General features: G+C 44.5%; 95 protein-coding genes, 3 tRNA genes, 1 pseudogene and 1 other annotated feature. Of the genes and pseudogenes, 45 read left to right on the plus strand and 54 right to left on the minus strand.

All coding sequences use genetic code 11. The features are described 5' to 3' along the window. Positions 1-1227 precede the first annotated feature (1227 nt). The 8 genes from AAY47_RS02490 to aspA form a co-directional block, all read right to left on the minus strand. Positions 1228-3666, minus strand: coding sequence for a toprim domain-containing protein (locus AAY47_RS02490; protein WP_083446705.1), 2439 nt, complete (start codon positions 3664-3666; stop codon positions 1228-1230). 108 nt (positions 3667-3774) lie between these two features. Continuing rightward, entirely contained in the window at positions 3775-3981 is a 207-nt protein-coding gene (locus tag AAY47_RS02495; RefSeq protein ID WP_047766669.1) for a helix-turn-helix transcriptional regulator, read from the minus strand. Positions 3982-4117: 136 nt separating this feature from the next. Beyond that, positions 4118-5389 (minus strand): tyrosine-type recombinase/integrase, encoded by a 1272-nt coding sequence (locus AAY47_RS02500; RefSeq protein ID WP_047766670.1) that lies wholly within the window; start codon positions 5387-5389, stop codon positions 4118-4120. 165 nt (positions 5390-5554) lie between these two features. Further along, positions 5555-5630: transfer RNA gene (locus AAY47_RS02505), tRNA-Phe, on the minus strand. Between the two features lie 130 nt (positions 5631-5760). Continuing rightward, positions 5761-6333 carry a division control transcriptional repressor DicD gene (gene dicD / locus AAY47_RS02510; RefSeq protein WP_047766671.1) on the minus strand — a complete coding sequence of 191 codons (573 nt, stop codon included), beginning with the start codon at positions 6331-6333 and terminating at the stop codon, positions 5761-5763. Positions 6334-6357: 24 nt separating this feature from the next. Next, positions 6358-8130: a protein-disulfide reductase DsbD gene (locus tag AAY47_RS02515; RefSeq protein ID WP_047766672.1), complete on the minus strand. Its 1773-nt coding sequence runs from the start codon at positions 8128-8130 to the stop codon at positions 6358-6360. A 144-nt stretch (positions 8131-8274) separates the two neighbouring features. After that, entirely contained in the window at positions 8275-9576 is a 1302-nt protein-coding gene (locus AAY47_RS02520) for an anaerobic C4-dicarboxylate transporter (RefSeq protein ID WP_047766673.1), read from the minus strand. A 140-nt stretch (positions 9577-9716) separates the two neighbouring features. Beyond that, a complete protein-coding gene (gene aspA, locus AAY47_RS02525; protein ID WP_047766674.1) occupies positions 9717-11141 on the minus strand; it encodes an aspartate ammonia-lyase in 1425 nt (474 codons plus the stop codon). A gap of 379 nt (positions 11142-11520) precedes the next feature. On the opposite strand from aspA, the gene AAY47_RS02530 reads away from it, so the two are divergent. The 4 genes from AAY47_RS02530 (at position 11521) to AAY47_RS02545 (ending at position 14676) form a co-directional block, all read left to right on the plus strand. Then, positions 11521-12063 carry an FxsA family protein gene (locus tag AAY47_RS02530; protein ID WP_047766675.1) on the plus strand — a complete coding sequence of 181 codons (543 nt, stop codon included), beginning with the start codon at positions 11521-11523 and terminating at the stop codon, positions 12061-12063. A gap of 175 nt (positions 12064-12238) precedes the next feature. Then, complete coding sequence (locus AAY47_RS02535) at positions 12239-12532, plus strand: co-chaperone GroES (protein ID WP_047766676.1); 294 nt, start codon at positions 12239-12241, stop codon at positions 12530-12532. A gap of 58 nt (positions 12533-12590) precedes the next feature. Further along, positions 12591-14237 (plus strand): chaperonin GroEL, encoded by a 1647-nt coding sequence (groL, locus tag AAY47_RS02540; protein WP_047766677.1) that lies wholly within the window; start codon positions 12591-12593, stop codon positions 14235-14237. Positions 14238-14334: 97 nt separating this feature from the next. Then, a complete protein-coding gene (locus AAY47_RS02545) occupies positions 14335-14676 on the plus strand; it encodes a DUF4156 domain-containing protein (RefSeq protein ID WP_047766678.1) in 342 nt (113 codons plus the stop codon). Between the two features lie 137 nt (positions 14677-14813). Here the strand turns inward: AAY47_RS02545 and epmB are convergent, their stop codons facing one another. Further along, positions 14814-15845 (minus strand): EF-P beta-lysylation protein EpmB, encoded by a 1032-nt coding sequence (gene epmB / locus AAY47_RS02550; protein ID WP_047766679.1) that lies wholly within the window; start codon positions 15843-15845, stop codon positions 14814-14816. Positions 15846-15885: 40 nt separating this feature from the next. On the opposite strand from epmB, the gene efp reads away from it, so the two are divergent. Together efp and sugE are read left to right on the plus strand one after the other, a co-directional pair. Further along, positions 15886-16452, plus strand: a complete 567-nt coding sequence (gene efp / locus AAY47_RS02555; RefSeq protein ID WP_047766680.1) for an elongation factor P — start codon at positions 15886-15888, stop codon at positions 16450-16452. A gap of 202 nt (positions 16453-16654) precedes the next feature. Further along, positions 16655-16969, plus strand: a complete 315-nt coding sequence (sugE, locus tag AAY47_RS02560; protein ID WP_047766681.1) for a quaternary ammonium compound efflux SMR transporter SugE — start codon at positions 16655-16657, stop codon at positions 16967-16969. Between the two features lie 39 nt (positions 16970-17008). Here the strand turns inward: sugE and AAY47_RS02565 are convergent, their stop codons facing one another. Further along, positions 17009-17221, minus strand: a complete 213-nt coding sequence (locus tag AAY47_RS02565; protein ID WP_047766682.1) for a helix-turn-helix domain-containing protein — start codon at positions 17219-17221, stop codon at positions 17009-17011. A 218-nt stretch (positions 17222-17439) separates the two neighbouring features. Between AAY47_RS02565 and AAY47_RS02570 the strand changes: the two genes are divergently transcribed. Both AAY47_RS02570 and AAY47_RS02575 read left to right on the plus strand, forming a co-directional pair. After that, positions 17440-17610, plus strand: coding sequence for a helix-turn-helix domain-containing protein (locus AAY47_RS02570; protein WP_047766683.1), 171 nt, complete (start codon positions 17440-17442; stop codon positions 17608-17610). Between the two features lie 277 nt (positions 17611-17887). Beyond that, positions 17888-18676: a sulfite exporter TauE/SafE family protein gene (locus AAY47_RS02575; protein ID WP_047766759.1), complete on the plus strand. Its 789-nt coding sequence runs from the start codon at positions 17888-17890 to the stop codon at positions 18674-18676. A 65-nt stretch (positions 18677-18741) separates the two neighbouring features. Here AAY47_RS02575 and AAY47_RS02580 read toward each other — a convergent pair whose 3' ends face one another. After that, positions 18742-19692 carry a nucleoside hydrolase gene (locus AAY47_RS02580; protein ID WP_047766684.1) on the minus strand — a complete coding sequence of 317 codons (951 nt, stop codon included), beginning with the start codon at positions 19690-19692 and terminating at the stop codon, positions 18742-18744. Between the two features lie 433 nt (positions 19693-20125). Here AAY47_RS02580 and AAY47_RS02585 point away from each other — a divergent pair, with 433 nt between their 5' ends. The 4 genes from AAY47_RS02585 to phoA all read left to right on the plus strand — a co-directional run bounded on the left by AAY47_RS02585 (position 20126) and on the right by phoA (position 25038). Next, positions 20126-21427, plus strand: a complete 1302-nt coding sequence (locus tag AAY47_RS02585) for an NAD(P)/FAD-dependent oxidoreductase (protein WP_047766760.1) — start codon at positions 20126-20128, stop codon at positions 21425-21427. A gap of 47 nt (positions 21428-21474) precedes the next feature. After that, a complete protein-coding gene (locus AAY47_RS02590; protein ID WP_047766685.1) occupies positions 21475-21855 on the plus strand; it encodes a cupin domain-containing protein in 381 nt (126 codons plus the stop codon). 14 nt (positions 21856-21869) lie between these two features. Continuing rightward, a complete protein-coding gene (locus AAY47_RS02595; protein WP_047766686.1) occupies positions 21870-23363 on the plus strand; it encodes an aldehyde dehydrogenase family protein in 1494 nt (497 codons plus the stop codon). A gap of 274 nt (positions 23364-23637) precedes the next feature. Further along, on the plus strand, positions 23638-25038 hold the full coding sequence (gene phoA / locus AAY47_RS02600; RefSeq protein WP_369813294.1) for an alkaline phosphatase: 1401 nt from the start codon (positions 23638-23640) through the stop codon (positions 25036-25038). 158 nt (positions 25039-25196) lie between these two features. Here the strand turns inward: phoA and AAY47_RS02605 are convergent. The 3 genes from AAY47_RS02605 to rsmC all read right to left on the minus strand — a co-directional run bounded on the left by AAY47_RS02605 (position 25197) and on the right by rsmC (position 26659). Then, a tRNA-Leu gene (locus AAY47_RS02605) sits at positions 25197-25283 on the minus strand. Positions 25284-25329: 46 nt separating this feature from the next. After that, positions 25330-25416: transfer RNA gene (locus AAY47_RS02610), tRNA-Leu, on the minus strand. Positions 25417-25645: 229 nt separating this feature from the next. Continuing rightward, the gene (gene rsmC / locus AAY47_RS02615; RefSeq protein WP_047766688.1) at positions 25646-26659 is read right to left on the minus strand and encodes a 16S rRNA (guanine(1207)-N(2))-methyltransferase RsmC; all 1014 of its coding nucleotides are present in this window, start codon (positions 26657-26659) and stop codon (positions 25646-25648) included. 128 nt (positions 26660-26787) lie between these two features. Between rsmC and AAY47_RS02620 the strand changes: the two genes are divergently transcribed. Continuing rightward, positions 26788-27198: a DNA polymerase III subunit psi gene (locus AAY47_RS02620; protein WP_047766689.1), complete on the plus strand. Its 411-nt coding sequence runs from the start codon at positions 26788-26790 to the stop codon at positions 27196-27198. Further along, complete coding sequence (gene rimI / locus AAY47_RS02625) at positions 27167-27616, plus strand: ribosomal protein S18-alanine N-acetyltransferase (RefSeq protein WP_047766690.1); 450 nt, start codon at positions 27167-27169, stop codon at positions 27614-27616. Before AAY47_RS02620 ends, rimI begins: the two co-directional genes overlap by 32 nt. A 96-nt stretch (positions 27617-27712) precedes the next feature. On the opposite strand, the gene AAY47_RS02630 is transcribed toward rimI, so the two are convergent. Then, positions 27713-28333, minus strand: a complete 621-nt coding sequence (locus AAY47_RS02630) for a LysE family translocator (protein ID WP_072059728.1) — start codon at positions 28331-28333, stop codon at positions 27713-27715. Positions 28334-28754: 421 nt separating this feature from the next. Between AAY47_RS02630 and prfC the strand changes: the two genes are divergently transcribed. From prfC to AAY47_RS02705, 15 genes are all read left to right on the plus strand, one after another. Then, positions 28755-30344, plus strand: a complete 1590-nt coding sequence (gene prfC, locus AAY47_RS02635) for a peptide chain release factor 3 (protein ID WP_047766691.1) — start codon at positions 28755-28757, stop codon at positions 30342-30344. Positions 30345-30550: 206 nt separating this feature from the next. After that, positions 30551-30958, plus strand: a complete 408-nt coding sequence (locus tag AAY47_RS02640; protein WP_047766692.1) for a BON domain-containing protein — start codon at positions 30551-30553, stop codon at positions 30956-30958. A gap of 251 nt (positions 30959-31209) precedes the next feature. Then, positions 31210-32325, plus strand: coding sequence for a patatin-like phospholipase family protein (locus AAY47_RS02645; protein WP_047766693.1), 1116 nt, complete (start codon positions 31210-31212; stop codon positions 32323-32325). After that, positions 32326-33096 carry a TatD family hydrolase gene (locus tag AAY47_RS02650; protein WP_047766694.1) on the plus strand — a complete coding sequence of 257 codons (771 nt, stop codon included), beginning with the start codon at positions 32326-32328 and terminating at the stop codon, positions 33094-33096. It begins immediately after the preceding gene. A gap of 297 nt (positions 33097-33393) precedes the next feature. After that, a complete protein-coding gene (locus tag AAY47_RS02655; protein WP_200897729.1) occupies positions 33394-34659 on the plus strand; it encodes a NupC/NupG family nucleoside CNT transporter in 1266 nt (421 codons plus the stop codon). Positions 34660-34870: 211 nt separating this feature from the next. Next, a complete protein-coding gene (gene deoC / locus AAY47_RS02660; protein WP_047766696.1) occupies positions 34871-35650 on the plus strand; it encodes a deoxyribose-phosphate aldolase in 780 nt (259 codons plus the stop codon). Between the two features lie 84 nt (positions 35651-35734). Beyond that, positions 35735-37111 carry a thymidine phosphorylase gene (deoA, locus tag AAY47_RS02665; protein WP_047766697.1) on the plus strand — a complete coding sequence of 459 codons (1377 nt, stop codon included), beginning with the start codon at positions 35735-35737 and terminating at the stop codon, positions 37109-37111. Positions 37112-37188: 77 nt separating this feature from the next. Beyond that, on the plus strand, positions 37189-38412 hold the full coding sequence (gene deoB, locus AAY47_RS02670) for a phosphopentomutase (RefSeq protein WP_047766698.1): 1224 nt from the start codon (positions 37189-37191) through the stop codon (positions 38410-38412). A 73-nt stretch (positions 38413-38485) separates the two neighbouring features. Further along, positions 38486-39202 carry a purine-nucleoside phosphorylase gene (gene deoD, locus AAY47_RS02675; RefSeq protein WP_047766699.1) on the plus strand — a complete coding sequence of 239 codons (717 nt, stop codon included), beginning with the start codon at positions 38486-38488 and terminating at the stop codon, positions 39200-39202. A 724-nt stretch (positions 39203-39926) separates the two neighbouring features. Further along, positions 39927-40472, plus strand: a complete 546-nt coding sequence (locus AAY47_RS02680) for a fimbrial protein (RefSeq protein WP_047766700.1) — start codon at positions 39927-39929, stop codon at positions 40470-40472. 494 nt (positions 40473-40966) lie between these two features. Then, on the plus strand, positions 40967-43627 hold the full coding sequence (locus tag AAY47_RS02685) for an outer membrane usher protein (protein WP_167400580.1): 2661 nt from the start codon (positions 40967-40969) through the stop codon (positions 43625-43627). A gap of 131 nt (positions 43628-43758) precedes the next feature. Continuing rightward, positions 43759-44517, plus strand: a complete 759-nt coding sequence (locus AAY47_RS02690; RefSeq protein ID WP_047766702.1) for a fimbria/pilus periplasmic chaperone — start codon at positions 43759-43761, stop codon at positions 44515-44517. Between the two features lie 119 nt (positions 44518-44636). Then, positions 44637-45200: a fimbrial protein gene (locus tag AAY47_RS02695; protein ID WP_047766703.1), complete on the plus strand. Its 564-nt coding sequence runs from the start codon at positions 44637-44639 to the stop codon at positions 45198-45200. Between the two features lie 64 nt (positions 45201-45264). Continuing rightward, the gene (locus AAY47_RS02700; RefSeq protein WP_047766704.1) at positions 45265-46101 is read left to right on the plus strand and encodes a pilus assembly protein; all 837 of its coding nucleotides are present in this window, start codon (positions 45265-45267) and stop codon (positions 46099-46101) included. A gap of 30 nt (positions 46102-46131) precedes the next feature. Further along, positions 46132-46395 carry a helix-turn-helix transcriptional regulator gene (locus AAY47_RS02705; protein WP_327213530.1) on the plus strand — a complete coding sequence of 88 codons (264 nt, stop codon included), beginning with the start codon at positions 46132-46134 and terminating at the stop codon, positions 46393-46395. 103 nt (positions 46396-46498) lie between these two features. Here AAY47_RS02705 and carB read toward each other — a convergent pair whose 3' ends face one another. The 8 genes from carB to ribF form a co-directional block, all read right to left on the minus strand. Next, the gene (gene carB, locus AAY47_RS02710; protein ID WP_047766706.1) at positions 46499-49723 is read right to left on the minus strand and encodes a carbamoyl-phosphate synthase large subunit; all 3225 of its coding nucleotides are present in this window, start codon (positions 49721-49723) and stop codon (positions 46499-46501) included. 17 nt (positions 49724-49740) lie between these two features. Next, entirely contained in the window at positions 49741-50901 is a 1161-nt protein-coding gene (gene carA, locus AAY47_RS02715) for a glutamine-hydrolyzing carbamoyl-phosphate synthase small subunit (RefSeq protein WP_047766707.1), read from the minus strand. Between the two features lie 438 nt (positions 50902-51339). Further along, a complete protein-coding gene (gene dapB / locus AAY47_RS02720) occupies positions 51340-52161 on the minus strand; it encodes a 4-hydroxy-tetrahydrodipicolinate reductase (RefSeq protein ID WP_047766708.1) in 822 nt (273 codons plus the stop codon). A gap of 279 nt (positions 52162-52440) precedes the next feature. Further along, positions 52441-53394, minus strand: a complete 954-nt coding sequence (ispH, locus tag AAY47_RS02725) for a 4-hydroxy-3-methylbut-2-enyl diphosphate reductase (protein ID WP_047766709.1) — start codon at positions 53392-53394, stop codon at positions 52441-52443. Further along, complete coding sequence (gene fkpB, locus AAY47_RS02730; RefSeq protein WP_047766710.1) at positions 53375-53845, minus strand: FKBP-type peptidyl-prolyl cis-trans isomerase; 471 nt, start codon at positions 53843-53845, stop codon at positions 53375-53377. The genes ispH and fkpB overlap by 20 nt, the downstream gene beginning before the upstream one ends. Positions 53846-53962: 117 nt before the next feature. Next, on the minus strand, positions 53963-54475 hold the full coding sequence (lspA, locus tag AAY47_RS02735; protein ID WP_047766711.1) for a signal peptidase II: 513 nt from the start codon (positions 54473-54475) through the stop codon (positions 53963-53965). Continuing rightward, a complete protein-coding gene (gene ileS, locus AAY47_RS02740) occupies positions 54475-57288 on the minus strand; it encodes an isoleucine--tRNA ligase (RefSeq protein ID WP_047766712.1) in 2814 nt (937 codons plus the stop codon). Before ileS ends, lspA begins: the two co-directional genes overlap by 1 nt. Before the next feature lie 26 nt (positions 57289-57314). Further along, a complete protein-coding gene (gene ribF / locus AAY47_RS02745; protein WP_047766713.1) occupies positions 57315-58259 on the minus strand; it encodes a bifunctional riboflavin kinase/FAD synthetase in 945 nt (314 codons plus the stop codon). A gap of 348 nt (positions 58260-58607) precedes the next feature. Here ribF and rpsT point away from each other — a divergent pair, with 348 nt between their 5' ends. Continuing rightward, positions 58608-58868: a 30S ribosomal protein S20 gene (gene rpsT, locus AAY47_RS02750; RefSeq protein WP_047766714.1), complete on the plus strand. Its 261-nt coding sequence runs from the start codon at positions 58608-58610 to the stop codon at positions 58866-58868. Between the two features lie 74 nt (positions 58869-58942). Here the strand turns inward: rpsT and nhaR are convergent, their stop codons facing one another. Beyond that, positions 58943-59869, minus strand: a complete 927-nt coding sequence (gene nhaR / locus AAY47_RS02755) for a transcriptional activator NhaR (protein WP_047766715.1) — start codon at positions 59867-59869, stop codon at positions 58943-58945. Between the two features lie 213 nt (positions 59870-60082). After that, positions 60083-61267 carry a Na+/H+ antiporter NhaA gene (gene nhaA, locus AAY47_RS02760; protein ID WP_047766762.1) on the minus strand — a complete coding sequence of 395 codons (1185 nt, stop codon included), beginning with the start codon at positions 61265-61267 and terminating at the stop codon, positions 60083-60085. A gap of 208 nt (positions 61268-61475) precedes the next feature. Here nhaA and AAY47_RS02765 point away from each other — a divergent pair, with 208 nt between their 5' ends. Next, entirely contained in the window at positions 61476-62321 is an 846-nt protein-coding gene (locus tag AAY47_RS02765) for a DMT family transporter (RefSeq protein WP_047766716.1), read from the plus strand. A gap of 103 nt (positions 62322-62424) precedes the next feature. Here AAY47_RS02765 and dnaJ read toward each other — a convergent pair whose 3' ends face one another. Together dnaJ and dnaK are read right to left on the minus strand one after the other, a co-directional pair. Next, a complete protein-coding gene (gene dnaJ, locus AAY47_RS02770) occupies positions 62425-63552 on the minus strand; it encodes a molecular chaperone DnaJ (protein ID WP_047766717.1) in 1128 nt (375 codons plus the stop codon). A gap of 104 nt (positions 63553-63656) precedes the next feature. Beyond that, positions 63657-65567, minus strand: coding sequence for a molecular chaperone DnaK (dnaK, locus tag AAY47_RS02775; RefSeq protein WP_047766718.1), 1911 nt, complete (start codon positions 65565-65567; stop codon positions 63657-63659). Between the two features lie 348 nt (positions 65568-65915). On the opposite strand from dnaK, the gene satP reads away from it, so the two are divergent. Continuing rightward, positions 65916-66488 (plus strand): acetate uptake transporter, encoded by a 573-nt coding sequence (gene satP, locus AAY47_RS02780; RefSeq protein WP_047766719.1) that lies wholly within the window; start codon positions 65916-65918, stop codon positions 66486-66488. A gap of 72 nt (positions 66489-66560) precedes the next feature. Here satP and AAY47_RS02785 read toward each other — a convergent pair whose 3' ends face one another. The 9 genes from AAY47_RS02785 to AAY47_RS02825 form a co-directional block, all read right to left on the minus strand. Beyond that, positions 66561-67832: an MFS transporter gene (locus AAY47_RS02785; RefSeq protein ID WP_047766720.1), complete on the minus strand. Its 1272-nt coding sequence runs from the start codon at positions 67830-67832 to the stop codon at positions 66561-66563. Positions 67833-68020: 188 nt separating this feature from the next. After that, on the minus strand, positions 68021-68596 hold the full coding sequence (locus AAY47_RS02790; protein ID WP_047766721.1) for a flavoprotein: 576 nt from the start codon (positions 68594-68596) through the stop codon (positions 68021-68023). 34 nt (positions 68597-68630) lie between these two features. Further along, a complete protein-coding gene (locus AAY47_RS02795) occupies positions 68631-69476 on the minus strand; it encodes a metallophosphoesterase family protein (protein WP_047766722.1) in 846 nt (281 codons plus the stop codon). A 35-nt stretch (positions 69477-69511) separates the two neighbouring features. After that, positions 69512-69976: a group II truncated hemoglobin gene (locus tag AAY47_RS02800; protein ID WP_047766723.1), complete on the minus strand. Its 465-nt coding sequence runs from the start codon at positions 69974-69976 to the stop codon at positions 69512-69514. A 68-nt stretch (positions 69977-70044) separates the two neighbouring features. Next, a complete protein-coding gene (locus AAY47_RS02805) occupies positions 70045-70914 on the minus strand; it encodes a GNAT family N-acetyltransferase (RefSeq protein WP_047766724.1) in 870 nt (289 codons plus the stop codon). 38 nt (positions 70915-70952) lie between these two features. Next, positions 70953-72089: an acyl-CoA dehydrogenase family protein gene (locus tag AAY47_RS02810; RefSeq protein ID WP_047766725.1), complete on the minus strand. Its 1137-nt coding sequence runs from the start codon at positions 72087-72089 to the stop codon at positions 70953-70955. 19 nt (positions 72090-72108) lie between these two features. Further along, positions 72109-72837 carry a thioesterase II family protein gene (locus tag AAY47_RS02815; RefSeq protein ID WP_047766726.1) on the minus strand — a complete coding sequence of 243 codons (729 nt, stop codon included), beginning with the start codon at positions 72835-72837 and terminating at the stop codon, positions 72109-72111. Beyond that, positions 72827-74479, minus strand: coding sequence for a GMC family oxidoreductase (locus AAY47_RS02820; RefSeq protein WP_047766727.1), 1653 nt, complete (start codon positions 74477-74479; stop codon positions 72827-72829). Before AAY47_RS02820 ends, AAY47_RS02815 begins: the two co-directional genes overlap by 11 nt. Next, on the minus strand, positions 74476-77895 hold the full coding sequence (locus tag AAY47_RS02825; RefSeq protein ID WP_047766728.1) for a non-ribosomal peptide synthetase: 3420 nt from the start codon (positions 77893-77895) through the stop codon (positions 74476-74478). Before AAY47_RS02825 ends, AAY47_RS02820 begins: the two co-directional genes overlap by 4 nt. 753 nt (positions 77896-78648) lie before the next feature. On the opposite strand from AAY47_RS02825, the gene trxA reads away from it, so the two are divergent. Continuing rightward, positions 78649-78969 (plus strand): thioredoxin, encoded by a 321-nt coding sequence (trxA, locus tag AAY47_RS02830; RefSeq protein WP_047766729.1) that lies wholly within the window; start codon positions 78649-78651, stop codon positions 78967-78969. 493 nt (positions 78970-79462) lie between these two features. On the opposite strand, the gene AAY47_RS02835 is transcribed toward trxA, so the two are convergent. Continuing rightward, complete coding sequence (locus AAY47_RS02835; protein WP_047766730.1) at positions 79463-79960, minus strand: DUF2938 domain-containing protein; 498 nt, start codon at positions 79958-79960, stop codon at positions 79463-79465. Positions 79961-80090: 130 nt separating this feature from the next. Here AAY47_RS02835 and AAY47_RS02840 point away from each other — a divergent pair, with 130 nt between their 5' ends. Further along, positions 80091-80732 (plus strand): ArsR/SmtB family transcription factor, encoded by a 642-nt coding sequence (locus tag AAY47_RS02840; RefSeq protein WP_047766731.1) that lies wholly within the window; start codon positions 80091-80093, stop codon positions 80730-80732. A 120-nt stretch (positions 80733-80852) separates the two neighbouring features. On the opposite strand, the gene mog is transcribed toward AAY47_RS02840, so the two are convergent. Both mog and tal read right to left on the minus strand, forming a co-directional pair. After that, positions 80853-81428, minus strand: coding sequence for a molybdopterin adenylyltransferase (gene mog / locus AAY47_RS02845; RefSeq protein ID WP_047766732.1), 576 nt, complete (start codon positions 81426-81428; stop codon positions 80853-80855). A gap of 122 nt (positions 81429-81550) precedes the next feature. Then, positions 81551-82504, minus strand: a complete 954-nt coding sequence (tal, locus tag AAY47_RS02850) for a transaldolase (RefSeq protein WP_047766733.1) — start codon at positions 82502-82504, stop codon at positions 81551-81553. A gap of 170 nt (positions 82505-82674) precedes the next feature. Between tal and yaaA the strand changes: the two genes are divergently transcribed. Next, on the plus strand, positions 82675-83451 hold the full coding sequence (gene yaaA / locus AAY47_RS02855; RefSeq protein ID WP_047766734.1) for a peroxide stress protein YaaA: 777 nt from the start codon (positions 82675-82677) through the stop codon (positions 83449-83451). A gap of 100 nt (positions 83452-83551) precedes the next feature. Here yaaA and thrC read toward each other — a convergent pair whose 3' ends face one another. From thrC to thrA, 3 genes are read right to left on the minus strand one after another with little or no spacing between them, the layout of a single operon-like run. Continuing rightward, positions 83552-84835 carry a threonine synthase gene (thrC, locus tag AAY47_RS02860; RefSeq protein ID WP_047766735.1) on the minus strand — a complete coding sequence of 428 codons (1284 nt, stop codon included), beginning with the start codon at positions 84833-84835 and terminating at the stop codon, positions 83552-83554. 2 nt (positions 84836-84837) lie between these two features. After that, complete coding sequence (gene thrB / locus AAY47_RS02865; RefSeq protein ID WP_047766736.1) at positions 84838-85788, minus strand: homoserine kinase; 951 nt, start codon at positions 85786-85788, stop codon at positions 84838-84840. Next, positions 85770-88244, minus strand: coding sequence for a bifunctional aspartate kinase/homoserine dehydrogenase I (gene thrA, locus AAY47_RS02870; protein WP_047766737.1), 2475 nt, complete (start codon positions 88242-88244; stop codon positions 85770-85772). Before thrA ends, thrB begins: the two co-directional genes overlap by 19 nt. A gap of 26 nt (positions 88245-88270) precedes the next feature. Beyond that, positions 88271-88389: a sequence feature (Thr leader region), on the minus strand. 697 nt (positions 88390-89086) lie between these two features. Here thrA and arcA point away from each other — a divergent pair. Then, positions 89087-89803 (plus strand): two-component system response regulator ArcA, encoded by a 717-nt coding sequence (arcA, locus tag AAY47_RS02880; protein ID WP_047766739.1) that lies wholly within the window; start codon positions 89087-89089, stop codon positions 89801-89803. Positions 89804-89917: 114 nt separating this feature from the next. Here arcA and creA read toward each other — a convergent pair whose 3' ends face one another. Then, positions 89918-90394, minus strand: coding sequence for a protein CreA (creA, locus tag AAY47_RS02885; RefSeq protein ID WP_072161169.1), 477 nt, complete (start codon positions 90392-90394; stop codon positions 89918-89920). 629 nt (positions 90395-91023) lie between these two features. On the opposite strand from creA, the gene robA reads away from it, so the two are divergent. Beyond that, positions 91024-91905, plus strand: a complete 882-nt coding sequence (gene robA / locus AAY47_RS02890) for an MDR efflux pump AcrAB transcriptional activator RobA (protein ID WP_047766740.1) — start codon at positions 91024-91026, stop codon at positions 91903-91905. Here the strand turns inward: robA and gpmB are convergent. Continuing rightward, positions 91902-92549: a 2,3-diphosphoglycerate-dependent phosphoglycerate mutase GpmB gene (gene gpmB, locus AAY47_RS02895; RefSeq protein WP_047766741.1), complete on the minus strand. Its 648-nt coding sequence runs from the start codon at positions 92547-92549 to the stop codon at positions 91902-91904. The genes robA and gpmB overlap by 4 nt on opposite strands. Before the next feature lie 54 nt (positions 92550-92603). Between gpmB and yjjX the strand changes: the two genes are divergently transcribed. After that, positions 92604-93131 carry an inosine/xanthosine triphosphatase gene (gene yjjX, locus AAY47_RS02900; RefSeq protein ID WP_047766742.1) on the plus strand — a complete coding sequence of 176 codons (528 nt, stop codon included), beginning with the start codon at positions 92604-92606 and terminating at the stop codon, positions 93129-93131. 82 nt (positions 93132-93213) lie between these two features. Here the strand turns inward: yjjX and trpR are convergent, their stop codons facing one another. Continuing rightward, positions 93214-93537, minus strand: a complete 324-nt coding sequence (gene trpR, locus AAY47_RS02905) for a trp operon repressor (protein WP_047766743.1) — start codon at positions 93535-93537, stop codon at positions 93214-93216. A 54-nt stretch (positions 93538-93591) separates the two neighbouring features. Next, a complete protein-coding gene (gene sltY / locus AAY47_RS02910) occupies positions 93592-95511 on the minus strand; it encodes a murein transglycosylase (protein WP_047766744.1) in 1920 nt (639 codons plus the stop codon). A gap of 264 nt (positions 95512-95775) precedes the next feature. On the opposite strand from sltY, the gene ettA reads away from it, so the two are divergent. Continuing rightward, positions 95776-97443, plus strand: coding sequence for an energy-dependent translational throttle protein EttA (gene ettA, locus AAY47_RS02915; RefSeq protein ID WP_072059729.1), 1668 nt, complete (start codon positions 95776-95778; stop codon positions 97441-97443). Positions 97444-97516: 73 nt separating this feature from the next. Here ettA and AAY47_RS02920 read toward each other — a convergent pair whose 3' ends face one another. From AAY47_RS02920 to serB, 4 genes are all read right to left on the minus strand, one after another. Further along, a complete protein-coding gene (locus AAY47_RS02920; protein ID WP_047766746.1) occupies positions 97517-98245 on the minus strand; it encodes an ATP-binding cassette domain-containing protein in 729 nt (242 codons plus the stop codon). 674 nt (positions 98246-98919) lie between these two features. Further along, positions 98920-100146: a multifunctional transcriptional regulator/nicotinamide-nucleotide adenylyltransferase/ribosylnicotinamide kinase NadR gene (nadR, locus tag AAY47_RS02925; RefSeq protein WP_047766747.1), complete on the minus strand. Its 1227-nt coding sequence runs from the start codon at positions 100144-100146 to the stop codon at positions 98920-98922. A 675-nt stretch (positions 100147-100821) separates the two neighbouring features. Beyond that, positions 100822-102204, minus strand: a complete 1383-nt coding sequence (gene radA, locus AAY47_RS02930; RefSeq protein ID WP_047766748.1) for a DNA repair protein RadA — start codon at positions 102202-102204, stop codon at positions 100822-100824. Positions 102205-102232: 28 nt separating this feature from the next. Beyond that, on the minus strand, positions 102233-103210 hold the full coding sequence (gene serB, locus AAY47_RS02935) for a phosphoserine phosphatase (protein WP_047766749.1): 978 nt from the start codon (positions 103208-103210) through the stop codon (positions 102233-102235). 116 nt (positions 103211-103326) lie between these two features. Here serB and AAY47_RS02940 point away from each other — a divergent pair, with 116 nt between their 5' ends. Then, positions 103327-103992, plus strand: coding sequence for a YtjB family periplasmic protein (locus tag AAY47_RS02940; RefSeq protein WP_047766750.1), 666 nt, complete (start codon positions 103327-103329; stop codon positions 103990-103992). Positions 103993-103999: 7 nt separating this feature from the next. Here AAY47_RS02940 and AAY47_RS02945 read toward each other — a convergent pair whose 3' ends face one another. The 4 genes from AAY47_RS02945 to metC form a co-directional block, all read right to left on the minus strand. Continuing rightward, complete coding sequence (locus AAY47_RS02945) at positions 104000-104317, minus strand: hypothetical protein (protein WP_047766751.1); 318 nt, start codon at positions 104315-104317, stop codon at positions 104000-104002. A 307-nt stretch (positions 104318-104624) separates the two neighbouring features. Further along, positions 104625-105455, minus strand: a complete 831-nt coding sequence (dkgA, locus tag AAY47_RS02950; protein WP_047766752.1) for a 2,5-didehydrogluconate reductase DkgA — start codon at positions 105453-105455, stop codon at positions 104625-104627. A gap of 207 nt (positions 105456-105662) precedes the next feature. After that, entirely contained in the window at positions 105663-106334 is a 672-nt protein-coding gene (locus tag AAY47_RS02955; RefSeq protein WP_047766753.1) for a DedA family protein, read from the minus strand. A gap of 162 nt (positions 106335-106496) precedes the next feature. After that, positions 106497-107690, minus strand: coding sequence for a cystathionine beta-lyase (gene metC / locus AAY47_RS02960; protein WP_047766764.1), 1194 nt, complete (start codon positions 107688-107690; stop codon positions 106497-106499). A 464-nt stretch (positions 107691-108154) separates the two neighbouring features. On the opposite strand from metC, the gene exbB reads away from it, so the two are divergent. From exbB to AAY47_RS23135, 5 genes and pseudogenes are all read left to right on the plus strand, one after another. Next, positions 108155-109150, plus strand: a complete 996-nt coding sequence (gene exbB / locus AAY47_RS02965) for a tonB-system energizer ExbB (RefSeq protein WP_047766754.1) — start codon at positions 108155-108157, stop codon at positions 109148-109150. A gap of 6 nt (positions 109151-109156) precedes the next feature. After that, positions 109157-109582, plus strand: a complete 426-nt coding sequence (gene exbD, locus AAY47_RS02970; protein WP_047766755.1) for a TonB system transport protein ExbD — start codon at positions 109157-109159, stop codon at positions 109580-109582. A 181-nt stretch (positions 109583-109763) separates the two neighbouring features. Further along, positions 109764-110024 (plus strand): type II toxin-antitoxin system RelB/DinJ family antitoxin, encoded by a 261-nt coding sequence (locus AAY47_RS02975; protein WP_047766756.1) that lies wholly within the window; start codon positions 109764-109766, stop codon positions 110022-110024. Between the two features lie 6 nt (positions 110025-110030). After that, complete coding sequence (locus tag AAY47_RS02980; protein ID WP_047766757.1) at positions 110031-110306, plus strand: type II toxin-antitoxin system mRNA interferase toxin, RelE/StbE family; 276 nt, start codon at positions 110031-110033, stop codon at positions 110304-110306. 136 nt (positions 110307-110442) lie between these two features. Further along, positions 110443-110579: pseudogene (locus AAY47_RS23135) on the plus strand (transposase); the annotation flags it as partial.

Genomic DNA, 110579 nt, shown 5'->3' on the forward strand with positions numbered 1-110579 from the left:
GATTTATCTTTCTGTTAATTATTACATTACTATCCTACCTATAATTAAAATTAAAAAAACGTCACATTCATAATAATAAAATTATAAAATACAAATTATTAAAAAATCCATAACTATCAAATTAATTTACATACAATGTGATTTATATCTCAGAAGTTAAGTATGAGAGATTGTTTATTAGCCAATATTTAAGTTTGTTATTTTTTAAATAAAGTAAATATTAGTTATGATTTACAAGATGAAAATTATATAACTAATTATTTCAAACTAAAACAGTAACATAGATTAATTAAATAAAAGTACATTGAATGAGTTTTTAATATTTATATGAAAACCATAACCAAACAATAATATTTACTCAAGTGCTATCCAGATTAGAATGATTACTATCAGGTGATTTTAATCAACGACCATAAAAATAAAAAATCAAAAAAATCAAAAAAATCAAAAAAATCATGATAATATTATTTTAGATTTACATATTGTGTACCACAATATTTCTAATGCATGTAATTTATAACTTATTATGCCTCTTTATTTTTCGGGAAGAATACCTACTTATTCTATTGGTTCATTGTGTATATTACTGTTCGTCATGACTAATTAGGATTTCAAAATGTCAGGACACCCATCAAGCGTAATGCCATAAGATGTAATCGTTTTTCTGAATCTTAATGCCTACTATTATGGAAAGTTATTTAGGCAATCAACGGTACCACCATTAATCAGCTCGGTGGACCTCGCAAAACGTCAATACACTCTAATTCCAATCAACCTACTTTAGGACAAACAATAATTGTTCCATAAAAAATCCATTTTCCTGCAGAATTACACTGACGCGCTGCGCTTGTCTTCTCCGATTTGCCGGGCTAATACATTAACCCGGTAACTCGGAGAGCTGAAAAACACCTGCCAGAGAAAACTTTTTTCTTACCCCACCGTATTAAAGAAATAGGGGTAAAACTGTTCACCCTGTTCACCTTTGATTATTTTCATTTAATTTCATACTGTTAAGCGATGATGGCTTGAAATCAAACTCATCACCACTCTTCACCCAACCGTTCACCTCAAATCTGAAAAAGGTGAACAGTGATGAAGACTTGTGAATAGTTTAAAAATAACTATTCACCCTATAATACATTGATATATCTTATTTAAATTACAGAGTGAATAGTGGTGAACACTTTTTTATATTTCTTTGAAAGTTGTCAGCAATAAAGAAAAAAATTATTCTTCTGGCAGGTTATCCCTTGTCAGTTTTGGCATCCACTCGATAGCGGTTTCAATGTTCAGGCACAAATTGCTGCGAATGCCATGTTTGCTTTTCTTGCGCAGGTATTGCTGCCCGTACTCTGCCAGTGCGCCCGGCATATCCATCCCGAAGCGAGTCACGGAAACGGGTTTATTCAGGTTATTGCCTCTCATATAAGCAAGGTAGGCGTGATAAAGGTATTTACGGGGATTGAATGGCATAATTTCCGCATTACCGATTAACAAGCCGTCAGCTTCATCAGATGCAATCAGGTAGCCACAGAAATCGACCAGTGGATCGGTGCCACGTTTGATATTTAATGCTTCTGCGGATTTTTGTTGCTCTGCCAGCAAACGCCTTGCTACTTGCGGATCAGCGAACCGATGAAGCAAATGACGGATAATCACAGGCAATTCTGCTGCTATTTTTTCTCGTAACAAAGTATCTCGTTCGTTTTCCGGTACAACTTCGGAAAAGTTAAAAATCACCCGACGTCGAGACACGCCACCACTGCGATCACTGAAACCCATAGCATTGTTATTCACCGCTAACACAACCGCAGGAATGCGGGTTGAATAAGGTTGTTTGTGCTTCGGGTCAATGGCAACTTCATCACCGCCTGTAATCGCCTTGATGCCGGAACCATCGCCTACATAGCGGGTCTGGTCTGGCAGGATAATCAGCGAATAACCGACAATTAATGCCCGTTCCCGTGGATTTTCCAGTGCGGCCATACTTGCGGAAACCGTATTGCCTTTGCCTGCCAGCATGGAACAAATCTCAGCAAAGATACTTTTGCCACTGCCTCCCGCCCCGGTGACTTCCAGAAACAACTGCCAGTCATAGCGATTTGCCAGCACCATAAACAGGGCTGCCAGTACCCGATCAAATTTGTTTTCACAGTTGGCGGTTGCACGGTTGAGCCAGCGCCAGAACTGTGGCGCATAATCTTGCAGAGTTTCCCCTGAATCGGGGGAATTAAACGTAACATCGTTGGCAAGCAATAACCAATCATTTTTATGATGAGGCCGGAACTGGCAGCTTTTTAGGTCAAATACGCCATTGCTGAACCCGATTAAGTGGCGTTTTGGCGGCTGCATCATGGGAAGTTGCAATTTCAGGGCATCCACGGCGGAGCTGATACCGTGTGGTGAGTACGGCAGTTTTTCTTCCATAAAGGCTGCCACCATTTCCCGCCTTAAATCGCGGTCACTGACCGGACGCCAGACAATACCGTCATAGTGATGGACGGTTTCCGAAGCACCATCCAGCGCCAAATCACCGTCATAACGCGCCAGCAATACTTCCCCACGCTGGCTGGCTCCCATCTGGCATAATGTCAGTTTGGAAGATTCGGTATCATTGGGCTGAACGACTGCTTTTTTCTTGGTTGATGCGGATTGATAAAGCCCTTCACCAAAAGCCTGTTTTGTTGCCTCGATACCGTGATTCTGGCGATAATCGTCCCAATCAGCTTTGCACTCAGTTGGTGGCAACGTGACCCAGCCATTAACTGCAAGAGCGGCTTTTTCTGCCGAAACCTTGCCGACATTCATTTTTGGCTTGCCGTTGTTATCCAGTTCATCGGCGTGATGCCAGTCATTATCTGCGGCAATAATGATTGTAGTGTCAGGCCAGCGTTCCCGGATAGCTTTGGCAACAGAAAGTAAATTGCCTGCATCCAGTGCTGCCAGAACAGTACCTTTATAGAGTTGATTAACCGTCAGTGCTGTGGCGTAACCTTCGGTAATAATCACTGTATCAGGTTTATCTTCCAGCTCTGACAAGGCAATAAATGCGCCTTTCTTCTGGCTGCCAGACAATAATTTTTTCTCGCCATCAGGTTTGATGATCTGCGCACCTGTTACTTTTTTATCCAGTTTTGTCAGCGGTAATAACAACGAACCATCTTTCAGTAGGTACTGATTAGGATATTGCAGTTCTTTTGCCGTCAGATAAGGAGATTGCCCGGAAACAGTTTCCGCCATCAGTACCGCGACTCTTTCAGCAATCGGCTGAGATGGGTAAATAGTTTCTTTGGCGGGCTTCAGTTCTGGCAAAGGTAGCGCCAGTACATTAGCGACAACTTTAGCTGCCTCCGTAATCGAAATCTCTTTGGCTTTTGCCACTAAATCCAGACCATCACCATAGTTCGGGGCGTCACACTGGCGGCAATACCAATTGCCATGATGATGATCATCGATAAAGTGAAAACGGTCAGTACCGCCGCAAACAGGGCAGGCACCATGTTTACCCTTTGCTGGGATCTCAATACCGCAAGCTGGCAGCAAGTTTGCCCAAGAATACATAGCCGATGTTTTCACAGTTTGGATCAGGTCAAGCGGTTTTTGGTTGCCAGTTGTTTTTTGAACTGTAAATTTAGGGCGAGTTTGGGTATGCTGTGTATCAGCCATCGTTTTACCTCACTTAACGGTTGGTTGGTTAAACGCCCTGTATGTGTAGCAGCACTTCGGGGCGTTGTATTTTTATATTACGTTTCTTATGTCATAGCCTTTTCTGTGTTATTCCGCCCGTGATTCGGCGATGCGTTGAGCGATCCAGTCATCAATTTCGGCTTCAATAAAGGCGATGGAACGTGGGCCAATTTTGACCTGCTTCGGGAATGCTCCATCGCTAATCAGTTTGTAAATCCACGCTTTGCTGTAACCCGTTCTGCGCTGCACTTCCGGCAAGCGAACTAAACTGGTTTTTAATGCTGTCACTGTCATGTTAATTCTCCTGTTACCGAGTCCTTGAGCGCTCATCGTGGACGTTGTTAGATGACAGGCGGATTATTGAAAACTCCCGACTTAATGAACAGCGTTAACTCTTTTTCTCCCAATAAGAATTAATTTTTATGTTGCATTATCGGTTTTTCCGGCCGCGCAGCGGTTTGGCGAAGTCATAGGGTGTGATGGACTTTTCCCGGTTGGCATCCAGATAATCCGCCCACCATTGCACCATCAGCCGCCGTTCATCCAGATGTTTAGAGGTGTGAATATATGCTGCCCGGACGTTGTTGCGTTCAATATGGCTGAGCTGGCATTCGATGGCGTCATCGCTCCACAGGCCTGATTCGCCCATCGCACCACGCGCCATTGTGCGGAAGCCATGCCCGCAGACGTCGGTTTGGGTGTCGTAACCCATCGCCCGTAATGCCTTATTAACGGTGTTTTCACTCATGACTTTCGCGGAGTTATGATCACTGGGGAACATCACTTCGCAGTTACCGCTCAGTGCCTGCAACGATTTGATAAGCAAAACAGCCTGACGGCTCAACGGTACAAGGTGATCGGTTTTCATTTTCATGCCGCGCTCAGAAAAGCGAACGCCTTTAATGGGTTGCCTTGTGGCTGGAATCTTCCACACCGCATTTTCAAGGTCAATTTCCTGCCAGCGGGCAAATCTCAGCTCACTGGAGCGGACAAATGTTAGCAGTGCCAGTTCAACGGCGATTTTGGTCAACAGGCGACCACGATAGGCAGATAATCGGCTCAGGAAGTCTGATAAATCTTCATGAGGCAGGGCGGGATGGTGGCGGGATTTTGTGGTGGTAAGTGCGCCCGCCATATCGTTCGCTGGGTTGGACTCCAGAATATCATTCTGAACTGCATAGCGCATGATAGCTGTGGTGCGCTGTCGTAGACGTTGAGCAATATCGTGTTTGCCCTGCTCATCAATGGCTTTGACCGGAGCTAAAAGCTGGCTAGTACGTAATGTGGTAATATCGCGGGCGCCGATATGCGGGAAAATATACTGCTCAAGGCTGCGCAGCACTTTTTGGCGGTGGCTGTCGCTCCAGCGTTTGTTACTGGCATGCCAGGCACGGGCAACCTGTTCGAAGGTGTTCACTTTGGCAGGCGTTGGTGTACCTTTTCTCTCTGCTTTGGGGTCGATACCCTGAGCCATCAGCTTTTTGGCTTCATCGCGTTTAGCGCGGGCATCGGCTAACGATACCGCCGGATAGACGCCAAATGCCAGACGGTCTTCTTTCTTATCGGTGGAGCGGTAGTACTTCATCCGCCAGTATTTTGAACCGCGTGCTGTGACTTCTAAATAGAGGCCACCGCCATCGGCGAGTTTGTAGGTTTTTTCTTTGGGTTTTGCAGTTTCGATTTGCCGCGCATTTAGTTTCATTATTAAGGGCATTCCTGTAATCGAACGGTAAGTGCCCCGAATTATGCCCTTCGCTGCATCTTGATTGCAACAGACGAAACTAGACCTAAAAATAAGAAAGGGTGTTGATTTTGCTGGGTTTGAGAGAAATTGTTTTACTGGGCTGGACTTCACTGGAAGTTGAAGTGGTGCCCGGACTCGGAATCGAACCAAGGACACGGGGATTTTCAATCCCCTGCTCTACCGACTGAGCTATCCGGGCTAACGGGGCGCATTAAACCGTATCCAGCCCAATCCGTCAAACACTTTCTGCGAAAAAAACCACGAAAGATGATTGATTGCCGTGTTTTTATACCAACTTAGTGTGGTAATTCAGCTAATGCCGTTTTTTATTAACTTAACGCCCCATTTTTTCGGCATTTTGCGATGGTTAGAATATCTTGAGCCAGGATTTTCGCAATGATCACATCTTCAAGGTCTCTTTTCACTAATAGCTTACTGAGACACCCCTCAAGGATCAGTTCCATCTGTTGGGCAACTTGCTTACTGTCGTCAATATCAAGTTGTTGTAATAATTCTTCCGTGTAATGGAAAGAGTTTTGTTTTTGTAATTCTGCTAATTGATGGATTGGATGGTCAACGTCAGGAAAAGCGCTGCAAGCAGCGATAAACAGACAGCCTGGATAACGTTGTTCTTGTACTTTTTCTTTGAGAGCGTCGTAGCGTGCCAGTAATTTTTGCTCAGGATTTAAGGATTCATCCAATAGAGTTTGACGCTGCCAGATTTCAATTTGCTGACTGTGGTAGCGCAGGCCGTCGTAGAGTAAGGCTTCACGATCAGGCCAAAAATGTTTTATATGGTCGGTATCAATATCGAAAGGCGTTAAAAGTGTCTCCAGTGTCGCTGACAGGCCATGTTTTTCCAATAAACTCAGAACATGTCTCAGTACATATTCACGTTGCACAGTGGTTCTCCTTCCAGATTATTTTTATTGTCGATGTTGTAATTGTTTTACATGCTGGTTAAAACGTTGAGCATCCATGAATCCATTGATTCGCTCACCGGTTAGCTCTTTTCCTTTATCGAAAAACAAGATAGTGGGGAGTCCCAGCACTTGCAGTTTTTGCAACAATTCTTTTTGTTTTGGGGCGTTATCCGTGACATTTGCCTGTAACAAGAGGAATTGACTTAATTGTGCCTGTACTTTTGGATCACTGAAAGTATATTTTTCAAACTCCTTACAGGCTACACACCAGTCAGCATAGAGATCCAACATAATTGGTTGATGATGATTTTTAGTCAGAATTTGACTTAACTCTTGCCAATCAGAGATTTGTTGAAATTTTAAAGTGTTTTTTTGCTGTTCTGCCGCAGGGCTTCCCCATACCCAATTTTGCAAAGGACGTGAAGCGATAAGTACCAGAGCCAGTAAGATGATTTGTAAAGTCCGTACCCAGCCGTTTTTGCTGTTTAAGGTTAATGCGAACGCCCAACCAAGGAAAGAAACTGCCAATAGGCTCCATAATCTTATGCCCCATGTGTCACCAAGTACGCGTTCCAGCAGGAAGACAGGCAGAGCCAAGATAATGAATCCGAAGGCTTCCTTGACGTATTGCATCCACGGGCCACTGCGTGGCAGGAGTTTGTGACCAAATAGTGTGACGGCGATAAGCGGTAAGCCCATTCCCAGGGCGTAGAGATACAAAGTTAAGCCGCCGACCACGGTATTACCGCTTTGAGCGATATAAAGCAAAATAGCACTGAGCGGTGCGGTCGTGCAGGGAGAGGCGATTAACCCGGCTAAGGCTCCCATTACGAATACGCCAATGTAAGAGCCGCTTTGCTGTTGGTTGCTCCAATCCGCGAGGCGAGTTTGGAGTGAAGAAGGAAGCTGTAAGGTATATAGCCCGAACATGGATAAGGCGAGCAAAATAAACAGCACTGATAGCCCTACGAGAATGTAAGGATTTTGCAGGGCAGCTTGAAATTGCAATCCAGCCGCTGCGACGACTAAACCCAGTATTGTGTAAGTGAGCGCCATCCCCTGAACGTAACTGATGGCGAGCCAAAAGATCTGTTTCAGGCTTTCTGGACGTTTTTGACCCAAAATAATGCTGGAAATCAGCGGATACATGGGCAGTATGCAGGGCGTAAAAGCGATACCAATGCCAATTAACAACGCCCAGAGTGGCGAAAAGGGCACATCATGGGATTCGGATGGTCTATCGCCCTGTTGCAAAGGCGGTTGTAAGGAGCCGTCTTCTTTATTTGTCGCTATGTTGGTTGGTGTCGCGGTTTCATTGCCTGAGAGGGGAGAGGCAGCAACGGCTTGCAATGGTACGCTTAAGGTTTCAGGTGGATAACAATAACCCGCTTCTGCGCATCCTTGATATGTGACCTGGAGAGAGCCGGCGTTGGTGGCAGATAGGATGGGAACATCAATCCGCGCCGATTGAAAATAGACTTCTGTCTTACCAAAAAACTCATCTTCATGATCTACACCTTTGGCGTATGTCATTTTACCCAACGATGCCTCTTGATTGGGAACGATGTTGAACTGTTTTCGATAAAGGTAATAACCGGGTTTGATCTCCCAGTTCAGCGTGAGTTTATTTCCTTGTTGCTGAAAATCAAACATGAATGCCTGATCAGCAGGAAGGTAGAGACTTTTCCCTGGTTGTTCAAACAGTGCGCTAGCTTTGTTAGGTGACAGAGCGATACTGCTGAACAGCAGAAGCAACATAAGAATACGTTTCATCATAAGATAATCTTTAGCCTGCCTGTATCGTGGGTTTGATCCCTAATATTAAGACAATGCAGCGTTTTTTACAGGAAAAGATGTGTCAGGAAGATTTCAGGGGCTGGCACGCCCCTGAAATGATGACAAATAATCGAAATGGTGAAGCTACAAGATAATACCACCAAACAGGAAACCGAATGTGACCGCCAATACAACGGCAAGAGTACCCGGAATAAAGAAGGGATGGTTGAAAACAAAACGCCCGATACGGGTGGTTCCGGTATCATCCATCTGTACGGCTGCAACCAGTGTCGGATACGTTGGCAGGATAAACAGGCCAGATACCGCAGAGAAAGAAGCGATCGCCGTTAATGGCGTGACATTCAGTGCCAGAGCCATTGGCATCAATGCCTTCGCTGTTGCGGCTTGTGAATAGAGCAAGGCTGAACAGAAGAAGAAGATGACTGCCAGCAGCCACGGTCGGGCGTGAATTAAACTACCTGCGGTTTCTTTGATCCAGCCAAGATTGGCCTGTACAAAGGTATCCCCCAGCCATGCAACCCCTAAGATACAGATACATGCGCTCATGCCAGCTTTGAAAGTGCTTGAGTTCAGGATGGCATCGGTATCGACGGAGCAAATAATGGTGGTGAGCGTAGCGACACTGAGCATGATGATCAAAATCGCATTGGTGGTATTCATCAGAGGTTTTTCAACCAGGCCGACACTCGGGCTATTAATAATCGCATAAACGACCACACCAACAACACCTAGCAGGAACAACAGTACAGAGCATTTTGCTTTGGGTCTGATTTGAATCTGGCTGGCACCACGCATTTCTATCAAGCCCTCTTCAAGGCGTTTTTGATAAACAGGATCATTCGACAGTTTGGCATCAAAAAGCCATGAAATAATGAATGACATGAGGATGATGGCACAAAATGTTGAAGGCAGTAATACCATTAACAGGTGGATATAGCTGATGCCTTGCCCTTCCATAGTCGATGCCATATAAACAACTGCCGCAGAAATAGGTGAAGCCGTGATCCCGATCTGGGCAGCGACAACGGCAGTAGAGAGTGGACGACATGGTTTTATGCCTTGCTCTTTGGCAACTTCTGCAATAACAGGCAAGGTTGCCAGTGAGATGTTCCCCGTACCTGCAAATAGTGTCAGAAAATACGTGACGATAGGTGCAAGAACTGTGATGTATTTGGGATTCTTGCGCAGTAATTTTTCAGTTTGTTGAACGAGATAATCGAGTCCCCCCGCCACTTGCATCGCTGAAATTGCAGCAATGACGGCCATAATAATTGAAATAACGTCAAATGGAATACTGCCTGGTTTAACACCGATGGCGGCGAGGACGAGAACACCCATCCCACCAGCAAAGCCAATACCTATTCCCCCTAGCCGTGCCCCTAAAAAAATGGCCAGCAGAACAATAACCAATTCTACGGCTAACATGTTAAATACTCCTTCATTTATTTAGTATTATGAAAATCTATGGTTAATAATTTGTGTTTGCGGAAAATTAAAAAGGCACGCTTCCGGTTGGAATAGCGTGCCTTAATAATTAAGACGAACTCGTTATTATAATCATTTAATTAGTCATCAAAACGTTTTGCTTTATAAGTTGGATGTTTTAGGTTCTCAACAGAGAAAATATCATCTAATTCAGCTTCGGTCAGTAAACCGCGCTCAAGCACGACTTCACGAACGCTCTTGCCTGTTTCAGCACAGATCTTACCCACGATATCGCCATTGTGGTGGCCAATAAATGGGTTCAGATAAGTCACGATCCCGATAGAGTTGAATACGAAGTTTTCACAAACTTCTTTATTGGCAGTAATGCCGCTGACGCATTTTTCAACTAAATTACGGCATGCGTTGTTCAGGATAGACATAGATTCAAACATAGCCTGACCAATCGCAGGTTCCATTACGTTAAGCTGTAATTGGCCTGCTTCCGCTGCCATAGTGACACAGATATCGTTACCGATAACTTTGAAGCACACCTGGTTAACCACTTCTGGCACAACGGGGTTAACTTTTGCTGGCATGATGGAAGAACCTGCCTGCAATTCTGGCAGATTAATTTCATTCAGGCCAGCACGAGGGCCGGAAGAGAGCAGACGCAAGTCGTTACAAATCTTGGACAGCTTAACGGCCAGACGTTTCAACGCGCTGTGAACCATGACGTAAGCGCCACAGTCAGAGGTGGCTTCTATCAAATCTTCTGCTGGTTGGCAAGGCAAACCTGTGACTTCGGCCAATTTTTCAACGACCAGTTTTTGGTAACCTGGTGCAGTATTTAAGCCAGTACCGATAGCGGTAGCGCCAAGGTTCACTTCCAGCAGCAGTTCTGCCGTGCGGATAATGTTTTTGATCTCTTCTTTCAACAGCACAGAAAAAGCACGGAATTCTTGGCCCAGTGTCATGGGGACAGCGTCTTGCAGCTGGGTACGGCCCATTTTCAGGATGTCATCGAATTCAACCCCTTTTTTGTCGAAGCCCTCTTTCAGCAATTCAATGGAATCAATTAAATGCATCAGGGAGTTATAAACAGCAATGCGGAAGCCTGTAGGATAAGCATCATTGGTTGACTGGCTTCTGTTCAGGTGATCATTTGGGTTCAGGTACTCATATTCCCCTTTTTGATGTCCCATCAACTCCAGGCCGATATTTGCCAGCACCTCATTCGTGTTCATGTTGAGTGAAGTACCGGCACCACCCTGAAAGACATCAACAGGGAATTGATCCATACATTTGCTTTTAATGAGAACTTCATCACAGGCTTTGACAATGATATCTGCCACTTTTCCAGAAATAGTATGGAGTTCTTTGTTTGCCAGTGCCGCCGCTTTCTTCACCATCACCATGCCGCGGATGAATTCAGGCACACTGTTGATGGTACGGTCACTGATATAAAAATTTTCAATCGCACGTAGAGTGTGAATACCGTAGTAGGCTTCAGCAGGAACTTCTCGTTTACCTAACAGGTCTTCTTCGATACGAATGTTGTTTGACATGAGAACCTTCTTAAAATTGGATACGTTTTTTGACTGTTCTATTACGTGTTTGTTGGAAAATAATGTTGCCGCCAACAATTTCCCTGATATTAAACACTTATCATGAAATTGCTGGCGCGATCATATGTGGATTTGTGAAAAATGCCTTGAACCTGGATCACTTTATAGTGTTATTTTATTGATGAAATAGCATATGTGTGACTAAGGTCACGATTACGGAGGGAAAAAGTTAAGAGTTTGAAGTATTGAAAACGGTCACGATTATCCCCACATGTGTTATCTAACACCATATTATGTGATCTAACCCGATATTAGGTGTCACACAGAGTGTGAATGATCGAATAGTGTGAACCTTCAATAATAATGAAAGGAGAACCACGTGCGTTGGCTCCCGCTTATCCTTATATGCCTTCTGGTTTACATCGAGTCTGTCTTGTTTGTTCGGATTGCCTCTGAAATTGGGGTCTTGTTGACTCTGTTATTGGTTATTCTTACATCTTGTCTTGGTGTATCCCTCGTGCGTAATCAAGGCATCAAGAATTTTATCTCTATGAAGCAAAAACTCGCCGCCGGTGAGAGTCCTGCAGAAGAAGCTGTTAAAAGTGTTTCTCTGGTCATGGCTGGATTTTTGCTGATATTGCCCGGTTTCTTCACCGATTTTCTCGGATTACTGCTGTTATTGTCTCCCGTACAGAAATTTCTGACCGCGAAGTTATTGCCTCATATTAAGTTTTACCGTCCAAATACTTTTTATGGTTCCGGTAATTATAGTCATCATAATGGCGGTTCTGGGCAGAACGGGCAGACTTTTGAGGGAGAATATGAGCGTAGGCAAGATGGCGACTCCCGTATATCGAATGACAAAAAATCCGCAGAGCAAAAGCATTATGGTGAGTCTGGCAGTGAGCGCAATAAAAAATGATTGCCACTGTGTTGGCTGAAATTTCAGTAAGTAAGAAAAAAGTAAAATATTTTTGTTACTCACCCTTGAAGTCATGATCTCAAGCCCCAATTTGTAGCTTCATGATACTGGTTCTGTTGGGTTCTGGTATCAATCCTCTTACCTGATATGGACTTTATTTATAGGAGATCTATCGATGAACATTCGTCCATTACATGACCGCGTTATCATCAAGCGTACAGAAGTTGAATCAAAATCTGCTGGCGGTATTGTTTTGACGGGCTCTGCTGCGGGCAAATCTACCCGTGGAAACGTTTTGGCAGTCGGCAATGGTCGCATCCTCGAAAATGGGGAAGTGAAGGCGCTGGATGTAAAAGTGGGTGATACCGTTATTTTTAATGAAGGTTACGGCGTTAAAACAGAAAAGATCGATAATGAAGAAGTATTGATCATGTCTGAAAGCGACATTCTGGCAATTGTTGAAGCGTAATTGAGAATTTTATTACGCTTAGATCTTCTTAATTGAACGAATTTAAAGGAAAGACACAATGGCAGCTAAAGACGTAAAATTTGGTAATGATGCTCGCAGCAAAATGTTACGCGGTGTGAATGTACTGGCTGACGCAGTTAAAGTCACTCTGGGACCTAAAGGCCGTAACGTAATTTTGGATAAATCTTTCGGTGCACCTGTTATCACTAAAGATGGTGTGTCTGTAGCACGTGAAATCGAATTGGAAGACAAATTCGAGAACATGGGTGCGCAGATGGTTAAAGAAGTCGCCTCTAAAGCCAATGATGCGGCAGGTGATGGTACTACTACTGCAACAGTACTGGCTCAAGCCATTGTCACCGAAGGTCTGAAAGCTGTTGCTGCTGGCATGAACCCAATGGACCTGAAACGCGGCATCGATAAAGCGGTTGTTTCTGCCGTTGAGGAACTGAAAAAACTGTCCGTACCTTGCTCTGATTCCACTGCTATTGCACAGGTTGGTACTATCTCTGCAAACTCCGACGAAACCGTAGGTAAACTGATCGCAGAAGCGATGGATAAAGTCGGTAAAGAAGGTGTAATCACCGTTGAAGAAGGTACTGGTCTGGAAGACGAGCTGGATGTTGTTGAAGGTATGCAGTTCGACCGTGGTTACCTGTCTCCTTATTTCATCAACAAACCAGAAGCCGGTGCTGTTGAACTGGAAAACCCATACATCCTGCTGGTTGACAAGAAAATCTCCAACATCCGTGAACTGCTGCCCGTTCTGGAAGGCGTCGCTAAGGCAAGCAAGCCTTTGATGATTATTGCTGAAGATGTTGAAGGCGAAGCACTGGCAACGCTGGTTGTTAACAACATGCGTGGTATCGTGAAAGTTGCTGCGGTTAAAGCACCTGGCTTCGGTGATCGCCGTAAAGCAATGCTGCAAGATATCGCTACTCTGACTAACGGTACTGTTATCTCAGAAGAGATTGGTCTGGAGCTGGAAAAAGCGACTCTGGAAGATCTGGGTCAGGCAAAACGTGTTGTTATCAACAAAGACACCACAACTATCATTGATGGTGTAGGTGAAGAAAGCACAATTGCTGCACGTGTTACTCAGATCCGTCAGCAAATCGAAGAATCTACTTCTGATTATGACCGTGAAAAACTGCAAGAGCGTGTCGCTAAACTGGCAGGCGGTGTGGCTGTCATCAAAGTAGGTGCAGCAACTGAAGTTGAAATGAAAGAAAAACGCGCTCGCGTTGACGATGCACTGCACGCAACTCGTGCGGCTGTAGAAGAAGGTGTTGTTGCTGGTGGTGGTGTTGCTCTGGTTCGTGTTGCCAGCTCGATCTCTGATCTGACTGGTGATAATGAAGATCAGAACGTCGGTATCCGTGTTGCACTGCGTGCAATGGAAGCGCCAATGCGTCAGATCGTAGATAACTCAGGTGAAGAACCTTCTGTTGTTGTCAACAACGTGAAAGCGGGTAAAGACAACTACGGTTATAACGCTGCAACTGAACAGTACGGCGATATGATCGAAATGGGTATCCTAGATCCAACTAAAGTAACCCGTTCTGCACTGCAATTCGCCGCGTCTATCGCTGGCCTGATGATCACTACCGAAGCAATGGTGACTGAACAACCTAAAGATGACAAAGCTGACTTAGGTGCTGCTGGCGGCATGGGCGGTATGGGTGGAATGGGCGGCATGATGTAGTGCTGGCATTGACCATCCCATAAGGGTAAAACCCTTAAAGGCGAGCAGGGAAAACTTGCTCGCCTTTTTATTGTTCCTATAACTAATGAGGGAAGTTATGCGAATTAAAATTTTGTTTGGTGCGTCAGTATTACTGTTGGCTGGGTGCACAACAACTCATCAATTAACCTCCGCTGGCGCTAATGTGCGTTTTGCGGACACTCAACCAGGTAGTGAATGCCAGCGGTTAGGTGAAGTTACTGGCACGCAAAGCAACTGGCTCAATGGCGTTAGCAATGAGAGCAGTTCTATGCGTAGCGCAGCCAATGACTTACGTAATAAAGTGGCTGAAATGGGCGGCAATGTTATTTATGGGATAAATAGTCCATCAGAGGGATTGCTGGCTAGTTTTGTCCCCCTTGATAGCAAAATGGTTGGTCAGGTCTATAAGTGCCCTTAGGTATTAATAGATGGGGTTAGTGGGAAAGTGGTTTGGGCAATGCCCAGAAAGAATTTCAGTTTCTGTGCGCTGCCCATTTAGAAGAGCTTAATAATGAAGGAATTAACCGGATCAGTGATCGATTGGCATAGGAACTATCACTCGTTTTGTGCTAGCCCTAAATCTAGCGGGGTTTTGCTTGGCTCGCCACCAATTTCCCTGGTCAGGCCCGGAACCAGATAACCGGATACTTTAGTCAATAATTCTCGCATAATAGCTTTTGCCTCTTCATCGTCCACGAGAAAATGTGCGGCACCCTGAACTTTATCCAGAACGTGAATGTAGTAAGGTAATATGCCTGAGTCAAAGAGTGCATGACTTAAGTCAGCCAAAGTATCTGCATTATTATTGACATCACGTAACATCACACTTTGATTCAGTAGTGTCACTCCAGCTTGTTTTAGCCGCATCATACTTGTGCGGAACGCATCATCAATTTCATTTGCATGATTGATATGGGTCACCATGATCACCTGCAAGCGAGTTTGTGCTAAACGGTTACACAGTGAAAGCGTGATTCGATCAGGGATCACAACTGGCAAACGCGTATGGATACGTAACCGCTTAATGTGTGGAACAGATTCAAGACGGCTGATTAACCAGTCAAGTTCATGATCCTTAGCCATTAATGGATCACCACCAGAGAAGATAATTTCGTCGAGTTCAGGGTGTTGTTCAATATAATCCAGAGCAAGCAGCCAATTGTTTTTATTGCCTTTATTATCCCCATAAGGGAAATGGCGACGAAAACAATAGCGACAATTAACTGCGCAGCCCCCTTTGACCAGTAGCAGGGCTCGATTGTGATATTTATGCAATAAACCTGGAACAACACTGCGTTGTTCATCTAACGGATCAGCAGTGAAACCAGGGGATATCGCAAATTCTTCCCGTGAGGTCAGGACTTGTAATAGAAGAGGATCACGGGGATCGCCCTTTTTCATTCGTGTTACAAATGCTCTTGGCACACGCAGAGGAAATAAGCGTTTTGCTTCATTGCCTTCTTGCAGCTTCGTATGTGTGTTTAAGGATAATAGTTGCAACAACTCATTGGGATCAGTAATAACATCCGCGAGTTGTTGTAGCCAGACTTCTCTGACGGGGTGAATATGGGTTATAATGTGTGCCATTTTTTGGCTAAGCCATTTTGTTAAAAATTAGAGGATCTCCATGGCTACTTATAGTACCAATGAATTCCGTTCAGGTCTTAAAATCATGTTAGATGGCGAGCCGTGCGCTATTCTTGACAGTGAATTTGTTAAACCAGGTAAAGGGCAGGCATTTGCCCGCGTTCGTATTCGTAAACTGATTTCAGGTAAACTGCTGGAAAAAACTTTTAAATCAACAGATTCTGCTGAAAGTGCGGATGTCATGGATGTCAACCTGACTTATTTATACAACGACGGTGAATTTTGGCATTTCATGAACAACGAAACTTTCGAACAGCTGGCGGCGGATGAGAAAGCCGTTGGTGACAATGCAAAATGGCTGATCGATCAGGCAGAATGTATTCTGACTCTGTGGGATGGCCGTCCTATCGCTGTAAATCCACCAAACTTTGTTGAACTGGAAATCGTTGATACGGATCCAGGTCTGAAAGGTGATACTGCGGGTACTGGCGGTAAACCTGCAACCTTGAGCACCGGCGCTGTCGTTAAAGTCCCTCTGTTTGTACAGATTGGCGAAGTGATCAAAGTTGACACCCGTTCTGGCGAATACGTTTCTCGCGTGAAATAATCGCGTTTGCTATTCTAAAAAAACCGCAGCCTCTTCGTCCAGAGGTTGCGGTTTTTTTTGTTATAACTCCTTGGTTATTATCATTGCAGCTATCAGATCGGGTAGCTATAATCCAGTTTCATTTCTTATCGTTATCCTGGACGACCTGGATAAACGTCATCTCATCGGGGACGGCCCCTTGTCATCATATAAAGGGAAAGATATGTCTTGGTTGATCCTTCTTATTGCGGGTTTGTTGGAAGTCGTGTGGGCAGTAGGCCTAAAATATACCCACGGTTTTTCACGCTGGGTGCCGAGTTTAATGACGATCAGCGCGATGGTGGTCAGCATGGGGTTACTCGCCTATGCCATGAAAAATCTACCGGCAGGAACTGCCTATGCCGTGTGGACAGGTATTGGTGCGGTAGGTACGGCGATTTTCGGCATCATGGTGCTGGGAGAGTCTGCAAATTTCACGCGGATATTAAGCCTTGGCCTGATTGTGATTGGCATTATTGGCTTAAAGTTGGCGAGCTGATTACTTATAAATAAACCCAGCGTAGTGCTGGGCTCATGATTATTTCTTTTCATAACGCGAAGGCCATATTTCTTCTGGCGTGCGTCCCAGCGCTGCGGCAATAAGACGCTCACCTTTTGGCCAGTGTCGTTGCAATGCATTGGCAAGAGTTGATGACGCCAGCCCTGCTGTTCGGGATACTTCTGACAGTGTTGTCCCGCGTTTTTTCAATTCGGCGATGATATCAGCAGAATGCCAGTCTTTTTTTTCCATCCTTAAACTCTCCAGTTATCAATAATCTTTTTGATTAAAAAGTAAGTGAGTATTCAGTAGACTATAAGTCACGCATCATAGCATAACTTCAGCTGAAACGTGACTCATAGTCCGTGGTCGGATAAGTAACATGAATCGATACTTATCGGATGAAAAAATCGAACAACATCAGATCCCTTTTTGGTCAAAGAATTAGGTATCTCAGGAGAGAAGCTGGAATGTCACAAGAGGCTTTTGCCGATAAGTGTGGACTGGATCGCACTTATGTCAGTGGCATTGAACGTGGTGTCAGAAATCCTACCCTGGAAATTATTTATGTGATAGCAAATGGATTACAGATTGAACTCAGTGAATTGTTCGATTTCGGGACAATACACCCTCCCCGTTAAAACCAATGGTCAAGATAAAATACAGATCGTTAGAAATATAAATTTCACCAACTCATCTCCTCTATTTCCATCTTCTTTACTTTAAATGGCAAAGTTGCAGCCAATAAAGCTGCGACTTGAAAAAATCATGTTTCCTTGTCGTTTGGCCTGAGTACCAAACTGAGAGATATACTCTATTTTTGAATATGGTATTTATTTTTGTCATATTAGGAAGTAAGGCTTGCTGAAATTTGGCAAGAAAATGCTCTTTGATTAGATATCCGCTGGGAACAAAATGATGTTAGTGATCCCTGAACTTGCGATTGGGGCGATTGTAGGTTTGATTATCAGTACTACCGGTGTTGGTGGTGGGGTGATAGTTTTGCCGATCCTGACCTATTTTTTTGGATTAGATGTATTAGCGTCTGTCGCTACGGCTAACTTTCTTTCCATGTTGATGAAAATATCATCTTCTTATATGCACTTTCGCATGGGAAATATTCCCTTACGCCAATCTTTGATTATTCTGCTGATCATGATACCCGGTACGGTATTGGCCAGTTATGGCGTCACAATGCTGAGTCATTTAAGCCATAATCGGGTACAACTTGAATGGGAAATTAATTTACTGGTTTTGTTGGCTATCTTGTTTTCCCTTTATCTTTTTTACCGCCGAATACGTCAGCCACAGTTACACAGGAACCAAACGCAACCACAATTACAATCTGGGGTGATTAAGCCTTTCTTGCTGCCTGGTACGGGAGCTGGATTGGTGCTTGGGGCGACAGGAGTGGGTGGTGGCATAGTGGTATTGCCACTGTTGTTACGCTATGGGCAAATGCCTATTAAACAAGCGGTTGGTGTTTCTCTTTTTATCACAATGATGTTATCGGGTTCATCTGCTTTTGCTTATGCCTATGGAGGGCATACGGATTGGAAACTGGCGTTGGCATTGTTTGTTGGTTCTTTGCTGGCTATCCCTTTTGCCAGTTATTTGATAAAGCATTTATCTGACAGAGCACTACAATATGCCACACTATTCCTGATCTTATGTAGTGCTGTGTTGATGGGTATCCGGTTAGTTTGATAGAAATTCTTGTGACTATTGAGGCAGAGAGATAATCTCAATAGTCAAAGAATAAATTAATAATATCAGTAAGTTGTTTCACCAATATTTTTCAGGGCATCAATCACTAATTGCCAGAATTTGGCGTGATCTAATTTGACAGCAACTTGCGTATGGCAATCTTCAGGTGGTGGAAAACGGAAATCAGCAACTGTCATTCCTGTGGTTAAGTTTCCCATCAGTTCGATATTAACGGGGACTTTTTGGGTCGTCATAACATCAGGATCGATCACATAGGCTACAGCACAGGGATCATGCACAGGAGGATAGCCAAATCCCTGATGCTCACGGTATCTGTCACCATAAAATTTCAGTGCATCCAAAACGAATTGAGCGGAACGTGTCTTAATCCGGGCGATTGCCTCGATAATTTCAGGTGTTGCTTGCGCTTGATGAGTGAGATCTAAACCGACCATCGTCAGCGGCCATTTTTCATTAAAAACAATGTGTGCGGCTTCTGGATCGATCACGATATTGAATTCTGCAACTGCGCTTCTGTTTCCTTTATGATAGCCCCCTCCCATTAATACCACTTCTTTTACACGCTCAACAATTTGTGGTGCTTTGCGTACAGCCATAGCGATATTCGTCAAACCCGCAGTGGGCACCAAAGTGACACTCTTGGGTGGGTTTTCCATAATCACATCAATAATGAGATCAACTGCGTGGCGCGCATCCAGTTTCATATTAGGTTCAGGAAGAATAGGGCCATCCAGACCCGTTTCACCATGAATGTCTGGCGCGGTATTGATCTCCCGAACCAGTGGACGGTGGCAACCTGCTGCGAAAGGAACGTTATGAATATTAGCGATGCGTGCAACGCAAAGCGCATTGCGGGTGACTTTATTCAGGGTTTGATTACCAACAACTGTCGTGACAGCCAACAATTCAATATTGGGGTTGCCGTGGGCAAGCAGGAGAGCAATGGCATCATCATGCCCGGGATCGCAGTCAAGGATCATTTTCTTGGGTAGCATATTTATTCCTTTACAGTGGTTATGACCTTCATTTCTCAAGTTGCTGTTTTGTCGGCTGCAACTCGAAACCTATTAAGTACATATGTAAATATTTACGTTCAGAATAATTTACTAACAGAAAAAATTCCTTCCAACCCCATCACAAAATGAAAACGCAAAAGATGCAATCTGTTAACAATCGTTTTAATAATTGTGATTTAATTAACATGAAAACAACAAAGGGTTTGAGCATTTCAGGTACATATGATTCATATGCATACCAGACATGAAATGCATGGATGTTTATTTTTATTAATTTATTAATATTTTGTTATTTATTGTTTTGTTAATACACCTGAACAACTAATGTTCAAAAAATGTAATAAGCACCCCTGATAAAAGGAGTAGCAAGGTTACACCATCAGGGGATAAACAGATGCTCATGGGGTATAACATGAATAATAAACTTGATTCATTAACATACTATACGGTGACGAAAAAATATGATCTTCGTTTTCCGATGTTGACAGAAGATCTGGATGTTGATGTCGTTATCATTGGCGGCGGTTTTTCCGGTATCAATACCGCATTAGAGCTGGCAGAAAAAGGCATCACCAATATTGCTATTTTGGAAGGCCGGACGTTGGGATATGGCGGTACAGGCCGTAATGGTGGACAAGTGATGACGGGTATTGGTCATGATTTGGATAAGATCAAACGCCATGTGGGTAAAAAAGGCCTGGAAACTATATTTAAAATCAGTAGCTTGGGGGCTGAAATTATTCGTGATCGAATTGCCAAATATGATATTCAGGCTGATTTCTGTCAAGGTTATGCCTATCTTGGCTGGAATTCTCGACATGATAAAACCCTGCATAGTTGGTTACAGGAATTTCGTTCGGCTTCCCCTGAGAAAGAAATTGAGCTTTATACGGGGGCAGATGTTAAAAAAGTCATTGGCTCAGACCGTTATACCAGTGCACTAAAACATATGGGGGGTGGGCATGTGCACTCACTCAATTTGCTGCTGGGAGAAGCCAAAGCGGTCACTGAACATGGCGTCAAAATTTTCGAAAACAGTCAGGTTGTGAGCGTACAGTATGGTCCCAGGGTCACAGTACGTACAGTAACAGGATCGGTTCGTGCCAATAAGATGCTGTGGGCATGTAATGCCTTTTTGGATGGACTCGAACCGACTATTTATAGAAAAACAATCAATACTTATGCTTTTCAATTGATGACAGAAGAATTGTCGGACGATTTGATTGAAAGGATCAGCCCAATTCGTGGGGCATACAGTGATATTAGTCCGGTCATTGATTACTACCGTGTTACCAAAGAAAATCGCCTGTTATATGGCAGCGCGACACACTTTCTTGAATATATCCCTTCCGATTTAAAAGCATGGAATCGCAATTTCATGCTCAAGACCTTCCCTTATTTGAAAGATGTGGAGATAGAGCTGGCATGGGGCGGGCCATTATGTTGTAGCGCTAATCTGTTTCCGCAAATGGGTTCTCTGCCTAATCATAAAAATGTGTTCTATGTTCAAGGCTATTCGGGATTTGGGGTAACGCCAAGCCACATTATCTGCAAAATTCTGGCTGAGGGGATGAGTGAAGGTTCGGAGCGTTATTCGCTACTGAGTTCGATTCCCCACCCCGATATTATCGGGAAAGATAAACTGAGAAATGTATTGCTCTCTGTCGGTAAAACCTGGCACCAGGCTTCAGGTTATTGGAAAGGGCGTCGTTAGTTTTTCTTTTTCCATTTTTGAAACGGTCACAGTTAAAGGTAAAAGTTATGATCAAGCCATTATTATTAGATAAGGCGCTGCCTGAATTAATGCCCATTGGCAGTGTCACCAATCTTAGTTCTGTTGTGGTGGAAGGTGATCCGCAGGCAAGTGTAGCCATGATCCACGGGGAACCATCAGATAATCTGACTTGTGGTATTTTTGCCTGTACCAAGGGTAAATTTAAAATGATCTATCCCTTTGATGAAATGGCAACAGTGCATGAAGGTTCAGTGAAGCTGACTGATGTCAAAACAGGGGGGATGGTTGAATATCATAAAGGCGATTCGTGGTTTGCGGTAAAAGGGAGTGAAGTATTGTGGGAAATCACCAGCGAACGTTTCGTCAAACATTATATGGCTTGTATAAACGGGCAATTGCCTGACTAAACGGGGAAAAAGTGATGAGTGAAGTTAAGTTGCTGGAGTCCGTTACAACCTTTTTGCAGCGCTCTCATGGTCACTATATTAATGGGGCCTCTGTTCTTGGTCAGGAAAATGAAGCTTTCTCTGTTGTTAACCCGGCTGATGGTGAAGTGATAGCGACGGTCAATCAAGGAGGCGAGCACGAAGTTAATCAGGCAATGCAGGCGGCATCAGAGGCGTTTCACGGTGTATGGGCACAAACTTCCCCTATGGAACGGGGGAATTGCCTGAATCGGCTGGCTGATCTATTACAAAAAAATAGCGAGGAGTTAGCACAACTGGAAAGTTTATGCTCCGGCAAACCGATTCAATTATCCCGTATGTTGGATGTGGGAGCATCAGCCGATTATTTACGCTATTTTGCCGGATGGTCGACCAAAATCACGGGGGAAACACTGAATGTTTCATTGCCATCGCTTAAAGGAGAAAAATATTCCGCGTTCACGCGCCGTGAGCCTGTTGGCGTCGTAGTTGGCATTATTCCGTGGAATTTCTCCATCATGATTGCGATCTGGAAATTGGGGGCGGCACTGGCGTGTGGTTGTACGATTGTCCTTAAACCCAGTGAATATACTCCTTTAACCATGCTACGAGTGGTTGAACTGGCAAAAGAAGCGGGAATTCCAGATGGTGTGATCAATATCGTCAATGGTTCAGGTGCTCGCGTGGGTATTTCTCTCATTAATCATCCTCAATGTGCCAAAGTCACTTTTACAGGCTCTGTTCCAACAGGAATAAGCGTGGGAAAATTGGCCCTGGAGCAGGGGCTGAAACGCACAACACTGGAGCTTGGCGGCAAAAACGCGGCGGCTTTTCTGTCTGATATGACAGTTGAAAAGATCGTTGATGGCATATTGGAAGCGGGCTATGTGTATCAAGGGCAGATTTGTGCGGCTGCGGAACGTTTTTATATTCCATCCGTTCATATAGATGCTGTTTTGGTATTACTGTCTGAACGCTTATCGGCGATGAAAATTGGCTCTCCCCTTGATGAATCAACGGAAATGGGACCTTTGGCAAACAAAGAACATTACGAAAAAATTCTGTCTATGTTTGAAACAGCGCGTCAGGAGGGTAATGAAATCGTCTACGGCGGCTATGCTTTGGAGGGAGCGGGATTTTTTGTCGCACCAACAGTGATTAAAGCCAAGAGTGTTGAAGACACATTAATGAACGAAGAAACGTTCGGGCCGATCGGCACTTTCCTCAGTTATGAGGATGAAGAAGAACTGATTACCATGATGAATGCGACGCCATTCGGGTTGTCTGCCAGCCTCTGGACGAATGATATGAGCAAAGCGATGCGTATGCTCCCCTGCATTAAAGCGGGCATGCTATGGATTAATATGCATACGTTTCTGGATCCTGCGGTTCCATTTGGTGGGATTAAATCTTCAGGGGTGGGTCGTGAGTTTGGCAGTGCTTTCATTGAGCATTATACGGAGCTGAAATCAGTCATGATGCGTTATTGATGGATGTGCCAGTATTAATAATGGAATAGTGAATGATTCTCGTGAGCGCTGACAGGCCATTGGTTATCGAAGTGCTCATATTTTTTGCCTTGCTGAAAAAACGCCGTCATCAAAATGTAATTAAATTATCACAAAAATGCTGCAATATCTTCAGTTAACTGTCATATGACATATCTATTATCCGAGCGAATCAACATGATGTTTTTTATCCTATTCATTTAATTGCAAGGAAAATCCTATGTCGCGTAATGATGAGAAAAGCCTGTTTGTTGTGATGATTGCTGTGTTGATATCAGGAATGACAGTGCCTGTATGGGCTGTCGGCGAGGCAAATCACATTTTGGCGCAACAGCGTGCGGTACAAGGCAATATTACCCAGTTTGGTGGTGCCCGCCGTCTCACCCAAGATCAAACTGAGGCGCTTAAGGCGGCATTGAGCAACAACAGAGCCAAAAATGTGATCCTGTTTATTGGTGATGGCATGGGGGACTCTGAAATTACCCTTGCCCGTGATTATGCAGAAGGTGCTGGTGGGTTCTTTAAAGGAATAGATGCCTTGCCGTTCACTGGGCAATATACACACTATTCGTTGGATAAAAAGACGCAGAAACCCAACTATGTGACAGATTCAGCGGCTTCTGCCACGGCTTGGGCAACCGGCGTAAAAACCTATAATGGGGCGCTGGGGATCGATGTTTTTGGCAATCCTCATCAATCTCTTTTAGCGTTGGCCAAAAAGAACGGCAAAGCAACGGGAAATATCACCACAGCCGAAATTCAGGATGCAACACCCGCGGCGTTATACGCCCATATTACGAATCGTAAGTGCTACGCCCCAGAAGAAACCTCGAAGTATTGTGGCACAGAGGCTTTAGAAAATGGGGGTAAAGGCTCTATTAGCGAACAATTACTGGCAGCACGTGCTGATGTAACCTTAGGCGGTGGCGCAAAATCGTTTACCCAACAATCGCTATCCGGCGTTAATAAAGGAAAGACATTGCAACAACAAGCATTGGAGCAGGGATACCAATGGGTCACGGATGCGAAGTCATTGGCGGCTGTCAAAAGTGCTAATCAACAAAAACCTTTGTTAGGCTTATTCAATGATGGAAATTTGGATGTCGCCTGGGAAGGGCCAAAAGCAGTTTATCACGGTAATATCAATGAAAAGCCGGTGAAATGCGCAGTGAATGCGAAATTAGATCCTAACGCACCTACATTAGAGCAACTGACGGAAAAAGCGATTGATTTACTGAAAAAGAATAAAAATGGTTTTTTCCTGCAAGTTGAAAGTGCTTCGATTGATAAACAGGATCATAACGCGAACCCTTGTGCCCAAATTGGTGAAACAGTCGCTTTGGATAAAGCCATACAAGTTGGCCTTAAGTTTGCCAAAGAACAGGGTGATACGCTGGTGATTGTGACGGCTGATCATGCGCATGCGAGCCAGATCATTGAGCCTGATGTTAAATCACCTGGCTTGACGCGATCGCTGATTACGAAAGATGGCGCCGTTATAACGGTAAATTATGGTAATTCGGAAGGGGATAAGCAGGAACACACCGGTACACAGCTACGGGTCGCGGCTTATGGCCCACATGCTGCCAATGTGGTAGGTTTGACTGATCAGACTGATCTGTTCTTTACCATACGTGATGCAATGAACCTAAAATAACATGGTGACAAATGAGGAAGATCCGTCAGTTATCTCGTCAGGAAATCTCTGATGTCTGGAATATTGGCCGTACAAAATTGATTGAAAACTTATATGTCCTGAATTAAAAAATCAGGGAGAATTAAGGAATCAATGAGAAGAGAAGAAAAATGTAACAGTGGTGCGAAGGGGGGGACTTGAACCCCCACGTCCGTAAGGACACTAACACCTGAAGCTAGCGCGTCTACCAATTCCGCCACCCTCGCAGGTACTGCTATTTATCTGGTTTGTTTAATCGATAGTTATCTGATTTGGTGCGAAGGGGGGGACTTGAACCCCCACGTCCGTAAGAACACTAACACCTGAAGCTAGCGCGTCTACCAATTCCGCCACCCTCGCATATTCAGACACTATCACTTAAACGACTATCACTTAAGCGAATAGCATGGAGGCGCATTCTAGAGATTTTATAGCTGGCGTCAATCATTATTTAGGGAGAAAACGTGTGATTGGTGTAAAAATCAGCATGTTGATATGGTTGGCAAGGGCAGAAATGAGATGCCGGAAAATAGAAATTGCCTGCCCGTTAAATGGAGGCAGGCAATACAGGATGCGTTTGCTACCCAAATTATTTCTTAGTTGCTTGATATACTTTGAATTTACCTGTTTGCGCAATAACTTCATGGCTGCCAAAGACATTATCCAGCAGATTAGGATAAGGCAAGAAAGCGTTTGCAACGATCCGCAATTTACCGCCGTATTTCAGATAATTGGGTGCCATACGGATCATATCTTCAGCTGCCGTCAGGTTGGTTTTCAGGCCATCATGGAAGGGGGGATTAGAAATAATCCAGTCGAATTTTTCTTCAATGGCAGAATACACATTACTTGTGATCACATTGCCTTTCAGTTTATTAGCTTGCAGTGTCGCCTTACTGGAGATGATAGCAGCGGCATTGACATCGCTCAGTGTCAGGGACAAATCCGGGTTCTTTTTACCCAACACGGCTGCCAATACCCCAGCACCACAAGCCATATCCAACAGACTGCCAGAAATAGGGGCATCGAAAGTAGAAAGCAGCAGACGACTGCCGATATCCAAATCATCCTGGCTAAATACGCCGGGCAGTGTATTGACGGCGACATCTTCCACTTGATAGCTGTTCCACCAATTATTTTGGTCGAATTGCACCTGGTTTTTCAATTGGCCGTAAAACAGGCTGCAACGGCGGGCTGTATCGATTTTTTGGAAAGTAGCGATGCTTTCCATTAGCTTATCAACACTGCGCACACCACTACGGTTCTCCCCTACAATAAAGATATCAGTATCGGGGGACAGGATGGAAAACAGATTGCGGAGTTGAAAACGCGCTTCCTGTTTGCTTTTTGGCCAGTAATAAATCAACGTATCACATTCTCTGATAAATTCGCTGTCTGCTACAAGGCCGAACCAGGCGTTATCACCAAGCTGGCGGATCAGGGATTGCCAGTGGTGATATTGGTTAGTATGCACACGCACACTTGCCGCTTCGATTTCCGTTGCCAGGTTATCCTGAAGATCACCGGCAAAAAGCAGATGATGGGAGCGAAATTGCTCATGATGGCGCAGGATAACTTCGCTGGCCGGGGTTAATACTGACATCTATGTATAGCTCCTTATAAACTTTATCTGAATATCAGTGGGCGGTACTGACAGGCCGATTGGCGCAGAGTTAAACCCTCTGATAATATATTACCTGTTATTTTTTATGGCAGATGGAATAAAACACGATGACAAAGCGTGACAGATTACTCTCCCGGTTGGGGATCACCCAATGGGTTTTGCGTAGCCCAATGGCTTTGCAAGGTGAATTATCTGTCCTCATCCCTGATTCAACCCGTCTATTGATCATCAGTCATGATCACATTGACTTAAGTCATTCATTGTTTGCTGATATTTTCACAGCCATGGGGATCGATGCCTCATCGGTATATTGCATCATGACCAAAGATGTTGAGCTACTTTCGGAATCAATCCACTGCCCAAGTTGGCTGTTGGGGGTTGATATTACCTTACCAGTACAAGGGATTTCTTTGAGAAGCCCAGCATTAAATGACTTATCTCTTGATGGGAATGCAAAACGTGCTCTTTGGCAACAAATTTACCATTATGAAGAATATTTCTCTATTAACTCCCGTTGATCTTCTCGCAGCATTTCAAATAGAACAGGTCAGCCATGCGTTTCCGTGGAGTGAAAAAACCTTTTACTCCAATCAGGGAGAACGTTATCTCAACTATAAGATAACGCAGAATGACCAGATTATCGGTTTTGCGATAACACAGTATGTCATGGATGAAGCAACACTATTTAATATCGCTATTCATCCTGAATATCAATCACGGGGCTATGGCAGGGCATTGCTGGCGCATCTTATCAACATATTGCCTGAAAAACAGATCAATACCTTGTGGCTTGAAGTCCGCCGCTCTAACCAAGCCGCCATTCGTTTATACGAAGATATGGGCTTTAATGAAGTTTCCATCCGCAAGAATTATTACCCGACTGCGGCAGGTAAGGAAGATGCCATTATTATGGCGTTGCCGTTGTTTGGTGAGTAAGAAGTTGGAAGGTGAAAAGTTTTTATGAAAATTCTGGATCTGACATGCACAAAGACCCAATGGATAATCAGTTATGGAAAAAGAGGAAAAAATCGATTATTTTTCAGGCGATGCTGGCAGTGCCAGCAGTGAACAATCTTTGTACATCGTCACATCTTCCGGCTCCAGTTGTCGGCAGAACCGTTCGGTTAATTTAGGTGTGTCCAAAACGGTTCTAATCGTTATTCCCCAAACAGCCCATGCTGAAATTGATGCATAACAGATAATAAAGAAAATCACACAAAAAAGTAGTAGGGCGTTAATCTCTGCATCGTAACCACTAAAAACGGATATGCCTGCTAAAGACACAATCCATGCTTTCGGGTTGAGCCATTGGCACATCATTCCTTGTATAAGGGATGGAGCATTGGTCTCTAACTCACTATCATCACCGATCATTGGGTCTTGCATAGCAACTTTATATGCCAAGTATAACAAGAAACTGCCTCCTATATAGGTAAGTATTTCGGTTAGATATGGCACCTCATTGATAAATTGAGCTAATCCAAAGCCGAGTAAAAATAGAATCGATACAAAACCAATTGTAGCACCGGTTATATGTGGGATAGTTCGAATATATCCGCAATTGGCTCCGGTAACTGTTGCTATTATGTTTACAGGTCCTGGCGATATAGAAGTTACAAGGGCAAAAATTGCCATTGCAAATAATTGAGTCATAAGCTTTCATCTCCTAAAAATCAGTGACTTCTCCAGAGCCATTAATAAAGCGATGCTCTTGCAAATCAACAATGCGGTACTGTTTCGCCTTGATTTTTCCCGCTTTGCTTTCCCAAAATCCTTGTTCGAACTCATCAGTAATTTACATTAACGATATTCCTGCCTGGATGTTAAATATTGTATAAAATTGTTGTTTATAGAATTGTGCAAAATTCAAACGCAGAGGTGCTGGTCACTTACGTTTATTTGCCTGTCTTCATTTCAACGCGGACTAATGGCTAGAAAAGTGTCTGGAGTTTATTGACCGCTACAGATTTTGGGGGGCATGATAAGTTGTAATTTGCAAAGGTGCTCTAGCAGTGTAAAATTTTTGCAAATTTATTTTCTGTACATAACATTGTACATAATTGGAAAAATTTCTATGCAAAACCCAATTTTCGCCAGTGAAGTCGCCAAGCGAAGAACCTTTGCAATAATTTCTCACCCGGATGCGGGTAAAACAACTATTACCGAAAAAGTATTACTGTTCGGACAGGCGATCCAGAAAGCGGGGACGGTAAAAGGCCGAGGCTCCAACCAACACGCTAAATCAGACTGGATGGAGATGGAAAAACAGCGTGGTATCTCTATTACTACTTCCGTAATGCAGTTTCCCTATGCTGACTGTTTGGTTAACTTACTGGATACCCCAGGGCACGAAGACTTCTCGGAAGATACTTACCGCACGTTGACAGCCGTTGACTGCTGTTTGATGGTCATTGACGCCGCGAAAGGGGTTGAGGATCGTACCCGTAAATTGATGGAAGTGACCCGCCTGCGTGATACGCCAATCCTGACATTCATGAACAAGCTCGACCGTGATATTCGTGATCCAATGGAGCTTATGGATGAAGTGGAAAATGAGCTGAAGATTGCCTGTAGCCCGATTACATGGCCAATTGGCTGTGGTAAATCCTTTAAAGGCGTCTATCACCTCTACCTTGATGAAACTTATCTGTACCAATCCGGTCAGGGGCATACCATTCAGGAAGTTCGTGCTATCAAGGGATTGAACAACCCTGAACTGGATGCAGCTGTGGGTGAAGAACTGGCGAATCAATTACGTGAAGAGCTGGAACTCGTCAAAGGTGCATCCCATGAATTTGATCAGGAAGCCTTTTTACAGGGAGAATTAACACCGGTTTTCTTCGGTACTGCATTGGGTAACTTTGGTGTTGATCATATGCTGGATGGCCTGGTTAAATGGGCGCCAAACCCAATGCCGCGTCAGGCTGATGCGCGTGAAGTGGCTGCGGGTGAAGAGAAATTCACCGGTTTTGTTTTCAAAATTCAGGCGAATATGGACCCGAAACACCGTGACCGTGTGGCCTTTTTGCGCGTTGTTTCCGGTAAATATGAAAAAGGCATGAAACTACGCCAGGTTCGCATTAAGAAAGACGTTGTTATTTCTGATGCGCTGACCTTTATGGCAGGGGATCGTTCTCATGTTGAGCACGCTTATCCGGGGGACATTATCGGTCTGCACAATCATGGCACTATTCAGATTGGCGATACCTTCACTCAAGGTGAAGAGTTGAAATTTACCGGCATCCCTAACTTTGCCCCTGAATTGTTCCGCCGTATTCGTCTGCGTGATCCGTTGAAGCAGAAACAGTTGCTGAAAGGTCTGGTGCAATTATCAGAAGAAGGTGCTGTACAGGTATTCCGTCCGTTGTCCAATAACGATCTCATTGTTGGAGCGGTAGGTGTGCTTCAGTTTGACGTGGTTGTTGCCCGCTTGAAGAGTGAATATAACGTTGAAGCACTGTATGAACCGGTTAACGTTTCCACTGCTCGCTGGGTAGAATGCAGCGATGTGAAGAAATTGGAAGAATTCAAGCGTAAAAGTGAGCAGAATCTGGCTCTTGATGGTGGTGATAATTTAACTTACATTGCCCCAACCATGGTCAATTTAAACTTGACCAGTGAACGCTATCCTGATGTTTCCTTCCGCAAGACACGGGAACATTAATCCCCTTTCCGGGCCAGCTATTCTGTTGGCCCTTATTATTTATGCTATCTGTATATTCTGCTTTTTGTGCCAATAAAAGAATAACTCTCTCCGTTAATGAAAATATACGTTATTTTTTGTAAATCTCATTTTATCACTATTGCCTAATTGACATACTGCATACTGTTTTGGTGGCGGTTCAGACTGAAATTAAAAAAGGTGGTAGGATGAAAAATATTAAGTTTACACATTCACTACTGGCTGTTGTTCTAGGCTCGGTATTGGTCAGTGGTAGTGCTCTGGCAGCGGATCTTTCTGTGGGAAAAACATTGGAGAGTACAGGGCAAAAAATCGATAAATCTCTAGACAGTGCAGGGAACCAAATTGATAACTCCCTGCAAAAAGCAGATGATTATTTAGACGACAGTGCCATTACAGCAAAAGTGAAGGAAAAATTGCTGGAACATAAAGGGATAAATAGTCATGACATTTCGGTAAAAACGGAAAAAGGCGTTGTCCATCTTTCCGGTTTTGTCAAAAACAAACATCAAGCGGCGAAGATAGTTAAGATTGTTCATGGAATAAAAGGTGTCAAATCAGTAAAAAGCACGATAGAGATTAAAAAACAATCTTAATCTGAAAAAATAACAGATATTGAGAATAGAGTGGCTGATAATAGCCACTCTTTCTGTTTCTTTTCCTCAAATAATATCTTGTTAAGTGACGAGATTACTCATTCGCTGGCGGCATTCTGGTCACTGGCTATTCTCATATCAATTTAACTATTGGTGCTTTATTTCTTCACTTTTTATAAAAATGTTACAAGCAAGTTTTTTGAGCAACGATATACTGATAGGTATTCGGCGGCTTTCAGAGGGAGAGAAGAGTGGGGAAACATATTTCAATAACATTAGGTAATATCGAACCTTTAGCTTATCAGTCCCAGATTAAACCCGGGAAAATTGCTCTCGTTTGTGAAGGGGGTGGTCAGCGAGGTATTTTTACCGCCGGTGTCTTGGATGAATTTCTCCGTCTTGGTTTTAATCCGTTCGAACTGTTCCTTGGGACATCGGCGGGAGCGCAAAACCTTTCTGCCTATATTTGTGGTCAGAGGGGGTATGCACGCAAGATAATCAACCGTTATACAACTAACCCCGCTTTTTTTAATCCATTACGCTTTGTGCGCGGTGGGCATTTGATCGATTTAGATTGGTATATTGATACCATATCTGAGCAGTTGCCGTTGGATATTCCTGTCGCAATGCGTCAGTTTGATGTTGGACGTGAATTTTACATGTGTGCTTGCCGCTCGGATAATTTTGAGCCGAGTTACCTGCATCCAGATGACAAAAATTGGATGGATATTGTCAAGGCCTCCAGCGCCATTCCGGGGTTTTATCGTAACGGCGTTACGCTTGATGATGTGGTTTACCAAGATGGGGGGATTTGTGATGCGATCCCAGTGCAGGAGGCTTATCGCCGAGGCGCGGATACTATTGTAGTGATTCGCACAGTGCCTTCACAGCTTTATTATACGCCTCAGTGGTTCAAGCGTATGGAGCGTTGGTTAGAAGTGAGTAGTTTGCAAAAAATGGTCAAGATGCTCAACCTCCATGCACAAAGTTACCGCCGAACCCAGAAATTTATCGAAAATCCACCGGATAATGTGCAAATCTTCGAAATTTATCCACCAGCACCCTTGGCAACAATGGCTCTAGGCAGTCGGCTCAGTGCGTTAAATCAGGATTATCATTTGGGGCGGCGTTGCGGACGATATTTTCTGGCAACGATTGGACATACTTTTGTTGAAGGCAAATTTGGGCATACAGAACGTAAAAGTTATGGGGTATGCCGTACAGGATTAAGTTCTGATCACAACTGTTTTCGGCGAAACCATTTCCTGAACGGTGGCAATCATTGCCCGTCAGTGGAATCCCCGGCGTCTGGGATGGTGGAGCATGTGCAAACGGTAGGAACTCTCATGATGGATAAGTTGGATTAGATGCTGATTGATACACATTGCCATTTTGATTTCCCTCCTTTTGCTGGTGATGAAATAGTGAGCCTGCAACAAGCCAGACAAATGGGCGTGGAAAAAATTATCGTTCCGACAATAGGTCAAACAAACTTCCAGAGAGTTTCTGCGCTGGCTGAGGCTTATTCTCCGATTTATGCCGCATTTGGTTTACATCCACTCTATATTGCTGAACACCAAGCGATCCATTTGGATGAGTTGGCGCAAAAATTACAGGAAAAAGAGGCCAAATGCGTAGCGGTAGGTGAAATCGGTCTTGACCTTTATATGCCGGATCCGCAGTTTGAAAAGCAGAAAAGCATGTTAGAAGTACAGCTAAAACTAGCGAAACAACACGATCTGCCGGTGATACTCCATTCCAGAAAAAGCCATGACCAATTGGCAGCAATCTTGAGGAAGCACAAATTACCGCGAACAGGGGTTATTCATGGTTTTGCGGGGAGTTTATCTCAAGCCCAGGCCTTTATTCGTCTGGGGTTTTACATTGGTGTCGGGGGAACAATTACCTACGATAGAGCGCAAAAGACCCGGAACACTATTTCACAATTGCCTTTGTCATCTTTGGTGCTGGAAACGGATGCGCCTGATATGCCGTTATCGGGGTTTCAGGGGCTGCCAAACCGACCAGAAAGGGTTGCACAGGTTTTTTCTGTATTGTGTGAATTGCGTCAGGAGCCGTCAGATGAAATTGCCAATCAGCTTTACCAAAATAGCACTATCCTATTTGCATTGAGTTGACTTATAACATATTAATAATGTTTAACTTATATTCTTTGCCTATTTATCCTGCCTTTTACCTTTTTCTCCATTAAATCATCTAACCCCACCGAAACTAGGTGGTTTTATGTGATGTATGTCTCATTTTGTATTTTTATATTACTTTTTACGGTATTAATTTGTGATGTTAGTTGCTTGTTCCTTTTTAGTCCTAGGTATAATCGGCTCACACACAATGTCAGTAGGAATTTATAGGATAACTGACATATTTTCTTATTATTTATTCAGTGAACAGGGATCCTTCCAATGCAACTCCTTATGAGCCTGATCGGGATGGCAGTGCTGGTTTTTATCGCAGTACTCTTCTCCAGTAATTATCGAGCCATTAAAATCCGCACCGTCTTGGGCGCCTTTCTGATGCAGGTTGCCATTGGGGCATTTGTACTTTATGTACCCGCCGGCAAAGACATTCTGGGGGGAATGTCAAAAGGCGTATCCAATGTAATTGGATACGGACAAAAAGGAACAGATTTTATTTTTGGCGGTCTGGTGTCCGACAAAATGTTTGAATTATTCGGCGGCGGCGGTTTTGTCTTTGCCCTGCGTGTCCTGCCAGTGATTGTTTTCTTCTCATCACTCATTGCGGTGTTGTATTACATGGGCATTATGCAGTTCGTCATCAAAATATTGGGTGGTGGATTGCAGAAAATATTGGGAACCTCACGGACTGAATCTTTGTCTGCAACGGCGAATATTTTCGTCGGTCAAACCGAAGCGCCTTTGGTTGTCCGTCCGTACATTTCGACCATGACCCAGTCTGAGTTGTTCGCAGTGATGTGTGGTGGCCTGGCTTCTGTTGCCGGCTCTGTATTGGCGGGCTATGCATCTATGGGTGTTCCATTGGAATACCTGATTGCGGCTTCATTTATGGCTGCGCCAGGTGGTTTACTGTTTGCAAAATTGCTGGTGCCGGAAACAGAAAAAACGCACGATATGGCTGATGCGATGTCGTTGGTTGCAGCGGAAGATCGTCCTGCGAATATTATTGATGCTGCGGCATCGGGTGCAGCATCTGGTATGCAGTTAGCCCTGAATGTTGGTGCCATGCTGTTGGCATTCACCGCATTGATTGCTTTGCTGAACGGTATCTTAGGCGGTATCGGCGGCTGGTTTGATTATCCTCAATTATCGATGGAATTGGTTTTGGGTTGGGTTTTTGCACCCATTGCCTACCTGATCGGTATTCCGTGGAATGAGGCAACAATTGCGGGTTCTTTCATCGGGCAGAAATTAGTTGTTAACGAATTCGTGGCATTCATGAACTTTAGTGAATACCTGCAAGCCGATGATGCTGTTCAGGCTGCGGGGCTGCAAGTACTTTCCGGCCATACTAAAGCCATTATCTCTTTTGCGCTGTGTGGTTTCGCCAACCTGTCTTCTGTTGCGATCCTTCTGGGCGGCTTAGGTGGTATGGCTCCAAATCGTCGCGGTGATATTGCCCGTTTCGGTTTTAAAGCCGTCTTGGCGGGTTCACTTTCTAACTTGATGAGTGCAACCATTGCCGGATTCTTCTTTTCGTTGTAAGACACAGGAAGTCTATACTCGATAAACTTCAAGTAGCAATCCGCAAGACGACGCGAGGCCTTATATTTCCCCGCGCAGCGGGGAAATATAACACGCATCTTGAAGTTAGATTGGTATATATCAAATTGAATGCAGGTGAGATTTCTCACCTGTATTTGTTTTAAGTCTGTTGTCTGATTCAGTGACGATAATCATACCGTTGGAGAGTTTTATGACCGATTTAACTGCCGCCGCTCAACTGGCGCTGAGTTTGATGGATTTAACTACACTTAATGATGATGATACAGATGAGAAAGTGGCCGCACTTTGTCGTCAGGCAAACAGCCCTGCCGGAAAGACGGCAGCTATCTGCATCTATCCACGTTTTATTCCCGTGGCACGTAACGTATTACGCGAACAGGGAACCCCTGATATCCGCATTGCCACGGTGACTAATTTCCCACATGGCAATGATGATATCGACATTGCACTGGCTGAAACGCGTGCTGCCATAGCTTATGGTGCTGATGAAGTGGATGTTGTTTTTCCTTATCGTGCACTGATGGCCGGTAATGAGCAGATTGGTTTTGATTTGGTAACAGCCTGTAAAACGGCCTGTACTGAATCCGGCGTCTGGCTAAAAGTCATCATTGAAACGGGGGAATTAAAAGAAGCGGCTTTGATTCGCAAGGCATCTGAAATTTCCATTAAGGCGGGAGCGGATTTCATCAAAACTTCAACGGGTAAGGTTCCCGTTAATGCGACGCTGGAAAGTGCCGAAATTATGCTGAGTGTGATCCGTGATATGAGCGTAGGTGATCGCGTTGGTTTTAAACCGGCGGGCGGTGTGCGTACCAGCGAAGAAGCGGCACAATATTTGGCGTTGGCAGAACGTATTATGGGAAATCAATGGGTTGATTCCCGTCATTTCCGTTTTGGGGCGTCCAGTTTGTTGGGCAGTTTGTTGACAACGCTTGGACACCAGAGTCAAAAGCAAAGTAGGGGTTATTGAGATCAATAATCACTCACTGCACACACGCTAAGATAGTGTGCATAACTGCCATTCTTTTCAGGTGATAATGATTGGGAGGTAGCTTTGTTTCTGGCACAGGAAATTATCCGCAAAAAACGTGATGGTCATCCACTGAATGAAGAAGAGATCCGCTTCTTTATTAACGGTGTCCGTGATAATACGGTTTCCGAAGGGCAGATTGCTGCACTGGCAATGACTATCTATTTCCATGACATGACGATGGAAGAACGTGTCGCACTGACTTTAGCGGTGCGTGATTCTGGTACGGTTTTAGACTGGAAGACATTGAATTTACCCGGCCCGATTGTCGATAAACACTCGACGGGCGGTGTGGGCGATGTCACTTCCCTGATGCTGGGTCCAATGGTAGCGGCTTGCGGGGGATATGTACCGATGATATCGGGACGTGGCTTGGGGCATACCGGAGGAACGCTGGATAAATTAGAATCCATTCCCGGTTTTGATATTTTCCCTGATGAGTACCGTTTCCGCGAGATTATTCGCAATGTCGGTATTGCCATTATCGGACAGACAAATTCGCTGGCACCGGCGGATAAACGCTTTTATGCGACGCGTGATATTACGGCGACCGTTGATTCTATCCCTTTGATTACCGCCTCTATCTTGGGTAAGAAATTAGCCGAAGGGCTGGATGCTTTAGTCATGGATGTGAAAGTGGGTTCTGGGGCATTTATGCCGACCTACGAACAATCGGAACGGCTGGCCGAAGCTATCGTTGAAGTCGCCAATGGGGCGGGATGTAAGACTACGGCACTCTTGACGGATATGAATCAAGTTTTGGCATCCAGCGCGGGTAATGCGTTGGAAGTGCGTGAAGCTGTCCAATTCCTGACCGGAGAATACCGTAACCCTCGGTTGTTTGACGTTACCATGGCATTATCTGCTGAAATGCTGGTGTCAGGTAATTTGGCTATTGATCGTGACGATGCATACCATAAATTACAAGCTGCACTGGACAGTGGCAGGGCGGCGGAAACATTTGGTCGCATGGTGGCAGCGCAGAAAGGGCCGACTGATTTTGTTGAAAATTACTCCCGCTACCTCCCGACAGCGGAATTTGTCAAGCCAGTATTGGCTGGCGAGGTGTTAGCTGAACAGATGTTAGCGGGAAAAAATTGCATTGTTGCAGAAATGGATACCCGTGTCTTAGGAATGTCAGTGGTTGCATTGGGCGGAGGACGTCGTAAAGCGACAGATCCCATTAATTACAGTGTGGGGCTAAGTGATATCGTTGCGCTAGGTACAAACGTGAATGCGGATACTCCCTTGGCAATGATTCATGCCAATAGTGAGCATACCTGGCATGACGCCGCAGAAGCAGTACGTAAGGCGCTTGTTTTGAAGGATAAGGAAACAGTTTTTAAGGAAAGCGGGACACAAGCCACCACACCGATGGTTTATCGTTATATCCGTGGATAAATCATACAAGCATTGAAATTGATTTTAATAGCTGGCAGTTTCCGCATTGATAGCGTGAATTGACGCAGGAGAAAATTATGAAACGTACATTCATCATGGTATTGGATTCCTTTGGTATCGGTGCAACTGCTGATGCTGAAAAGTTTGGTGATAAGGGATCTAACACTTTGGGTCATATAGCAGAACACTGTGCCCGTGGTGAGGCTGATATTGGCCGTAAGGGACCACTACATTTGCCAAACCTGAGTCGTCTGGGATTGGGCAAGGCAGCAGAAGAGTCTTGCGGAACGTTCCCGATTGGCCTGGATAAAGAGGCCGAAATTATTGGCGCTTATGGTTACGCGAGTGAGCTTTCTTCTGGTAAAGACACGCCGTCAGGACACTGGGAAATTGCAGGCGTTCCGGTTCTGTTTGACTGGGGGTATTTCCGTGACGAAGAAAACAGCTTCCCACAGGCATTGCTGGATAAACTGGTCGAACGCGCGGATCTGCCGGGTTATCTGGGGAACTGTCACTCTTCCGGTACGGTTATTCTGGACAAATTAGGCGAAGAGCATATGAAAACCGGTCAACCGATTTTCTATACCTCTGCGGATTCTGTTTTCCAGATTGCTTGCCATGAAGAGACATTTGGTTTGGATCGCTTGTATGAGCTGTGTGAAATTGCGCGTGAAGAGTTGAATATTGGTGACTATAACATTGGTCGCGTGATTGCCCGTCCATTTGTGGGTGATAAAGCCGGGAATTTCCAGCGTACCGGCAACCGTCATGACTTGGCCGTTGAGCCGCCCGCCCCCACTGTCCTGAAAAAACTACTGGATGAAAAGCAGGGTGAAGTGGTTTCCATTGGCAAAATTGCAGATATTTACGCGAATGTCGGGATCACCAAAAAGGTCAAAGCGACAGGCATTGATGCCCTGTTTGATGCTTCGCTGATTGAAATGGAGCAGGCGGGCGATAACACCATCGTATTTACCAACTTTGTTGATTTTGATTCTTCCTACGGTCACCGCCGTGATGTCGCTGGTTACGCGGCAGCCCTGGAATTGTTTGACCGTCGTTTACCAGAAATGCTGAAATTGGTTAAAGAAGATGACATTCTGATCCTGACGGCTGACCATGGCTGTGACCCAACTTGGGCGGGAACAGATCACACCCGTGAACATGTTCCGGTTTTGGTTTACGGACCTCAAGTCAAACCAGGTTCATTAGGCCATCGTGAAACGTTCGCCGACATGGGGCAGACAGTCGCAAAATACTTCGATCTGACCCCCATGGATTATGGTAAAGCGATGTTTTAATTTTGGACGGAGATCTCTGGATCTCCCCATTTTCATCTATTTTGATACGTAATAAAAACAAGGAAATAAATTTATGGCCACCCCACATATTAATGCTGAGATGGGCGATTTTGCTGATGTTGTTTTGATGCCTGGTGACCCACTGCGTGCAAAATACATTGCGGAAACTTTTCTGGAAGATGCTCGTCAGGTTAACAATGTTCGCGGTATGCTGGGTTTCACTGGTACTTACAAAGGCCGCCGCATCTCTGTTATGGGGCATGGAATGGGTATCCCATCCTGTTCTATCTATGCCAAAGAGCTGATCACTGAATTTGGTGTTAAAAAAATCATCCGTATCGGTTCCTGCGGTGCGGTTAGCAAAGACGTTAAAATCCGTGATGTAGTGATTGGCATGGGGGCATGTACCGATTCCAAAGTGAACCGCCTGCGTTTTAAAGATCACGACTTCGCTGCTATTGCTGACTTTGATCTGGTTCGTCATGCAGTTGATGCGGCAAAGGCAAAGGATGTCAACGTGCGTGTCGGTAATATCTTCTCTGCCGATCTGTTTTATACGCCAGATCCTCAAATGTTCGACGTAATGGAAAAATACGGCATTCTGGGTGTTGAAATGGAAGCAGCGGGGATCTACGGTGTCGCTGCTGAATTTGGCGCAAAAGCGCTAGCGATTTGTACTGTGTCTGACCATATCCGTACTGGTGAGCAAACCACGGCTGAAGAGCGCCAAAATACATTTAATGACATGATCGAGATTGCGCTTGAATCCATCCTGATGGGTGATAATTAAAAAAGCGTAAATAGTTTTAGTCTTTCATTAAAAAATTACAGACCCTTTCCATTATTGGAAAGGGTTTTTTTTATAAATTACAGGCCAATTGATATCTATTATTAAGAACAGTTTTTAGTTATTTATTTAATCGGTATTTTCTTTTCTCTCAATTTGACTGGAAAATGAATGAAAAATAATAAACTTAATAATATTTGAACGATTTTTTTAAGTGATATTTTCAATTAACAATTAGCTTGGTAATTATGTTGTTTAGATAAATATCCTTATTTTATATTGACATTGAAGATAATCATGACAATAAAAACCAATTGTTATGGTTATAACGGGATAATAAAATGCGCCTGTCTTTCAGGAGGATAAAACAGAGCAATAAAACAACACAAATTAAGATGCTAAATTACTAAACATTGCTCGATATAACTCAGGGGAATACCCCAAAATTAAAAAATTATTAGTAAAATATACTACTCATAATCCGCAAGTTTTTGCAAAAATTCATATTTCATATGATGTTAAGGAGCATAGGCGGTTTTATCATCTGAAATTTGACTTAGGGTTTATTATGTAGAATGATATTGCCGGTTTGGTTTATTTTGACAGGTTATGATTTTAGTCAAAAAACTAAATAATCATTAGTCTAAGTATCAGAAATTAATTTCTGTGCTTCGGCTTCCCTTTGGCTATAAATATCTACTTTTTTATTAAAGGAATAAGTTAAATTATGAAACTTAACAAATTGGCGATGGTTTTAGGTTTTGGTGTAGCTTTGACTGCTGGCGCTGCAAGTGCAGCACCCACTGAAGGTAACGGTACAGTTAAATTCAGAGGGTCTATCATTGATGCGCCTTGCTCAATCAAAAACACCAATGTTGAAGTTGATATGGGTGCCGTTTCCAGTAATGCTCTGAAAGATGGTGGCCGTTCAGCCTCTAAATCTTTCAAAATTGAATTAGAAGGTTGTACTCTTGGGACTAAATCAGGTGTGATAACCACCTTTACTGGTGCGGAAGCTTCTGAGAAAGGTTTGCTGGCTATTGAAGGCACAGCACAAGGTGCAGCAATCGCAATCACTAACCATGGCAACAAAGTCATTCCTTTGGGTACAGCGTCAGACAGCATGTCTATCCATGATGGCAACAACGATCTGAATTTCGCCGCACACCTGAAAGGTCTGACAAGTCAGGCTGGAGAAGAAGGTGCAACGCCTGTGAAAGTCGTAGCAGGTGATTTCACAGCGATCGCAAACTTTACTTTAAGCTACCAATAATATTGCAAGCTATCTGATCATTTTTAATGCTTGAATATCAGGAAACTCACTTTAATTGTTCACCTCGATTTTCCTGATAATATATTTAGGGTATTTCTGGGATAGTGCGTGTAAGTAAGGTATGGCTACAATATTCTGTAACAAGATCTGTTTTATTGATGCAGGTCAATATTATTCATGATTGAGTAAGCAGATTGTGTCATTAACAAAGTGATCCCTGTAGTGGTAAATTGAAATACCCTTTTTTTATTTAATAAGTGAAGCACAAACAGAGCACTTAATATATTACGGTTAGGCAGGACATGTGGCTATCTCTGCAACCTCAGTATCGGTCAGGGTCCTCATTTTAGATCGATGAACTTTAATGACGCCATGTATGAGGTAAGAACGCCTGTGCGCTTACAGACTTGGTCGCGTCAGGTAGCGGCTAAATTCAAACTGGATGATTAACGATTCATTGTTCAGAGGATGCTATGGTTTTGTTTTCAGATGCTATGAATCATAATTTTTTATCTGATTATAGAAAAATAATCAGTAATAAAAAGACAAGCAGTAATAGAAAAAATATCGTTAATAGAAATAATGTGATTAATCAAAAAAGAACAGCTAATAAAATAAAAACAGAGCACTTACTATTCGGAATTAATCCTCTTTTTGCTCTTATATTGTTTGCATTGTCTGGTATTCAGACAGCTCATTCCCGATCATCAATTGAATTCAATATTGGTGCACTGGATGTCAATGAACGTGCCAATATTGATTTGGATAAATTTGCACGTGCAGGTTACATCATGCCGGGTAACTATATGATGAGTGTTCGGATGAATCAGCATGAGCTTTCGGATACCTATTCTATCGATTTCATTGCACCGCCTGATGAACCAACAGACAGTGAAGCCTGCATCTCCCCTGAATTGGTGAAACAAATCGCACTGAAACAACAGTGGGTAGAAAAATTAGGTTGGCAGAATGAAGGCAAATGTCTTGATCTCAATACGTTACCAGGTATGTCAGCCAGAGGTGATCTCGCTACTTATACGCTTTATTTAATCATACCTAAAATTTATCTGGAATATGACTTACCGGATTGGGACCCTCCTGCTCGTTGGGATAATGGGATACCCGGATTACTGTTTGATTATAACATTAACGCACAAACCTCCAGACCCGTTCACGGGAGTAGCAGCCAACAAATCAGCGCCATCGGAACAGCGGGTATGAATGCGGGGGAGTGGCGTTTGCGGGCTGATTGGCAGGCCAAATATAACCGTTTCAAAAACCAAAGTGGCGATAAATCAGGCTCTTCTGGTGGAAGAGAGCGTGATTGGGATTGGAGCCGTTACTACATGTATCGTGCGATCCCCCGCCTGGAAGCGAAATTGACATTGGGTGAGGATTACCTCAATTCCAACATTTTCGATAGCTTCCGCTATACGGGGGTCAGTTTAGTGACTGATGAAAATATGTTGCCCCCGAATTTACGTGGATATGCGCCTGAAGTCACAGGGGTAGCACGGACTAATGCCAAGGTAACGGTCAGACAACAGGGGAGAGTGCTGTATGAAACTCAGGTCGCTTCTGGCCCATTCCGTATTCAGGATCTGAGCGATGCGGTGGTAGGAACGCTGGATGTCAGAGTTGAAGAGCAAGACGGTGGTGTGCAAGAGTTTCAGGTTAATACTGCGACGATCCCTTATCTGACCCGCCCCGGACGCGTACAGTATAAATTTGTTGGTGGTCAGTCCACGAATGATAAGCACCGTCGTGAAGGGCCTGCATTCGGCATGGGTGAATTCTCGTGGGGAATTAACAGCGGTTGGTCGCTGTATGGCGGTCTCTTAGCCGCAGGAGATTATAACGCTTTGTCACTGGGGATCGGCCGCGACTTGATGATGTTTGGTGCACTGTCGTTTGATGTCACGGAATCAAGGGCAAGATTACCGGGAGAAAACAAAAATCTGACCGGTGGATCTTATCGTCTCAGTTATTCGAAACGTTTTGATCAATATCACAGTCAGGTGACGTTTGCCGGATATCGTTTTTCTGAGCGCGATTTCATGAATATGGGGCAGTATATCGATCGCCGCTATCGCAGCGTTTCTTCCAATAGCGGTAAAGAGATGTATACCATTACTTTCAACAAACAATTTACCGATATTGGCTTAAGTGCCTATCTCAATTATAGCCATCAAACTTATTGGAATCGGCCAACAAACGATCGCTATAACATTTCCTTATCCAAGTATTTTGATATTGGGCGTTATAAAAATATCAGCGTCAATCTGTCAGCCTATCGTAACAATTTTGACAATAAAAAAGATGATGGCATGTATCTGAATCTTTCCATTCCGTGGGGAGAAAGTGGCACTGTCAGCTACAACGGGTTGGTTAATCGTCAGGGCAATGCGCATACAGTGGGTTATTTTGACCGTATTGATGATCGCAATAACTATCGTGTTGCAGTGGGCACGAGTATCGATGGCAGGGCATCGGTTGACGGTTATTACAACCATTATGGTGACCAGACGTTGCTTACGGCCAGTGCCAGTTATCGGGATGGTGGCAATACGACGGCAGCCCTTGGCCTGCAAGGTGGGGTGACTGTAACGGCAAAAGGGGCTGCACTGCACCGTACTAATATGTCTGGCGCAACGCGCTTGATGGTAGATACAGAAGGGGTTAGCAATGTGCCTGTCCGGGGATTTGGTTCAGCGGTGCATACCAACTACTTTGGTAAAGCGGTGCTGGCCGATGTGAACAACTACTATCGCAACAGAGCAAATATTGACTTAGATAACTTGCCAGATGATGTAGAGGCACTGCGTTCTGTTCAGCAGGCAACATTAACAGAAGGCGCGATTGGTTATCGTAAATTCCAGGTGATATCAGGTAGTAAAGCGATGGTAATTATCAGGTTATCTGACGGTTCATCCCCGCCGTTTGGTGCATCAGTCATGAATAGTGCCCAACGTGAAATCGGGATTGTCAGTGATGACGGATATGTTTATCTGAGTGGAATAAATCAGGGTGAAAAACTGCAAGTCCATTGGGATGGTGGTGCTCAGTGTGAAATGACGGTGCCAGATGAAATAACATCAGAATCGTTAACTTCACTTTTACTTCCTTGCCGGTTTTTAACAGGTGATGGTAAGTAAATTGTCATTAAACTATCCAAAAAATCGTTATTTAATAGTGTATTATATCTGTTTGGACTGAAAAGTATGGCGATTAGCCAGTGCAGAAATATCAATATATGAATCTCTTTTGAGCATGAGCAAATGACATTATGAAACTGAAAAATATTCTAATGATAGCCACCATGACGGTAACCTGTTTGACATCCATTCATCAGGCAATGGCAGCGATAGCGTTGGATCGTACTCGGGTGATTTTTAATGGAAATACCAAATCCGTCAGTCTGAATATTGAAAATCAGCATCTTGATTTGCCTTATTTGGCACAGGCGTGGCTTGAAGATGAGAAGGGGAATAAGATCAACGGCCCGCTTGTGATTGTTCCACCAGTACAGCGTGTTGAAGCTGGCGCAAAGAGCCAAATCAAAATTCAGACACTACCAACGATAGCTCAATTGCCACAAGATCGGGAAAGTCTGTTCTATTTCAATATTCGTGAGATCCCCCCTCGCAGTGAAAAATCCAATGTGCTGCAAATCGCTTTACAGACGCGGGTCAAACTGTTCTATCGCCCGGAAGCGGTGATTGCACGCCGTATTGATCTTGATAACCCGTGGCAGGAAAAACTCACCTTAACCCGCGAAGGCAGTCAATATGTGGTGAATAACCCAACACCTTATTACGTCACGATTTCAGAAGCATCGAACAAAGTGAACGGTAAAAGTGTCGGGGGGTTTGAGCCGCTGATGTTGGCACCCAGAAGTAGTGAAAAACTGGGAGGAACCGCTAACGCCTTAGGCAATACGCCGATACTGACTTATGTCAATGATTATGGTGGGCGACCACAATTAATATTTAACTGTAGTGGCAATACCTGCGCAGTGACAAAAGCTGTCACTGATGGAAGCTGATTTAAGTTGTACAGATGATGTTCCATCAATCAAGGTGTTGGTGGAGCATCAAGACAGAATTAGCCGGAATATAGTGAGTTTTTTTGGTAACTGGTTGGATAACCGTAGGGTAAATAATAATGAATCCGTTAAGCATCAGATTATCCAGATATGTATTGCCGATGCTGTTTCTTTTTGGTGTGGGTAGCCAGCAAAGTGCGTATGCACGGGATAATTTACGTCAGGATGTCAGGATTACGTTAACTGTACTTGCTCCTGCTTGTTCGATTAAGACAGAAAATCAAAATATAGAAGTGGATTTTGGCAATATTCTTAACCGTGATCTTTATCTGCAACATCGGACAAAAGGCAAGCAATTTAAGCTGTATTTAGACGATTGTGACCCACGTATAACAAAGCGACTTAAAATCAAGTTTTTAGGAGAGCAAAGCGAAGAGCTGCCGGGGCTGTTGGCAATTCGATCTGACGGGCGTATTCGTGGTGTTGCCATCGGTATGGAAAAAATTGATGGTACGCCGATGCCGTTTAATAAAACCAGTGAATTCCCGTTATTAGCCGATAGTCAAAATAATGTGATTCCATTCCAGGCATATATACAAGCCACCCCCCGTGCTATTCAAGAGAAAAATATGGGTTTTGGTTCATTTACTGCTGTCGCAACGTTTGAAGTTAATTACGACTAGTCATGCTGACTGGTTTTTCATCCACGATCTTTAGTCAGAGTTTGATGTTATTGGAAAATAAGTTATGCGCCATATTAAAAAATCGTTGTTGAAGCTAGCAGCCCTGTTGTTTTTAGCCAGTACCACGCATGTTTATGGTGGGGCTTATGTTATGCCGGTTAATATGGTTCCATCAGGTAACCAGGCTGTCACAACCATGGAAATTATTGCATGGACTGAGGAAGAAGGGATACCGAATCCTTGCTATGGAAATACCACATGCTATGTTGGCCCAGATGTGATGTATAAGAATGGGTATCAGCCGGGAATGCACGGCTCTTGCAATGATGCAAGGGTATGTTTGAATGCAGGTAATTATCGGACAACCGCTGACGTTATGCGAGCTTATAAACGCAAATTTGGCATTCCTAAACGAGTAACATTTACCATCATAAGTACAGAGGCGGATTGTATCGGTTTGTTTTATACAACGAAGATAGCTTCGGGATACGGTCATGCTCAACAATTCCCCAATTCCACTTGCAATAAAATGCCGCCCCCTAATCAAAGTTGTCGAATTGAATTACCTTCTGAAATTGCTTATGGGGAATTAACTGCGGCAGATGTGAATAATGCTACCCGCACAATTAACGGTACATTTGAATGTGCTGTTGGTAGCAACAAGATTATGTTGTATGCCAGATCAACCAATGATGAAGACAGAATTTATCTCGATTCCGATAAGCAAATATATTCGACATTGCAAATTAATAACCAAAATGCAGCAAATGGCGTGAATGTTGTTGCTGACGGAAAGAATGCGGTCAAAGATTTCACACTGACGTCAGTATTGCACACATTAACACCACCGAAAGCCGGAAAATATGAAGGTACAGCAATAGTTTATTTAACTTATTTATAAATTGAGAGTAAAGAGATTATGCAAGTCAGTATGCTGGTAGGAAAAAGAATCCAAATGAAAAGAAAAGAAATTGGAGTGACAGCAGCAGAGCTGGCAGACAAAATAGGGGTGAGTCATCAGCAATTGTCACGTTATGAACGCGGAACCAATAAAATCAGTCTGGAGCATTTGGTCGCTATTTCTATTGCCCTGGAAACGCCCGCAAACTGGTTTTTAGAGGATTGTTTTATGCCCCCTAAGGTTCATATGAATAATCAATATACCTGTGTAGCAGAAACAATATTGGGTTTGTAACACTTATCTTATAGTGATAGCAGCCATTCCAATTCAGGAATGGCTTTGCTTTTTTTAAAAAATACCGCCAAAAATGGCGGTATTTTATTGGGTAGGGTAATCTCTATTTGGCAATCTTGGCGTGCATTTCCTGTACCGAAATAACCTGCTCAGTCGGATCTGCGCTAAGTGCCATGGTCGTTGCAAAACCGCCATTCAAGGTTGTGTCATAGTGCACTTTATATTGCAGTGCGCTGCGACGCAGCAGTTTTGAATCCTCAATCGCCTGGCGGCCTGCGGTGGTATTAACGATATAGTCATATTCACCGTTTTTGATTCTGTCCTGAATATGTGGACGTCCTTCATGAACCTTATTCACCAAACGCGGGTTGATCCCTGCTTCACCCAGCACAATTGCTGTACCGTGAGTCGCATCCAATTCAAAGCCGTGTTTAAGTAACTTAGCCGCCAAATCGACAACCCGCTCTTTATCCCCTTCGCGTACAGACAGTAGTGCCCGGCCTTTTTTGCGCAGGGTCGAATTACTGCCTAACATTGCTTTTGAAAAAGCTTCGGCAAACGTCCGGCCAACCCCCATGACTTCACCGGTAGAACGCATTTCGGGTCCCAGAATGGGGTCAACGCCTGGGAATTTATTGAATGGCAGTACCACCTCTTTGACGGAGTAGTAAGGTGGAATAATCTCTTCAATTGTCCCTTGCTCAAGCAGAGACTGGCCTGCCATCACACGTGCCGCTATTTTTGCCAGTGGCATCCCCGTTGCTTTGGAAACAAAGGGGACGGTACGTGCTGCGCGTGGGTTCACTTCAATCAGATAAACTTCGTTGTCTTTCACCGCAAACTGGACGTTCATCAGGCCACGGACACGCAGTTCAAAGGCCAGTTTTTCAACTTGCTGGCGCATCACATCCTGAATTTCTTTGCTCAGGGTATAAGCCGGCAAAGAACAGGCTGAGTCACCGGAGTGAACACCCGCTTGCTCGATATGTTCCATAATGCCGCCAATCAGGACACGTTCACCATCACAGATAGCATCCACATCAACTTCAACAGCATCATCAAGGAAGCGATCCAGCAGGACGGGCGCATCGTTGGATACGCTAACCGCAGTCTGGAAGTAACGGCGCAAGTCTGACTCGTCGTATACGATTTCCATTGCACGCCCGCCCAGCACATACGATGGACGAACGACCAGCGGATAACCAATCTCATTCCCTTTTTCAACCGCCAGCTCGATAGTGGATACCGTGGCATTGGCGGGTTGTTTCAGGCCAAGACGATTAACCGCTTGCTGGAAACGCTCGCGGTCTTCTGCACGATCAATGGCATCAGGGCTGGTGCCGATAATAGGGACACCCTCCGCTTCCAGTTCACGAGCCAGTTTCAGTGGTGTCTGGCCGCCATATTGCACGATAACCCCTTTGGGTTGTTCAACCCGCACAATTTCCAGCACGTCTTCCAGTGTCACAGGTTCAAAGTAAAGACGATCGGACGTGTCATAATCGGTAGAAACCGTTTCAGGGTTACAGTTCACCATGATGGTCTCAAAACCGTCTTCACGCAGTGCCAGCGAAGCATGTACACAGCAGTAATCGAACTCAATACCTTGTCCGATGCGGTTCGGGCCTCCGCCCAATACCATGATTTTTGGTTTGTCATTGTTCGGGTTGGATTCACATTCGTCTTCGTATGTGGAGTACATGTAAGCAGTATCAGTAGAGAACTCTGCCGCACAGGTATCAACCCGCTTGTAGACTGGATATAAGTTGTAGTCATAGCGTAACTTACGGATCTCTTTACCGGAGACACCCACCAGTTTCGCCAGCCGCGCATCAGCAAAACCTTTGCGTTTCAGATGACGCAAGAAATCAGAGGTCAGTCCGTTAATACCTTGTTCTGCAACTTGTTCTTCCAGACGAATCAACTCTTCAATTTGCACCAGGAACCAGCGGTCGATATTGGTCAGGTTGAAGAGTCCATCAACAGACAGGCCCGCGCGGAAAGCATCGGCGATATACCAAATGCGTTCAGCCCCGGCATTTTTCAATTCACTGCGGATTTTGGTCAGGGATTGTGGATCATCCAGATTGACTTGAGGATCAAATCCGGTTGCGCCGACTTCCAGACCGCGCAGGGCTTTCTGCATGGATTCCTGGAAAGTACGGCCAATCGCCATCACTTCACCAACAGATTTCATCTGGGTGGTCAGGCGGTCATTGCTGCCAGCAAATTTCTCAAAGTTGAAGCGAGGAATTTTCGTCACAACATAATCGATGGAAGGTTCGAAAGAGGCTGGAGTACGTCCTCCCGTGATGTCGTTCATCAATTCATCAAGGGTATAACCGACCGCCAGTTTTGCGGCGATTTTTGCGATTGGGAAACCTGTTGCCTTGGAAGCCAGTGCGGATGAACGGGAGACTCGTGGGTTCATTTCAATGACGATCAGGCGGCCATTTTTCGGGTTCACTGCGAACTGAACGTTTGAACCACCGGTTTCTACACCAATTTCACGTAATACTTCCATCGAAGCGTTACGCATGATTTGGTATTCTTTGTCGGTCAGTGTCTGTGCTGGCGCTACGGTGATGGAGTCACCGGTATGGATACCCATGGGATCGAAGTTTTCAATGGCGCAGATGATAATGCAGTTATCGTTTTTGTCCCGCACCACCTCCATTTCATACTCTTTCCAGCCAATCAGGGATTCATCGATCAGCAATTCGTTGGTTGGAGAGAGGTCTAAGCCGCGTTCGCAGATTTCTTCGAACCCTTCCCGGTTGTAGGCGATCCCACCACCACTTCCACCCATGGTAAAAGAGGGGCGGATAATACAAGGGAAACCGACTTCTTCGGCGACCGCCAGCGCTTCTTCCATCGTGTGGGCAATACCAGAACGTGCGGTGTCCAGACCGATTTTTTTCATCGCCTTGTCAAAACGCTGGCGATCTTCTGCCTTATCAATGGCATCAGCGGTAGCACCAATCATGGTGACGTCAAATTCTTGCAGTACGCCTTGACGCTCCAGTTCCAATGCACAGTTGAGTGCCGTTTGCCCGCCCATGGTTGGCAAAATGGCATCCGGGCGCTCTTTTTCAATAATTTTGCGTACCACTTCCCAATGGATCGGCTCGATATAAGTCGCATCAGCCATTTCAGGATCGGTCATTATCGTGGCCGGGTTCGAGTTGACCAGAATGACACGATAACCTTCTTCCCGCAGTGCCTTACAAGCCTGTGCGCCAGAGTAGTCAAATTCACAAGCCTGGCCGATAACAATAGGGCCAGCACCTAAGATCAGGATACTTTTAATATCAGTACGTTTTGCCATTTTTCTTCTTCTCCTGATTATTTGGTGTTCTGAACGTTTGCCTGACGATATTGCTCAATTAACTCGATAAAATGATCGAATAGTGAAGCGGCTTCATGTGGACCCGGGCTGGCTTCAGGGTGTCCCTGAAAACTGAATGCGGGTTTGTCAGTACGATGAATGCCTTGCAAGGTGCCATCAAAGAGTGATTTATGCGTTACACGCAGATTGGCAGGCAGTGAGCTTTCATCAACAGCAAAACCGTGGTTCTGTGCAGTGATCATGACAACATTGCGATCCAGATCTTTGACGGGATGGTTGCCACCGTGATGACCAAACTTCATTTTCACGGTTTTTGCACCACTGGCCAGCGCCAGCAACTGGTGCCCTAAGCAGATGCCAAATACAGGAATTTCGGTATCCAGGAAGGTTTTAATCGCTTCGATAGCATAGTCACATGGCTCTGGATCACCCGGTCCATTAGACAGGAAAATACCATCCGGTGCCATTTTCAGGACTTCATCGGCGGGCGTTTTTGCCGGTACTACGGTAACGCGGCAGCCACGATCGACCAGCATACGCAGGATGTTGCGCTTCACCCCAAAATCATAGGCCACAATGTGGTAAGGCAATTCTTGCTCTTTACGCGCTTCGGGTAGCCCATCCGCTAACGTCCAGCTTCCTTGTACCCATTGATAAGATTGTGCCGTCGTGACTTCTTTTGCCAAATCCATGCCTTTCAGGCCTGGGAACGCTTGTGCTTTTTCCCGCGCAACTTCGGCATCCGCCTCATTACCTGCAATGATACAGCCGTTCTGTGCCCCTTTTTCTCTTAACAGACGGGTTAGCTTGCGTGTATCGATATCTGCGATAGCGACAATATTGTGACGTTTCAGGTAATCAGACAGGTTTTCTTCACTGCGGAAATTGCTGGTCACTAAGGGTAAATCACGAATAACTAAGCCTTGGGCTTGAATGGCGGGGGATTCTTCATCTGCGGCATTGATGCCGACATTACCAATATGGGGATAAGTAAGAGTAACAATTTGGCGGGAATAGGAAGGGTCGGTAAGTATTTCTTGATATCCGGTCATTGAGGTATTGAAGACCACTTCTCCAACAGCCACACCTTCTATACCAATAGCGCGACCGTGAAATTGGGTTCCATCTTCCAGAACCAATATAGCTGACTTAATCAAAACGCCCTCCGAAATGAATAATTAGTTGCATCCAATGCATATTAATTCAAAATTAATCCTTAAAATCAATGCCAATCCTGATTTTTGACAAAATTTTGGCAAATTGCGCGCATTCTAATGATGAGAGTGGGGGTTGTCTACAAAAAATGGCATTTTTATTGGCTTTTTTACAACGCTCAGTCTCATATTGAGTAAATATAGCTAAAAAATATAAGGAAAGTGGAAGCAGATAAACGATTATGGTGAGAGAAAACTTAAGAACAGCAAAAATATCGCGCTTTTTTTGTGTTTATGGGAAAAAAGCAACAAAAAGGCTAACTATTATTATGAAAATGGTGCTTAATTTGGCTCTTTGATGGGTATATTTCCTATATATCATTATTACGCAACTATTTATAAAATAATTGCGTAATTACATATGGTTATGACTTTATAAAATTAAATCTTGTCAAGGCTCAGTACATCTTTCATATTATAAAGCCCACTGTTTCTCCCTGTTAACCACATTGCTGCTTTAATAGCGCCATTAGCAAAGGTCATGCGGCTTGAAGCTTTGTGGCTTATCTCTACACGTTCACCGAGATCGGCAAAGATCGCGGTATGCTCTCCAACGATATCACCTGCCCGGATGGTGGCAAATCCAATGCTTTTAGGATCGCGTTCTCCCGTATGGCCTTCACGGGTATAAACGGCGCAGGTTTTGAGATCACGGCCTAATGCATTAGCGATAGACTCTCCCATTGCCAGTGCGGTTCCCGACGGCGCATCCACTTTATGGCGGTGGTGGGCTTCAATAATCTCGATGTCGGTATATTCCCCCATCACTGTGGCCGCTTTTTCCAGCAGTTTTAGTACCAAATTGACACCAACACTAAAATTTGCCGCAAAAACAATAGGGATTTCACGGGAGGCTTCTGCAATCGCGTGTTTACCGGCATCATCAAAACCTGTTGTTCCGATGATCATGGATTTGTGATATTGCCGACAAATGGAGAGGTAGGCTAATGTGCCTTCAGGACGCGTAAAATCGACCAGGACATCAAAGTGTTCAATGACTTGATGCAGATCATCATTAATCATCACACCGTTTTTACCGATCCCCGCCAGCTCTCCCGCATCGGTTCCCACCAATGAAGAGCCGGAGCGCTCTAATGCTGCACCCAGTGTAACACCATCCAACAGCTGGACGGCCTGAATAAGATTGCGTCCCATGCGCCCACCAGCACCGACGATAGCAACGCGAATATCTGTATCAGCCATAAGGCCCTCTCTGTAAATCATTTTTAATTGAGGTGACAAAGGAAACTGTTCTACAGCTTAACTGGCAAGGACTGGCAGCGCCAGATTTATAGCGTGGTCATAAGAAAAACAGGGATCATGTTGGAAATTATAAAAAAAATTTATTTATCGTTGCGTAGTTAACAAAATAGTAACTTGAAAGATGAAGGGCGTAAGGTAGATTTATGAGGGTTTATATACACGATAAACTTGAAGTTTATCGTGTATATTTGAATGGCGGGATAATTAAATAAAATTACTTCAATTAACCTCTTTCACTTCAACCCGTAACTCTTTTGGTACTTCAAAAACGATATTTTCTTCTCTGCCATGCAGTTCGTTAACTGTTTCTGCGCCAAACGTTTTCAGGCGTTCAATCACCTGCTGTACCAAAATATCCGGGGCCGATGCCCCCGCAGTGACGCCCACTGCGTTCACACCAGTGATCCACTCTGCCTGGATATCCTTAGCTGAATCAATCAAATAAGCAGGCTTGCCTACGCGTTGTGCGAGTTCGGCCAGGCGATTTGAATTTGATGAGTTTTTAGAACCAACAACTAACACGACATCAGCCCCTGATGCCAAATCACGTACCGCTTCCTGACGGTTAGTGGTGGCATAGCAGATATCATCTTTGCGTGGGCCGACAATATTGGGAAACCTTGCGTTAAGTGCATCAATCACTTCTGAGGTGTCATCAACAGAAAGTGTCGTCTGGGTCATAAAGCAGAGGTTATTCTCATCTTTAACTTGCAGTTTCCACACATCTTCCGGTGATTCCACCAGATACATCCCCCCGTTGGGGTTATTGTATTGCCCCATGGTGCCTTCTACTTCGGGATGACCGGCATGACCGATTAAAATCGCCTCTTTGCCTTTGCGACTCGCCCTTGCCACTTCCATATGGACTTTGGTGACTAATGGGCAGGTTGCATCAAACAGCATGGTTAAGTTACGGGAGCGGGCTTCTGCACGAATGGCTTGGGAAACACCGTGGGCTGAGAAGATCAGAATAGCGCCATCAGGCACTTCTGAAATTTCTTCAATGAAGATAGCGCCACGCTTCCTGAGATTGTCAACCACATAACGGTTATGCACCACTTCATGGCGAACATAGATAGGGGCACCGTACAATTCCAGTGCGCGTTCCACGATGCTGATAGCACGATCAACACCGGCACAGAAACCACGAGGGTTAGCCAGCAATATTTGCATGGTTTTCTTCCAACTGAGGGTCAATTTCCAGCACTTCAATCTCAAAAGTGATGTTTTGTTCAGCCAGCGGATGGTTAAAATCAACAGTAATGGAACCTTCAGCCACGTCTTTGATAAACCCTGGCATTTCACTGCCGTTCATGGCTGTAAATAACATGATGGTTCCCACTTCTGGGATACCGGCATCGGAAAAATCACGAGGAGTGAAATATTGCACTAAATCAGGGTGGTGTTTGCCAAAAATAGTTTCTCCAGCCAGAGTAAATTGATGTTTATCACCGACTTTCAAACCAAGAAGTTGCTCTTCCAGTGGGGCAGAAAGACTACCATCACCGAGGCGGAATAATGCGGGTTTACCTTGGTTGTAAGTCGAGTCTGCTATAGAGCCATCATCCAGCTTTAATGTGAAATGTAATAAAACTGCACTGTGCGTTTGCACCTGCATTGACATATTGCTCAAGCCTTTTACTTAAAAAATGATTGCAAATATACCCCTATTGGGTATAGACGAAGTTACCAGCCCCGGTTAACTAAGCCGGAGCTGGTTTTATTATCATTCTTTCAATGACTAAGTTTTCGAGATCGCTTGCTTGTCCTTGTCACCAGGGCTGATAAAGCTCTCTATGATAATGAGAGCTGCCCCGATGCAAATTGCAGAATCTGCAATATTAAAGGTAGGCCAGTGCCATTCTCCGACATAAAAGTCGATGAAATCGACAACAAAGCCATGAACCAGCCTGTCGAACAAATTTCCCAATGCCCCACCAATCACCAAAGCGTAGGCAATATTGTTCAGTTTTTGCCTGGCATGGGAACGATACATCATGACCAGCAGTATAACTGTGATGGCAACAGCCACCAATGCAAAGAACCAACGCTGCCAGCCGCCCTTATCAGCCAGAAAACTAAAGGCTGCCCCTAAATTCTGGGCGTAAGTCAGATTGAAATAAGGTATCAATGGCATGGATTCATACAGCGTGAAATGCTGCAACACGAAATGCTTGCTGCCCAAATCCAGTATTAATACCACGACAACCAGCCAGAGCCAGCGAAGTCCGGTGGAACAAATGGGTGTACTCATCAGGCAAATTTACGCTCTTCACCGTTACCGGCAACGTTAGTCACACAGCGGCCGCAAAGTTCAGCATGTTCCGCCACCAAGCCCACGTTTTCAGCATAATGCCAGCAACGTGGACATTTTTCTCCGTCTGCTTTACGCAAGGCGATTTTCAAGCCAGCAATTTCACTTTGCTGCGCATCCTCACCGGCGGCTGCATAAGCGGCAACGTCAACCTGAGAGGTCAGCAGGACAAAACGCAGTTCATCGGACAGTTGGTTGAGTTTTTCCGCCAGAGCTTCATCGGCATAGAGTGTGACAGCCGCTTCCAGTGAACTGCGGATATGTTTATCGGCACGTGCCTGTTCCAGAACTTTGTTCACTTCGCCGCGTACTGCCAGCAGATCAGCCCAGAAAGTATCGTTCATATCTTCACCATCTGCCAGACCAAACAGACCGTCATACCACTCTTCGGTAAAGACATATTGAGCACGTTTACCGGGCAATTCATGCCAGATTTCATCGGCAGTGAACGACAGGATCGGCATCATCCAGCGAACCAGGGCTTCTGCGATATGGTACAGGGCAGTCTGGCAGCTACGACGAGCAAGGCCGTCACTTTTCGCGGTGTACTGGCGATCTTTGATGATATCCAGATAGAACGAACCCATCTCCACAGAACAGAACTGCATCAAGCGTTGAACTACTGAGTGGAAATCATACTCTTCATAGTGTTTGAGGATATCTGCCTGTGCTGCCTGAGCACGGCCGACTGCCCAGCGATCCAGAACCACCATATCCTCTGCTTTTACCATGTGCTCTTCCGGGTTGAAACCGTTCAGGTTTGCCAGCAAGAACCGGGCGGTATTGCGGATACGGCGGTAAGCATCAGCCGAACGTTTCAAGATCTCGTCAGAAACAGCGATTTCGCCAGTATAATCAGTGGCTGCCACCCATAAACGCAGGATATCTGCGCCCAGTTTGTTCATCACATCTTGCGGGCTGATGGTATTGCCGATGGATTTGGACATTTTACGCCCTTGTTCATCAACGGTAAAACCATGAGTCAGAACCTGACGGTAAGGGGCTTTGCCTTTAATCGCAGTGGACAGCATCAGTGAAGACATAAACCAGCCACGGTGCTGGTCAGAACCTTCCAGATACAGATCGGCTGAATTGCCGTTGAATTCTGGACGTGCATCTACAACCGAAGAATGGGTACTGCCTGAATCAAACCAAACATCCAGCGTATCTGGTGCTTTGGTGTAATTTACGGACTCATCACCCAGTAGTTCTGTTGCATCCAGATCCCACCATGCTTGAATGCCATCGACTTCAACGCGTTTGGCGACTTCTTCAATCAATTCAACGGTGCGAGGATGTAGCTCTTGGGTCTCTTTATGAATGAACAGAGACATTGGCACGCACCATGTACGCTGGCGAGAGATACACCAGTCTGGACGGCTTTCTACCATTGATTCGATACGTGCCTGTCCCCAGCCAGGTATCCACTGAACATCTTTGATCTCTTTCAGCGATTGTTCGCGCAAACCCTTTTTGTCCATGCTGATGAACCATTGTGGTGTTGCACGGAAGATAATCGGTTTTTTGTGGCGCCAGCAGCACGGGTAGCTGTGTTGAATTTTTGCCGTATGCAGCAATGCGCCTTTCTCTTTCAGCAATTCAACAATGATGTCGTTAGCTTTGAAGACAAATTGTCCATCCAGAGAAGGGTAAGTGCCGGAGAGATAGCAACCATTCGGGCCAACGGGGTTAGCAATTTCAAGGCCATATTTTAAGCTGATAGCGTAATCGTCTGGGCCATGACCACCTGCGGTATGAACTGCCCCTGTACCGGCTTCAAGGGTGACGTGATTACCGAGGATAGCAGGAACATCGTAGCTCATGAATGGATGGCTAAAGCGCATCAGTTCAAGATAGGCTCCCGGGCAATCACCTAAAACTTCCCATGCAGTGATACCCGCGCGCAGCATAACACTTTCGACAAGTTCAGCCGCCAGAATGATACATTCGTCATTGATTTTGACCAATTGGTAGGTGATTTCGGCACCCAGGGCAATCGCACGGTTTGCTGGTAATGTCCACGGGGTGGTGGTCCAGATAATTAAGGAAACAGGCAGACCTTGTGGTTGTACATCAAATTTGGCGTACACGGCATCGGCATCAACGGCCACGAAGCGCACGTCGGTGGAAGGGGACGTTTTATCGTAGTATTCCACTTCCGCTTCGGCGAGGGAGGAACCACAATCAGTACACCAGTGAACGGGTTTTACGCCTTTCAGCAAGTGCCCATTTTTGATAACGCGGCCGAGAGTACGAATGATGTCGGCTTCTGTTTTGAAGTCCATGGTCAGGTAAGGTTTATCCCAATCGCCCAGGACACCCAGACGTTTGAAGCCTGCTTTCTGTGCTTCAACCTGAGTCATAGCATACTTGCGGCACTCAGCACGGAACTCAGCGGCGGAAAATTTTTCCCCTGGTTTGCCGATAATCTGCTCAACTTTAAGCTCAATCGGCAAACCGTGGCAGTCCCAACCTGGAATATAAGGCGAGTCGAAGCCTGACAGCCCTTTGGACTTAATAACAATATCTTTGAGAATTTTATTAACTGAGTGACCAATATGAATATCGCCGTTTGCATAGGGAGGGCCATCATGCAAAATGAACGTTTTCTTGCCAGATTTTGCTTTTCTAATTGCCTGATACAAACCTTCTTTGTACCAACGTTTCAACATATCAGGTTCGCGCTTCGCTAAATCCCCGCGCATAGGGAACCCTGTTTCCGGTAAATTCAGGGTGTTTTTGTAGTCACTCATTATCGATTCTCAGTTCCAATTTTCCGCTAGATACATGACTTGGATTGCTGCAAGAGATAGTTCCTTGCAGCAACCACATCATTTGCGATTTGCTGTTTAAGCGCATCAAGCGAAGCAAATCGCTGCTCATTACGCAATTTTTTGCGCAATACCACATCAATATGATGCCCATACAGATCCATTTGGGTATCAATCAAATGCACTTCAAGTTGCAGGCCTTGACCCGCAACGGTAGGGCGATTGCCGATGTTTGCAACACCCGGTAGGGGGTTATTGCCCAATCCATGGACGTCAACAGCATAAACACCCAGAACAGGCGCAACCAGACGTTTCAACGGTAAGTTAGCAGTAGGAAAACCGATGGTGCGTCCCAATTGCTTACCGTGAACAACTCTGCCACTTATACTGTAAGGATGCCCCAGTAATATTTCGGCCAAGGCCAGGTCATCACTTTGCAGTGCCTGACGAATGGCTGTACTGCTGATCCTAAGACCGCTGTCACAAAAACTGTCTGTGCTGGCGACATCAAAACGGTATTGTTTACCTGCTTGCTGCAAATAGTGGAAATCCCCGCGGCGATTTTTGCCAAAACGGAAATCATCGCCTATTGCCAAAAATTTAACCCCCAGTTTTTCAACGAGCAACTGTGAAACAAAGGCTTCAGGTGAGTTGGCTGCAAAATGTTTGTCAAATTTCACACATAACAGATAATCAACGCCATTTTGGGCTAGATACTTTATTTTATCTCTCAGCCTTGTCAGGCGGGCTGGCGCTTTATCTGGCGCAAAAACTTCCAGAGGCTGCGGTTCGAAAATCATGACCATTGTCGGTAATCCGAGACGCTGCCCTTCTTGCTTCAAGTGTTTTAATAAAGCCTGATGCCCGCGATGGACACCATCAAAATTACCAATCGTCAGCACGCAACCATGGTGACGCGCCCGGATATTGTGTATACCGCGAATTAGCTCCATAGCTGGCTCAATACCGTGGAAATTGCCGGATTATACCTTGTACAAAGCGCAAGGTTAACCCACGATCACAAAGGGTTTTAATTAATAACCTGATTCATACAATAAAAATAGGCCAGATGCCCGAAAAATATTTAATTTATCGCATTTCTCTGTGATTCATTCAGTTTTTTATTGCGAAAGACTGTATTCCCTCTGAGTAAGCTGATAAAATCCCGCCCCATCACAACGTAACCAGCGTCGCTGTACAACGACGCTTATTTGCACAAATCCATTGACAAAAGAAGGCTGAACAGGCATATTCCTCGGCCTTTGAATTGTCCTCGATAGAATATATTTGGGAGTAGGACCTTGGCTAATATCAAATCAGCTAAGAAACGCGCCATACAGTCTGAGAAACGCCGTCAGCACAATGCGAGCCGTCGTTCTATGGTGCGCACTTTTATCAAGAAAGTCTACGCGGCTATCGCTGCTGGCGACAAAGAAGCTGCACAGAAAGCATTCAATGACATGCAACCAATTGTTGATCGTCACGCCTGCAAAGGTCTGATCCACAAAAACAAAGCAGCACGTCATAAATCTGCTCTGGCAACACAAATCAAAGCCATGTAATCATTGGTTTTGATGATGCTAAAAAAACCGGCTTTAAGCCGGTTTTTTTGTATCTGCTAGTTTTATCGCATAATTTAATATAATTTTTCAGGACGACTTTTTGGTGGTGAGCTAAACAAAGCAGAAAAGTCTTTGTTACACACGCGCTGGACTGCCGGATGCTGGATCATACGCTCGGCAAAGATGACGTAATATTCTTCCTGCACCGTATCCAACCGACCTATCTCAACAATATCACTATCAGCAAAAATATCATTGGCGTAGAAAGAAGGCGCAATGAAAATGGCGTTGTGATACAGACCAAACGCTTTCATCAAAGCAGCATCATCAAATTCGCCCAGCACCTCAACTTCAAGATTTTTATTGCGTATCCACGTCAGGAGCTTTCTGCCTAACATAGAGCGGCGCCCTGGGATTAATAAACGGCGCTCTTCCAAACAGGCGGGAAAGGGCTTTTCTGGGATCGGCTGGCGGCAATAAAAACTGATATTGCATTCCCCCAATTTCACTGAAAACAAGCCTTCCTGTTGCGAGGAATCCACTGGACAATCGGATAGGATCATATCCAGTTTATGCTGGCTAAGTTGTTCAAGCAGCATTTCATGTGTTGATTCAAAACAACGCAAGTGGATTTTTTCGTGCTCCACAACGGTTGTTTCCAGCACTTTACTCACTAAACGTTTAGACAGCGCATCAGCGACCCCGACATCAAACAACAGATTTGATTCTCGGCTGTAAGTCACGATATCCATCATTTCCTGGCTGAGTGTAAACATCTTATCCGCATAGCGGAAAATGAGTTGCCCCAGTTCTGAGGGGACTAAACCTCTTCCTTGCCGCTTGAATAACTTCCCACCCAGACGCTCTTCCAACGCTTTTATCTGCCCTGTAATGGTTTGTGGTGTCAGGTAGAGCGCTTCTGCTGCCCCCACAACAGAACCTTCCTTGCAAACGTGCCAAAAATAATAGAGGTGGTTAAAATTTAAATGTGAAATCCGCATATATTTATCCTTGTGTATCGGCTCACACCTGTATAACAGCCGTGACCATACATTTCAGGTCGCCAGATTATGGCGTTTTCCTATTTTTCTATTGCTATTTTCTATGACTATGAAAATATTCGCAGCATCGCAGTTATAAACGTTTTGCCGCGAATATTAAGAGAATGAGTTACCTCGGAAATTCTTTCTGTATTTGTGCTTAAATTAGTCTATTCATCTGTTTTTGACTACGTTTTTTTTCTTCGGTAATAGTAGGGTTAGCAGTCCATAACCGACAATGGCTGCGGTTGTAGAACCTATCAATATCCCTAAGCGGGAATAAGTACTGAAGGTGTCATTGAGACCTTCAAATGCCAGACCTGAGATAAAAATAGACATGGTAAAACCGATCCCACACAGTACGGAAACAGCGAAAATTTGCCTCATGCCAATTTTTTCCGGCAATTTAGCCATTCCCAGTGTTACCGAAATCCAGCTAAACAGGAAAATACCCAATGGTTTGCCAATAAACAGGCCAAGGGCAATGCCTATAGGCAATATACTGGTTAAGCCATCTACTGTGACGCCCTGTAATGAAATACCGGCATTGGCAAAAGCAAACAGTGGCAGAATTAAATAAGCAACCCATGAATGCAGTTCATGCTCCAACGTTTCAGAAGGTGACTCACCTTTTTTATCTCGAAGGGGGATCAAGAACCCGACAATAACGCCAGCCAGTGTGGCATGAATGCCCGATTTCAAGATACACACCCATAAAGCAGTACCAACAATCAGATAAGCGGATGTTTTAGCGATTCCTTTCCAATTCATCCAAACCAGTAGCCCAATCATGGCGGTAGCCAAGCCTAATGCTGTCAAAGATACCGTTTTGGTATAGAACAAAGCGATAATGAGGATGACACCTAAATCATCAATAATCGCCAGCGCAAGCAAAAATACTTTTAATGCGGTGGGAACACGTTTCCCCAACAACGCCATGATCCCCAGTGCAAAAGCAATATCTGTTGCGCAGGGAATTGCCCAACCTTGTTGGGTGATCTCATCATTGCCATTAAACAGCAGATAGATCAAGGCTGGCACCAGCATCCCTCCAAGCGCGGCAATGGCTGGAAAGATGGCTTTGTCGTGACCTGCAAGCGAGCCTTCCATGAGTTCCCGTTTTACTTCCAGCCCGACAATGAGAAAAAACACCGCCATTAATCCATCATTTATCCATAGTAATAACGGCTTATTGATTTCCAGCGCGGCGAATTGCACTGCAACAGGAAGGTTGAGAAATTGATGATAAATACCCTGTAATGGCGTATTCGCCATAACCAGCGCAATAATGGCCGCTATAATGAGAAAGATCCCTCCTGCGGCTTCTAATTTTAAAAATTGGCGAATGATTGCAGTCATGGAATAAATTAACTTATGAAATTGATCAAGGTCATGCATGTTAAATCAGTTATGACATCGGAAAAAGTAGATTATTTATGTACCATTAATCACTTTATTCGAATTGTAACATAATGGAATAATGGTTTTCGACATATTGATAAATTACATTACATAACAGAAGAAGTTTTAATCATTATTTGTGATAACGAGATGAGTAAGATACTCCATGACAACATTACTTTTCCTGTTTGTTCTTGGCGCTGCTTTGTTACATGCCAGTTGGAATGCCTTAGTTAAGATTAGCGCCGATCGATTTTTAGGGATTTCAATTATTGTCTTTTTTGCCGGAATTATTGCCACATTGGGTCTGTTTTGGGTTGGATTACCGTCATTATCTTCTGTGCCGTGGTTAATCTTATCTGCTATTTTACATACTGCTTATTGCCTGTTTTTAAGCCGCTCTTATGCGACGGGAGATTTGGGGCAGGTATATCCCATTGCCAGAGGTTGTGCGCCACTCATTACCGCTTTATTAAGTTGGATAATTTTGCAGGAAATGTTACCGCCCCCAGCCATGCTGGGGGTAGGACTCATTATTGTGGGAATTATGCTAATTGCTTTTCCACATGGGAAAAATGCTCTTCATCTGGATCGTAAAACGTTACTTGCGGCAATCACAACATCGGCATTTACCGCCGGTTATACCTTATCTGATGGTATTGGTTCCAGAGTGAGCGGTAATACCTTGGCTTATATCTTGTGGCTGTTTGCTATTAATGGTTGGGTCATGGGGGCGATGATGTATTGCAAATATTGGAGTACCGCCGGAAGGAAGCTTCACCAATATTGGAAACAGGGGCTATTGGGTGGGCTGATGCAAGTACTCAGCTATGGCATCGTGATTTGGGCGATGAGCCATGCCCCCATCGTGCTGGTTGCTGCATTACGCGAAACTAGTGTGTTATTTGCGATGTTATTGTCAGTTGTTATCTTGCGAGAGCCGTTTAGCAAAATGCGATTATTGGCTTGTATTGTGATTGTGGCTGGGGTGATTGCTACTAAGCTGGGGTAACTTCCCTTTAAAATTGAAGGTGGCTTAATAAATTAGAAATCCCGCCAGTACATTAGAAAAATAATCAGGCGGGATTTATCAGAGATCTCACAACAGCATTAAATTACTTGGTCAGATCATCAAAAAATTTCTTCACACCATCAAGGAAACTCTTGGAGCGAGGGCTATTGGTTTCACCGCTTTTCCCGCCAAAGGATTCGCCTAATTGACGCATTAATTCTTTTTGCTCTTCATTCAGTTTAACCGGTGTTTCTACGACGACACGGCACAACAAATCGCCCTGAACGCCGCCGCGAACGGATTTAACCCCTTTGCTCTTCATACGGAACAACTTGCCTGTCTGGGTTTCCGCAGGAATTTTCAGGCTGACGCGGCCATCAAGGGTTGGAACTTCAATTTCGCCACCCAATGCCGCCGTTGCGAAGTTGATCGGGACTTCACAATAGAGGTTGCTGCCATCACGCTCGAAGATATGGTGAGATTTGACTTGAACCTGAACGTACAAATCGCCGGATGGTGCACCGTGTTCACCGGCTTCACCTTCACCGCTTAAGCGAATGCGATCACCGGTGTCAACGCCGGCTGGAATTTTAACGGACAGTGTTTTGTATTTTTCAACGCGACCATGTCCATGACATTTACCGCAAGGCTCTTTGATGATTTTTCCGCGCCCGTGACATTGAGGACAAGGCTGTTGGACTGCGAAGAACCCCTGGCGCATTTGTACCTGGCCTGCACCGTGACAGGTTGGACAGGTTTCTGGGGAAGTGCCCGATTTGGTACCGTTGCCGTGGCAGGTATCGCAAGATTCCAGAGTTGGAATGCGGATCTCTTTGGTCACACCACGGACAGCTTCTTCCAGGGTTAATTCCATGCTGTAACGCAGGTCTGAACCCCGGCTAGGACGCTGTTGACGACGGCCACCACCGAAAATATCTCCGAAAACGTCACCAAAGATATCGCTAAAGTCAGCTCCACCACCCGCGCCACCGCCCATGCCACCCTGTTCAAAGGCAGCGTGACCATATTGGTCATAAGCGGCACGTTTCTGAGGATCTGTCAGGATCTCATACGCTTCTTTAATTTCTTTGAATTTACTTTCTGATCCTTTATCTCCCTGATTACGGTCAGGGTGATGTTTCATTGCCAGCCGTTTATAGGCTTTTTTGATCTCTTTTTCATCTGCGGTTTTGGAAACGCCCAAAACTTCGTAATAATCTTTTTTTGCCATCGTATTGTCTACCCTTAACACGCACGCACGGGCGTGGAGTTACCTCAACGCCCGTGCCAGTTAACAAGTAACAGGCGCCCTGTTACTTTGCCCGCTAAGGGCTATTATTTTTTGTCTTTAACTTCTTCGAACTCAGCGTCTACAACGTCGTCATCTTTCTTTGCGTTGCTTGTGCCTGCATCGGCAGCACCAGCCTGGGCTTGCTGTTGGGCAATTTCCAGGAGTTTCTGAGAGGCTTCAACCAGAGCTTGGATCTTCGCTTCGATTTGAGCTTTGTCTTCGCTTTTCGCCGCCGTTTCCAGTTCAGAAGTTGCTTTCTCGATTGCTGCTTTATCGTCCTCTGTCAGCTTGTCGCCTGCTTCTTCAACTTGCTTACGGGTGCCGTGGATCAGTTGGTCAGCCTGGTTACGAATCTGAACCAGCTCTTCAAACTTACGGTCAGCTTCTGCGTTTGCTTCTGCATCACGTACCATCTGCTGGATTTCCTCTTCATTCAGACCAGAAGATGCTTTGATGGTGATGTTCTGCTCACGACCTGAGTTTTTGTCTTTCGCAGAAACGTGCAGGATGCCGTCAGCATCAATATCGAAAGTTACTTCGATCTGCGGAGTACCGCGCATTGCTGGCTGAATACCATCCAGATTGAACTGACCCAGAGATTTGTTATCACCGGCACGCTTACGTTCACCTTGCAGTACGTGGATCGTTACCGCAGATTGGTTGTCTTCCGCTGTAGAGAACACTTGACTATGTTTAGTTGGAATAGTGGTGTTCTTAGTGATCAGGGAAGTCATCACGCCGCCCATGGTTTCGATACCCAGAGACAGTGGAGTGACGTCCAGCAGCAGAACATCTTTCACTTCACCGGCCAGTACACCGCCCTGAACCGCTGCACCCATTGCAACTGCTTCGTCTGGGTTCACGTCTTTACGTGGCTCTTGGCCGAAGAAATCAGCAACGGCTTTCTGCACCAGTGGCATACGAGTCTGACCACCAACCAGAATCACATCCTGAACGTCAGTGACAGACAGGCCGGCGTCATTCAGTGCAACTTTCAACGGCTCGATAGAACGTTTAACCAGGTCTTCAACCAGAGATTCCAGTTTTGCACGGGTAACTTTAATGTTCATGTGCTTAGGACCGGTCGCATCCGCAGTGATGTATGGCAGGTTTACGTCAGTCTGTTGTGCAGAAGAAAGTTCGATTTTCGCTTTTTCTGCTGCTTCTTTCAGACGCTGCATTGCCAGTGGGTCATTACGCAGGTCGATGCCTTGTTCTTTCTTAAATTCGTCAACCAGATAGTTGATCATGCGGCTGTCGAAGTCTTCACCACCCAAGTGGGTATCACCATTGGTCGCCAGAACTTCATACGTTTTTTCGCCATCAACTTCATCGATTTCAATGATAGAGATATCGAAAGTACCGCCACCCAGGTCATAAACCGCGATGGTGCGGTTACCCACTTCTTTGTCCAGACCGTAAGCCAGTGCAGCCGCAGTTGGTTCGTTGATGATACGCTTAACTTCCAGACCCGCGATACGGCCAGCATCTTTAGTTGCCTGACGTTGTGCATCGTTGAAGTAGGCTGGAACAGTGATAACCGCTTCGGTTACTGGTTCACCCAGATAGTCTTCCGCTGTTTTCTTCATTTTTTTCAGAACTTCAGCAGAAATCTGAGGGGGTGCCATTTTCTGGCCTTTCACTTCCAGCCATGCATCACCGTTATCTGCCGCCATGATTTTGTATGGCATGATAGCGACGTCACGCTGCACTTCTTCGTCCTGAAAACGACGGCCAATCAAACGCTTAATGGCGAATAACGTATTTTGCGGGTTAGTAACAGCCTGACGTTTAGCTGGTTGACCAACCAGAGTTTCACCATCCTGAGTATATGCGATGATAGAAGGAGTGGTACGATCACCTTCACTGTTTTCCAGCACACGAGTGGTTGTGCCGTCCATAATTGCTACACAAGAATTGGTAGTTCCCAAGTCGATACCAATGATTTTACCCATCTAAACGCCTCCACAAAGAATTCATATATTCGGTCAAGTTACTAAGCTATATGAGGATGAATGTTTGCTTTTCAATGGCGTTGTTCGCCAGAAATTCCTCATTTTGTTTTCCAGCTAATGCCGAAATATTCAGTAGTAACTGTAGTTGAGACTTAGATGGGGTCATTCATCTCATCATCAAGGGGAGAATTGAAAAAAAATTGAGATTTAATAAAAAAATTTTCCGCAGGCCATTGTGTAGTTGATGCCATCACATTATGATTCGCCGCCTTTTATGATTTCCTGGCGCGGGAAAGTGCCAGGAACGCTTTTTAATATTTTGTTTTATTTGTATTTTCTAGGGGAAGTATGCATTCTAATCAGTTGGCGAACCCAGGCCCATTGGGTTTAATGGGTTTTGGCATGACAACCATTTTGTTGAATCTGCACAATGCAGGTTTTTTCCCATTGGCCTCCGCAATTTTGAGTATGGGAATTTTTTACGGTGGTTTGGCTCAGGTGCTGGCCGGCATCTTTGAGTACAAAAAAGGAAATACGTTTGCTGCAACCGCATTTACCTCTTACGGTTTGTTCTGGTTGAGCCTGATTGCGTTGCTTTTCCTGCCGAAGATGGGGCTGGCTGAAGCAACCAGCCAAGAGTTTCTTGGTGTTTATCTCGCCCTGTGGGGAATTTTCACGCTGTTTATGTTCTTTGGTACGTTGAAAGCTAACCGTGTCCTGCAATTTGTATTTGGCAGCCTGACGTTGTTGTTCGCATTGCTGGCAATCGGCAATATCACCGGTGATGCCAGCCTCCTGACCTTCGCGGGTTTTGAAGGCGTTATCTGTGGTGCGAGTGCTTTCTATCTGGCAATGGCCGAAGTGCTGAATGAACAATATGGCCGTACTGTGCTGCCAATTGGTGACGTGAAACACGCTTAACCGTTTTTAACAGGATGGGTGATTTATGCTCATCCTGTGTTTTATTAATCCTCTGATTTCCTACCCACTTTTTCAGAGAGATTTCTTCCGCAAGTAACCCCCCAATAACAGGCCAACAGCCGATAAAGTCAGCATATAGTAGGCGGGTGCCAGAGGGGTATAGGCCAACAGTATGGTGACGAAGATCGGTGTCAGTCCACCGAAAATGGCATAAGCCAAATTATAGGCAAATGAAATGCCACTAAACCTGACTTCTGGCGGATAGCTTTTCACCATCACAAAAGGCGTAGCGCCAATCACACCAACAGTCAGACCCGCGAGGGAATAAGCGCTAAAGAGTTTGAGCGGTTCATGGCTGATATTGTGATAGAAAAACCATGTTGTGGCAGCCAATAGAATGCAACCGATAATCAGCACGATACCGGCTCCCCATTTGTCGCATAAATATCCGACAAAGATACAGCCAATCGCCAATGAGAGGACTGCCAGACTGTTTGCTTGCAAAGTCAGTGATTGTTCCAGCTTAAATACCGACTGCATATAGGTTGGTGTCATCAAGATAACGACGACAATGCCAGCAGAAAGGAGCCATGTCAGCAGCATGGAAATAGCGATGGCGCGCTTGTGATTAAACACGACAGTTTTTAGTGGCAGCTCTTCTGCTAACGTTTTGCGTTCCTGCATTTCTTTGAAGACAGGGGTTTCATGCAGCCAGCGGCGCAGATACATGGCGCATAAACCGAAAATACCACCTAAGAAAAATGGCAGACGCCATGCCCAATCCAGGACTTCCTGCCCGGAATAAACCGAAGTTATAATGGTTGCGACGAGAGAACCAAATAAAATCCCCAAACTCAATCCTGCCGTTAAAACACCACAGGCAAATCCGATGCGTTTATGAGGAACATGCTCTGCCACAAAAACCCAGGCTCCGGGCACTTCCCCACCAATGGCGGCTCCCTGCATAATCCGCATCAGGAGCAGCAGGATGGGGGCAGCAATACCGATGACGTCATAGGTGGGCAACAGGCCGATAGCCAGAGTGGGTAGAGCCATCAACAATATGCTGAGTGAAAACATTTTCTTACGCCCAATGAGATCGCCAAAATGGGCCATGACGATCCCACCTAAAGGCCGAACCAGATAACCGGCTGCAAAAATACCGAATGTCTGTAGTTGTCTGAGCCATTCAGGTATATCCGCAGGGAAAAAGCGTTCCCCAAGCGCAACAGCAAAAAAGATAAAGATAATAAAGTCGTAAAATTCCAGAGCGCCACCTAAAGCCGCTAAGGACAGCGTTTTATAATCTTGTTTATTTAATGGACGATTGTGATATTGTGACATAAGTTACCGATTTATAGTTATAAAATGGGTTCTAAGGTGTTTATTTTCAATGTTCTGACCAGACTCAAAATAGATGAAAATAAAACTTATGCTATATTAAAAGATATTTATTCTACAACTTTTAAAAAGAACCCATTGTGGAGATATGTCACTGAGATTTGGACACCATAACGCGATTAATCTCGAACTTACTCTGACAGATGTTGTTTCAGTAGTGAAATAACGGTTTCAATATCCGGTAATGAAGGATGCCCAACCTTTCGTTGTAGTGAAACATCAAAATTTTCATGCCACACGGGTTCAATGACGTGATAACCATCATCACGTAGTTGCGTGATATTGCGGCGTGTCGCTTTTTTTTCCCACATCACGTGCCCCATGACAGGAAAAAACAGCACAGGAAATGTGGAGGCCAGAATAACTGTGGTTAATCGATGGGTTGCGCCACCACAAGCAACGGTCGCAAGTGTGTTAGCGGTTGCAGGTAAAACGGCCAGAATGTCATGATCCGCGACAATGCGTGAAGGTTTGTCTGTTGGCCAATCGTGTGGCATCTCTCCGCTAATGACCCGATCGGCATAGAGCGCTACGGTTGAGGCGGGTAAAAAGGTGGTGGCATTGTTTGTCATCAATACGGTTAATGTACAGTCAATCGTCGCCTTAATTGCTGAAAGATATTTGGGGAGGAGGGTGATATCCACTGATCCGGTTGCTCCAATTAAGATCCGAGGTGTTATCTGTGGCATTATTTCATCATTCTTCATCGGTAAATTAGCCTCTTATTCTAAAAATAGATGATTAGCTATACGCGTTAGCGTGTTCCAGTAACCCGTCTAGTTGTACTAAGTAAGAACCCTTGCCATGACGCTCTTGCCATTCCCGTGGATATCCCAAAGAGACTTCTAAATGAGCAACATCGTGAATATATTCGAGATTAGGCATATGTAAGTGTCCATATACCACTATACGAATCCCTTTTCTTGATGCCCATTGATGCGTTTTTTCACTGCCACACCAAATGGAAAATTCGCTATTGCGTAAGGATTCGAGCGGCTTACGGATGATGGGGAAATGGCTGATAAGTACGATATCGTCGCCATCTGGAATGGCGTTCAAGCGTTTTTCGGTATATTGGATACGTTCCCGACACCAATCGATAACATTGCTATGGGGATAGGTTTTCAGGAAGAATTCGTCAGAGCTAATGACACCACAACGACGAGCGCGATCTATGGCCTGTTCCGCCGTATAGTCATAGGTATTTCTAAATGAATAATCGTATAGGGTAAAAACAGGGGCAATGGTCAGCGTTGTACCATTGCCTGTGCGGTAATGACGAAACTCATCTTCGGGGGTGAGTACGTTATGCTGTCGGCAGATATTGACCAGATGTTCATAACGCAGTACGCCGGGCAACTTGAGTTGATCTTTGGGTGTGCACCAGAGTTCATGGTTGCCCGGCGTCCAGACGACTTGAGCAAATCGTTGGGAAAGCATACTGATGACCCAGGTAAAGTCTGATTCCTGCTCTGCAATATCACCGGCCAGCAACAGCCAATCATCAGGTGCTGATGGCCTGAATGATTCGACGATAGCCCTGTTTGTTGCATGAGAGACATGTAAGTCACTGACAGCCAACAGCATAAGCTCACCTCTTTGCTTCTAAGTTTCTTCAAAAATCAGGGCGTTCCTGGGGGGGCTTCTCCCCATCCCCACTTAGGTACAGTTTCTCGACGGGAAGGAACCGCATTGGGCTGAGAATTGGCCTCCGCTCTGCGTGAACCCCATTCGATATAACCGGCAAAGGCTGAACGAAATTCAGGATCAGAAGGTAAGCCGATTTCATCAGCTGACGCCATCAACAATTCCACCCATCTCTTTCTTTGTTCAGGTTGAATGCTTCTGCCACGGTGACGGCTTAACATGACTTTGAAGCCCCCCCGATCTTCGGTATAGCGATTTTCCCCACCGAGCACTTCTTCCAACCACATGGCGACATGACCAGGGTGATCGGATTTCATGTTTTTAAACAGCGGAGCAAGCAGCTCGTCTTTTTCGACCTTGGCATAAAAAGTGTCCATGAGCTTCATGAGCACCTCTCGACCCCCCATCCATTCAAATAAGGTCGGTGTTTCATTTGCCATAACATAACCTCTCGTATGAGTATATTAATGATGTTGCGACTCAGGTAATGGCGACTTGTTGATATCCATTACCCTAACTCCAAAGACGCAATGGCCTTGACCTTATCCAGCCGCCCCTTTGGTATGAGATTGCCTTTGTACATTCTGTATGTGTTAAACAGTCCCTTTAGCCCATATTCGCTAGCCAATTGGAGAAACTCATTGTTATCGGTTTCGGGAACATCGACTGATACAGGTAAACCATCAGGGATCTGTGCGAATGCGGTAAGGGCTAATGTTTCAACAGCGTCCGCGTTATCGGCAAAGAAAGGGCCTATTCGGTAGCCATTTTGCGATCGTCTTATGCCAATAACGCCGGAAATTTCCGTTCCGGAATAAGTACAAAAGCCATAACGTTCTTTGCCCCAGAACCAATTAGCCAGTAATGCCCCCCGATAAACACCAATGCATTTAGCATCATATTTAATGACTTCATCAATATTGGCGGGTGTAATCGGAATAGCACCCGCTGGTGGCGTGATTTTTTGCGTGATGAGTCCGGAAAGCCGGACATTGCGGTAATGGATGGCAAATCCTCTTTTTTCGTAGAGTTGCGTTCTATCCCAGTTACCATCACAGCCAATTGTGCGGTGTGCTGCATAGTCCATAGACCATTTCCAGATTTTTCCTGCGCAAACGTGATTGCGGAATTCGGGTAATATGATGAAATTGCCACCGAACGAATAAAAATCGGAATAACTCACCATCGATATTGAGGCGATGGGTTGCATACCCCGATAGGCAATGAAAAAAGCCTCTGGATCTACCCGAAAGAAACAGGCTGCATCGTCCACATTCATATCCCAGTTCTCGGCCTTTGCCCAATTAAGAATGATCGAGTTCCATTGACTGACATTGACTGATCGAATGAGACACGACTGGCTGTTCATCTTATTCATAGCTGATATATCCTCCCCCAACCACTTATCACGGTGACTTAAAGACCAATGGATTTACTGATGATCTCTTGCAGCACCTCGCTGGTTCCGCCATAAATAGTCTGGGCGCGGCTATTTAGCCAATTCTTACCCGCAATGGAATCACGCATATAACCCAAGCCGCCGTGCAATTGCAGGCAACGATCTGCCACTTTCATTTGCAGTTCGGTCGTCCACCACTTGATGCGGGCTGCATCCACTAAACTGAACAGCCCCTGATTTAAGCGTTCAACGGCGTTATCCAGGTAAATGCGGGCAATTTTTACTTCGGTATCTAATTGCGCAAGAATAAAACGGTTGTATTGAAAGGAGCCGATCGGTTGATTGAAGGCCGTTCTTTCTTTCACATATTCCAGTGTGCTCTGCAATATATGTTCTGCACTGGCCACCGCCACGGTTGAGATACTGAGGCGTTCGCGGGGCATGGCTGACATAAAGTAATAGTTGCCGAGATTCTCACGGCCAATCAGGTTGGTGACAGGAACCTTGCAGTCATGGAAAAAGAGTTCAGCCGTATCGCTGCCATTCCAGCCGATTTTCTTTACTGGCTCTCCTCTGGTGAATCCGGGCATATCCCGTTCTATTGCCAGTAAACTGATACCCTGGCCTTGTTGCCCCTCTTCTGTTTTTACCGCCACCACGATCAGGTCCGCATTGATGCCATTGGTGATGTAAGCTTTACCGCCATTCACCAGATAGTGATCCCCTCGGCGTTTAGCCACGGTTTTGATGTCTGCGGTATTGGAACCTCCAGTCGACTCCGTCATGGCAATGGCGGCGACCCGTTGTCCGCTGCACAATTCCGGCAGCCACCTCTTTTTCTGTTCCTGATTCCCGAGGGCAAAAATGTAGCTGGCAACAATATCGTTATGGGCCACGATCCCGGGTACAGTGACACCTGCCTTGATGAGTTCTTCTGTCAGAATAACGGCGAACCGATAGTCGTGTTTTCCCAATCCCCCGAATTCAGGGCTGACACTTATGCCTAACAACCCTGACTGACCTAATTTCTGCCAAAATGTGCGTTCAACCAGCCCGTTCTCTTCCCATTTCTGATGCTCAGGGACGATTTCACGTTCAAGGAATTCACGGCAAGATTTCCGGTAATTATCAAAATTATCAATCTCAATACGCATATACACTCCAGATTTGTTGTCAGCCCGTTGCCTTACTCAGTAGTATTTGTTTGATGACGTCCCAATGCCGATACACAGCAAAGTGATCCCCTTCAATATGCGTGAGGGAAATATCGCCAGCGGTGTAATTTTTCCAGGCTTCCATGTCTGCCAAAGTGACATAACTGTCGTGAGTGGCGGAAACCAACACCAGTGGATAACTCACTTGTATAGTGCCAAGCCGGGGAAATTGGCTGCGTATCAGGTAATCATTGCGCAGTTGCCGGATGATGGGTTTTATCAGCGCAGGTTCATTCAAGATTGCGTCGGGTGTACCTTGATCCGCTTTGGTTTTCTGCATCAATTGTTCATCTGTCCATGTATGCCGTTCATCTTTGGGTTGACGATGAGGGGGAACAGAGCTGGATACCACGCCAAATAAAGGCGAAGTGCCATAGTTTTTTAATGCCCGACCCACCGCGATACTCAGCACGCCACCAAAGCTATGACCAAAGGTGATCCACTCCGTGAAACCCTGAGCTTGTTTCTGCTGAAAATCGGCCCGGATATCGGATGCCAGTCGTTCAATCAGGGCGTCGAGATCGTGAATTTCAGGCTCTTTAGCCAGATAACCACGACCAGGGATCGCAACGGGTTGTAAGATCGCCGATTGGGTGGTCATAAGATCATTTAGCCAGGGGCGATAAGTTGCTGTTGTTGCTCCTGCATGGGGAAAGGCATAAATCACCCGTCTGCCATTAGTTGCCATTTGTCCTCCGCTCGCGGGTGGTTTCTCTCTCCAGCAGAAAACGGACAATACGTTCAGCCACCATAATGGTTGTCAGATTGGTTGGCATGGAGGGAATCGTGGGGAAGAGAGAAGCGTCAGCAACGGTTACCCCCGTCACGCCACGGACTCGGCCATCCTCTTGCGTGGCACTATCAGGATCATCATGGGCACCCATTCTGATCGTTCCCGACGCATGCCAGCCTGGATTAACCAGGTTTTTGATTGCGCTGTTCATGATTTCATCGTTATGAATCATGGAGTCTGACCAAAATTGGATGCCATCAAGGAAAACATCGACTTCCGGGTGGCGTAAAACCTGCCAAATTTTGCGTACTCCCCCGATAAGGCGGGCGATATCTGACGGGGAGCGGGTTAACGGCAGATCAATTTGCGGTAATACTGTGGGCGTAGCGGAATTGATGAAAACCCGTCCTTGAATCTCTGGACGCATCAACATGACCGAAGCGCCAACCAGCATTGGGTAAGTAACGCGATCTCTGAACCCCGGTACGGTGTCACTGGCAACATTGTTCAGCAGGCCAATTTGCACATCGACTTTTGCGTCATAACCGCTTCTAATGCGGGCAGCAACTTGCCGCCACGGCAGGCCCGTAGTACAGACACCGGCTTTAGGCAGCGCCCAGAGCACCACGGAAGCATGATCAGTCAGATTTCTGCCAACGGCGGGCACTGGCGCAACAACAGGGATCCCTAATCTGCTCAGATGTTCTGGATCACCCACTCCTGAGCGTTGTAATAATGTTGCCGAACCAATTGCGCCAGCGCAGAGAACAATTTGTCTGGCCTGATAAACCTGCTCTTCTCCCGCCTGAATAATTTTTACCCCGGAGGCGACAGTGCCGTTAAACATGATCTGCGTGACCAAGGCATCTGTCAGCACATGCAGATTTTCTCTATTCAGAACCGGTTCAAGGTATGAACGATACACATCGACTCTTTCGGCGCCGTTAACGACATTGGCGGGCACAGGGCCGACAGCAGGATCTTCACCGATATTGAGATCATCGGCGTAAGGTACGCCAAACTGTTCGCAGGCATGGGCAAAAGCCATATCAAGAGGATGGATCTCGCTATTTGCCGGTCTGCGCAGACACATCGGTCCCTGTGAACCGTGGTTATCATCACCGATATAATCAGTGTCATTCTCCAAATGCTTAAACCACGGCAGAACTTGCTGCCAAGCCCAATCAGGACACCCCATTTTGGCCCATTTATCGAAATCGCCTGGAAATCCTCGCAGGGCAATGGCCCCGTTAACAGCGGAGGAACCCCCAAGGACTTTCCCCACGCGATAATTGAACGGCTTGCGCTCCTTGTGTTTGCGAGTTTGCTGTGGGTTATCTTGTCTATGGGCAGGAGAAGCAATGAGAGCGGCGAACCGATCATCATCATTGCGCACATTGGCTTCGTAATCCCAATTATATCCTTCCAGCACCAGCCTTGACGCATCTCTGAGTGGGCTGGCAGGATTGTGTACGTCAGATCCGTGGCCTGCTTCGATCAGTAGTACGGCTTTTGTGCTGTTTTCAGACAGGCGGGAGGCTGCCACACAGCCTGCTGAACCACCGCCTACCACGATATAATCATATATTTTGGTCATAGCTCTTTCACCGCCTGAGATTGGACGATTGTTTCAATGATGCGTGAGAAAGACTGAATATTAGAGTTCATGAACAGCCCTTCGATAATGTCCTGTTCGCCAACGGGCGTAATATTAAATGCCTGTCGCAGCGCACTCAGTAAACCAACGGCATGGAGTGAGTCCCCGCCAATATCAAAAAAGCCATCGGTGACATCAAAATCATCGTGCTGAAGTTGTGCCTGCCAGAGTTTCAGGATCTTCGCTTCTATCTCATTAGCGGGTTCAACCGGCGCATCCGCATGTTCCTCGCTATCAGACCAGGGAATGGGCAGCGCTTTACGGTCAATTTTTCCATTACTGGTTAACGGCATATGGGGTAATAAGATGTAATAACTGGGCACCATATAAGAGGGCAACGTTTTGCGGGCAATTTCCCTCAATTGATCCTGAAAATAAGCCGGGTCATCCAACGTTCCTGGCATCTCAGGCACAACATAGGAGACGATATGTCGTTGTCCGGTTTTGGCATGGACAGGGGCATCAATGACAACATGGCTGGCATTTTCGTGGGTCAGCAGGCAGGCTTCAATTTCACCTAATTCAATGCGGTAGCCATTGATTTTTACCTGATTATCTTCGCGCCCTAAAATTTCTATCAAGCCATCGGCAATATATCGTCCCAAATCTCCGGTTCTGTACAGCCTTTCGCCCGTGACGGGATGAGTTATAAAGCGCAGGGCGGTTTTTTCTGCGTCTCCCAAATAACCTTGAGTCACGCCGTCTCCGCCAATATAGAGTTCTCCGGTTACCCATTTGGGGCAGGGAAGGAGCCAGTTATTCAAAACATGGAAAGTCTGATTTGCCAGCGGTTTGCCATAAGGAATGCTTTTCCAGTTTTTATCAATTTTATCAATCGGATAATGTATCGACCAGATAGAGCCTTCAGTCGCGCCACCGAGACTGATGATCGCAGTATTTGGCAAACTTTCCCGAATACGTTCAGGGAGATCGACAGGTATCCAGTCTCCGCTCATGAGGATTAACCTTAATTGGGTCGTGGACAATGCGGAACCATTTCTGTCTACCAATACTTTCACGGGGGCAGGGACACTATTCCAGATCGTAATTTGATGTTTAATCAACATGTCTAGCCAGATTTTGGGGTCATTGGCCGTTTCTGGCATGGAAAAAATAACTTTTCCCCCCACACCTAATAGCCCGAAATAGTCATAGACGGACAAATCAAACCCGGCAGGTGCGACAGACAACACAACATCTTTTTCTGTGATCTGGAATTTGTGATTAATATCCAGCACGGTATTGGCGGCATTCCGGTGGGAAGCCATTACCCCTTTCGGTTCCCCTGTCGAACCGGAGGTAAAGATGACATAGGCCAGATCATCTAATCCTTGCATTGAAGGCATGGAAGACCAATGTGCCGTAGCCATTTGCGCTGTCTCCATTGCCTGATGCATAGAACACTCATCCAGATTGATGCGAAATAAATCCGTAAATTCATCATGTCCAAAAACCGTGCTATCAGTGACAATCCCTTTGGCTGAACAGCGGTTGAGTAAACTCATGCGGCGTTCCGCAGGAAGTTGAGGATCAATGGCGACATAGGCAGCCCCTGACATAAGAATACCCAATAAACTGATGACCAACTCCGGGCTTTGTGGCAGAGAGACGGCGACAATATCATTGGGATGAATGGGAACAGCGGCGCGTAATTGTTGTGCTATTGCACAGGCTGTGTTGACCATTTCTGCATAGGTAACCTGCTTTTCTCCCTGAATCATCGCAATTGAGTCGGGAAATTTGTCTGCGGCCTGTAAGACCATTTCATGTAGCAGTTTGAAATCAAATTTGGTTTCTGTTGCATTGGCTTGTGTGCGTTCCAGCCGATCTGAGTCCGGCAATTTCACCAATGGTGTGCTTGTATCCCATACTGAATCATTTTCCGCACAAGTTGCTATCAGCGTCATATACGCATCCAACATGGCTTCCACCATGCCATCAGGGAATAGCTCATTAACGGTATTCCAGTTAATTTCCACACGATCATCAACACGAACAATCTGGTTCTCTAACCAGACTTGTGGGGTTTGATTACTGCTATAAACCTGGCTTGCCTCCGTCCAACCGACATCTGTCACGACATTATCCAAATTGGCCGTCAGGGTATTGCTAAATACGACGGGGGCGGTTGCTGTTCGGTTGCTATGACTTCGGCGGGTCAGCTCTCTTAGAACCTGAACACCATTATAGGAACAGTGCCAGCGATTCATCATCAAATCAGTCTGGATCTGTACCAAACGGTCATTGAGGCTTTCTTCTCCCGTTCCGCCAATTCCCAGTAACATGGGTTGCAGGAAGTTACCGACCACATTTTCAATACCCGCAAAATAGGGGCGGCGTCCAAATTGCGTCACCGTCAGTGTAAAAGTTTGACGTTTCGACCATTGACGAAGTACTTCTGTGTACATACCGAGAAGTACCGTTTCTAACGTCAACTTGCGTAATTCGGCTTTTTTTCTAAGAGCGAATAATGTTTCCGAAGAAATTGTTCGGCTGTAACGTTTGAACACAGGCGGAGAGATGATCTCTGGCGCATTTTTTAACGGTAATTCAGGCGGTTGAGGTAAATGCTCTAGCTGTTGTTCCCAATAAGTTTTATCGCGTAATCCTTGTGGTTGCCCCTGTAGGTAACGTTCTAATTTGATATAACCGGGGAAATTCAGATGGTTAGGTAGAGCAGGTAGGTCATGGCCTTGATAAACTTGCCACCAGTCACGTAATACCAAATGGACGCTATGAATATCGACAAACATCAGATCGAAATAAATATGCAGACGGGTAATATCATCATTCAATATTGTTGCCCGTATATCGAATGTAGGTGCTTTATCGACAGGTAATAATTGCGTTTCCATTTCCTGACGAAGCCTTGCCAGCCTATTATCTTTTTCTGACTCTGACCACTTTCTACCATCCTGAATAGGAATGATATAATTTAATGGCGTGGATAAAATCCGCTGTTGTCCATCTAAAGATAAAGTCGCCCTTAACATAGGGTGATATTCAATAATTTTGTTTAATGCATTATTTAATAAATTGATATCTAATGAATTAATATCTAATTCAGTATATAGGCAACTGGTTAACCCTCCTAGTTCCAGTCCGGGATTACGTCCAATTAAATAGGCATATTGAATATCTGTTAATGGGAAATTTGCTGTCTCAATCGTATCTTCTTGTAGAGCTATAGGAATGATAATATTTATTAATGGTAATCTGTTTTTAAGTATCCCATTAACCTGCTCTTTCAATTTTGATAGCTCTACATCTAAATTTTTATTTTCCGATTTATATAATTCAGGGGGATTAGCGGTTTCTAATCCCGATTCTTGTAAGGCCTGGAGAAAGTTTTTCATGCATTATCCCTTATATTTGATTGATAAGTTAATTTATATTTTTTTGAGGTTATTTTTTATCTTTTAAATAAAATGGTGCTGGGAATATGGTTCAAATTCTTAACAAGGAATATTTTTATAGTTCACCAATTTATTTTGGTTAAAATAAACATTATTTACTATCAGATTAATATATTGACTCACGGGTTTAAAATAAAAACAGTGCATATTCAGACGCCTCATTAATCTTGGGAAGGTATTTGTAAGGTCTTTGGTTTTATTTGTTGGTTTGCTTTTATGCAAAAATAACATGTTTATAACTAAATGTAATATCAAATAATAATATTTTATTAATGATTATTGTTATCTGCTAATCCCCGTGGGTTAGTTAATAACTACATGTTAATATATTACTAAGTTATTTTTTTTGTTTTTAATATTTGTTATGTGAAATTATCGTATTTATGATTGGCAAATTTTTCCTGTTTTTTCTCTGGTTAAAGTGATTAATTTGAATTTATCTATTTGATTTTTTTTATTATTATATTTGTTCGCTATTGATTGGATAAATTTTGTGTGATTTATTTTAAGGATTTTAATAACTGACTGTTCTTAATTGATAGCCTATGCCTATCTTCATGATAGGAAAAGATCTATTGATCTAACCATAATATTCAATATAATAATTGAATTAAGGGTATCAAATATTCTGCCCCCACATTTTGTTTATGATCTGCATTTTAGTAACTTAAAAATTTTCACTGAGGATTCAATATGGGTACATTAATTGAATTAACCGAAGATAATTTTGATAGTGTGGTCAATACCAAAGGGATCTGTATTGTTAGATTCTGGGCACCGTGGTGTGGCCCGTGTCGTGCGGTAGCACCAACGTTTAATCAGTTATCCATCGATATGAAAGAGAGTGCCACTTTTGGGGAAATCAATATTGATGATGCCCATAATATCGCTATGAAATATGGCATTCGCAGCATACCAACGACATTAGTCTATAAAAATGGGCAACCTGTAGATTCTCTGGTTGGGGTTGCTTCATTATCACAATTTAAGACTATGGTTTCTCAAAATTTATAGTTTAGGTTGAGTTAAATTTGAGGAGCCTGCCTTACCTGACAGTCCAAACTAATGTCATCATTTGCTTTTAATGAGTAAAACAAAGGAGACATTTAATGTCTGTTTATACGAAAGTATTCATTATAGGAACGGGTCTGCTGCGGCGATATATGCAGCAAGGGCAGGTTTTCTCCTGTTGTTGTCTCCGGTTTGGAACTCATCATTTTGAAATAATGACATCAAGCGTACGTTGGAATTTATGACTGCATTTTCATTAGGGCAACACCCTTTGGCATCTGACTGGTTTAAATCTATCCAATATCTCTATGCGTAAGCCGTCTAAAACTTACGATAAATTCCATTCCGGCTGCGCGGGGAAATATAACATGCATCTTGAAGTTGGATTGGTATAAGATCCAAATTGGATAACAATCAGAAAAATAGATGAAAGTAAAAATGTATATTCCGTCGATAAAAATAATACAAATTTATCGACGGTTATTTAAAAATGAAATCAAGAAAATAATGTTAATAATAACGCAGCTAAATACAGACCAATACCATAAATAGTATGTGTCATCAGGCTTCTTAATCTGGCGGTGTTGGGGGCAGGTGTTTTAGATGCAGCCATCCCCATTCCCATACCAGGTTGCATAACGAAGAAAGGGGCAACTATAGTCACGATACCGATAATTAAAGCGGGCAGAAAAGTGGGGTTTTTTGCCCAATCTAAACCATAAATGAGTAACAGGAAACCGGCAAAAATAATCCCAATCAAATAGTGAGCAAACCAACCCATTCCGGTTTCACCTTTCACCGGTTCAGCCTGTAGAATGCTTGTATGAGTAAATTTCCCTTTGGGAATATGCCCAATCCAGCGTCCTACCATGCTATAGTTTAGTGAGGGAATACCGAAGCACCGTTTTATGAAAATCGCCCAAAGATCCATAACAACTGTTGCACCAGCGCCAATCAGTACAGCATAAACAATCAACTCCAATCCTTCATTCATCTGTTGCGATCCTCCGAATTGTGGCTATCTATTAATGGTCAATCAGCAGGTACTCGAAATGGCATAGAAACTCTGATACCATTCATTCAATTGATGTATTGAGTGTAATAATGGTGGAAGTGTAAAGTCAATGTTTAATAAACAACTTATTGTCGAGATTGCGGAAATTGCTAAGGTACTAGGAAATCTTCATCGGTTGGCACTGCTTGAATGTTTGGTTAACACTGAACACTCCGTGGAAAAGCTCTCAGAGCTTTCCGGTTTGTCAATTGCTAATACTTCCCAGCATCTCCAGCAGCTCAAACGTGCAGGGTTACTTCAGTCCCGTAAATCAGGAAAACATGTGCTTTATCGTCAGAGTGAAGGACCCATTATGGACGTTATTTCGGTACTCCAGCAATATGCCGAATTTAACCGCGAAGAAATGCGCAGATTGATTGATGATTCAAACAACCAGGAAATAATTTCATGGGATGAGTTGTTGGACAGAATTAAGGAAAACAGCACGATATTACTGGATGTCAGACCAAAAGAGGAGTTTGAACAAGGCCATTTGCCTGATGCCATTAATATTCCTGTTGATGAGCTGGAGAACAGACTGGATGAATTGGCCACTCATCAGAAATTGATCGCCTATTGCCGTGGCCCTTATTGCGTACTTTCTGCCAATGCCCTCGCATTGCTTCGTGCTAAGGGAATTCAAGCCCGTCGGTTTAAAAAAGGATTTTCGGGTTGGAAAGAGGCAGGAATGCGCGTCGAGACGAAGCCTTAATAAATATCTGGCGATCACAATCACACTTTTGTCGTTCGAAGATTGATCGATAAGGTTCTGAGTTGGTTCAGAACCTTTATGGCATGCAATGATTAATAACAATAAGCAACATATCGGCTTTTAACGACGTGCACTTTTCGGCCTGAATGCGGTGACAACGCTTTCATCCGTTTCCACATAAGGGCCATTCAGCAATTGGATGCAGTAGGGAACACTGGCAAAAATTCCCGCTACCAACACCTTGCCATTTTCGTCTTTTAATCCTTCCAGTGTTTCTGCGATGGCTTTCGGTTGTCCGGGAAGGTTGAGAATCAGCGCTTGATTGCGGATCACGCCGACTTGCCGGGACAGAATGGCTGTTGGCACAAATTGAAGGCTGATTTGACGCATCTGTTCCCCAAATCCGGGCATTTCCCGATCCGCAATTGCCAGTGTTGCATCCGGCGTGACATCACGACGAGCAGGCCCTGTTCCTCCGGTGGTGAGTACCAAATGGCACCCCAGTTCATCAACCAATTCACACAATGTTTGTTCAATCAGGATTTGTTCATCAGGGATCAGGCGGGTTTCGACACTAAAAGGTGTGATAATCGTTTTTTTCAGCCATGTTTCCAGTGCGGGCAGCCCTTGATCCTGATAAACGCCGTTTGACGCGCGATCAGAAACAGACACGAGACCAATGCGCAATACATTCATACAAACCTCAATTAATTATAATAATAGGAAAAATAAAATTTGGCGGCTGCAACGTGAAATAAACAAAAGGCGACACATAATGGGTCGCCTTTGTACAAGAAAAAGTAGCGTATCGCTTGCGATTACAGCAAATCAGCGATCATGCTTTCAAGTTTGCCTTGGTCTACGGCAAACTTACGGATACCTTCCGCCAGTTTTTCAGTTGCCATTGCATCCTGGTGGTGGTTCCAGTAGAACTCAGCTTCAGTCATTGGCGCAGGGCGCTCTTTGATTTCGCCTTCATAACCCAATTTACGTTCAACTTCACCAGCGGTTTCTGACAGCTCTTTCAGCAGTGATGGAGAGATTGTCAGGCGGTCACAGCCTGCCAGTTCCAGAATTTCACCAGAGTTACGGAAACTTGCTCCCATAACAACCGTGTTGTAACCGTGTTCTTTGTAGTACTGATAAATTTCAGCAACAGAAACCACACCTGGATCTTCATGCGGTGCGAACTCTTTCTTGTCGCCATTGGCTTTGTACCAGTCAAGGATACGGCCAACAAATGGAGAAATCAGGTAGACCCCCGCTTCTGCACAAGCCCGTGCCTGGGCAAAGGAGAACAGCAGAGTCAGGTTACAGTTGATACCTTCTTTTTCCAGTTGTTCCGCAGCACGGATGCCTTGCCAGGTGGAAGCCAGCTTGATCAGAATGCGATCGTTGCTGATACCTGCTTCGTTGTACAGTTTGATCAAACGTTTTGCTTTCGCTACACTCGCTTCGGTGTCATAAGACAGGCGCGCATCAACTTCCGTGGAAATACGCCCAGGGATCAGTTTCAGAATTTCCAGACCAATGTTGACAGCTAATTTATCGCCGGCATCAATAATTTGCTGCTCACGGGAATCGCTTTGACCACGCGCCCATTCAACAGCTTCATCGATCAGTGAGCGATATTCTGGAATTTGAGCTGCATTCAAAATCAGGGAAGGGTTGGTGGTCGCATCTTGCGGCTGATACAGTTTCATCGCCTCGATATCCCCGGTATCTGCGACTACTGTTGTCAGTTTACGCAGGGAAGTCAGTTTATCGGTCATGTTTAATATCTCATCGTTATACGTAAAATCTTTGGCAACATTGCCTCGCCATCTTGTGATAATAACATGGTCAAGCGCGGCTGTAAGGTAGGAAAATTCTCTCGCTGAGATTCTCCTCTTTTTGTCTTTTTTGCTAAAGTGGGGGAAGTCTGGATTATTAGGAAAAAATAATGCTTATTACCCTTTCACCTGCAAAAACACTCGATTATGGCAGTCCACTGGCAACAGAAAAGTTTAGCCAACCGCTGTTATTGGCGCAATCCCAACAACTGATCGAGATTTGCCGGACTTTAACGCCTGCGCAAATCGGCAGTTTGATGAGTATTAGTGATAAACTGGCGGGATTGAATGCTGCCCGTTTTGCAGAATGGCAGCCCAATTTCACACCAGAAAATGCCCGTCAGGCGATGTTGGCATTTAAAGGCGATGTTTATACCGGTATGCAGGCTGAAACTTTCTCTGCTGACGATTTTGATTTTGCCCAAACACATTTAAGAATTCTATCTGGCCTGTATGGGGTCTTGCGTCCTCTTGATTTGATGCAGCCTTATCGTTTGGAGATGGGCATTAAGCTGGAAAATCCACGCGGTAAAGATCTGTATCAGTTTTGGGGCGATTGCATTACTGAAAATTTAAATGCGGCACTGGAACAACAAGGTGATGATGTTCTGGTCAATCTGGCATCAGATGAGTATTTCAAATCAGTAAATAGCAAAAAGCTGGCAGCCAGGATTATCAAACCTGTTTTTCTGGATGAAAAAAATGGCAAATACAAGGTCATTAGCTTCTATGCTAAAAAAGCCCGTGGCCTGATGAGCCGTTTTATTATTCAGAACCAACTGACCGATCCAGCACGGCTGGTGGCGTTCAATCTGGAAGGATACGCTTTTGATGAATCTCTCTCCTGCGGAGAGGTGTTGGTGTTTAAGCGTTCTGAACAGAAATAGTTTCTTGATACAACCAATTTTGGGTGTATGGAACCCAGCATGGAATCACTCCACCTATAAATGGAAATTAGGAGGAGTGATCAATGCCATATTATTTCGATTATTTTTTCAGCAAAAATTCACGCAATGTTGAGAAATCAGCAGACATAAAGTGGGATAACAAGTCCAGATCTGCGCGTTCAGCCAACGCTTGTGGTAAAGGCAATGGTTGACCGAGTGTAGCTTCGACGCTTTCCTTAAATTTGGCTGGATGAGCAGTACCCAGGAACAAGCCATATTCCCCTTCTTGTAATTGATCACGTAAAACACGATAAGCGACGGCAGCATGTGGTTCGGAAACATAGCCTTTTGCCGCCAGTTCGCGCAGGGTGCTTTGGGTGGTTACGTCATCCACAACGCCGTTTGCCAGTTCACTCAGTGCCCAGCCTTTGCATTGGAACAATGCTTCAATGCGCGGCCAGTTATTGGGCTGGCTGACATCCATGGCATTGGACAGCGTCGGAATAGTCTGATGCGGCAGCCACTTGCCTGCCGCTAAATAACGGGGAACGGTGTCATTAACATTGGTTGCCGCGATAAAACGTTTTACCGGTAGTCCCAGCGATTTTGCCAGCAGCCCTGCGGTTAAATTACCGAAATTGCCGCTTGGCACGGAAATCACCAACTGTTCACGTTTTTCTGCGGGGATCTGCGCAACCGCTTCAAAGTAATAACAAATTTGTGCCAGTAGGCGGCTGATATTAATAGAGTTGGCTGAGTTAAGATGTAAAGCCCGTTTCAGTTCTTCATCATCAAAAGCCTGTTTGACCAATGCCTGGCAAGCATCGAAATCCCCCTTGATAGCCACCGTATGGATATTGCCACCCAGAGTGCAAAAGAGTTTTTCCTGCAATGGGCTGATCTTGCTTTCGGGATAAAGGATCACAACCTGTACGTTATTTAAGCCATAGAAAGCATGGGCCACTGCGGCACCGGTATCACCGGATGTTGCCGTCAAAATAGTGACGGGCTGTTCTCCTGCAATCTGGGCAAGAATTTGTGCCATGAAACGGCCACCAAAGTCTTTGAAAGCCAGTGTCGGGCCGTGATAAAGCTCCAGTGAAGCGATGTCATCTTCGACAATCGCTACAGGGGCAGGGAAGGCAAACGCGTTTTTCACACGGGCTGTCAATTGTTCTGCGGGAATTTCATCGCCAATAAAGGCAGAGAGAATGCGCTGGCTGCGGCTGACAAAATCTAATTTCAATAAATCGTCAATTTCATTACGGCTGAATTCTGGCAAATCCTGTGGAAAAAAGAGGCCTTGCTGTTTACCTAACCCTTGCTTTACCGCCTGTGAAAAACTGACCTGCTCGCTGTTATCTTTTAAGTTATATAATTTCATGGTTACTTTACCTGTCGTGCGCCTGCGAGATCCAGACGGCAAATGTGTACAAAGCCTTCATCATTCTGTACGTAATGTTGTTGCAGCCAGTGTGCAACCTCTTCTGCTACCGCTATTTCATGACAAATTGCAAACAGTGTTGGGCCGGAGCCGGAAATGCCACACGCCAGCGCCCCTAATGTTTTGACTGCATCACGTGCATTGGCAAAGCCGGGTAACAGTTGGGTGCGATAAGGTTCCGCGACAACATCTTGCATTAATTTGGCAGCCAGTCCTGATTGCCGGGTATGGCAGGCATGGATAAAACCCGCAAAGTGACGCCCATGCTCAATGATATCCTTACGGGGATAGTGATTGGGCAGGATTGCACGGGCTTCGGCTGTCGATACTTTGATGCCGGGATAAGCCATTACCCATAGCCAATTATCAAATGTGGGAACAGGCAGACAGGGAGTATCTTCCTGAGATAATATCAATTGCAATCCTCCCAAATAGCAGGGAGCGACATTATCATAATGAACACCACCGGAAATGCGCCCTTCTAATTCTCCCATCATCTCCAGTAACTGGTGTTGGTTAAATGGGCGGCCAGCATATTCATTCAATGACACTAAACCGGCGACGACAGAACAGGCACTGGAGCCTAATCCCGAACCGATCGGCATATTTTTCTCTAATGTCATGGTAACGGGCAGCTCTTTTCCCAGTCGTTGACAAAAAAGCTGCCAGCATTGATAGACAATATTCTGTTTGGGATCGGCCGGTAATTTGCTAACAAATCGCCCTTTATTATTCAGGCTGAAACTTTCAGCTTCACTGACGGAGACACAATCTCCAAGTAACGAGCCATCAATGGGAGAAACTGCTGCGCCAAGCACATCAAATCCGACGCCAACGTTCCCGATAGAGGCAGGCGCATAAACCCTGATAACCATTAAACCCCCAATTTCCATGACAGAGTACGTAATATATCAGCAAAAACTCCGGCTGCCGTTACATCATTTCCTGCGCCATAACCACGCAATACCAGTGGAATGGGCTGATAATAACGGGTGTAGAAAGCCAGCGCGTTTTCGCCATTCTTGACTTTATAAAGTGGATCGTTGCCATCAACAGAGACAATTTTCACTGTACAACGGCCTTGCTCAATCAAACCAACATAACGCAAGACTTTGCCTTGTTCTGCGGCTTGTTCCGCACGTTGGCTAAAGACCTGATCCAGTTGTGGTAAACGTTGCAGGAAATGGTCAACATCGCCACTGGCATCGAACGATATAGGTAAAACGGGTTCGACATGAATATCTTCCAGTTCCAGTGCATAACCCGCCTCACGTGCCAGAATCAGCAGCTTTCTCGCAACATCCATGCCAGAGAGATCATCGCGTGGATCGGGTTCTGTAAAGCCTTTCTCTTTGGCCAGCATGGTCGCTTGGGACAGCGTCATTCCTTCATCCAGCATGCCGAAAATAGAGGATAAAGAACCCGACAGGATGCCACTGAACTGCACTAATTCATCACCGGCATTAAGCAGATTTTGTAAGTTTTCGATAACCGGCAGTCCAGCCCCTACGTTAGTGTCATACAGGAACTTACGTTTCGATTTCTCTGCGGCCTGACGGATTTGGCGGTAATAAGCCATCGATAAGGTATTGGCTTTTTTATTGGGCGTGACAACGTTAAAGCCATTGCTGAGAAAACCGGCATACTGTTCCGCAATCGACTGATTGGAAGTACAGTCCACAATGACTGGATTCAGGAGATGGTACTCTTTTTCAAGACGAATAAGACGACTCAAGCTAAAAGGCTCCGTGGCTTCTGACAGTGCCTGCTGCCAGTTATCCAGACAGATGCCTTGCACATCAGTCAATAAAGCGCGGGAATTGGCAATACCACAGATGCGCAAATCGATGTGTTTCTGTTTGAGCCAGGTTTGCTGACGACGTATTTGCTCGATCAACGCACTGCCTACACCTCCTACACCGACAACAAAGACCTCAACAACCTGAGCGGTGTTAAACAGCATTTGATGGCAGAGACGAACAGCCGTCGTCGCGGCATCATTTTCAATGACGGCGGAAATAGAACGTTCAGAAGAACCTTGCGCAATGGCAATGATGTTGATGTTGGCGCGTGTCAATGCGGAGAAAAAGCGGGCAGAAGTCCCAGGCTGAGTACGCATACCATCGCCAACGACAGAAATAATGGCAAGATTATCGATCACGTCGATGGGATCAAGCACACCATCTTTCAGCTCCAGATAAAATTCTTCTGTCAGTGCCTTTTGTGCTTTTACCAACTCTTTTTGCGGTACACAGAAGCTGATGCTGTATTCTGACGAAGATTGTGTGATTAATACAACGGAAATACCTTTGCGTGACATGACGGAAAAGATCCGTGCCGCCATCCCGACCATACCTTTCATGCCAGGGCCGGAAACGTTGAACATCGTCATATGATTTAGATTGGTAATGCCCTTAATTGGCATGTCCTGATCTTTTTGCCCATGATCAATGGGGGCATCGCCAATAAAAGTACCCGGTGCATCGGGATTGGCCGTATTTTTTATCAGACAAGGAATTTGAAACTGGGCAATAGGGGCGATAGTACGAGGATGAAGGACTTTCGCACCGAAATAAGACAATTCCATCGCTTCTTGGTATGACAGGCTTTTCAGCAAGCGTGCATCTTTCACCGCCCTTGGATCACAAGTATAAACACCGTCTACATCCGTCCAGATTTCACAACAATCTGCACGCAGACATGCCGCCAGTACTGCGGCTGAATAGTCAGAGCCGTTGCGCCCCAATACGACCAATTCGCCATTTTCATTGCCCGCAGTGAAACCCGCCATCAGGATGAGGTGGTCAGCAGGAATGTTGAGTGCCGCAATGCGTTTGGAGGAGCCATGGATATCGACGGTGGATTCGAGACAATGCCCATGCGCCAAAAGGTTTTTAACCGGATCAATGACAGTCACTTTATGACCACGAGCCTGTAGCACGGATTCCATGATGGCAATCGACAGTTTTTCGCCACGGCAGATCAGGGATGCACTAATGTTATCTGGGCATTGTTTTAACAAGGAAATGCCGTGCAGAGTCTGTTTAAGGCTGGCTAGCTCACGTTCTACTAGCCCTTTCAGTCGGTCATAATCAAACCCGGGTTGTTGCTCTTTCAATCCTGACAGCAGATCAGCAAAGATTTGGGTAGCATCGCTCATATTAGAAACAATATCTTGCCCTGCAACCGTTTTTTCGATCATCGCCACCAGATGGTTGGTGATTTTTGCCGGTGCTGAGAGTACTAAGGCAACTTGCCCAAGGGATAACTCAGTCTCGGCGATATCTGCAACACTCAGTACACGCTGGTGATTTGCAACTGAGGTTCCACCAAATTTCAATACGCGCATTAACGTTCTTCTCCTGATTTCGGTCCAAAAAAAAAGCCCGTATCTTGTGGGATACGGGCTCATTGTTGTTTTATGTGTATGCGTCAGCCCGCACCGCAACTCATGGTTCCGGTGGTAATCGTGGTTGTAGTAATGATGGTTATAATCATGTTTGTAAGAACCCTTTTTTTCGAGCTGATGGGGTGCATCGTTTCCTGTCTGTCTTTTTTAATTTGTTTGACCCCCTATTGGTTAAATTAAATTGTGGTCAATGTCAAATATTTTTTATGGCGAAAGAAGAAAAAAACGGCATTTTCCGTATCGAAATTATTCAAAATATAGCCCAAATGACAAATCATTATTTGGTTAGTTAGATTATTTAGTAGCATTTAATTTTACAAAAAACATATTTTGTAATTATTTTGTCTTTATGATAAAAACGTGTCATCTGGATATTTCAGTGTCGAGCGAATCTCTTTCAAGTATTCACGACATCTCAACATCCATTAACATAATTTATTCAAGTCAATAACAAATGACCTGAATTAAAATTAACAATTACAATTAATGTTAACGTGCTACAATTGATTTTGATATGTATCAACAAAAGTTAGTTTTTTTAGAAGGCAAATGCATTACTAGCTGTTATATTGCTGTTAATAGACTAATATAGAAGCCTCGTTTAAATCGGGTATGTACCCTCTAGGAAAGCGACGCTAGCTTTTAGCGTAAAACATATCAAAACATTTATTTCGGGCATAAGCTGATTTTCTGTTACTCAGAACAAGATCAGCGTATTTTCTTTTAATAATAACAGCTTGTGTCATACAGATTCTGTTTTTTAGCGATTTTAGGTAGCAACCATGCAAACCCCGCACATTTTGATTGTTGAAGACGAAATTGTCACACGCAATACCCTTAAGAGTATTTTTGAGGCTGAAGGGTATGTTGTTTATGAAGCCAATGATGGTTCAGAAATGCACAACATTCTGTCAGATAACGATATCAATTTAGTTATTATGGATATCAATCTGCCAGGTAAAAATGGTTTGCTGCTTGCCCGTGAATTACGTGAGCAGGCAAATGTTGCGTTGATGTTCTTAACTGGCCGTGATAATGAAGTGGACAAAATTCTTGGTCTCGAAATCGGTGCTGATGATTATATAACTAAGCCATTTAACCCACGCGAATTAACCATCCGTGCACGTAATTTACTTTCGCGGACAATGAACCTGAGTCCTCCAGGAGAAGAGCGTCGCCAAGTTGAAAGTTATAAGTTCAATGGATGGGAGCTGGATATCAATAGCCGCTCTTTGGTTAGCCCGATGGGCGATCATTACAAACTGCCGCGTAGCGAATTCCGTGCGATGCTTCATTTCTGTGAGAATCCAGGAAAAATTCAAACCCGTGCAGAATTGTTGAAAAAAATGACGGGCCGCGAACTGAAACCTCACGATCGTACTGTTGATGTGACTATTCGCCGTATTCGTAAACACTTCGAATCGACACCAGATACGCCAGAAATCATTGCGACCATCCACGGTGAAGGTTACCGTTTCTGTGGTGATTTAGAAGAATGATTGATACCTTTTTATAGGTATATATTCGACATGGCGTCTCTGTCAAAAAGCCCCGTATGTCTTATGGCATCAGGGCTTTTCTTGTAGTTGGTGCTTGCCTCAGTGATAAGTTATTCACTCTTTCCACGGCATAATCGGTACAGCACTGATTGCATTTTTAGGGGAACCATCGATCACTTTGTCAGAATAAGTCAAATAAATTAGCGAATTACGATTTGGATCGTAGAAGCGTACAACCTGCAATTTTTTAAATACCAAAGAAGTGCGTTTCTGGAAGACGACTTGTCCTTTCTTAGGGGATTTCTTTATCTTATCTGCCAATTCAATCGGGCCAATTTGCTGGCAGGATATGGCGGCATCAGAGGTATCTTCTGCTAATCCCAATCCTCCCTTAAGCCCTCCAGTTTTGGCTCTGCTCAGATAACAGGTGACATTTTTAACGTCAGGATCATCAAAGGCTTCTATCACTATCTTGTTATCGGGACCAAAAAGTTTGAACACGGTGTCAACAGAACCGATCTCTTCAGCATGCAAAGCCGCAGGAGAAAAGAGTAAGGTAGCCGCTATCACTATTTTCTTCATTGTTGCCATATATAGTCCAATTGAATTAAATAAATACAGTGAAAATATCTATCATTCACATATAATGTAACGCAATAAATTTAATTAAATTATTTCCAATGTGAATGTATCTGTGGTGGAAAATCAGGACATTATAGCTGAATACGCCCCCAAGACGAGTAAGTAATGGTCTTTAAAACGTTATGCCATTGGAGTTAGGTTAACATCCTGTACGTCAGTAATAAATATATTTTCTCTTATAATTCATATCATTGACTTATTTATCAGGACAATGCTTGACATATTACCGATTCTGATATTAATTTATTCCAAGCAAAAACTTGTTTAATTCATTGGGAGTTTGTTGATTATCTCAATGTAACAATCAATATGTCCAATGGAATCATCTTGGCATAGTATACCTAAAGAATAACTAACCAATAGTTATAGTAAATATGGGTAATTAATTGCCGGGATGGTGTACGGCAACAACACTCAGGGAAATTGTCATCTGGGTTTATTTTGGGAAAAGTATAGGTGTTGATTATTGATCAAACTACACAATATCTGTTTTTAGGGAAAAGATTTTATTTTTCAATCTAATAAGCTGTTTTACATTTATATGATTTTCTTTTTGTCTTAATGACTGAGGGAGATGTATGGATCAAACCAACATCATTCGGGACTTGCTGCATTGGGTGGATAATAATCTGGATCGTCCATTGTCTCTTGATAACGTTGCAGCAAAAGCAGGTTACTCCAAATGGCACTTGCAGCGCATGTTCAAGGAGATAACAGGCCAGGCAATAGGTTCTTATATCCGTGCGAGAAGGTTATCCAGAGCTGCCGTTGCATTACGTTTAACCAGCCGTCCTATCCTGGACATTGCCTTGCAATATCGCTTCGATTCTCAACAAACTTTCACAAGAGCTTTCAAAAAACAGTTTGACCGAACGCCAGCTGCCTATCGTCGAAGCGAAGAGTGGTGCGCAAAAGGAATATGTCCTCCTATCTTGCTGGATAACAAACCTCTGCCAGAGCACAAATTTGTCACATTGGAAGAGAAATCACTTATCGGCACTGAGCACACTTGCAGTTACACACTTGAGCAATGGTCAGAAGATTGCAAGAATATGCGTCATGAGTTTTGGATTAACTATCTACAAGATGCGGAAGTATTACCACCGAGGCTTTATGGATTACACCATACGACCCCTTGTATGGAGAGTGAAGATGAACAGACCGTGTTCTATACCACAGCCATAGAACCAGAATATGCTACCTTTGATACCAAAGATAGCCATCCAGTCGTCTTGCCGAGTGGGGATTACATTTCATTCAGTTATTTTGGTGATAAAGAGCAGTTACAAGAGTTTCTCTTTACAGTTTATGGCGTCTGTTTGCCTACGCTAAATATAACTCGCAGAAAGGGATACGATGTCGAGCGATATTACCTCACCAATCTTGAATGGAAAAATCTTGGGGATGAGACACAAAATCATGTTGTGGAATTTGAGTATCTCATCCCAATTGAACGTTAACCTTGTAATTCATCCAGGGCGGGCATATTCAGATGAGTGATATCGCCCGTTGTTTCAACTATCCAACCAGGGGCCAGCCACGGGCTATCCTGATAATCCACCCGTGAAATGGAACAGTTTCTCAACCGTAGACGGCGTTCTGAGTTAGCAGGAAGACCCAGAATAGAGCAGATCAAACTGACGAGAGCTATTCCATGACTGACCAACAATGGACGACTACCCGCAGGCAGGTTAAGGCAATTTTCCAGTGCGGCCCGCATACGGGTAGACACTTCATGCATCGATTCACCTTCTGGGATCCGTCCATTTGGTGTACCATCAACAAGACTTTTACGCCAGGATTCTTCTTTTGGTGTGAGGGAAGTGAGTTCGCGATTTTCCAGAACGCCCATATTTAACTCTCGCAGGCGTGGTTCCAGTATGACGTCGCAGCCACAGGCTCCCGCGATGATTTCTGCTGTTTGGCGTGTCCGACCAAGGTCACTGGTGATAACATGGGTAATGTTTTCTGATTTAACTCTCTGCGCGACCAAGTGAGCTTGGCGCCGACCCGTTTCAGTCAAAGGACTGTCAGATTGCCCCTGAATACGACGAGCCACATTCCATTCGGTTTCGCCATGACGAACAAGATAGACCTGTAACATAGTTATTTTCCGTTATACTGCATCATGAAATAATTCAAAGGATAATTTATTTATATGTACCACGTTATTGCAGCAACAACTAACCCTGCGAAGATAAAAGCGATTAGCCTTGCATTCGATGATGTTTTTGGCCCAGGCACTTACCATATAGAAGATGTTAATGTAGACAGTAGCGTACCTCAACAACCCATTGGTAATACTGAGACTCGTACCGGTGCTCGTCATCGAGTTATGGCGGCTCGTCAGGTCCGGCCAGAAGCGGATTTCTGGGTTGGCGTTGAAGCAGGAATTGAAGATGATATGACGTTTGCCTGGATGGTGGTTGAACATAAACAAATTCGGGGAGAATCGCGTTCTGCTAGCCTGATGTTGCCAGAAAAAGTCCTGGAAGGCATTCGTCAGGGACGAGAACTTGGCCATGAAATGGCGGATGTCACTGGCGTCAATAATATCAAGCAGAAAGGTGGGGCGATTGGCTTTTTTACCCACGGTATACTGACGCGTACCAGCGTTTATCATCAAGCTCTGATATTGGCTCTGGTGCCTATTCATCATGAAATTTATAAAGAGTCGAATACTTAATCTTAACGGCAGTCGCTGTTTGGGGGCACGATTAGACGGCCCCCGCTGCATTATTTAGTTTGTTATTTTATCGTGGTTATTGTCAATCAGTTAGTAACTGATTTTCCAGCCATTTCTTAACATGAACCGGTGCATTCTTTAAGCTATTGGAACCACGTGTAATTGTCGCAATACCAACGGCCAGCTCATTTTTCAGTTCGCGCTGGTTCATTTGCCCTCGCATCAATTCCTGAATAATCCGAACCCGAGTTGATAAAGCGGTACGTTCATCGGGAGTCAATAATAGCTGCAAAATAGAATGTTGCAAATTTTGTTCAAATGCGATTTTTAACAACTCAACAAAAGTGAGCCAGTCATCACCTTCTTCCGGAGAAAGCGCCGGATCAATCAAATGATTTTGTGCCATAATTAACTACCATACTATTCAACTAGTACAGTAGCATACCATATTAATCTTAAATTAATAACGTCTTTGCCATTCCGCATTTGTCAGCACATTTGGCATTTTTCCCATAAAATTGTGGTAGAACATGTCGTAGGCAAGAACATTTTTGACATAAGAGCGCGTTTCCGCAAAAGGAATGCTCTCAATAAAGGCGACGGGATCGATATTTCCAGCGGTGTTAGCTAACCAACGTTCAACATTTGCAGGGCCGGCATTATAAGCGGCACTGGCAAGAATACGGTTATGACCAAAACGCTGATAGACCGATTCCAGATAAGCGGTGCCAATTTTAATATTCGTAATCGGGTTCATTAATTGATTGCTGCTGACATAACCCTGAATTCTCTCACTCTTCACGGTATGTTCGGCGGTTTTGGGCATGATCTGCATTAATCCACTGGCTCCTTTGGAAGAACGGGCCTGTGGGTTCCAGGCACTTTCCTGACGGGCAATTGCCATGGCATAACTTTGTGAAATATTTTTATCTGACGTGAAGTTTGCAAATTCATTTTGCCACGCCATCGGGAAACGCTCTTCAAGGTGGTCCCACATTTTTCCCGCAATGGTAGCTTGTACACTGAATGCGGGCCAGTGCTGCTCAAATGCATAACGAGCCAACTGTTCTTGTTTCACGCGATCTTGCGAAGAAACCAGGAGAAGCCATTCTGAGCGGGCCAAATTATCCATATTCCAATACAGCAACTCCCGGATACGTTGAATGGCTGGCATAGTGGCAATGGCACGATCGGGTCTTTCTGATTTATTGATGGTCAGGGGATAAGAAATATGTAATTTCTGGGCTGCCACCATGGGATAAAAACCACGATGTTCGGTCAGTTTACGTAATATCGCATTGCCTTCTGCGCTTTTTCTTTGATTGAGCAGAATAATCGCACGCCAATATTGCCACTCATCTTGTTGCAACGTTTTTTGCGGCAGCAACGAAATCCATCTTTCAAGCCCGGAGAGATCGCCATTCCTCAATGCCAGGCGGGCACGCCGTTCAATCAATTTGATAGAGTGTGAATCGCGAATGGTCTCATCCCGCCATTTTGCCTGCTCTGGTGTAATGTCTCCCATCAATTGCCATGCGACGATATCTTTTAATTGCTGTCGTTCGGCGTCATTCATCTTTTGTGAGCGAACAAGGGTAGGGATGCTGACTCTGGCAAATTCAGCATTTGTGCGGGCAAATCGGGAAAAGTTCGTTATGATAACCGAGCGGGTGAAGTCGGTTGGTGTGGCAGTTGTGGCAAATTGTTCAATGAATGCTGGATCATGTTGTAGTTTTAGTAAATTCGTACTCACGCTTTGATAACGCAATGGTAAGCGTTTGACAAGATAGGTAACAAGTGTGGTGTTATTGGTTTTCACCGCCAATTCGATACGCTGTAAAATTAAATTTGCAGACAGGTATCCGGCCCGATCCCATGCAGTGAGTAGTTTATCGCAACTATCAGGTAATGAGTTGTCATGGAGCCAAATTTCTTGGGCACCTTGCCAGGCGACTTGCTGGTGTCCTGTGGCCCATTGCGCAAAGTAATAATCACAGCGTTCTGCAACTGTATTTGGCGGATTGAGACTGAATGTCAGGATGCCGCTCCAGTCACCATTATTTGCCAGTACACTGATAAATCGAGATGCCAGTGAACGTGCGGGTGGCAAGGTAGGGTGCGTGTTAATAAAGTGCTGAACTTGCTGAGGCGTGGTCGTTGCCAGATCCTGAGATAATTGACGATATTCGAGATAGGGATACAGGGGATAATTTTTCAGCGTTGGCATCAGACGCGCCACTTCCTCCCTATTTTGGGCATCCCATGCCTGCTTTATTGCTTGATATCGTTGACGTTGGGCATCCAGAGAATCAGCATGTGCCGCTCCAGCAACAATAGAAACCATACTCACAGCCATGATGAAATGCCGCCACTTACTCATTGCCATATACCCCTTCGGAAGACTACTATCGGTGTCCAAATGCCCTGTGTCTAAATACTTTGCTCAGGTGCGTTGTCCAAGTGAATTATTAAGATGTTATGTAATTATAATCATATTATTGATGTGAGTTATTACAATTGTCATACCAAATGGAAAACGCTGGAAAAGTGTTATTTGATAAGAGGATAGGTAAAATACACTATCTAAACGCGATAAACGCAAATGATTTTTAAAATTTCTTGATTAATCAAAAGGTAAACTACATTGGCTCAATATGTTTATAGTATGCATCGGGTGGGAAAAGTTGTTCCTCCTAAAAGGCATATTCTGAAAAATATTTCTCTGAGTTTTTTCCCTGGAGCGAAAATCGGTGTTCTCGGTCTCAATGGTGCCGGTAAATCTACTTTACTGCGCATCATGGCGGGTATTGATAAAGATATTGAGGGAGAAGCGCGCCCACAACCGGGTATTAAAATCGGCTATCTGCCGCAAGAACCTAAGCTTAATCCTGAACATACTGTTCGTGAAGCTGTGGAAGAGGCTGTTAGCGAAGTGAAAAATGCGCTGACTCGCCTTGATGAAGTTTATGCGGCTTATGCTGATCCTGATGCGGATTTCGATAAGCTGGCAAAAGAACAAGGTGAGCTGGAAGCGATTATCCAATCTCATGACGGACACAATCTGGACAATCAGCTTGAACGAGCGGCTGATGCTTTGCGTCTGCCTGCATGGGAGGCGAAGATTGAACACTTGTCCGGTGGTGAACGCCGTCGTGTGGCAATTTGCCGTCTGTTATTGGAAAAACCAGACATGCTGCTGCTTGACGAACCCACAAACCACCTTGATGCTGAGTCTGTTGCATGGCTGGAACGCTTCCTGCACGGTTACGAAGGCACAGTGGTTGCGATCACCCACGACCGTTACTTCCTTGATAATGTTGCTGGTTGGATCCTGGAGCTTGACCGTGGTGAAGGTATTCCGTGGGAAGGCAACTACTCTTCATGGCTGGAACAAAAAGATGCACGTCTGGCACAGGAAGCTGCGTCAGAAGCGGCTCGCCGTAAATCCATTGAGAAAGAGCTTGAGTGGATCCGCCAAAATCCGAAAGGACGTCAGGCAAAAGGCAAGGCACGTTTAGCTCGCTTTGAAGAACTGAGTAGTGTTGACTACCAAAAGCGTAATGAAACCAGCGAATTGTTCATTCCGCCTGGCCCACGTTTGGGGGACAAGGTGCTGGAAGTCACCAATCTGACCAAATCTTACGGTGATCGCGTTCTGATCGACAATTTGAATTTCTCTTTGCCGAAAGGGGCGATTGTCGGGATCATCGGCCCGAACGGTGCGGGTAAATCAACGCTGTTCCGTATGTTGTCAGGACAAGAGCAGCCCGATTCTGGCTCAATGACACTGGGTGAGACGGTTAAATTGGCTTCTGTTGAGCAGTTCCGCGATAGCATGGATGACAGCAAAACCGTTTGGGAAGAGGTTTCTGGTGGTCAAGACATTATGCGTATCGGCAACTTTGAAATTCCGAGCCGTGCCTATGTTGGTCGCTTTAACTTCAAAGGCGTCGATCAAGGCAAGCGTGTTGGTGAATTATCTGGTGGTGAGCGTGGTCGTCTGCATTTAGCTAAACTGTTGCAAGTTGGCGGCAACATGTTGCTGCTTGACGAACCAACCAACGATTTAGACGTCGAAACGTTGCGCGCATTGGAAAACGCCCTGCTGGAATTCCCAGGCTGTGCGATGGTTATTTCCCATGACCGTTGGTTCCTTGACCGTATCGCAACACACATCATTGATTATCAGGATGAAGGCAAAGTCACCTTCTTTGAAGGAAACTTCAGCGAATACGAAGACTACAAGAAGCGGACTATGGGGGCGGAAGCACTGCAACCTCACCGCATCAAATATAAAAAGATCAGCAAGTAAGTCTGCCAGAAAAAACGGCCTGATATCAGGCCGTTTTTTTGTTGATGGTAACTAACGTGTTGTTATTGAGCTATTACGACACTAAAACGCGTCGTTCCAGTATGGATTCATAAGTCTTAGTTGCCTTTCCACTTGCTAAAGTGATAACGCTACCTGCATGTTGTATCAGGCGTTTATCCTGGGAGGCAATGACAACCGTACCTTTCCGTTCATGGGCAATAAATTTAAAGATATTAATGAACGTCTGAAATGCCTGATGATCTAAATTGCGAGTTGGGTCATCTGCAAATAAATATTCAGGTCTTCTGACTATGGCTTTCGCCATGGCTGCCAATTGTTTCTCGTTTTCAGACAGTTCCCCTGGATAATAACGGCTTTTATCGCCTAATTTCACAATATCCAGCGATTTTTGCGCGATTTTTTCGGCTTGCTCGCGAGCAAGCGTTAATCCATAAGCCATTGATAATAATAAGTTATCTAAGAGAGTGAGTTCACTAAATAAGTTGAAATCTTGGAAGATAAACCCACTATTTTCATGATGAAACTTTCCTAATTCCACATCATTCATTAGTTTCAACTTGTTATTATTAATTAATACATCTCCTTGATCTGGTTGTAACATACCCGATGCAATCGACAACACTGTACGGTTAGTCGATGCTTTCGGCCCTGTTATCAAAGTAATTTCACCTGGTATAATAGAAAATGTGATATTTGAAATCATTTCATGATTAACTGTAGCATCAGTTAAACCATATGAAATATTGATAACCTCAATCGATTTAAATTGATTCAAGTTCATATTCTCAACACAATTAGGTTAAAAGATTAAAACTTTATCCTTAAACATATGCTGTCTAAATTCATTCGTAATGATACTGATATCCCTACGGTATTGTACGAATAAAAATAGTCTATATGTGAAACATCTTCATCAAGGATATACTCATCTTATGTCAATTATTATTTACTATGACTATCTAATAAATGAGATGTTTCTTAGTCTTGGAATAAAAATCAATAATATTAATGAATTATGCTTAAGGTAACAATGAAAAAATAAAAATAGCATAAATTCTTCTATTTTTATTCCACTTTTATAATAAGGGAAAAGTCATTTTATATTTCGTTAATATTTTAATGTTACTTGTTATTACCTCCGTTATTGATAAAAACACGTAGAATATTTGTGGGTTTATTCGTAACTAATAAATTTTATATAAATAAATCAATAGACCTGTTCATTAAATGATTTATTTCCCTGTAATTCAAGTCAAAACAGTAAAATTAAAGTATCAAAAAATATTATTATCACAATTTATTTTATTACATTTGTTAAGATAACTAAAGTAAACATTTAACTCATTGTTAAGGTGAGGTAATTATAATAAGATAAAGATTACACTGAATAATAAATTACTATCAATTAACCTTGATAATAATATGAGTGTAATCTATTTTATATATAAAGGTTAGTTATTCCATTAACATCTGTTGCACTAATTCAACGCAATGTAGAAAACGTTGGTCATAATCCGGTGAATTGACACAAATATAATCGATATTATTTTTTTTCAACAAACTTTCAAGCAAATGGTGAAATTCTTTGCGATCTCGCTCGCTCCCCAAATTTCTTAAACCATCTGCAACCCACGGGGTGTTGTTTTCTAAAAGAATAACTAAATCAAAACGATACTCATCAATCATCGCCTGAACGAAAGGATGTTCTTTTCCTTCGTAGCGTTTGCAAAATGCCTGTGTTGTTACAAAATCAGTATCGATAAATGCGACCTTATTGGCATATTTAACAGAAAAATCAATGTATTGAGCATGGCCTAATGCAATTTTATCGTAATCTGAGTATTGTAAAGCCATTTCATCGCCTCCCAGATGGGAAAATACGTATTCGCGCCCATATTCCCATGCGCTGGTTGTGTTAAACATATTGGCCAGCTTATTCACTAATGTCGATTTTCCGCTCGATTCTCCGCCAAGAATAGCCACGGTACGTACAAAAAATGGCTTTACTTCTGTAGGGATATATTCCCAGTAACGGAAAGGAGCCTGACGGATTTGGCTACCGCTAATATTCATGAATGAGCGTTGTGGGTCGATAAGTACAGTTTCAACGCCGAAATATTCTTTATAACGAGGAACATCCTGTGCTTCGCTGGAATAGATATAATTAGGATTGATGTTTTTTGTTGCCAGAAACGAGTTAACACTTTGACTCCACGTTTCCCAGCCATTTGGGTAAGGTTCCATTCCTTGTTCATCAATTGCATGAATATGAATACTTTTCTGATACTTGAATGTTTGCAGCAACCATCTCAGACGGTCACTGACCGTCGGTTGTTGAGACATCGAACTGTTGATGAATAACTCACGATCACGCACTTCGTCATAGCAAAGAACAACATGTAACTCATCAACTTGACTGGATGCTCGTTGGATCAAATAAATATGTCCAGTATGTAATGGGTAAAATTTACCAAACACAACGCCGACCGTTTTCTTTTCCATGGGATATGCTAATCCTAGATATTGATGAAGAGAAGCCAGTTTCTGAGCACTGGGACTTTTTATTTTGGCATTAACCAGTTGGCTTAGATAGCCTTTGGTCATTCCGCTGGCATCAGCAACCTGCTGTAATGTATAACCTGCCTGTTTGATTGCCTCTTTCAAATAGTCAAATTGCGCCATAAAACCCCCTCTATGTTTAGTATACTAAACAAAGTAGCATATTTGTCGTGAAAGGTAAAAATAAAATAACCAAATGCTAAATTGATAGTTAAACAATAAAGAGGAATGATAATAGCGTTTGTTCAATTATTCTTGAACAAATTGTCTGCTTTATTCGTTATATAAATATTTACATAACTATTTGTGGTTTAAATTTAACCAGTATTTTGTGATCAATAAATAACAGCGTATGGTGAGAATAGGAAAGCATTAAATGATATATACTTGATAAACTTCAAGTTGCAATCCGCCAGACGACGCGAGGCCTTATATTTCCCTGCTGCGCGGGGAAATATAACACGCATCTTGAAGTTGAATTGGTATAGTGCTTAACTATTTGATTTTTTATTTAAGTAAGATGAATAAAAATATTTAGTCATGATTTTATTATCCGCCTCGTTTGATATGTGATGGCAGGCGAGAGAATATTCTGGCAAATTAGGAAAAATACTTAGATTGCTGTTTAATAGATTTCAAGCAGTAACTTGAAATCTATTGGCTATATGTACTCGATAAACGTCAAGTTGTAATCCGCAAGATGGCGCGAGGCCTTATATTTCCCCGCTATACGGGGAAATATAACACGCACCTTGAAATTGGATTGGTATAGTTCTAAAAAGAATAACAGATTGTGTATTAATCCAAATCATCCAGAACAGATAACGCATCGGCCAGCTTTTTGACACCAAATACTTTCATGTCAGGCAGTGATTTTTTCGGCATGTTAGCATGAGGAACAATAGCGCGTTTAAAACCGTGTTTAGCGGCTTCTGAAATGCGTTCTTGCCCACTAGGAACAGGGCGAATTTCTCCCGCCAACCCCACTTCTCCAAATACCACCAGATCACGGGGCAGAGGCCTGTCGCGGAAACTGGAAACCAAAGAGAGCAATAACGCCAGATCAGCACTCGTTTCCGTAACTTTTACCCCACCGACAACATTCACAAATACATCTTGATCAGACATTTGCAAACCGCCATGTCGGTGCAGAACGGCAAGCAAAATAGCCAGCCTGTTTTGTTCAAGCCCGACGGCTACACGGCGTGGGTTTGCCATCATGGAGTGATCTACCAATGCCTGAATTTCAACAAGCAACGGTCGCGTGCCTTCCCAGACAATCATAACCGAACTACCCGAGGTAATTTCATCGCCACGACTCAGGAAAATGGCGGAAGGATTACTGATTTCCCGTAGCCCCTGTTCGGTCATTGCAAATACACCTAGCTCATTAATAGCACCGAAGCGGTTTTTATGGCTGCGCAGGGTGCGGAAACGGGAATCAGCTTCACCATCCAACATGACAGAACAGTCTATACAGTGTTCGAGCACCTTGGGACCAGCCAAAGTGCCATCTTTGGTTACATGCCCAACCATAATAATGGCAACACCACGGGTTTTGGCAAACCGTGTCAGGTAGGCTGCGGTTTCCCTGACTTGTGCAACACTGCCTGGTGACGATTGAATATCAGCCATGTGCATGACCTGAATTGAATCAATCACCATCAGTTTAGGTTGTTCTTGCTCTGCAATCAGACAAATCTGCTCAATGCTGGTTTCCGATAACATATTCAGTTGATCTGTCGGCAAACCCAGCCGATATGCTCGCATCGCCACTTGTTGCAATGACTCTTCCCCTGTCACATACAGGGTTTTCATCTGGGTGGATAGCTGGCACATGGTTTGTAAAAGCAGAGTACTTTTCCCCGCGCCTGGGTTACCGCCAATCAAAATGGCGCTGCCGGGAACCACACCACCACCGAGCACCCGGTCAAACTCTATAAACCCGGTTGAAAAACGGGGCAGTTCTTCCAGGCTGATATCAGAGAGTTTCTGTACCTTACTGATCCCAGCGTCCCCAGCATAGCCACTAAAACGCTCATTGCGGGATGATGAAGCGGCGGCTAAACGCACTTCCGTAATGGTATTCCATGCGTGACATGCGGTACATTGCCCCTGCCAACGGGGATAATCCGCACCACATTCGTTACAGACAAATGCCCGTTTTGCTGCTTTTGCCACTTTGTACTTCCTCAATATAATACTTTTGTCAGCGTTCTTCGTGTTTCAAACCACCGCTCAATACACACAGGACGCCCATTAAATCTGCATGGCGGATAGCAACTTTGGCCTGAGTGTAAACTTTTGGTTTAGCATGATAGGCGATCCCCAACCCTGCCTTGCGGATCATTTTCAGATCATTGGCACCATCCCCAATAGCGACGGTTTGACTCAGAGGAATATTCAGGGCTTTTGCCAATCTTATCAGCGTGGTTGCCTTGTATTTGGCATCGACAATCGGCCCTTTGACTTTACCGGTCAGCTTGCCATTTTTTATCTCCAGTTGATTGGCGACTGCGGCAAAAAGGCGTAGCTGCTGGCGAAGATTGTCGGCAAAGAAAGTGAAACCACCGGAGGCAATAGCGACATGCCAATCCAATGATTGTAACTTGCGAACCAGACTGGTTAGCCCTGGCATAAGCGGAAGTGTTTCCATCACTTGCTGCAAGATTGAGGCATCGGCACCTGCCAATTGTGCTACTCGCTCGCGCAGACTTTCTGAAAAGTCCAGTTCGCCTTGCATCGCCCGCTCTGTGATTTCCGCCACTTTATCACCCACTCCGGCCAGGCGGGCAATTTCATCAATGCATTCAATCTGAATAGCGGTAGAATCCATATCCATCACCAATAAGCCAGGTGAGCGGAGGCGAGGGATCTGCCCCAAGGGAACGACATCCAAACGGCACTCATCTGCCTGCCGTTTAATGCGCGGCGAAAGGCTACCGGCAATACGGACAACCTGATAATCATCGATCCGCCATGAAGAGACCACCACAATGGCGGCGCCCAATCGGTGCTGGAACTCGCTGATACGCTGTTTATCCAAACCACGTCCATACAGCAACCAGCCGCTATCTCCTGCCCGGTAATCCAGAGGCATGACTTCATCACCACTGAGGGATAGGGGTAATCCGGGCCATTTATGGATCTCATCCGGTAAATAGCGATAGGCCAGATTATTAGACATGAACATTGACTCCTGTAATTCCATATAATTTGGTGCAGGCAAAAAACGCTTTTCAAACTATCCTATCATTACCGCATCTGGCAACATGTGCTTTCTGAACATGGGACGAGATAACGATGATAAAAACCAAGCTAAAAATTAGACTGCACAAGACGGCGATTATATTAATATGTATAGCTCTGCTGGTACTGCTGATGCAGGGAGTTTCCTATTTCAGCCGTTCTCAACAACAGGCGCATATGGATCAATTTGAAGATCTGGCGAAAACATTGGCAAAACAGGTCGCATTCAGCTTGTCTGATTATATGGAGAATGGTAGCAAAGATCTTAATAATAAAAAGATTATCGCTAACTTAGATTACTTAACGAGTAATAGCCGCATTTTGGATGCCAGTGTCTATCTGGAAAATGGCACACAGATAGCACGAAGGGGTGAACCGGTTTCTGTTCGTGAACGATTATCGTTGGAAGGCAAAAAATCCAGTAGTTATTTCAACCAACAAATTGTTGTGCCGATACCAGGAGAAAATCACCCAAAAGGTTTTCTTCGCCTGACACTGGATACACATCGATTGGCGACCGAGGCTAAACAGGTCGATAACACAACGAACTTACTTAGGATAATGCTCCTGCTCTCTTTGGCGATTGGGTTTATTCTGGCTCATAACTTGCTGAAACTGTCTCCTAGTCGCTGGCAACAATCCCCTTATCTGCTGACGGCCAATACTAAATCTTCTGATGAAGCAGAAAGTAAAGCACAAGATGATGATAACCAACGGTAATGTGACATTACCGTTGGTTATTGTGCGGATAACTTTCCTCATTATCAATGTTCTTTCCATAATACCGCTTGAAACAAATGGAATAGAGTACGCCGTGTAGAAGTGCAATCATGACTGCGCCATAAAACACAATCGGCTGATGAGCAACATTAATATGCACAATCGGAATATTGTCAAAACGAAAGATATACATATGAAAGGCCATCGCTGCGATTGCAAGTAAGATCCCCGCTGCGTTGTGGTGGATCCGATGTGACAGCAGGAGCCATTTTAAGGCGAAGAAAAAAGGAATAAGCATTAATAAAGAAATAACCACATAAACCATTATCATTTCCTTAAGTTTTTGTTTGGAATGTTGATGTAAGCAGATAGATTGAACGCTGTCATAAGCACGCTGCGTGTTTCAATTATCTATTTAATATACCTGTTATTTAACAATGTGAAGTAAGTCTATAACATGGTTTATACATAAATAGTAAACATAGTTATTATTAATTTTTTTGATTTTATTGATGAATTATTGTGTTTTATGGAGAGGATTTTATTCAGGTACATGGCCTGAACCCTGCTAAAGAACAGCGTTCAGGCTCATTGGGATGGAGAGATGAATCTATGGCGGGTGATTTTACTCACTAGAATTGATTGTAAGTATCGGGATTTGGGCCTATGCGCTTCCCGATGTCCAGTTCAGCCATGGCGGTTAAGTCTTCTTTTTCCAGTCTGAAATCAAATACATCAAAATTTTCTTTAATACGGGAAGGTGTAACCGATTTAGGAATGGCAATCATGCCGCAGTCAAGATGCCAACGAATCACAATCTGCGCTGGCGTTTTGCCGTATTTAAATGCCAGACGTTCAACCAATGAAGAATTAAAAACGCCTTTTCCGCCCCGTGATAACGGACTCCAAGACTCGGTTGTAATATAATGGGTAGCATTCCATGAGTGAAGTTGTCGCTGTTGTAGTAAGGGGTGCAGTTCAATTTGGTTGATGACGGGAACCATCCCCGTTTCCTGTATTATTTTTTGTAAGTGCTCGATATGAAAATTACAGACGCCAATACTGCGAGTCAGGCCGGCTTCTTTCAGTTCAATCAGTTGCTTCCATGCATCAACATAATGATCCTGTTCGGGTACTGGCCACTGAATGAGATAGAGATCAACATAATCTAACTGTAGTTTGCCCAGGCTTTCTTGTAATGCTGCACGAGCATCCAGGTGGCGATCATTCCAGAGCTTGGTGGTGATGAAAATTTCTTCGCGTGGGATATCAGTTTCTTTTAAGGCTTTTCCCACACCTTCTTCATTATGAAAAATGGTGGCTGTATCAATGGAGCGATAACCGACTTCTAATGCGGTATGGATAGACTTAACAACCTGCTCATTACTCGCTTTCCAAACGCCAAGCCCTAATTGTGGCATGTGATTCTCATCAGCGAGTTTAATAATTGTCTGCTGACCCATTATTACCTCCTTTAGGTTTGGAACTTTTTATGGCTGGAAGAGATCTGCCATCAAGCAGCTAATCTGAAAGATAAATTTCTACGCCCGAACTTTCCAGAAAACCGACGAGTGGCGTGGATAACTTTATTGATTCGTTTTTCTTTTAAACCCTCCGTAACCCCGCCCAATTCTGCCGTGTATTGGCATCCTGGGATGCCATTCAGCCTGTTATTTGTTTTTCTTTGCTGTTCCTTTCTTATAACGCCAATACATCAGCAGAGAAGCGGATAACCCACTGAACAACAGAATGACAGGCAAAATCACCAAAATATTCATGACCGTATCTTGATGTGCTTTAACGAAAGGGATCTGGTTTAAAATATAGCCAAAACCCACGATAATAATGACCCATAAGAAGCCACTTAACCAGTTAAAAAATTGAAAGCGTTTATTATTTAGACCAGAAATACCGGCAAATGTTGGCAGGAGAGTGCGCACAAATGCTAAAAAGCGTCCGATAAGCAGGGCAGACAGACCGTGTTTAGAGAATAATACATTGGCACGTTGGCGATATTGCAAGGGAAGTTGAGCCAGCCAGTTTTTGACAATACGGGTATGGCCGAGCCAGCGCCCCTGTAAATAACCCAGCCAACAACCCAGACTTGCCGCGATGGTGAGCAGAACTACCGTAGGGATGAAGTTCAAGACACCTTTGGCAATCAGGGCACCGGAAAGCACCAGCAGAGTATCGCCGGGCAAAAAGGCGGCTGGCAGTAGCCCGTTTTCCAACACTAGCGTGACAAAGAGGACGCCATAAATAACCCAGATGACATCTGGATTGGCCAGTTGGTTAAAATCATGATGCCAGAGTGCATGCACGATCTCGCTTAACGTTTCCATTGTTTATCCTGTGACTTTTGCGAGTAAAAATAATTAACAAACAGATCTGCCTCAGTGTACCGCAAAATGATGAGATAGGGGGGGATTTGAATCAGCATCAGGGAAACCGTGGCTATCTGTAAATACGCAGTAAAAGAGATAGCCACAATTAAAAGGTGAACGTTAACGAACTGCCAAACGAGCAAAACCGGCTTCCAGATCATCAATCAAGTCTTGTGGATTTTCCAGCCCGATATGGAGACGGAATAAGGTGCCCGCTTTTTGCGGCGAAGGGTATTGACGCAGTCGTTGCAGCATTTCTGGTTGAATGCCCAAAATCAATGACTCAAAACCTCCCCACGAAAAGGCCATCTTAAAATGATTCAGGTTATCGAGATAATCAGCAAATTGTTGGTGTGTCAGCTGGGTATTCAGGAGAAAAGAAAATAGCCCACAGGAACCAGTAAAATCACGTTGAAAGAACTGATGCCCCGGGCAAGAAGGCAGGGCAGGGTGATAAACCTCGGCAACCTCCGGCCGCTGCACAAGCCATTTGGCAATTCTGATACTGTTTTCTTCGTGTTGTTTTAAACGAATCGCTAACGTTCGCAGCCCTCGGTTTGCCATATACACGGTATCGGGATCGGCGATTTGCCCTAGCAAGTAAGATCCTTCTCTAAGCGTTTCCCAACATCGTGCATTGGCGACGGCCGTGCCCAGCATCCCGTCTGAATGACCGATAATATATTTGGTGGCGGATTGGATGGAAATATCGATGCCAAACTCCAGCGCCTTAAACAGTACGCCTGCCGCCCATGTATTATCGATGATAATGACAATCTCAGAATTGACTTGTCGAATAGCACGCACAATAGCAGGAATATCTTGCACTTCCATCGTCAGGGAGCCGGGTGATTCAAGAAAGATAACTTTGGTATTAGGTTGAATCCGCGCAGCAATGTTTTCTCCGATCATGGGGTCAAAATAATCGGTGGAAACCCCCATTTTTTTCAGAACATGATGGCAAAATTCCTGTGTAGGTTCATAGGCAGTCCCTGTCATTAAAACATGATCACCGGTTGCCACAAATGCCAGAATTGAATGAGTAATAGCGGCCGTACCGGAAGGATAGAGTGCACAACCGGCCCCCCCTTCCAGTTCAGCCATCGCGGCCTGGAAAGAGAAATGGGTCAGTGTGCCACGGCGCCCATAAAATAATTCACCCCTAGCCCGGTTTTTCAAGGCGTGTTCTAAATCTTCAACAGTATCGAAAATGACAGATGAAGTGCGTTGAATCAGGGGATTAACGGCACTTTGCGTATATCTTTTTTGTCGCCCTGCACTAACCAATAAGGTTTCGAGTTTTTTTTCTGTCATGGCATCATTCCCCAAGTTATTTCCTGCCTGTCTCTAAATAGAATCGTGCAAATAATGATTAGCAAGTTAAAAGATTTGGGGTGTTTTACCAAAGAGATTCGAGTAACTTGACGAAAATTCACGGTGAGCGGGTGAGGGTAAATCAGGATCGATTAATGAAAGAACATCATTAAGTGGTACTTTTTTATTAAATAGTAATGATAATTACTATCAAATCGCCAAATGTCTGATATCATTTGTCGCGGACTTTTTCCTCTTTCGAGGTAAGAGGTATGGTTCAGGGTTCAAACGAAACCCGCATCTTCCTGAATTTACCTTGCAGTGCCGTTATCAGGCTGCAAGAGGGCGAAGATACAGGGTTAAAAGGTGGGCCATGACGCAGGACATATTAGGATTAGCAAGATGAGTAAACGCGATTCACTGCTAAGTAACAGAATCTATAAGAAAGAGAGTAAGGCTAACTGATGCGTAATTTGACAGCTTCTATTCTATTGGCACTCGGATTAACAAGTTCAGCATGGGCTGACACCACGCCAGCCACACCAGAAAATCAGTCCGCTGCTCAGGTAGCCGCTTCTCCGGCAGCACCAGCATCTTCCGCAGCACCACAAGCGGCTGAACCAACAACTGATGCACCAACAACCGCAGATGCGCCAATTGTGGCAGCGGATACAGCGGAAAATGTAACCGTGACAGAAACCGTGACGACTGAAACCGTTGCGGCACCTAGTGAAGACGTTTCTGGCAACCCGTCCGGCGGCTTTGCAACGGATTTATCTGTTTGGAGCATGTACCAAAACGCAGATGCAGTAGTAAAAACCGTCATGGTGGGGTTGGTGGTTGCTTCTGTCATCACATGGGCGCTGCTGTTCTCCAAAGGGGCTGAACTTTTAATGGCCCGCCGCCGTTTGTGCAAGGAGCAATTGGCTTTGGTTGACGTTGCCAATCTGGATGCGGCAGTGAAGATTGCAACAGATTTTGGCAATCGCAGCGTCAGTCGTCTGTTGTTGAGTGAAGCACAGTCAGAGCGCACCCTGTCTGCTGACAGCATTGACAAGGTTGGAATTAAAGAGCGAACTTCGTTCCGTATGGAACGTGCCGTCGCAGCAATTAGTCGCCATATGGGGCGGGGTAACGGTTATCTGGCGACCATTGGTGCAATTTCTCCATTTGTGGGGCTGTTTGGTACTGTTTGGGGGATCATGAACAGTTTTATCGGCATCGCGCATTCACAAACGACTAACCTGGCTGTGGTTGCACCAGGGATTGCGGAAGCCCTGTTAGCGACAGCATTGGGGCTGGTGGCAGCGATCCCTGCGGTAGTGATTTATAACGTTTTTGCCCGCGTTATTTCGTCATACCGTGGTCAGGTGGGTGACATGGCCGCTAAAGCAATCCTATTGCTGGGGCGTGATCTTGATCTGGTTGAAAGCAAAGCAGAAAAAACAGAAGCAAGGTAATAAATTATGGCAATGCGTCTTAATGAAGATTTGGACGATAACGGTGAACTGCATGAAATTAACGTCACGCCGTTTATTGACGTGATGTTAGTACTGCTGATTATTTTCATGGTGGCAGCACCATTGGCAACGGTAGATATCAAAGTTGATTTGCCGGCATCAACCGCTAAACCGCAACCACGACCAGAAAAACCGGTATTTTTGACGGTGAAAGCAGATAAGCAGTTGTATGTGGGAGAGCAAGCCATTGATCGTGATAACTTGTCTTTGGTATTGGATCAAACCACGCAGTCCAACAAAGACACGACAATTTTCTTCCAGGCTGATAAAACCGTGGATTATGAAACCCTGATGAGCGTCATGGATTCTCTACGTAAAGCGGGTTATCTCAAAGTGGGATTAGTGGGGATGGAATCCGTTTCTGCGCAATAACTTTTCTAAGATGCCCCAAAATATGAACTGCCCGAATCACTAATCGGGCAGTTTTAAGTAATCACTCTCATATTTTCTCTTTTATCCCGAATGGCTGCATATTTCGATTAATGTCTTTATATTTGATTATGTATCTCAATTGAGCTACGGTATGTTTATTGATCAACATAGGGGATTCAACATGGCTGCAAATGCATTTGTTCGTGCTCGTATAGATGAAACACTAAAAAATGAAGCTGCTGAAGTACTGGCTAGCATGGGTTTAACGGTATCTGACTTAATCAGAATGACTTTGACCAAAGTAGCCAAAGAGAAGGCGTTACCGTTCGATATGCGTATTCCTAACGCACTGACTGCAAAAACCATTGCTGATAGTGAAAACGGTATAAATATCCATAAAGCGAAAGATGTTGACGATCTATTTGACAAATTGGGCATTTAATGAACCATGAAGCAGCGGGAAATTGAATACTCAAGCCAATTTCAACGAGATTTGAAACTGGCTCAAAAACGCCATAAGGATATGAGCAAGTTGAAAGATCTAATGAAACTCTTAATTAACAATGAGCTACCTTTACCAACTATATACAAAGATCATCCCCTGCAAGGGAATTACAAAGGCTACAGGGATGCTCACATAGAGCCTGATTGGATACTTATTTACAAAATTACTGATAATCTGATTAGATTTGAGAGAACAGGAACGCACTCCGATCTATTCTAATTGGAACTGCCCGAATCACTAATCGGGCAGTTTTGGGAAAGCACTAATATTGATCCTTCCAGTCAAAAGGCAATATAGCTAAATCATACCAATATGGCATAATATCCCAATCCAATATGACAAGGCATAAAGTGAAATGGGTTACAGTCTAGATTTTCGAAAAAGAGTCCTGGCATACAAAGATAAACATTCGTTGACTTTCGAGCAAACGAGTGTCCATTTTGAGATTTCTATTCGTACCCTGTTCCGGTGGAGCCATAAAATAGAACCTTG

Source organism: Xenorhabdus griffiniae (assembly GCF_001028135.1).
Lineage (GTDB): Bacteria > Pseudomonadota > Gammaproteobacteria > Enterobacterales > Enterobacteriaceae > Xenorhabdus > Xenorhabdus bakwenae.

What these genes read in the sequence shown, in the direction of transcription:
- AAY47_RS02490 (WP_083446705.1), bottom strand. Translation starts at nt 3,666, where the DNA reads ATGGCTGATACACAGCATACCCAAACTCGCCCTAAATTTACAGTTCAA.
- AAY47_RS02495 (WP_047766669.1), bottom strand. Translation starts at nt 3,981, where the DNA reads ATGACAGTGACAGCATTAAAAACCAGTTTAGTTCGCTTGCCGGAAGTG.
- AAY47_RS02500 (WP_047766670.1), bottom strand. Translation starts at nt 5,389, where the DNA reads ATGAAACTAAATGCGCGGCAAATCGAAACTGCAAAACCCAAAGAAAAA.
- AAY47_RS02515 (WP_047766672.1), bottom strand. Translation starts at nt 8,130, where the DNA reads ATGATGAAACGTATTCTTATGTTGCTTCTGCTGTTCAGCAGTATCGCT.
- AAY47_RS02520 (WP_047766673.1), bottom strand. Translation starts at nt 9,576, where the DNA reads ATGTTAGCCGTAGAATTGGTTATTGTTCTGCTGGCCATTTTTTTAGGG.
- aspA (WP_047766674.1), bottom strand. Translation starts at nt 11,141, where the DNA reads ATGTCAAACAACATTCGTATCGAAGAAGACCTGTTAGGTAAACGAGAA.
- AAY47_RS02535 (WP_047766676.1), top strand. Translation starts at nt 12,239, where the DNA reads ATGAACATTCGTCCATTACATGACCGCGTTATCATCAAGCGTACAGAA.
- groL (WP_047766677.1), top strand. Translation starts at nt 12,591, where the DNA reads ATGGCAGCTAAAGACGTAAAATTTGGTAATGATGCTCGCAGCAAAATG.
- AAY47_RS02545 (WP_047766678.1), top strand. Translation starts at nt 14,335, where the DNA reads ATGCGAATTAAAATTTTGTTTGGTGCGTCAGTATTACTGTTGGCTGGG.
- epmB (WP_047766679.1), bottom strand. Translation starts at nt 15,845, where the DNA reads ATGGCACACATTATAACCCATATTCACCCCGTCAGAGAAGTCTGGCTA.
- efp (WP_047766680.1), top strand. Translation starts at nt 15,886, where the DNA reads ATGGCTACTTATAGTACCAATGAATTCCGTTCAGGTCTTAAAATCATG.
- sugE (WP_047766681.1), top strand. Translation starts at nt 16,655, where the DNA reads ATGTCTTGGTTGATCCTTCTTATTGCGGGTTTGTTGGAAGTCGTGTGG.
- AAY47_RS02565 (WP_047766682.1), bottom strand. Translation starts at nt 17,221, where the DNA reads ATGGAAAAAAAAGACTGGCATTCTGCTGATATCATCGCCGAATTGAAA.
- AAY47_RS02570 (WP_047766683.1), top strand. Translation starts at nt 17,440, where the DNA reads ATGTCACAAGAGGCTTTTGCCGATAAGTGTGGACTGGATCGCACTTAT.
- AAY47_RS02575 (WP_047766759.1), top strand. Translation starts at nt 17,888, where the DNA reads ATGTTAGTGATCCCTGAACTTGCGATTGGGGCGATTGTAGGTTTGATT.
- AAY47_RS02580 (WP_047766684.1), bottom strand. Translation starts at nt 19,692, where the DNA reads ATGCTACCCAAGAAAATGATCCTTGACTGCGATCCCGGGCATGATGAT.
- AAY47_RS02585 (WP_047766760.1), top strand. Translation starts at nt 20,126, where the DNA reads ATGAATAATAAACTTGATTCATTAACATACTATACGGTGACGAAAAAA.
- AAY47_RS02590 (WP_047766685.1), top strand. Translation starts at nt 21,475, where the DNA reads ATGATCAAGCCATTATTATTAGATAAGGCGCTGCCTGAATTAATGCCC.
- AAY47_RS02595 (WP_047766686.1), top strand. Translation starts at nt 21,870, where the DNA reads ATGAGTGAAGTTAAGTTGCTGGAGTCCGTTACAACCTTTTTGCAGCGC.
- phoA (WP_369813294.1), top strand. Translation starts at nt 23,638, where the DNA reads ATGATTGCTGTGTTGATATCAGGAATGACAGTGCCTGTATGGGCTGTC.
- rsmC (WP_047766688.1), bottom strand. Translation starts at nt 26,659, where the DNA reads ATGTCAGTATTAACCCCGGCCAGCGAAGTTATCCTGCGCCATCATGAG.
- AAY47_RS02620 (WP_047766689.1), top strand. Translation starts at nt 26,788, where the DNA reads ATGACAAAGCGTGACAGATTACTCTCCCGGTTGGGGATCACCCAATGG.
- rimI (WP_047766690.1), top strand. Translation starts at nt 27,167, where the DNA reads ATGAAGAATATTTCTCTATTAACTCCCGTTGATCTTCTCGCAGCATTT.
- AAY47_RS02630 (WP_072059728.1), bottom strand. Translation starts at nt 28,333, where the DNA reads ATGACTCAATTATTTGCAATGGCAATTTTTGCCCTTGTAACTTCTATA.
- prfC (WP_047766691.1), top strand. Translation starts at nt 28,755, where the DNA reads ATGCAAAACCCAATTTTCGCCAGTGAAGTCGCCAAGCGAAGAACCTTT.
- AAY47_RS02640 (WP_047766692.1), top strand. Translation starts at nt 30,551, where the DNA reads ATGAAAAATATTAAGTTTACACATTCACTACTGGCTGTTGTTCTAGGC.
- AAY47_RS02650 (WP_047766694.1), top strand. Translation starts at nt 32,326, where the DNA reads ATGCTGATTGATACACATTGCCATTTTGATTTCCCTCCTTTTGCTGGT.
- AAY47_RS02655 (WP_200897729.1), top strand. Translation starts at nt 33,394, where the DNA reads ATGAGCCTGATCGGGATGGCAGTGCTGGTTTTTATCGCAGTACTCTTC.
- deoC (WP_047766696.1), top strand. Translation starts at nt 34,871, where the DNA reads ATGACCGATTTAACTGCCGCCGCTCAACTGGCGCTGAGTTTGATGGAT.
- deoB (WP_047766698.1), top strand. Translation starts at nt 37,189, where the DNA reads ATGAAACGTACATTCATCATGGTATTGGATTCCTTTGGTATCGGTGCA.
- deoD (WP_047766699.1), top strand. Translation starts at nt 38,486, where the DNA reads ATGGCCACCCCACATATTAATGCTGAGATGGGCGATTTTGCTGATGTT.
- AAY47_RS02680 (WP_047766700.1), top strand. Translation starts at nt 39,927, where the DNA reads ATGAAACTTAACAAATTGGCGATGGTTTTAGGTTTTGGTGTAGCTTTG.
- AAY47_RS02685 (WP_167400580.1), top strand. Translation starts at nt 40,967, where the DNA reads ATGAATCATAATTTTTTATCTGATTATAGAAAAATAATCAGTAATAAA.
- AAY47_RS02690 (WP_047766702.1), top strand. Translation starts at nt 43,759, where the DNA reads ATGAAACTGAAAAATATTCTAATGATAGCCACCATGACGGTAACCTGT.
- AAY47_RS02695 (WP_047766703.1), top strand. Translation starts at nt 44,637, where the DNA reads ATGAATCCGTTAAGCATCAGATTATCCAGATATGTATTGCCGATGCTG.
- AAY47_RS02700 (WP_047766704.1), top strand. Translation starts at nt 45,265, where the DNA reads ATGCGCCATATTAAAAAATCGTTGTTGAAGCTAGCAGCCCTGTTGTTT.
- AAY47_RS02705 (WP_327213530.1), top strand. Translation starts at nt 46,132, where the DNA reads ATGCTGGTAGGAAAAAGAATCCAAATGAAAAGAAAAGAAATTGGAGTG.
- carB (WP_047766706.1), bottom strand. Translation starts at nt 49,723, where the DNA reads ATGGCAAAACGTACTGATATTAAAAGTATCCTGATCTTAGGTGCTGGC.
- dapB (WP_047766708.1), bottom strand. Translation starts at nt 52,161, where the DNA reads ATGGCTGATACAGATATTCGCGTTGCTATCGTCGGTGCTGGTGGGCGC.
- ispH (WP_047766709.1), bottom strand. Translation starts at nt 53,394, where the DNA reads ATGCAAATATTGCTGGCTAACCCTCGTGGTTTCTGTGCCGGTGTTGAT.
- fkpB (WP_047766710.1), bottom strand. Translation starts at nt 53,845, where the DNA reads ATGTCAATGCAGGTGCAAACGCACAGTGCAGTTTTATTACATTTCACA.
- lspA (WP_047766711.1), bottom strand. Translation starts at nt 54,475, where the DNA reads ATGAGTACACCCATTTGTTCCACCGGACTTCGCTGGCTCTGGCTGGTT.
- ileS (WP_047766712.1), bottom strand. Translation starts at nt 57,288, where the DNA reads ATGAGTGACTACAAAAACACCCTGAATTTACCGGAAACAGGGTTCCCT.
- ribF (WP_047766713.1), bottom strand. Translation starts at nt 58,259, where the DNA reads ATGGAGCTAATTCGCGGTATACACAATATCCGGGCGCGTCACCATGGT.
- nhaR (WP_047766715.1), bottom strand. Translation starts at nt 59,869, where the DNA reads ATGCGGATTTCACATTTAAATTTTAACCACCTCTATTATTTTTGGCAC.
- nhaA (WP_047766762.1), bottom strand. Translation starts at nt 61,267, where the DNA reads ATGACTGCAATCATTCGCCAATTTTTAAAATTAGAAGCCGCAGGAGGG.
- AAY47_RS02765 (WP_047766716.1), top strand. Translation starts at nt 61,476, where the DNA reads ATGACAACATTACTTTTCCTGTTTGTTCTTGGCGCTGCTTTGTTACAT.
- dnaJ (WP_047766717.1), bottom strand. Translation starts at nt 63,552, where the DNA reads ATGGCAAAAAAAGATTATTACGAAGTTTTGGGCGTTTCCAAAACCGCA.
- dnaK (WP_047766718.1), bottom strand. Translation starts at nt 65,567, where the DNA reads ATGGGTAAAATCATTGGTATCGACTTGGGAACTACCAATTCTTGTGTA.
- satP (WP_047766719.1), top strand. Translation starts at nt 65,916, where the DNA reads ATGCATTCTAATCAGTTGGCGAACCCAGGCCCATTGGGTTTAATGGGT.
- AAY47_RS02785 (WP_047766720.1), bottom strand. Translation starts at nt 67,832, where the DNA reads ATGTCACAATATCACAATCGTCCATTAAATAAACAAGATTATAAAACG.
- AAY47_RS02790 (WP_047766721.1), bottom strand. Translation starts at nt 68,596, where the DNA reads ATGAAGAATGATGAAATAATGCCACAGATAACACCTCGGATCTTAATT.
- AAY47_RS02795 (WP_047766722.1), bottom strand. Translation starts at nt 69,476, where the DNA reads ATGCTGTTGGCTGTCAGTGACTTACATGTCTCTCATGCAACAAACAGG.
- AAY47_RS02800 (WP_047766723.1), bottom strand. Translation starts at nt 69,976, where the DNA reads ATGGCAAATGAAACACCGACCTTATTTGAATGGATGGGGGGTCGAGAG.
- AAY47_RS02805 (WP_047766724.1), bottom strand. Translation starts at nt 70,914, where the DNA reads ATGAATAAGATGAACAGCCAGTCGTGTCTCATTCGATCAGTCAATGTC.
- AAY47_RS02810 (WP_047766725.1), bottom strand. Translation starts at nt 72,089, where the DNA reads ATGCGTATTGAGATTGATAATTTTGATAATTACCGGAAATCTTGCCGT.
- AAY47_RS02815 (WP_047766726.1), bottom strand. Translation starts at nt 72,837, where the DNA reads ATGGCAACTAATGGCAGACGGGTGATTTATGCCTTTCCCCATGCAGGA.
- AAY47_RS02820 (WP_047766727.1), bottom strand. Translation starts at nt 74,479, where the DNA reads ATGACCAAAATATATGATTATATCGTGGTAGGCGGTGGTTCAGCAGGC.
- AAY47_RS02825 (WP_047766728.1), bottom strand. Translation starts at nt 77,895, where the DNA reads ATGAAAAACTTTCTCCAGGCCTTACAAGAATCGGGATTAGAAACCGCT.
- trxA (WP_047766729.1), top strand. Translation starts at nt 78,649, where the DNA reads ATGGGTACATTAATTGAATTAACCGAAGATAATTTTGATAGTGTGGTC.
- AAY47_RS02835 (WP_047766730.1), bottom strand. Translation starts at nt 79,960, where the DNA reads ATGAATGAAGGATTGGAGTTGATTGTTTATGCTGTACTGATTGGCGCT.
- AAY47_RS02840 (WP_047766731.1), top strand. Translation starts at nt 80,091, where the DNA reads ATGTTTAATAAACAACTTATTGTCGAGATTGCGGAAATTGCTAAGGTA.
- mog (WP_047766732.1), bottom strand. Translation starts at nt 81,428, where the DNA reads ATGAATGTATTGCGCATTGGTCTCGTGTCTGTTTCTGATCGCGCGTCA.
- tal (WP_047766733.1), bottom strand. Translation starts at nt 82,504, where the DNA reads ATGACCGATAAACTGACTTCCCTGCGTAAACTGACAACAGTAGTCGCA.
- yaaA (WP_047766734.1), top strand. Translation starts at nt 82,675, where the DNA reads ATGCTTATTACCCTTTCACCTGCAAAAACACTCGATTATGGCAGTCCA.
- thrC (WP_047766735.1), bottom strand. Translation starts at nt 84,835, where the DNA reads ATGAAATTATATAACTTAAAAGATAACAGCGAGCAGGTCAGTTTTTCA.
- thrB (WP_047766736.1), bottom strand. Translation starts at nt 85,788, where the DNA reads ATGGAAATTGGGGGTTTAATGGTTATCAGGGTTTATGCGCCTGCCTCT.
- thrA (WP_047766737.1), bottom strand. Translation starts at nt 88,244, where the DNA reads ATGCGCGTATTGAAATTTGGTGGAACCTCAGTTGCAAATCACCAGCGT.
- arcA (WP_047766739.1), top strand. Translation starts at nt 89,087, where the DNA reads ATGCAAACCCCGCACATTTTGATTGTTGAAGACGAAATTGTCACACGC.
- creA (WP_072161169.1), bottom strand. Translation starts at nt 90,394, where the DNA reads ATGGCAACAATGAAGAAAATAGTGATAGCGGCTACCTTACTCTTTTCT.
- robA (WP_047766740.1), top strand. Translation starts at nt 91,024, where the DNA reads ATGGATCAAACCAACATCATTCGGGACTTGCTGCATTGGGTGGATAAT.
- gpmB (WP_047766741.1), bottom strand. Translation starts at nt 92,549, where the DNA reads ATGTTACAGGTCTATCTTGTTCGTCATGGCGAAACCGAATGGAATGTG.
- yjjX (WP_047766742.1), top strand. Translation starts at nt 92,604, where the DNA reads ATGTACCACGTTATTGCAGCAACAACTAACCCTGCGAAGATAAAAGCG.
- trpR (WP_047766743.1), bottom strand. Translation starts at nt 93,537, where the DNA reads ATGGCACAAAATCATTTGATTGATCCGGCGCTTTCTCCGGAAGAAGGT.
- sltY (WP_047766744.1), bottom strand. Translation starts at nt 95,511, where the DNA reads ATGAGTAAGTGGCGGCATTTCATCATGGCTGTGAGTATGGTTTCTATT.
- AAY47_RS02920 (WP_047766746.1), bottom strand. Translation starts at nt 98,245, where the DNA reads ATGAACTTGAATCAATTTAAATCGATTGAGGTTATCAATATTTCATAT.
- nadR (WP_047766747.1), bottom strand. Translation starts at nt 100,146, where the DNA reads ATGGCGCAATTTGACTATTTGAAAGAGGCAATCAAACAGGCAGGTTAT.
- serB (WP_047766749.1), bottom strand. Translation starts at nt 103,210, where the DNA reads ATGTCTAATAATCTGGCCTATCGCTATTTACCGGATGAGATCCATAAA.
- AAY47_RS02940 (WP_047766750.1), top strand. Translation starts at nt 103,327, where the DNA reads ATGATAAAAACCAAGCTAAAAATTAGACTGCACAAGACGGCGATTATA.
- AAY47_RS02945 (WP_047766751.1), bottom strand. Translation starts at nt 104,317, where the DNA reads ATGGTTTATGTGGTTATTTCTTTATTAATGCTTATTCCTTTTTTCTTC.
- dkgA (WP_047766752.1), bottom strand. Translation starts at nt 105,455, where the DNA reads ATGGGTCAGCAGACAATTATTAAACTCGCTGATGAGAATCACATGCCA.
- AAY47_RS02955 (WP_047766753.1), bottom strand. Translation starts at nt 106,334, where the DNA reads ATGGAAACGTTAAGCGAGATCGTGCATGCACTCTGGCATCATGATTTT.
- metC (WP_047766764.1), bottom strand. Translation starts at nt 107,690, where the DNA reads ATGACAGAAAAAAAACTCGAAACCTTATTGGTTAGTGCAGGGCGACAA.
- exbB (WP_047766754.1), top strand. Translation starts at nt 108,155, where the DNA reads ATGCGTAATTTGACAGCTTCTATTCTATTGGCACTCGGATTAACAAGT.
- exbD (WP_047766755.1), top strand. Translation starts at nt 109,157, where the DNA reads ATGGCAATGCGTCTTAATGAAGATTTGGACGATAACGGTGAACTGCAT.
- AAY47_RS02975 (WP_047766756.1), top strand. Translation starts at nt 109,764, where the DNA reads ATGGCTGCAAATGCATTTGTTCGTGCTCGTATAGATGAAACACTAAAA.
- AAY47_RS02980 (WP_047766757.1), top strand. Translation starts at nt 110,031, where the DNA reads ATGAAGCAGCGGGAAATTGAATACTCAAGCCAATTTCAACGAGATTTG.